The following is a 115,343-nucleotide window of genomic DNA, read 5'->3' as shown; positions in this document are numbered from 1 at the left end:
TCGAAGGGATTCTTCTTTTCTTGTGCGGGCGGGGCCAAATATTCCTGGCCGGGCAATATTGCGCGATAACTGTTAACAGCATGTGAAACATGCTTAATGCTGTCCAAAATCATATTTCGTTCTTTATCGACTAAAACAATGTTGCTGTGACGCCCCATGATTTCGATGATTAACTGCTTTTGAGAGACATCACCAAGCTCATTGCGGCCCTTCACTTCAAAAATGATCATCCTATCAAGTTCATATTGATATATATTTTCTATCGTATAGCCTTCAAGGTGCTTCCTAAGAAGCATACAGAACATGGGTGCCTCTTTGGGATTTTCATAACTCTCTTCGGTCATTTGCACCCTCGAATAACTTGGGTGGGCTGATAGTAAGAGCTTATGGTTCTTACCTCCAGCACGAACAACCAGTATTACTTCATTTTTGTAAGGCTGATGTACCTTATTGATTCGTCCACCTTTTAATATAGAAGCGATTTCTTCTGTCATCGCTTTCGTGAATAATCCATCAAATGACATTCTATTTTTACTTCCTTTACATAAGATTTTCTAAGAACTCATTTTTGCCGGGCGTTATCAAAGCATCAGGGGCTGCCCATTTTAGCTAATCCCAATTTTTTAGCGAACTGAGTGAAAAGCTGGGGTAGTTAGTTCAGATAAATTGAATGGCTGATTTTTTTGTTTCTGAGATTAAATGCAAATTTAGTCCATTCATCATGATTAGCGGTCGTTCATTCATTAAATTATCCGGATCGTTCTTCTTTCCGCAATTCTGTTTAATTATAGCATTATTTTGGACGAGTCTGAATAATCATGGAAGAAGAGCAGGTTGTTTTATGTATCGGTAAGCAGGCAGGTGTTGGATGAGTAAAGCAAAAAGCGCCTGTTGAGATGTATACAGGAGCCTATTTCATTCTATTCAAAGGGATGTGTGATACTTGATGGAGTTCAAGGAAATGAATAATCAAGAAATGGAGAAAGCGCTTCAAACAAACGTTACACACGGTTTGGACGATGATGAAGTAAAGGACAGGCTGCGAAAGCATGGTTTTAATGAATTGAAAGAAGGAGAAAAACAGTCAGCCATTCTTTTATTTTTCGCCCAATTCAAAGATTTCATGGTCATAGTTTTACTTGCCGCGACCTTAGTCTCCGGGATATTGGGTGAATATATCGATGCGATTGCCATCATGGCGATTGTTTTTTTGAATGGAGTACTTGGGTTTTTTCAGGAACGGAAGGCAGAGAAATCCCTGGATGCCCTAAAGGAAATGGCTGCGCCGCAAGTTAACGTACTTCGGGACGGCCAGTGGCTGAAAGTCCCTTCGAGAGAAGTCGTAGTAGGGGATATCCTAAAGTTTTCAAGTGGTGACCGAATTGGTGCCGATTTACGGATTTTCGAGCATTCAAGCCTTGAGATAGAAGAGTCTGCACTTACCGGTGAGTCACTCCCGGCAGTTAAGTGTTCTGATCCATTGATGAATGAGGTTGAAGGTATCGGTGATCAGGAAAATATGGCGTTTATGGGAACGATGGTAACAAGAGGAAATGGGGTTGGAATCGTAATCGCTACAGGAATGAATACGGCGATGGGCAAGATTGCGGATCTCCTGCAGACTGCTGAAACAAAAGAAACACCACTTCAACGGAGGCTGGAACAGCTAGGGAAAATTTTGATCGTCACGGCTTTAATATTAACAGTAATAGTGGTCCTGACTGGTGTCATTCAAGGGCATGACCTCTATACGATGTTTTTGGCCGGGGTATCTTTGGCTGTTGCGGCGATTCCCGAGGGCTTGCCAGCCATTGTGACTGTAGCATTGTCTTTGGGCGTTCAGCGTATGATCAAACAAAAAGCGATAGTACGCAAGCTTCCTGCCGTAGAAACGCTTGGCTGCGCAACGGTGATTTGCTCAGATAAGACAGGAACACTTACACAAAACAAAATGACGGTGACGAAGGTTTGGAGTGGAGGGAAAACTTGGGATGTCGGCGGTACCGGTTATAATCCGGTCGGAGAGTTTTCTTTAGAGGGAGTTTCAGTTGCCCCGAAAAACCATAATGCCTTGCTTCAAATGATTACATTTGGCATGCTCTGTAATAAAGCCGAGTTAAAGGAGGATGGTAAACGATATATTTTGGACGGTGATCCGACAGAAGGGGCGATGCTGGTCGCGGCAATGAAAGCGGGCTTGACGAGGGAACACTTGTCTAAGAGGTTTACGATAGTCAAGGAGTTTCCATTTGACTCGAGCCGCAAAATGATGAGTGTCATAGTGAAGGATGATAAAGATAATCATTTCGTCATCGTAAAAGGGGCACCTGATGTATTAATCGCCCAGTCCGACACGATTCTTTGGGAAGGAAAGTCGGAAATATTGAATCAGAAGAGTATGGAAAGGGTGCAACAGGACATGAATGGGCTTGCCGCGCAGGCACTTCGAATGATTGCTGTTGGTTATAAACCCCTTTCAAAAGGAACGATTTTGCTTCATGAAACCGAAGCTGAGCGCAATTTGACCTTCATGGGACTGCAGGGCATGATCGATCCCCCACGTCCGGAAGTGAAGCAGGCAGTTAAGGAATGCAGGGATGCCGGGATCAAAACTGTCATGATTACTGGCGACCATGTAATAACCGCAAAGGCAATAGCTAAAGAACTTGGTATTTTAAAAGGAAAAGACCGTGTACTGGAAGGACGGCAATTGGCCGACATGGAAATCGGGGAACTTGAGGAAGTTGTTGAAAGTGTTTCTGTATTTGCCCGCGTTTCCCCTGAGCATAAGTTAAAAATCGTAAAAGCCTTGCAAAATAAAGGACATGTCGTTGCAATGACAGGGGATGGTGTCAATGATGCCCCTGCTATAAAATCAGCGGATATTGGTATATCCATGGGTATCACGGGTACTGATGTCGCTAAGGAAGCTTCTTCCTTGATATTGGTTGACGACAATTTTGCCACAATTAAATCGGCCATCAATGAAGGCAGGAATATTTACGAAAACATCAGGAAGTTCATCCGTTATCTGCTTGCTTCCAATGTTGGGGAGATTTTGGTCATGTTTTTTGCGATGCTATGTGCCTTGCCGTTACCTTTGATACCAATCCAGATCTTATTCGTGAACCTTGTTACTGACGGACTGCCTGCGATGGCATTGGGACTGGATTCCGCAGAAGAAGATGTAATGAAAAGAAATCCAAGAAATGCTAATGAAGGTGTTTTTGGAAGAGGGCTTGGCTGGAAGATCATCTCTCGTGGTTTTCTGATCGGGATTTCTACATTGATCGCATTTTATGTAGTATATCGTGCAAATCCGGATAATCTTGCTTATGCACAAACGATTGCGTTCGCCACCTTGGTCCTGGCTCAGCTAATACATGTATTCGATTGCCGAAGCGAACGTTCGATCTTCTCGAGAAATCCATTCGGTAACCTTTATCTAGTGGGGGCGGTACTGTCATCCCTATTATTGATGGTAGCCGTCATGTATGTGCAGCCTTTACAAACAATCTTTCATACAGTACCGATTTCGGGAAGGGATTGGCTATTAGTTATAGGGATGGCATCCATTCCAACTTTTTTACTGGCTGGAACCTTTTTAGCAAGAAAAGCACAATGATATATGGTATAATCATTAAGGTGGTAGAGTCATGCTCTATTGCCTTTTTATTTTGTAGTATTTTATTTGTGAGCTAAAGTTTTCGTGCTGTAGCTAATATATAATGAAAGTTAAAGGCCAAATTACTACATTATGTTTGATAGGATGTGGAACCATGGTTACCAGTATGACGGGCTATGGAAGAGAAGAAGCGGAAAACGAACAGGTCAAGGTTTTTGCCGAAATTAAGACCGTGAACCATCGTTTTTGTGAATATACGATTCGGATGCCGCGCCAGCTTTTGGTTTTGGAAGAAAAGGTGAAGAAGAAGGCGAATCAATACATAAGAAGGGGACGGGTGGAAATCTTCATCACAGTGGAAGGTGAGAGCCTGGTTTCCAAAAAGGTGAAGATCGATTGGAATCTTGCGGATCAGTATGTGGGTTTGATGGATGAAGTCAAGCGAAAGTATAATCTGGAAAGTTCGATTACATTACAGGATATGCTGCAACTTGAATCGATTTTCATGACGGAAGAAGTACCTGCGGTTCCTGCCGATTTGGAATCCCTGTTATTGAAGGCTGTCACGGGGGCATTGGAAAATCTGAAAGTAATGCGGAATCTGGAAGGTCAGGAACTGGCCTTGGACATGAAACGCCAGCTGAAAAGGTTCGGTGAGATTGTAGCAGGGGTCAAAATGCATGCACCTTCAGTCGTCGAGAAATATAAAGCCCGGTTGGAACTCAAGCTGGCCGAGTTGACTGAAGGGTTGATTGAAGATAGCAGGATTGTTACAGAAGCGGCCATTTTTGCTGATAAATGTGATATAAATGAAGAACTGACCAGACTCGATAGCCATGTACAGCAATTTTCAAGAACGCTTACCCATAGTGAACCAATTGGAAGAAAACTTGACTTCCTTGTCCAGGAAATGAACAGGGAAGTCAATACGATTGGATCGAAGGCAAATGATTCGGCCATTACCAAAGAAGTGGTGGAAATGAAAAGTCTTCTTGAAAAATTAAAGGAACAGGTTCAAAATATCGAGTAGTCGGTTTATGATGAACCTAACAAGGTGACAATAGATATGAATGGGGGACAAAAATGTCAATAAAGCTCATTAATATTGGTTTTGGGAATATCGTTTCCGCAAACCGGATCGTATCAATCGTGAGCCCGGAATCGGCTCCGATCAAAAGGATCATCCAGGACGCCCGGGACCGCGGATCCTTAATAGATGCTACATATGGTAGAAGAACCAGGGCCGTAATAATTACAGACAGCGACCATGTTATCTTATCTGCCGTTCAACCGGAAACGGTTGCTGCACGGCTCCAAGACAGAGATGACAGCGTAGAAGAGGGGTAACTGAAACAATATGAGAGAAAAAGGTTTATTAATCGTTTTGTCCGGTCCATCCGGTGTTGGTAAAGGAACAGTAAGGAAGGCAATTTTTTCTCAGCCAGGAACGGCATTCGAATATTCAATTTCGATGACGACACGGCTGCCTCGCCATGGTGAAGTGGACGGAGTGGACTATTTCTTCAAAAAACGCGAAGAATTCGAAGCACTTATCGAAGAAGGTAAATTGCTGGAATATGCTGAGTTCGTCGGTAATTATTATGGAACACCTGTGGATTATGTCCGTGAAACAATCGATTCCGGAAAAGATGTATTTCTGGAAATAGAAGTGCAAGGAGCTAAACAGGTGCGGGAGAAATTCCCTGAAGGACTTTTCATTTTCCTTGCTCCTCCAAGTTTAACTGAACTCGAAAGCCGCATCGTTACTCGCGGAACCGAGACGGAGGAAGCGATAAAAGGAAGGATGAAGGTGGCTAAGGAAGAAATAGAACTTATGGATCTATACGATTATGTTGTTGAAAATGATCATGTGGATGCCGCATGCGCGCGAATTAATGCAATTGTAATTGCCGAGCATTGCCGTCGGGAAAGAGTTGCTGTTTTATATAAAAAAATGTTGGAGGCGGAATAAATTATGTTATATCCATCAATTGATTCTCTATTACTTAAAATCGATTCTAAATACTCACTTGTATCAGTGGCGGCTAAACGCGCCAGGGAAATGCAAATTAAAGATAACTGCCTCGTAACGAAACCGGTTTCCCATAAATCGGTAGGTCGTGCCCTTGAAGAAATTCATTCCGGTAAATTGACTTATGATAATTCTTACGAGGAAAACTGAGAACACATAGCTTGACCTATCGGGCCTGACACCCTAAAGCAAACAGGAGCATTACATTTGGAAAGTGCTTCCTTCCTGCGGCCAAGGTGTCAGGCCTGTTTGTTTTGATTTTTTTAATCACTGGTGGAATCAGGTGAAATACGGAATTCCTGGGAGAACTCATATGTTATTGCGCATTTCAAATGAAATTTCTTCGGTTTTCCGTCATAATTAGAAAAAATAGAATGTATAGTTAGGGGAAATTTGCATGCTTATCGATAAAAAAGTACTTCTTTGTGTCACCGGCGGGATTGCTGTATATAAGGCTGCTGCCCTGACAAGTAAATTAACTCAGGAAGGTGCCCATGTAAAAGTGATCATGAGTGAATCGGCACGTAAGTTCGTGACGCCGCTCACCTTTCAGGCACTTTCGAGAAATGATGTTTATACGGATACTTTTGATGAGAAGGATTCTTCAGTCATTGCCCACATCGACTTGGCTGATTGGGCTGATATCATCCTTTTGGCTCCAGCTACAGCCAATGTCATTGGCAAGGTAGCCAATGGAATCGCGGATGATATGATCACGACCACGCTGCTGGCAACGGAAGCTCCTGTTTGGGTTGCGCCGGCAATGAACGTGCACATGTACGCCCATCCAGCGGTTCAGAAAAATATGGAGACACTTCGGTCATTTGGATATCAATTCATTGAACCGGGTGAAGGGTATTTGGCCTGCGGTTATGTAGGAAAAGGGCGATTGGAGGAACCGGAAACAATCGTGGAACATCTTAATCGATATTTCGGTGAACGCAAATCACAGAAACAGCCTCTTAAAGGAAAGAAATATTTGATAACGGCAGGACCGACTCGTGAAGCGATTGATCCGGTGCGTTATGTGACGAATCATTCCAGCGGCAAAATGGGCTATGCCCTAGCCGAAGAGGCAATTAAAATGGGTGCTGAAGTGACATTGATTACTGGTCCCGTGAACTTGACGCCACCTTTCAAAGCTAGAGTAATACCAGTGGAATCTGCAGCGGATATGTATGATGCGGCATTCGAACAGTTCGATTCCAGCGACGTCGTAATCATGACGGCTGCAGTTGCGGACTATAAACCAAAGATTTATCATGCTCAAAAGATGAAAAAGCAGCCAGGGGAAAATGTGATTGAATTTGAACGGACAAAGGATATCCTTAAGGAACTCGGTGAAAATAAAACTCATCAAATCTTGGTAGGTTTTGCGGCTGAAACGAACAACGTTGAAGAATATGCAAGAGGAAAATTAGTCAAAAAGAATGCAGATATGATCGTTGCCAATAATGTTACCATCGCAGGGGCAGGGTTTGGAACGGATACGAACATCGTGACCATTTACGATAAAGATGGAAGTGCGACCGAACTTCCAAAAATGAGTAAAGCGGATATAGCTAAAAGCATTCTGGCAGAAGTATCACGCATGCAAAAGGAATGATGTCTTATGGATATAGCATCCGTAATCGTGGATGTACCTGCTAAACAAACGGATCGAGAATTCGACTATCGCATACCTGAAAAGTGGAACCAAGTCATCAAACCCGGAATGCGAGTCATCGTCCCGTTCGGACCAAGAATGGTGCAGGGATTCGTCACAGGCTTAAAAGCTAAAAGCGACTTTGCGAAATTACGCAATATAAAGGAACCAATGGATTTGGAGCCCATCCTTAATGATGAATTGCTGCAGCTTGGTGACTGGTTGACCAAAGAGGCGATGTGTTTTAAGATTTCATCGCTGCAGGCCATGCTTCCGGCAGCGATGAAAGCAAAGTATGAAAAAGTTATTAAAGTCGTTGAAGAAAAAAAGGATCAGCTGCCTCTCTTCATCCAAAACCTTTTCGGAAAAAATGATTCAATATCATGGAAAGACGTGATTGAAGGGGAGAACGCCTCCCTCTTCCAAAAGGAAATGCAAAATGGCAATCTTGAGCTCGTATATAATGTGAAAAACCGGCTAAATAAGAAGACGGTCCGTGTCATTAAATCTTTGCTTTCCCCTAAGGAACTGAAGGAAATGGCATCAGCCATGTCCAGCCATGCAAAAAAACAACAGGAACTCCTTCAATACTTTATTGAACATCAAGAACCCATTCCGTTAAAGGAATTGCTCGAATTGTTAAACACATCAAGCGGTACCGTCAAATCCCTAGTGTCAAAAGGGGCTTTGGCGGAAATGGATCAAGAAATATATCGTGATCCGTATGAAAACCGTGTGTTCGAAAAGTCCACACCCTTTACACTAACAGCTGAACAAACAGCTGCCTTGAAGCCCATCAACGAGAAAATCCGTCATGATGAACATGATGTCTTTCTTTTATATGGTGTAACCGGCAGCGGCAAGACAGAAGTGTATCTACAGGCAATTGCCTCTGTCATTGAAAAAGGAAAGGAAGCCATCATGCTTGTACCTGAAATCTCCTTAACGCCACAGACGGTAAAGCGTTTTAAGGAACGATTTGGAGAGCAGGTAGCTGTCATGCATAGCGGTTTATCCGTAGGTGAAAAATATGATGAATGGCGGAAAATCCATCGTAAGGAAGTTAAAGTGGTGGTGGGGGCGCGTTCAGCCGTGTTTGCTCCTTTTGAAAACCTGGGGCTGGTCATCATTGATGAAGAACATGAATCAAGTTATAAGCAAGAAGAAACGCCAAGGTACCACGCCAGGGATGTTGCCATTGAAAGAGCAAAATCATATAGGTGTCCGGTAATTCTTGGCAGCGCCACACCTACACTTGAATCTTTTGCGCGTGCCAAGAAAAATGTCTATAAATTATTGACCCTTAGCCAGAGGATGAATAAAAATGCGTTGCCGGCAGTGGATATTGTAGATATGAGGGAAGAACTAAGAACGGGAAATCGTTCCATGTTTTCGGAGCTGCTCTTTACCAAGCTGAAAGACCGGCTTGAGAAGGGAGAGCAAACAGTCCTGATGCTAAATAAAAGGGGACATTCTTCCTTTGTGATGTGCCGAAGCTGCGGATTGGTCATCAACTGCCCTAATTGTGACATTTCACTTACTTATCATCGCTTTAATGATATAATGAAATGCCATTATTGTGGGTTTGAAGAGGGAATGCCTTCCGTTTGCCCTGAATGTGAAAGTGAACATATAAGATTCTTCGGTACGGGCACTCAAAAGGTTGAAGAAGAGCTGGCAAAAATTCTCCCTGAAGCACGGGTCATACGAATGGATGTTGATACGACGAGCAAGAAAGGTTCACATGAGCGGTTGCTGAATGCCTTTGGTGAAGGGAAGGCAGATATATTGCTTGGCACCCAAATGATAGCCAAGGGCCTTGATTTTCCTAATATCACTCTTGTTGGAGTCCTATCAGCTGATACGATGCTGCATCTGCCTGATTTCCGTTCTTCTGAAAAGACATTCCAGCTGCTGACACAGGTAAGCGGAAGGGCGGGACGTCATCAGCTTCCGGGAGAAGTGGTCATCCAAACGTATACGCCTGAGCACTACAGCATCGAGCTTTCAGCCTTACAGGATTTTGATGCTTTTTATGAACGGGAGATGCATCTAAGGAGGCAAAGTCATTACCCTCCCTATTATTACGTTGTCCTTATAACCGTTTCACATGAAGACTTAATGAAGACGGTAAGTGTTACTGAAAAAATCACCAATTATTTAGGCTCACGATTGAATCGGGATTCTATCGTACTGGGTCCGGTTGCTTCGCCCATTAGTCGAATCAACAATAGATATCGCTATCAATGTCTGATAAAATACAAACGAGAGCCGGACCTTAATCAGCATCTACGCACACTTTTGGAGCATTACCAAAAAGAAACCGCTCAAAATCATCTGCAGATTTCAATAGATTTAAATCCACAGATCATGATGTAATTGTTTGAGAGATGGATGATTACCGCGAGCTGCTACAGCTTGCGTTTTTATAATGAAGTGTTGTTTTTCATATCTAGGAGGGTACCTTTAATTTTGGCTATTTTACCGATTGTCTTGTTTCCTGAAAAAATTTTACAACAAAAATGCGATAAAGTAACAAGTTTTGATAAAAAGTTGGCAAAGCTGTTAAATAATATGTATGAAACGATGGTGGAGGCGGATGGCGTTGGACTTGCAGCACCTCAGGTTGGCGTGAAAAAGCAAGTGGCCGTCGTTGAAATAGAAGAAGGATCAGGTGCTATCGAACTGATTAATCCGGAAGTGCTGGAAGTGGAAGGCGAACAGACAGGTGTTGAAGGATGCTTGAGCTTCCCGAGTTTATATGGCGAAGTATCGCGTCCATACCGCGTCAAAGTCCGGGCACAAGACCGAAAAGGATCTTTTTTCGAAATAGAAGCGGAAGATTTCCTCGCGAGGGCCCTTCAGCATGAAATTGATCATCTGCAAGGCGTTTTATTTACAAGTAAGGTCTCCCGGTATATTTCGGAAGAAGAGTTAGAAAGGTTTGGGGAAGAATGACAAAAATTATATTTATGGGTACGCCGGACTTTTCAGTGCCGGTATTGAGAAGAATCATTGATGAAGGGTATGATGTGATCGCTGTGGTCACGCAGCCCGATCGTCCAGTAGGCCGCAAAAAGGTACTGACGCCGCCGCCAGTTAAGGTCGAAGCCGAAAAGCAGGGGCTTCCCGTTTATCAGCCCGAAAAAATCCGAGAAAAAGAAGAACTTGAAAAAATCATTGCATTGAATCCTGACTTAGTGGTGACGGCGGCTTTCGGTCAAATCCTTCCGAATGAATTGCTGGATGCCCCTAAGTACGGATGTATTAATGTACATGCCTCCCTGCTTCCTGAACTGCGTGGAGGGGCGCCAATTCATTATTCCATCTTACAAGGGAAAGAAAAGACGGGAATAACCATCATGTATATGGCGGAAAAATTGGATGCCGGTGATATATTGACCCAGGCGGAAGTGATTATAGAGGAAGAAGACAATGTAGGTTCACTGCATGATAAATTAAGCAAGATAGGGGCGGATTTACTTGCAGAGACGCTTCCGAAACTTATAAATCAGGAGCTGCAGGCGATCAAGCAGGATGAGGCAAAAGCGTCTTTTGCGCCTAACATAAAACGGTCTGAGGAAAAAATCGACTGGTCGAAATCAGGGGAAGACATCTATAACCATGTACGTGGCCTGAATCCTTGGCCTGTTGCTTATACAACTTTAGATGGGGCCATTTTGAAAATTTGGCAGGTGAAGAAACTTGCAGATGGCAATCAGGCAGTGCCGGGCACGGTCATTGATGTAAAAAGTGATGGTTTCATCGTTTCGACAGGCAATGAGACGGCAATACTAGTTACAGAACTGCAGCCTTCAGGGAAGAAAAAAATGCCGGCGAAAGATTATTTGCGCGGAGCCGGATCGTTCATTAAAGCAGGCATGAAGTTAGGAGAACAGAATGAAGCAAACTAAAAAGGGAGTACGTGAAATCGCTCTCGATATCTTGGAATCTGTAGAGAAAAACCAATCCTACAGTAACCTATTATTGAACAATTTGATTAAAAAGCACCAGTTATCCGCCGTGGATAGCGGACTGCTTACAGAAATAAGCTACGGTACCATACAGCGGAAGATGACTTTGGATTATTATTTGAACCCATATATTAAACAACCGAAAAAAACGCAAAGCTGGGTCATCAATTTACTTAGACTTTCCGTTTACCAAATGGTCTATTTAGATAAAGTGCCTGATCATGCAATCATTTTCGAGGCCGTCGAAATATCCAAAAAGCGCGGGCATAAAGGTACATCTTCGATGGTAAATGGTGTACTTCGTAATATTCAAAGAAATGGTGTTCCTTCTTTAGGTGATATTAAAGATGATCTGGAACGGCTTTCCATAGAAGTAAGTCACCCAATTTGGTTGGTCAGGCGTTGGGTAGAGCAATTTGGTTATGAAAAAACCAAGGAAATGTGTGAGATCAACTTAACTGCGCCTTTACAGACGGGACGGGTTAATTTAAAGAAGATTTCACGCCGTGAACTGATCAGCATATTAACGGAAGAAGGATATGATGTTGAGGCAAGTGAAGTCGTTCCCGAAGCAATCGTCAGCTATAAAGGGAATCTTGCTCATTCAGAAAGCTACAAATTAGGGTATTTATCGATTCAGGACGAGAGTTCAATGCTTGTAGCCCATGCATTAGGTGCGAATGAAAATGATGCTGTACTCGATTGCTGTGCTGCACCTGGAGGGAAAACGACACATATCGCAGAAGGCTTGACCACTGGACAAGTATATGCGCTCGACCTTCATGAGCATAAGGTCAAGCTCATTAAAGAACAGGCTGAGCGCCTAAAACTCAGAAACAATATTAAAACAATGGCCCTTGATAGCAGGAAAGTGCAAGAACACTTTAATAAAGAAGGGTTTGACAGGGTGCTGATCGATGCACCATGTTCCGGGTTGGGAGTCATGCGCCGGAAGCCTGATGTAAAGTACACTAAAACAAAAGATGATATAATGAAACTCTCAAGTATACAAATACAATTATTGGAATCGGCTGCCCCGCTTGTTAAGCAAGGCGGACGGTTAGTATATAGTACCTGTACGGTGGATAAAGAAGAAAATGACAAAGTCGCTGCAGCATTTTTGGAAAGCCATCCGGATTTTGAAAGCGATGCAACCTTGTCCACAAGAATGCCTGAAAGCGTTCAGCCATTTATCGAGGGGCATACGCTGCAAGTTTTTCCGCAATATTTTAGCAGTGACGGATTCTTTATTGCGAGTTTTAGAAAGAAGGTGCTGTAATGGCAGAAATCACTAAATCATCTAGAGTAAGAAAAGACACGACACCAGAAAAACCATCGATCTACTCATTAGAGCTTCACCAAATTAAAGAATGGCTTGTTCAAAATGGAGAGAAGGCATTCCGGGCCGATCAAATATATGACTGGCTTTATAAAAAGCGTGTCTCCAGTTTTGAAGATATGTCCAACCTTTCGAAAACATTACGGGATAAGCTTGAATCACAATTCACCTTCACGACATTGAAGACTTTGATTCAGCAAACGTCCAATGACGGAACCATGAAGTTTTTATTTGAACTCCATGATGGATATTCGATTGAAACAGTGCTGATGCGCCATGAATACGGAAACTCCATTTGCGTGACAACGCAGGTAGGATGTAGAATTGGCTGTACATTCTGTGCATCGACATTAGGCGGTTTAAAGCGTAATCTTGAATCAGGGGAAATTGTTGCCCAGGTCGTTAAAGTTCAGCAAGCACTTGACGAATTGGAAGAACGTGTTAGTTCTGTCGTTATCATGGGAATCGGTGAACCGTTTGATAACTACGATAATATGATGTCATTCTTGAAGAATATAAACCATGAAAAAGGCTTGAACATCGGGGCGCGTCATATTACCGTTTCTACAAGTGGAATCATTCCTAAAATCTATAAGTTTGCCGAAGAAAGCATGCAAATAAACTTTGCTGTTTCCCTTCATGCACCGAATACGGAATTGAGAAGTAAATTGATGCCGATCAATAAGGCCTACAAACTTCCAGACTTGATTGAAGCCATCAAATACTATACAGAAAAAACAGGTCGCCGTGTAAGTTTTGAATATGGTCTATTCGGTGGCGAAAATGATTCAGTGGAGCACGCAGAAGAATTAGCAAGTTTAATAAAAGGGATAAAATGCCATGTTAACTTAATACCGGTTAACTATGTACCTGAACGCAACTATGTACGTACACCTCGGGACCAAATTTTTGAGTTTGAAAAAACATTGAAGAAGCGCGGCATTAATGTAACGATCCGAAGGGAACAAGGCAGTGATATTGACGCAGCCTGCGGCCAGCTTCGGGCCAAGGAGCGCAAAGAAGAGACGAGGTGACCCTATGAGGGCAATATTTAAGACAGACCGTGGAAAAGTCCGCCAGCATAATGAAGATAATGGCGGAATCTTTAAGAACTCGGAAGGCGTTCGCCTTGCCATCGTTGCAGATGGCATGGGCGGCCACCGTGCCGGGGATGTAGCCAGTGCAATGACGATAGACCTTCTGAAAAAGGGCTGGGAAGCATCTACAGGTATCGAAACGGCAAATGATGCCGAGGATTGGCTGAAGCAGCAAATCGTTCTGGTCAATCAGTTGCTTTTTGAACATGCTGAAGCGAATACGGAATGTAAGGGCATGGGGACCACCATTGTTGCAGCTATTTGCACCGACAAGTTTGCTACCGTTGCCAACATCGGGGACAGCCGATGTTATTTGTATAATGAGAGCGGCTTTAAGCAGGTCACGGAAGATCATTCACTTGTTAATGAATTGGTCCGTTCCGGGCAGATTTCAAAGGAAGATGCCGAAAACCACCCACGGAAAAATGTTTTATTACGAGCCCTGGGAACAGAAATGCAAGTGGAAATGGACGTTATGACTGTCATTTTCGAAGAAAATGATTTACTATTGCTTTGTTCGGATGGATTGACGAACAAAGTGAGTGAACAGGAACTGGAAGATACCATAACCAATGGACAGTCACTTGAAGAAAAGGCGATTTCATTAATAGATAAGGCCAATCACTACGGTGGGGAAGATAATATCACCCTTGTGCTTGTTCAATTTACTGAAGAAAGTGAAAGCAGGTGAATTGAATGTTGATTGGTAGAAGAATCAACGGCCGTTATAAACTGATCGAGATGGTCGGTGGCGGCGGTATGGCAAATGTTTACCTTGCAAGGGATATGATCTTGGATAGGGACGTTGCATTGAAAATCCTTCGCATGGATTTTAATAATGACGAAGAGTTCATCAAGCGCTTCAATCGGGAAGCCCAATCGGCAACCAGTTTGGCCCATCCCAATATCGTAAGTATTTATGATGTTGGTGAAGAAGATTCAATCTATTATATTGTAATGGAATATGTGGACGGTTTTACACTAAAGCAATACATACAAAAATATTATCCAATTCCAGTTGATGAAGCCCTGGATATCATGAAGCAAATCACGGCAGCGATTTCCCATGCCCATCATAATGGGATCATCCATCGTGACATCAAGCCACAGAACATTTTGATTGATAAAGAAGGAACCGTCAAGATTACGGACTTCGGCATTGCATTGGCACTAAGTGCAACAAACATAACGCAGACCAACGCAGTCTTGGGCTCGGTTCATTACTTATCCCCGGAACAGGCCAGAGGCGGTATGGCCAATAAGAAATCGGACATTTATTCACTGGGTATCGTCATGTTTGAATTGTTGACGGGGAGATTGCCTTTTTCGGGTGAATCAGCCGTTTCGATAGCTCTTAAACACTTACAATCGGAAACTCCTTCGCCCAAACGCTGGAACTCTGAAATACCTCAGAGTGTGGAAAATATTATCCTGAAAGCGACAGCCAAAGATTCATATTACCGCTATGATAGCGTGGATTCAATGGAAGATGACATGCGGACTTCGCTTAATCCTGAGCGTTCAAATGAACTGCCTTTTGCCATTCCTGAAGATCATGATGCAACGAAAGCCATCCCCGTCATAACGGATGATCAGATTTCAAGCGTCGATGAGACAATCATAAGGGGTCCGGAAAAAAATACATTGGTCTATGCGGACGATGAAGAAAGTGAATCAGAAGCAGAGAGTAAATCGAAAACGAAACCGAAAAAACAAAAGAAACAGAAAAAACAAAAAATCAAGTCGGAACATAAAGGTAAAAAACGAAAGAACATCCCTGCGATCTTGGTGACCACCTTTTTAGTTCTCGCACTGCTTGCTGTTTTATCTGTCACTGTTTTACCTCCCCTCCTTGTTTCGAAGGAAGTGACGATCCCGGACCTCAAAGGGGAAGAATTGGATGATGCCATTACTGAATTGCTTGAATTGGATTTGAAAATTGGAGAAACGATCGAGATCGAAGATGAAGAGGTTGAAGCTGGTCTTGTAATCAAAACCAATCCTAAAGAAGGTAAGACAGTCAAGGAAGGTGCAGTGATCGATATTTATCAAAGCATTGGTAAAGAGACGATTTCATTGTCCAGTTATGAAGGTCGAGACTATTCTGATGTTAAATCCCTGCTTGAAAAAATGGGATTCAAAAACATAAGCGTGACCGAAAAATATGATGACAGTGCTGCCGGCACGATCATAGAACAATCGCCTTCGGGGGCCACTGAGGTCGTACCATCCGAAACGGAGCTTGAGCTAACGGTCAGCAAAGGGGCAGATCTGCTGAGCTTGAAGAACTTAACAGGGTTCAATGAAGCAGGCCTTAATGATTATTCCAATGAGAGTGGAATAAAGATCGATGTCGAAGAAGAAATCTATGATGATTCCGTAGCAGAGGGGCTTGTCATTTCCCAGTCACCCGAACCTGCTACGAAGGTGGAAAAGGGCAGTACTGTGAAAGTGGTCATTTCAAAAGGGAAAGAAGAGATTCCTCCCAAGAGTGTAACGGAGGAAATCAAAATCGAGTATGATCCGGTTGAGCCAGGCAAAACGCAAAAAATACAAATTTTCATCGAGGATATCAACAATAGCATGACGGAGCCTCAAGAAACGTTCTTTATCTTGGATGATGCCAAAAGAACGATCGAATTAATGGTTTCCCCGGATAAGAAAGCAGGATATAAAGTCATGCGGGACAATCAGGTCATCATTGACGAATCCGTCTCATATCCAGAATAAATTTAATAATTAGGAGTGTGGTTATGCCCGAGGGAAAAATTATCAAAGCATTAAGTGGATTTTATTATGTCCTTGATGGTGAAGAGGTGTATCAATGCCGCGGACGGGGCGTATTCAGGAAGAATAAGGTAACGCCGCTTGTGGGTGATTATGTGGTTTTTGAAGCGGAAAATAAAACGGACGGGACCGTGACCGAAATAAAACCACGAAAGAATGAATTGATTCGTCCGCAAATCTCGAATGTAGATCAGGCAATCCTTGTCTTTTCAGCAGTAGAGCCTGATTTCAGTCCGGCTTTGCTTGATCGATTCCTCGTACTGATCGAAGATAACGAAATCGAACCCATTATCGTCGTGACGAAACTTGACTTGGTTACGGCTGAAAACCAAAAGAAATTGTCTCAGTATATCAAGGACTATCAGAAACTTGGCTATACTGTACTGGAAACATCCTCAGTTACTGCTGGAGGAATTGAAGGACTAGTGCCGTATTTAGAAGGAAAAACCAGTGTATTTGCCGGTCAGTCAGGCGTTGGGAAATCGTCTTTGCTGAATGCAATCAATCCTGACTTGGCTTTAAAGACGGATGATATTTCATCACATCTGGGACGTGGGAAGCATACCACCCGCCACGTTGAATTGATTCATATTGGCTCTGGACTAGTCGCAGATACTCCTGGGTTCAGTTCCCTTGAATTCATGGAAATGGAAGCTGAACGGTTATCTTATTGCTTCCCGGAAATGCATAAGTATGGGGAAGACTGTAAATTCCGTGCCTGCCTGCACGATAAAGAACCGAAGTGTGCAGTGAAAGAAGCGGTTGATGCCGGGGAAATTCCACGCTATCGATATGAGCATTATATGCAATTCTTAGAAGAAATCAGAGATAGAAAGCCGAGGTATTAAAATGGTTAAAATCGCACCATCCATTTTATCAGCTGACTTTGCAAAATTGGGAGAAGAAATTCTTGATGTCGAAAGGGGCGGAGCGGATTTAATCCATGTGGATGTCATGGATGGGCATTTCGTGCCGAATATAACGATAGGCTCACTAATTGTTGATGCTATCCGCCCGGTGACAAAACTTCCGCTTGATGTTCATTTAATGATCGAACAACCTGATCGTTATATCGAGGCCTTTGCGAAAGCGGGAGCCGATTATATAACTGTACATGTAGAGGCATGCACTCATTTGCATCGGACGATACAATTGATTAAATCTTTTGGTGTAAAGGCAGGCGTGGTGCTTAATCCAGCCACTCCGGCTTCCATGATCCAACCTATAATCGAAGATATTGACATGGTATTGTTGATGACGGTCAATCCGGGTTTTGGCGGGCAAAAGTTCATTAAATCCGTTCTGCCGAAGATTGCCGAAGTGAAGGCGATGGCAGAAATGTATAATCAAAACCTCGAAATAGAGATTGATGGCGGAGTGAATGAAGAAACGGCTAAACTATGTATTGAACAGGGGGCGACAGTCCTGGTGGCCGGCTCGGCAATATATAATCAAGAAGATCGACACGCAGCGATTCAAAAGATTCGGGGAAAGTGATATAAGCCGACACTATCATATTCGTATGATGGTGGTCGGCTTTTTTTATCAATTAAACAAAGGCACCTTGGATATGATTAGATATAGAAAAGGATGATTTCAATGATTATTAGTATAATGGCTGGAGGTCCGGAATGTTTTTGGCCGGATCTGGAATGGTATGAGGAGAAGACTGATCTTTGGGTTGGGGTTGATAGGGGAGTATGGTCCTTGCTTGAAAAAGGTATCGAACCTAAGTACGGCTTTGGGGATTTTGATTCAGTTTCGGAAGGCGAATACAAGAAGATTGAGCAAAGGCTGGAACAAATCAATCTATATTCTTCGGAAAAGGATGAAACGGATTTAGAGATCGCATTTAAATGGGCAATAGGGCAAAAGCCAAGTGAAATTCATATCCTGGGCGCTACAGGGGGAAGAATGGACCATTTTCTTGGAAATATACAGCTGCTGCAAAAAGAAAGTGTCCTCCCTTATCATGACGATATAGAAATATACATAGTCGATCGGCAAAATATATTCACAGTAAAGACAGCGGGTTCATATGAGGTCACTGCTTTGAAAGATAAGAAATACTTGTCATTGCTTCCTGTAACGGCGGAAGTCACCGGCATTACACTTTCGGGCTTTAAATACCCACTGAATGATGCAAGCGTGGAAATAGGTTCGACGCTTTGCATCAGCAATGAACTAATTTCCGAATCTGGGAATGTTTCATTTGAGAAAGGCATATTAATGGTGATAAGAAGCAGTGATTAAAATTCATGCTTAGAGCAGATTCGGATATAATTACGATCATCCTATATCCGCTTAAAAGCTTATGTTGTAATAGAAAAATTCCACTTCATCTTTTATTGTGGGATGCAAAGAGGAGGGGCATGATGAAATTTTATACGATTAAATTGCCAAAAGTTCTGGGCAGTTTGGTAAGGGCTATGCTCGGAGCGTTTAAAAAAGGCTGATACTTATCTCCATGACACCTCTCAAATACAGGGAGGTGTTATTTTTGGTAAAAAGGGGCGGCCATCCATTAATGGGTGAAGGCTTTCTTCCTTGATTCAGATCAGCCTTGATCACCGAATTGAAACCATCCCCATTAATATCGGCCATTACAAGTAAAAAGGCATCCTAAGAGGATGCCGTAACATTATACGCGTTCTACTTTGCCCGATTTAAGAGCTCTTGCAGAAACGTATACACGTTTAGGTTTACCGTCAACTAAAATACGTACTTTTTGAAGGTTAGCGCCCCATGTACGCTTGCTAGCGTTCATTGCGTGAGAGCGGCTGTTACCAGAACGAGTTCTTCTTCCAGTGATTACACATTTACGTGCCATGTTAAATTCCCTCCTAACTACAACAAGCTTAAGTTTTTCGCAGTCGTCTTAAGTCTTTGTAAAATACTTTAATAATTTATCATACCTACCGTTAGAATGCAATACTTCAGTTAATTACTTTCAAGAAAAAAACCTTGACATACATACTTCAAAATTGAATTATATATAGTACCGTATGACATTTACTTTTAAAACCATAGACATTATAGTAAAATGTCTTTAGTTGATTTGATTTTTTGGGAGGGAAAAGAAAATGTCTATCGAATTACAAACGAAGTATGGACAAATTGACATCTCTAATGATGTTATCGCTACTGTAGCAGGCGGAGCAGCCGTGGATTGCTACGGAATTATAGGAATGGCTTCCAAAAAACAATTTAAAGACGGCATTGCCGAAATTTTAAGAAAAGAAAACTTTACTAAGGGTGTAATAGTCCGTCAAGATGAGGAAGAAGTTCATATCGATATGTATATTATCGTAAGTTATGGAACGAAAATCTCGGAAGTTGCACATAATGTGCAATCAAAGGTAAAGTATACTCTGGACAAAACTGTAGGATTAGCTGTTGATTCCGTCAACATTTTTGTACAGGGAGTTCGCGTGACGAACCCTTAAATATTAGGAGGAAAGTTTTGTGTCAATTACAAGTTTAAACGGAAAGCGCTTTGCAGAAATGATCATTCAAGGTGCCAACCATTTAGCGGCTAATGCCCAAATGGTTGATGCGTTGAATGTTTTCCCTGTTCCAGATGGAGATACAGGAACGAATATGAATTTATCGATGACTTCGGGAGCGAAGGAAGTGCAAAATAACGTCCAGGAACACATCGGGAAAGTGGGTACGTCCCTTTCAAGAGGTCTGCTAATGGGCGCACGTGGCAATTCAGGAGTAATTCTATCGCAACTGTTCCGCGGTTTTGCTAAAGCGATTGAAAATAAATCGGAAATCAATAGTGAAGAGTTTGCCCAAGCTTTTGAAGCAGGGGTACAGACAGCTTATAAAGCTGTAATGAAACCTGTTGAAGGAACCATCTTAACGGTTGCAAAAGATGCGGCCAAGCAAGCGGTTTCATCAGCAGCAATGCACCAAGACCTTATTCAAGTAATGGAAGAAATCGTTACGGAGGCCAATGCCTCATTAAAACGCACACCTGATCTTCTTCCAGTCTTAAAAGAAGTCGGAGTCGTTGATAGCGGTGGGCAAGGGTTGGTGTTCGTTTATGAAGGCTTCCTTGCTGAGCTGAAAGGTGAAGCCCTTCCAGTCCGATCTTCAAATGGTCCAAGCATGGACGACATGATCAGTGCCGAACATCACATGAATGTACAAGGGCATATGAATACGGAAGATATCGTGTATGGCTACTGTACGGAATTCATGGTCCGATTGGAAAGTGAGAAACTTGCCAATAAACCATTTGATGAAGAAAAATTCAGAAATGATTTAAGTGAATACGGAGATTCTTTATTGGTCATCTCAGATGATGAAGTCGTCAAAGTACATATTCACTCTGAACAGCCTGGCACGTGCCTGAATTATGGACAGCAATATGGCAGTTTAATTAAAATGAAAATCGATAATATGCGTGAACAGCATACTGCGATTGTCGGTGAGACTAATACACCGCTTCAAACTAAACCGTCCACCAAAGAGAAGTACGCTATAGTGTCAGTGGCGATGGGTGCTGGCATCAGCGAATTATTCAAAAGCATCGGAGCTAAGTCCATCATCGAAGGCGGACAAACGATGAATCCTAGCACGGAAGATATCGTTAAGGCTGTCGAAGAGGCATATGCAGATCATGTCATCATCTTGCCTAATAATAAAAATATCATCATGGCGGCCAATCAGGCTGCAGATGTGCTTGGCGATCATGTGACTGTCATTCCAACGAAAACAGTGCCGCAGGGAATGGCTGCATTGTTGGCGTTCAACCCTTCACTTGATGCTGAAGAGAATAAAAAAGCGATGATCGAAGCCCTTTCGCATGTGAAAACGGGACAGATCACTTATGCTGTCCGGGATACAAACATTGACGGTCTAGCGATCGAGACCGGGGACTTCATGGGAATTGCTGAAGGCACCATCAAAGTGAAGGATAAAGACATGACTCAGGCGGCAAAAGATCTTCTGACAGATATGATTGACGAAGATTCGGAAATCCTTACCATTTTATATGGAGAAGATGCCACTGCTGAAGATGTCGAAAGTCTTGTTGCGTTTTGTAATGAGAATTTTGAAGACGTTGAAGTTGAAGTCCATAATGGGAAACAACCTTTATATTCTTTTATTTTTTCAATTGAATAAGTAGAGGATCAGGAAGATATGGGAAACTTATTCGTCTAAATTCTGGTAGGATCCTGAAAAAAATAAAGGCAATAAACTGCATATGTCATTAGGCTATGCAGTTTTATTTTTTTGAAAAGAAGGATTACGGACAGCGTGATTGTAATTACAATATATCAGGCTTTAATTATTTAACTACTCCCAGTGTGAAGAAGGAGGAACAATTCATGAAATTTAGAAGTGTATTCGATATAATTGGTCCTGTTATGATCGGTCCCTCTAGTTCCCATACAGCAGGAGCTGCAAGGATCGGTAGGGTTGCCAGGAGTTTATTCGACCGGGAACCGAAATGGGCCCATATTTCTTTTTACGGATCATTTGCCAAAACCTATAAAGGCCATGGAACGGATGTAGCCATTGTAGGTGGCTTACTTGATTTTGATACATTTGATGAGAGAATCAAAGAATCGCTGGAACTAGCCCGCAAAAAGAAAATGAAAATTACTTTTCGGGAAGAAGAAGCAGTACCGGAACATCCCAATACGGCAAAAGTAACCGTTGGTGATGATGATGGTGAACTGGAACTTGTCGGAATATCGATTGGCGGGGGAAAGATCGAAATCGTCGAACTGAATGGATTTAAATTGAGGCTCTCCGGGCACAATCCTGCCATACTCGTCGTTCATGATGATCGATATGGAGCCATTGCCAATGTTTCAAACATATTAGCCAAGCATCAAATCAATATTGGCCAGATGGAAGTCTCCCGAAAAGAGAAAGGGAAGATGGCCTTGATGACGATTGAAGTGGACCATAACCTGGAGGATCAAGTCATCGCTGAAATTACGGCACTCCCCAACATCACTCAAGTAGCAAGGATTGTGGATTGACAGGGCAATCGTTTCCACTTAGGAAGGAGAATGAATCATGTTTCGAAATGTAGCGGAATTAGTAGAATTGGCTGAATCAAAGCAGAAAAGAATTTCAACGCTGATGATAGAGCAGGAAATGGAAGTAACGGGAAAAAGCCGTGAAGAAATCATCCGCCAGATGGGAGTCAACCTGGATGTAATGGAACAGGCAGTTGAAAAAGGACTTCAAGGTGTACGGTCCGTTTCCGGCCTGACGGGTGGGGATGCAGTTCTTCTTCAGAATTACATTAAATCCGGAAATTCCTTATCCGGTGAGCTGCTGTTGGATGCGGTAAGCAAAGCCGTGGCAACAAACGAAGTGAACGCAGCCATGGGAACGATTTGTGCGACACCGACTGCCGGATCTGCTGGTGTTGTGCCTGGAACGCTTTTTGCTTTGCAAAATAAATTAAAACCGACTCGGGAACAAAAAATCGAGTTCCTATTTACAGCAGGGGCTTTTGGTTTTGTTGTAGCGAATAATGCTTCGATCTCTGGAGCCGCAGGGGGCTGTCAGGCGGAGGTCGGTTCTGCCTCGGGCATGGCAGCGGCAGCCATCGTTGAAATGGCAGGAGGGACACCAGCACAAAGTGCAGAGGCGATGGCAATCACATTGAAGAACATGCTTGGTCTTGTATGTGACCCTGTTGCTGGGCTTGTGGAAGTGCCTTGTGTGAAGCGGAATGCCATGGGTGCAGCCAATGCAATGGTTGCTGCAGATATGGCGTTAGCGGGGATCACAAGCCGGATACCGTGTGATGAAGTAATTGATGCGATGTATAAAATCGGGCAAACGATGCCATCGGCACTTAGGGAAACTGCACAAGGAGGTTTAGCGGCTACACCGACTGGGCGGGAGTTGGAAGCGAAAATCTTTGGCTTGCCGCTGAATAAGAAGTGAAAGCAACTTTACAGGAATCCATAACAGCAGTAAAAGGAATTGGGGCCGAAACGGCGGCAGCGTTGGGGGAAATGGAGATCCATACCGTCGCGGATCTCCTTGAGCATCTCCCATATCGCTATGAAGATTACCGGTTGAGGGATTTGGAAACGGTCGAGCACGATGAGCGGGTTACCGTGGAAGGCAAGGTACATACGGTGCCCACTTTAGGATACTTCGGAAAGAAAAAATCCAGGCTTACGATTAAAGTATTGACTGGGAGATATTTAATAAATGTCATTTTTTTTAACCAGCCATACCTGAAGCCGAAGCTTGCTATAGGTGAAACCGTAACGATTACAGGGAAGTGGGATCGTCATCGCCAAACCATTACAGGGTCGGAATGCCACGTTGGTGATCGCAGCCGTGAGAAAGAATTCGAACCGGTATACTCAGTGAAAGGCAGCATTACTGTCAAGGGTCTCCGCCGCTTTATCTCCAATGCATTTTCTGAATATGGGGCAATGATAGAAGAAAATCTGCCCCCGCAATTAATGGCGGCATACAAACTGATGCCTCGTAACGATGCTCTTCGTACCATGCATTTCCCTTTATCGGCCAATGAGGTGAAAAAGGCTCGACGCCGTTTTGTGTATGAAGAGTTTTTATTGTTTCAACTTAAAATGCAGGCACTTCGTAAAGTGCAGAGGGAGCAGTCAAAAGGGATAGGACAGGAGTTTGATATGAAGCAGCTGGAGGCCTTCATTGGAACTCTACCTTTTCCTTTGACGAACGCTCAAAATAGGGTCGTCGAGGAAATAATGAATGACATGAAATCTCCTTACCGGATGAATCGTCTACTTCAAGGGGATGTCGGGTCTGGAAAAACGGTGGTTGCCGCCATATGCCTGAAGGCGACGATTACAGCAGGTTTCCAAGGTGCACTTATGGTCCCGACGGAAATCTTGGCTGAGCAGCATGCACAATCCCTGAAGGCAATGTTGGAACCGAGTGGAGTAAAGGTTGCATTGTTGACCAGTTCGGTAAAAGGCAAAAAACGCAAGGAACTATTGCAAATGCTGGAATCCGGGGAGCTAGATCTTTTGATAGGAACTCATGCATTGATACAGGATGAAGTGAATTTTCAAAACCTAGGTCTTGTCATAACGGATGAACAGCATCGTTTCGGAGTGGAACAGCGCCGCATCCTTCGTGAAAAAGGTACGAATCCAGATGTCCTTTTCATGACTGCTACACCGATTCCGCGAACGCTTGCAATTACAGTGTTTGGGGAAATGGACGTCTCCACAATCGATGAAATGCCTGCCGGGCGAAAAGCGATAGAAACTTATTGGGCGAAACACCAGATGCTTGATCGGATCTTAGCATTTGTCGAAAAGGAACTAAAGAAAGGGAGACAGGCATACGTCATCTGTCCATTGATTGAAGAGTCGGAGAAACTCGATTCATTACAGAATGTTCTCGATGTTCATGCAATGCTGACACAATACTTTGCGAACAGGTACAAAGTGGGTCTTATGCATGGAAGGCTGCCCGCGGATGAAAAAGACGAAGTGATGCAGCAGTTTAGTGCCAATGAAGCACAAATCCTTGTTTCCACGACGGTTGTCGAGGTTGGGGTGAATGTTCCAAATGCAACGGTAATGGTCATTTATGATGCGGAGCGCTTTGGGCTTTCACAGTTGCATCAGTTACGCGGAAGGGTCGGACGGGGGAGTGATCAGTCCTTTTGCATACTGCTGGCTGATCCGAAAACGGAAGTCGGGAAAGAACGGATGAAAATCATGACCGAGACAAACGATGGATTTGCCCTTTCCGAAAAAGATTTGGAACTTCGTGGCCCCGGGGACTTCTTCGGTAAAAAACAAAGCGGCCTTCCCGAGTTCAAGGTAGCAGACATGGTCCATGATTACAGGACCCTGGAAGTGGCAAGGATGGATGCAGCAAAATTGATTGCCTCCCAAAGCTTTTGGCATTCCCCGGAGTATGCTCCGCTTCGGAACTATCTAGAGGGGACGGGTGTATTCACGGGAGAAAAGCTGGACTGAACTGAATGAAAAACCAATAGCAGATTGTGAGATTTTACTCAATATCTTGCAATCTGTTTTTAAAATATATATACTACTATTAGTACCTAGTCATAATACTACGGATGGTGACCTTCAAATGCGAAGAAATAAGAAGGAACGCCAGCAATTATTAATCGAAACGATTAAACAGAATCCTTTTGTAACGGATGAGGAGCTGGCTGAAAAATATTCGGTGAGCGTCCAGACCATTAGGCTTGACCGTCTTGAATTATCGATACCGGAACTGCGTGAGCGTATTAAAAGCGTGGCCGAGAAAAAATTCAGTGACGAGATCAGGGCATTGCCTTTGGATGAAATCATCGGGGAAGTAATTGACCTTAATTTAGATGATAATGCAATTTCGATTTTAGATATAAATAAAGAGCATGTCTTTAAGCGGAATGGAATTGCAAGGGGGCATCACCTTTTTGCCCAAGCGAATTCATTGGCTGTGGCAGTCATAAATGATGAACTGGCCTTGACTGCAAAAGCATCCATTTTATTTACTCGTTCTGTAAAGGAAAATGAAAGAGTGGTAGCTAAAGCGAGGGTTAAAAGCGTGGATCACACCAACGATCGTTCCGTGGTGGAAGTCAGAAGCTACGTGGGTAATGAACTGGTTTTTAAAGGCGAGTTCGAAATGTATCGCTCTTAACTTTCTAGTAAAGGATGAAAGAAAATGAAGATTACGATAGATGCCATGGGTGGCGATAATGCTCCCGAGGCGCAGGTTTTGGGGGCGATGAAAGCTGTCGAGAATTTTTCCGATGTGGAAATCACCTTGATAGGCAATCAAGCTGAAATAAACCAATACTTAGCAAAACATGACCGTATAAGGGTTATACATACTGATGAAAAAATATTGAGTACCGACGAACCGGTTCGTGCGGTCCGGCGCAAGAAAAGCGCCTCGATGGTGTTGGCTGCACAGCACGTAGCTGACGGAGAAGCAGATGCATGCATTTCCTCAGGCAATACGGGGGCGCTAATGGCTGCGGGCTTGTTTGTGGTCGGAAGAATAGAAGGAATTGAACGTCCGGCATTGGCTCCCACCCTTCCGACAATCGATGGTAAAGGTTTTGTGTTACTGGATGTAGGTGCGAACTCCGATGCGAAACCGGAGCATCTCCTTCAATTCGCCATAATGGGGTCTGTTTATGCCCAAAAAGTGCGAGGAATCGAAAAGCCCCGTGTCGGATTACTTAATATTGGCACAGAAGAAAAAAAGGGGAATGATCTGACAAAGCATGCCTTTACATTACTGCAGCAATCATCGGAGATATCCTTTATAGGTAACGTAGAGGCAAGGGACCTCCTGAACGGGCCGGCAGATGTTGTCGTTACGGACGGCTTCACGGGAAATATGGTATTAAAGACGCTTGAAGGTACTGCTATGAGCGTATTCAAAATGGTGAAAACGGCCTTGATGAGCAATCTCAAGAGTAAGTTGGCCGCAGCAATGGTAAAACCTGAACTAAAAGGCATAAAAAATAAAATGGATTATTCGGAGTATGGCGGTGCGGGCCTATTCGGTTTGAAGGCCCCTGTCATTAAGGCTCATGGTTCTTCAGATGCGAATGCGGTCTATAATGCAATACGCCAGACTCGCAATATGGTTGGAAATGACGTCATATCGACAATTGCGGAGACGATAGAAAAACAATAATAAATCAAAGAGGCAGGGGAGTAACAGATGGGTAAAATTGCTTTTGTCTTTCCAGGACAAGGTTCACAATCAATAGGAATGGGGCATGGCTTATTTCAGGAAAACGAGCGTGCTCAGAAAATTTTTCGAACAGCTGATGAAAAACTTGATTTTCCACTTTCCGAATTGATCTTTAATGGCACACAACAAGAATTAACGGTGACTTATAATGCACAGCCTGCTTTATTGACCACGAGTTATGCTTTCGTCAAGGAGTTGGAAGAAGCGGGAATCAAACCCGATTATACAGCCGGGCACAGTTTAGGTGAATATACGGCATTAGTGGCATCTGGTGCAATTTCTTTTGAGGATGCTGTATATACAGTGCGTAAGCGTGGTGAATTCATGGAAGCTGCGGTACCGAATGGTCAAGGCTCAATGGCTGCGATTTTGGGAATGGACCGGGAAGCCCTATCTGAAGTCACTTCTGAAATTACGGCCACAGGGGAATCCGTTCAATTGGCCAATATTAACTGTCCAGGGCAAATCGTCATTTCAGGCACTTCGGAAGGGGTTAAACTTGCGAGTGCAAAAGCCAAGGAAAATGGCGCTAAACGGGCTCTTCCTCTTGAGGTTAGCGGACCGTTCCATTCGGAATTGATGAAACCGGCAGCAGAAAAATTACAGGGTGTCCTCGATGAAGTAAGCATCAAACAGGCAGAAATTCCTGTTATTTCAAACGTAACGGCCAAGCCCATTACAGCTCCTGCCGAAATAAAAGAAAAATTAATCGAACAACTGTATTCACCGGTCCTTTGGGAGGACAGTGTGAAAAATCTACTTGAATTGGGCGTGGATACGTTCATCGAGGTGGGCCCTGGGAAAGTATTGGGCGGATTGATAAAGAAAATTGATCGTTCCGTTCAAATTCATTCGGTATCCGATTTAGATACTCTAACTAAAACAATTGAAACATTGAAGGGGGTACAATCATGATCCTCGAAGGAAAAAAAGCACTTGTAACGGGAGCCTCACGAGGTATAGGCAAGGAAGTTGCATTGGAACTTGCCCGTCAGGGAGCAGATGTTGCCATCAACTATTCTGGCAGTGAAGCTAAAGCGAATGAAGTGGTTGAAGAAATCAAGGCATTGGGGCGTAATGCATTCGCCATACAATGCGATGTTGCAAATAGTGAATCGGTGACAAGTATGATCAAAGAGGTCATCGAACAGTTTGGCAGAGTGGATATCCTGGTCAATAATGCTGGCATCACACGTGATAACCTATTGATGCGTATGAAAGAAGATGAATGGGATTCAGTGATCAATACGAATCTTAAAGGCGTGTTCCTATGCACCAAAGCGGTTACAAGGCAAATGATGAAACAGCGTAGCGGCAGGATCATCAATATGGCATCGATCGTCGGCGTCAGCGGTAATGCAGGGCAGGCTAATTATGTAGCGGCTAAAGCTGGTGTGATCGGCCTGACTAAAACCACGGCAAAGGAACTTGCTTCAAGAGGCATTACGGTCAATGCTATTGCCCCAGGTTTCATCTCAACGGATATGACGGGTGAATTGCCTGAAGATGTCCAAAAAGCCATGCTGGACCAAATTCCGCTTGCGCGGTTCGGTGACCCTAAAGATATTGCTGCAGTGGCGTCTTTCCTCGCTTCTGATGCCAGCAAATATATGACTGGGCAAACTCTTCATGTAGATGGCGGCATGGTCATGTAAGTTTTCTTTGATTTTTTTCGAAATTAATTTATAATGTTTTGAGGGGAGGTGAACACATTGGCAGATGTATTAGAAAGAGTAACTAAAATCGTTGTAGATCGTTTGAACGTAGAAGAATCAGAGGTAAAACTTGAAGCTTCTTTCAAAGAAGATCTTGGTGCCGATTCCCTTGATGTAGTTGAACTAGTCATGGAATTCGAAGACGAGTTTGATATGGAAATTTCGGACGATGACGCTGAAAAAATCGCCACAGTAGGTGATGCTGTGAATTACATACAAAGCACTATGTAATGAATTGTCATTTGACTAAAAGCTCCGTTTTTTAACGGGGCTTTCTCTTATTGCTTAAAGAAGTTTGTTGCATCAGCAGATAAGGAAATGAGCATGTACACGGTAAGTTCCGCCTGCATGGCAGTGGTCTTTTGCCATTAGTTTTCTTTAAGGTGATAATAATGTATGATGGTACATAGGAAAGCTTGACAGGAATTCCTGCCAGGTTTCTTTTTATATATATTGGAAAAATATGCTTTTTGAACCGTTGTGGAGGGTTTTGTGTGATGCGTAGGAACGGAAACAATCGTAAACCATCAATCAAGGATAATAATTTTAAACAGCTGCAAGAAAATCTGGGTTTTCATTTTAAAGATGAAAATCTATTAAAACAAGCTTTTACGCATTCATCTTATGTGAATGAGCATCGCCGTAAGCCTTATGAAGATAATGAAAGGCTTGAATTCTTAGGGGACGCTGTACTTGAATTGACCATCTCTAAATACTTATATCAAAAATATCCGATGATGAGCGAAGGTGAACTTACCAAACTAAGGGCTGCCATTGTTTGTGAGCCTTCACTAGTTGCTTTTGCCAACAGCCTTTCTTACGGGGAATATGTATTACTCGGAAAAGGTGAAGAAATGACAGGTGGAAGAGAACGTCCTGCCATGCTTGCGGATGTATTCGAAGCCTACATTGGCGCTTTGTACCTTGATCAAGGATTAGAGCCGGTTGTGCAGTTTTTGACGAATGTCGTGTTTCCGAAGATAGACGAGGGTGCTTTTTCTCATGTGATGGATTATAAGAGCCAGCTTCAGGAGCTGATCCAGCGGGATGCCATCGGTGTCCTGCAATATAAAATCTTGCAGGAAAAAGGACCGGCTCATAATCGGGAGTTTGTTTCGACCGTCTCCCTTAATGGGGAAGAGCTGGGCACTGGAATAGGAAAGTCAAAAAAAGAAGCGGAGCAGCATGCTGCCGAGCATGCATTGATCGTTTTAAAAGATAAAAAATCAACAAGATAGTTGAACAGTAGAGGGGGAAAGGTCATGTTCCTCAAACGTTTGGACGTTGTAGGATTTAAATCTTTCGCAGAGAAAATTTCGATTGATTTTGTACCTGGTGTCACGGCAGTGGTTGGACCAAACGGAAGCGGTAAAAGTAATGTGACCGATGCAGTCCGTTGGGTACTTGGAGAGCAGTCTGCGAAATCACTGCGTGGAGCAAAAATGGAAGATATCATCTTTTCGGGAAGTGACACGAGGAAAGCGTTGAATTTTGCGGAAGTATCATTGACCCTTGATAACGAGACCAATTCCCTACCGATCGACTTTCATGAAGTCAGTGTGACAAGACGTGTATATCGATCGGGAGAAAGTGAATTTTTCATTAATAATCAAGGTTGCCGTCTTAAAGACATCATAGACCTTTTCATGGATTCTGGTCTTGGGCGAGAAGCCTTTTCCATCATCAGCCAAGGGAAAGTGGAAGAAATCCTAAGCAGTAAGGCTGAAGAAAGACGAGTGATCTTTGAAGAGGCAGCCGGTGTCCTTAAGTATAAAACCAGAAAACGAAAAGCGGAATCGAAGCTGACGGAAACACAGGATAACTTAAACCGTGTCCATGATATCCTCCATGAATTGGAGGGACAGGTGGAGCCGTTAAAAATTCAGTCTTCCCTCGCCAAGGAATTTTTGGCGAAGAAAGAAGAGCTTGAGCAAATAGAAGTGGCTTTAACCGTTTTTGAAATAGAAGAGCTTTATGAGAAATGGAAAAAACTTTCTCAAGAACTTGAAAAACATAATGAAATGGAACAGCAAATGGCAGGACAGCTTCATGACAGGGAAGGGCATCTCAAAAAACTAAGGGATAGTCTTGCTGCGCTTGAGACATCGATCAATGGGCTTCAGGAAGTTCTCCTGAATGCCAGCGAAGAACTTGAAAAGCTTGAAGGCCGTAAAGAGGTTTTGAAAGAACGGAAAAAAAATGCTGCCCAAAACAAGTCACAGCTAGAAAAAGCGATTGTGGAAGGTGAGGCTGCCGTCGAGCGGTTGTCTTTGCAAAAGGAAAGAGAAACGGAAATCCTCAATGCACTGAACATGGAAGTGAAAGGGATTTCTGAAACCTTACATGAAAAACAAAAAAGCCTAGGCCTATTCAATAGTGATATTGAAGCGATGATCGAAGCGAAAAAGAGTGACTATATCGAGTGGTTGAACAAGCAGGCATCGGCTAAAAACGAAAAACAATACCTGCTCCAGCAATTAACGCAGCAGGAACATAAAAATGCTAAACTGGATATGGAAAATGAAAAGTTCTTAACCGAAAGAATGGAAATTGCTGCTAAAAAAATGGAATATTCACAGCTGATGGAAAATATGACCAAGCAGCTTGAAGAGCATGTCACTTATTTCCGAAATCAGCAGAATAAATTGAATGCTGCAAAAGATACGTATCAAAAACAAGAAACCACCCTTTATAAGGCCTATCAATTCCTTCAACAGGCAAAATCTCGTAAGGAACTACTTGAAGAAATGGAAGATGATTATGCAGGCTTTTTTCAAGGGGTAAAAGAGGTTTTGAAAGCGAAAGAAACCCTTCGAGGCATTGAAGGGGCAGTTGCGGAATTGATAAAGGTTCCAAAGGAATATGAAACGGCTATCGAAACGGCTTTGGGCGGAGCGATGCAGCATGTTGTCGTGGAACGCGAAGAGCATGCACGGGAAGCCATTTCCTTCTTGAAGAAAAATAGGTATGGGCGTGCGACGTTCTTGCCATTATCAGTCATAAAGGCAAGAGAGATATCAGCTAACCAACTATCGATGCTGAAGAGCCATCCAGCTTTTGTGGGGACGGGTTCCTCATTGATCCAATATGATGATAGGCATGCAGCGATTGCTGAAAACCTATTAGGAACCGTAATGATCACCACCGATTTAAAAGGTGCAAATGACCTGGCCAAAATGATGCAGCACCGTTTCCGCTTCGTAACACTTGAAGGAGATATCGTCAATCCAGGTGGTTCAATGACTGGTGGAGCCTTAAAGCAAAAAACGACCTCCTTGCTTTCAAGGAAAACGGAATTGGAAGAGCTCCATCAAAAACTTGCTGCAATGGAAGCTAAAACAAATCAGCTAGAAAAGCAAGTCAAACAGCTCAAAGTGGATCTGGGTGTTCAAGAGCAAACGCTTGAACAAACCAGAAAAACAGGAGAGAGACTTCGATTACAAGAACAAACCCTTAAGGGCGAACTCCGTGAAGTGGAGCTGCAGGAAAGAAATGTGAATGAACGGCTGCATCTTTATGATTTGGATAAAAATTCATATTTGGAAGAACAACAGCAAAAAACTGCAAGACTTGAAGAGCTGGAAGAACTTTTGGGATCGTGTAAAAATGAGATTGAAGGGCTGGACCGGTTGATTTCAGAAATGACCGAACAAAAGCAATCTCAACAATCCTCGAAAGAGAGCCTTGCTGAAGAAACGAATGAACTGAGGGTAATGCTTGCCTCTAAGCGCGGCCAGCTGCAAAACCAAAAAGAGAAGATGGAACGCATTGAATCGGATCTTTCAAAGGAAACAAGCAGGCTTGCCGAAAACAAAGATGATTTAGGGCTCCTGACCAATGAAATGACAGACAGTTCAAGCGGGGAAGAGTCGCTGGAAGATATGGCTCAGCAGAAATTGCTCGATAAAAATGGGGCAATTGAAGGAATCGCCATGAAAAAACAGGAAAAAGACGAGCTTCTAACGCAAGTTGAAACTCTTGAATTGTCCTTGAAAGAGGAAAATAGGCTTTATAGAGGCATTGTCGAAGTGATAAAGGATGAAGAAGTGAAATTAACTCGTCTGGATGTCGAACTGGAAAATCGCCTCGCCCACTTGAGAGAAGAATATACCCTTTCCTTTGAGGGTGCTAAAGAACAGTATCCATTGATGATGCCTGCAGAAGAAGCTCAAAAAAGGGTGAAGCTGATCAAGCTTGCAATCGAGGAACTGGGGACGGTGAATCTAGGTGCAATTGATGAATACGCACGAGTAGCTGAACGCTATGAATTCCTTCTTAGTCAAAAGGAAGACCTTCAACAGGCGAAAGATACATTATTCCAAGTCATCGATGAAATGGATGATGAAATGAAGCGGCGTTTTGCGGATACCTTCTATTCAATCCGTGAAGAGTTCGAACAAGTCTTCAAAGCCTTATTCGGCGGTGGCAGAGCGGAGCTGAAGCTGACAAATCCGGATGATTTACTAAATACAGGAGTAGATATCATTGCACAGCCTCCTGGGAAAAAACTGCAAAATTTGAGCCTCTTATCCGGGGGAGAACGAGCATTGACAGCCATAGCCCTTTTATTCTCCATTCTAAAAGTGCGTCCTGTGCCTTTCTGTATCCTTGATGAGGTCGAGGCAGCGCTTGATGAGGCGAATGTCGTCCGGTTCAGTCAATTTTTAAGGAAGTTCAGCAGGGAAACGCAGTTCATCGTGATCACTCACCGCAAGGGCACGATGGAAGAGGCGGATGTCCTATATGGCATTACGATGCAGGAGTCAGGTGTCTCCAAACTTGTTTCCGTCCGGATGGAAGAATCAGAAAACTTTATTGAAGTTTAAAATTCATGAATTAAAGGAAGTGGGACAATGAGTTTTTTCAAAAAGCTAAAAGAGAAATTTACGACCCAGGAAGAAAAAGAAAAAGAAAAATCAGTTGAAGCAGAAATATCCATAGGGGAAAAATTCAAACAAGGTTTGACAAAGACGAGGAATTCCTTTACGGGAAGGGTTAATGAACTTGTTGCCCGATACCGGAAAGTGGATGAGGACTTTTTTGAAGAACTTGAAGAAATCCTGATACAGGCTGATGTAGGCTTTGATACTGTGATGGAACTGATTGATCAATTAAAAATGGAAGTCAAGCTTCGCAATATCTCTGATACGAGGGAAGTGCAGTCCGTTATTTCCGAAAAGCTTGTAGAAATCTACCAAGGTGATGGTGAAGCGACTTCAAGCCTGAATATACAAGAAGAAGGTTTGACGGTCATATTGTTTGTAGGGGTTAATGGGGTAGGAAAAACGACGACCATTGGTAAACTTGCCCATAAATTCAAAACAGAAGGTAAATCTGTCGTATTGGCTGCCGGTGATACCTTCCGTGCCGGTGCAATCGAACAGCTCGAGGTTTGGGGAGAGCGTGTCGGTGTCAGTGTAATCAAACAGGGTGAAGGTTCTGACCCTGCAGCGGTCATGTTCGACGCCATTCAGGCCGCCAAGGCACGAAAAGCGGATATACTGATTTGCGATACGGCCGGCCGCTTACAGAATAAAGTGAATTTAATGAAGGAATTGGAAAAGGTGAAACGTGTAATTGAACGTGAAGTACCAGGTGCACCACACGAGGTGTTGCTTGCCCTTGATGCTACGACTGGGCAAAATGCACTTATTCAGGCCAAGACATTCAAGGAAGCGACCAATGTTTCCGGTATTGTTTTAACAAAGCTTGATGGCACTGCAAAAGGTGGGATTGTTTTGGCAATTCGCAATGAATTGGCCATTCCCGTTAAATTTGTCGGGCTAGGTGAAAAAATGGACGATTTACAGGAATTCGATGCTGAGAAATATGTTTACGGCCTTTTTGCTGATATCATCGATAAAGAAGAGGTTTAGAAAAAATGCAAGCCGGAAGAGATAATTCTCTTCTGGTTTTTTGTTCACAATGGTTATTTGGAGGAACAATTGCAGAAAGGTACAAAAAAGAGGATGAAAAAAGAAAAAAATAATGCTTTGCAAACATGTGGTAAGGAGTTTAACTTGACATCAAATAAACAAGGCTTTACAATATAAACTTGTAAAGGGTTTTCACTTAACAGCAGGGAGGCTTGCTAAGATGCTTGAAAAGACAACGCGGATTAATTATTTGTATGACTTTTACCAATCGTTGTTAACAGAGAAGCAGCAGAGCTACATGTCCCTCTACTATCTGGATGATTACTCTCTTGGCGAGATTGCCGAAGAATACGAAGTCAGTAGGCAGGCAGTCTATGATAATATAAAAAGAACGGAAGCGATGCTTGAGGAATATGAAGCAAAGCTTTTGTTATTTCAAAAATTTCAAGAGCGTAACCAGTGGATTGCTAATATGAAGGGACTCATAGAAAAGGATTCCTTTTCAAAAGAGGAGCTGCTTGAAGCAATCACAACGCTTGAGAAGTTGGATTAGGAGGCGGCAATATGGCATTTGAAGGATTGGCCGACCGACTGCAGAGCACGATGCAAAAAATCCGCGGAAAAGGGAAGGTCAACGAAGCGGACGTAAAAGAAATGATGCGTGAAGTTCGATTGGCCCTGCTTGAAGCGGATGTTAACTTTAAAGTCGTGAAGGATTTTGTAAAACGTGTCAGTGAACGTTCGGTAGGTCAGGAAGTGCTGAAAAGCTTAACCCCCGGTCAACAGGTAATTAAAGTAGTTAAGGAAGAATTGACGGAGCTGATGGGCGGCGAACAAAGCAAGATTGCCGTTGCCTCGAAACCACCGACTGTCATTATGATGGTAGGGCTTCAGGGTGCTGGTAAAACGACGACCACCGGAAAGCTTGCCAATCTTCTTAGAAAAAAATACAACCGCAAGCCATTGCTCGTTGCGGCTGATATTTACCGTCCGGCGGCGATTAAGCAGCTTGAAACACTTGGCAAACAATTAAGCATGCCTGTTTTCTCCCTTGGGGACCAGGTCAGCCCTGTTGAAATTGCCAAACAGGCAATTGAAAAAGCAAAGGAAGAACATCATGATTATGTGTTGATTGATACCGCAGGCCGCCTACATGTTGATGAAAACTTGATGGGTGAACTGAAGGATATCAAAGAGTTGACAAAACCTGATGAAATCTTCTTGGTTGTCGATGCGATGACAGGTCAGGATGCGGTCAATGTAGCCCAAAGCTTCAATGAACAGCTAGGCCTGACAGGAGTCGTCTTAACGAAACTTGATGGGGATACACGTGGCGGTGCGGCACTTTCCATTCGTTCAGTCACCGACACGCCGATTAAATTCGTCGGTATGGGGGAAAAGTTGGATGCACTTGAAGCTTTCCATCCAGAACGGATGGCGTCAAGGATTCTCGGCATGGGTGATGTATTGACCCTTATCGAAAAAGCACAGGCCAATGTAGATGAAGAAAAAGCGAAAGAATTAGAGAAAAAGATGCGTACAGCCACTTTTACCTTTGATGATTTCCTTGATCAGCTTGGTCAGGTGCGGAATATGGGACCGCTTGATGATATTCTGAAAATGATTCCCGGTGCGAATAAAATGAAAGGGATGGACAATCTTCAAATCGATGAGAAACAGATCGGTCATGTAGAAGCTATCATCCGTTCAATGACTACGCATGAGAAGGAACATCCGGAATCCATGAATGCATCCCGCAAGAAACGGATTGCCAAGGGAAGCGGCAGATCGATTCAAGAAGTGAACCGTCTACTGAAACAATTCGAAGAAATGAAAAAGATGATGAAACAGGTTACGAACATGCAAAAAGGAAAGAAAAAGGGATTCAAATTCCCGTTCATGTAAGGTTTATTTCAGGTCGAAACTGAAGTGAAATACGGGTCGAATCCATGTGTTTCAACACTTTTTTTACCTGTTAAGAAAAAAACCTTTACAAACATACAAGACATTTGATATTATACTATCTTGTGTGAAACTATTCGGAGGTGCTTATTTAAAATGGCAGTAAAAATTCGCTTAAAACGTATGGGAGCTAAAAAATCTCCTTTCTATCGTATTGTAGTTGCAGATTCCCGTTCACCACGTGACGGACGTTACATTGAAGTTGTAGGAACTTATAACCCGGTGACTCAACCAGCTAAAGTTGACATCAACGAAGAGCTTGCTCTTAAATGGTTACAAGATGGAGCTAAACCATCTGATACAGTTCGTAACTTATTCTCAACACAAGGCATCATGGAAAAATTCCATGTTGCAAAAAACAGCAAGTAATCGACGGTAGTTGATGAAAGCACTGATTGAAACGATTGTTTCAGCACTTGTGGATTATCCGGAAGAGGTCATCGTGACCTCCAAGGAAGAATCCGACCGGATTGTTTATATCCTCTCCGTTCATAAAGAGGACATGGGCAAGGTGATCGGTAAACAAGGGCGTGTTGCTAAGGCGATTCGGACTGTGGTATATGCAGCAGGATCTTCACAGCAGAAGAAAATCTATTTGGAGATTTCCGAATAAGGAGGGTTAATACCCCTCCTTTTTTTGTACTTCAAGAAAGTGAAATTCCGACTCGGATCCTAATTGAATAGACCAGGACTTTAAACTTTACGCCTTTTTAAGACGCATCTTTTACCGATTTACGTTATACTTAAGAGAATGACCCCCATTTCAAAAAGATTACCCCATCATACATATTTTTTGAAGGAATTAAGAAATCATAGATAATAGGAGGTGCTGGAATGAAAATTCTCCAAAATGTAATCGTTAACCAAGTATTAACGGAATCCAGCAAGAATCAGCTCCTCGAGAAATACAAGTCAAAACGCCTTCAGCTTCAAAAAGAGAGTGAACAGCTTCGCTTTGAACTGAAAAAACTTGAAAAAACAAGAACTCTCCAACCTGCTAGTCTCCGTGCTCATTTTGAAAAAGAAATAAACCAGAGGCAAGAAAAAATTAAACTGCTTGAATTTCAAATGGAGCAGTTGGAGATCCTTCCCGCAGGAAGTGAATTGAAGGAACGGGAAGTTCAAAGTATCATTGATGTGGAAATTGGGGCAGATTGGGACGAAATTATGGCAACGAAGACCATTGTCATTAAAGATGGAATCGTCTCGGAAATTCGTTAGAGGTGAAAGAATGGAAAAATGGTTTAATGTAGGTAAAATTGTCAACACACATGGTCTTTTAGGAGAAGTCCGTGTTATTTCTTCAACAGACTTTCCAGAAAAACGATACAAAGTGGGAAATACTCTGTATTTGTTTAGGGACACGGAGAAAAAACCCTTGCCGCTTATCATCAGGTCGCATCGCACCCATAAAAACTTTAACCTGCTGACATTCGAGAATTATTATAACGTCGGACAGGTCGAGGCTTTTAAAAACGGGGTCCTGAAAGTCAAGGAAGCACAGCTTGGCAAATTGGACGAAGGTGAGTTCTACTTCCATGAAATCATCGGCTGTTCGGTATTTACTGATGAAGGCATGGAAGTTGGGGAAATCATTGAGGTTCTTACGCCTGGTGCCAATGATGTTTGGGTAATTAAGAAAGCTGGCAGTAAGGACGTCCTGATCCCGTATATTGAACAAATTGTAAAAGAAGTGGATATTTCCGCTAAAAAGGTCATCATTACACCGATGGAAGGACTTTTGGACTGATGAAAATCGATGTGCTTTCGCTTTTTCCAGAAATGTTCGAAGGGGTATTTGGTTCGTCAATCTTAAAAAAGGCAGCGGAAAAGCAGGCTGTCAGCTATAAGGTGACCAATTTTCGAGATTATGCAGATAATAAACATTCGACGGTAGACGATTATCCGTATGGCGGCGGTGCCGGAATGGTATTGAAGGCACAGCCGATCTTTGATGCTGTGGAAGCTTTAAAAGGGCAAGGTGAGCTAACCCCAAGGGTAGTCCTGCTTTGTCCCCAGGGAGAGCGTTACACGCAGAAAAAAGCCGAAGAGCTTGCCGGAGAGGAACATCTCATTTTCATTTGCGGGCATTATGAAGGGTATGATGAGCGCATCCGGGAGCATGTCGTCACTGATGAAATATCGATTGGAGACTTTGTACTTACAGGCGGGGAATTGGGTGCGATGGTCATTATTGACAGCGTTGTGCGTTTGCTGCCTGGCGTTCTGGGAAATGTTGACTCCCCGATTCTTGATTCCTATTCTTCTGGTTTGTTAGAGCATCCCCATTATACTAGGCCTGCAGATTTCCGGGGGATGAAGGTTCCCGATCCGTTAATATCCGGGAATCATAAAAAAATCGATGAATGGCGGATGAAGGAATCTCTGCGCAGAACTTGGATTCGACGTCCGGATTTGCTCGATAGTTATGAACTATCGGAAGTTGAAAAAAAATTATTATCCGAGATTAAAAAAGAAGACTGATGTCTATTGCATCGACGTTTATAGTATGATAGGATATAACTTGTGACTTGGGCAAAATGCTCAGTCTTATAACGATGTTCCGCTGCAAACAATATGTATTTGCAAGAGCGTCCAGGAGGAGTTGAAATCGATGCAAAATCTTATTAACGAAATCACAAAAGAACAACTTCGCTCAGATCTTCCATCATTCAGACCTGGTGACACAGTACGTGTACACGTAAAGGTTATTGAAGGAACTCGCGAACGTATCCAGTTGTTTGAAGGCGTTGTAATCAAACGTCGTGGCGGCGGAGTTAGTGAAACTTTCACAGTACGTAAGATTTCTTACGGCGTTGGAGTAGAACGTGCTTTCCCTGTTCACACACCAAAAATTGCGAAACTAGAAGTTATCCGTCACGGTAAAGTACGTCGTGCGAAACTTTATTACCTACGCGAACTTCGTGGTAAAAAAGCACGTATTAAAGAAATTCGTCGTTAATCCTTCGAATATCTTCATGCGGGTTTACCATGATCCACATAAGGTGAATAACCAAACAGTATCATGCAAAAAAAAGGGAGCTTGTTTATCAGGCTCCCTTTTTGCACTTTAAGAAACGATGAATGCACATACGGTGAAAACTATATAGAATCCTGCTCGCTATAGCGTTCGCAACATGTTAAAATAATTGTTGATATGCTTCAAAAAGGGTGGGTAAGGATGGCGAAAAAGAAAAATGAATTGTGGGAATGGACGAAGGCGGTCATAATCGCGGTTATAGCGGCGACGCTGATTCGTTATTTCCTCCTGGCTCCTATTGTTGTGGACGGTAATTCCATGATGCCGACATTAAAGGATACGGACCGCATGATCGTTAATAAAATCTCCTATTCGATCGGCGAACCGAAAAGATTCGACATTATCGTTTTCGAAGCTCCAGAAGGAAAAGATTACATAAAGCGGGTCATCGGATTGCCAGGGGAAAAAGTGGAATATAGAGATGATACTCTATACGTGAATGGAAAAGCTTATGATGAGCCATACTTGGATGAATATAAAGAACAATTGATTGATGGCGGGGATTTGACCGAATCTTTTACATTAAGTGATGTCATAGAACAAGGAACGGTACCTGAAGACACCCTTTTTGTCCTAGGGGATAATCGCCGTTTTAGTAAGGATAGCCGCCATATTGGCGTAGGTGTCGTTCCTTACGATAAAGTGTTAGGAAAAACTAAATTAGTTTATTGGCCGATTGAAGACTTTCGATTGGCGGAATAGTAGGAAGGTGGATTCCATTGACAATACAGTGGTTCCCTGGCCATATGGCCAAAGCAAGACGGGAAGTAACAGAGAAATTAAAACTGATCGACATCATCTTTGAACTTGTGGATGCCCGGATTCCGGCATCTTCACGAAATCCGATGATCGATGAAATCATTCAGCATAAACCGCGGGTTATCCTTTTGAATAAAGCGGATATGGCCGATCCGGTAAAAACCAATATGTGGCTTGAGCATTATAAATCGCAGGGGAAAACGGCGATTGCCATTAATTCTCAGGCAGGAAACGGTTTAAACCAGATTACGGCTGCTGCCAAAAAACTTTTAAAAGAGAAGTATGAGCGGATGGAATCTAGAGGAATAAAGCCGAGAGCGATCCGTGCCATGATAGTCGGCATTCCGAACGTTGGGAAATCGACACTAATCAATCGACTTGCCAAAAAGAACATTGCCAAAACAGGGAATACTCCTGGCGTCACGAAAGCGCAGCAATGGATAAAAGTTGGTAAGGAATTGGAATTGCTGGATACGCCGGGGATTCTCTGGCCGAAATTCGAAGATCAAGAAGTTGGTTTGAAGCTTGCATTGACAGGTGCGATCAAGGATACGATTTTAAACTTGCACGAAGTCTCTTTATACGGTCTTCGCTTTTTGGAAAAAGAATATCCGGATCGAATGAAATCCCGTTATAACCTGGATGTAATTCCGCAGGAAACGCTAGAATTGTTCGATGCGGTCGGAAAGTTCAGGGGCTGTTTGGCATCTGGGGGCTTCATCGATTATGATAAAACCGCGGAGTTGGTCGTACGTGAAATCCGTTCAGAAAAGATGGGCCCGCTTACGTTCGAGGTCCCATTGGATTATGAAGAGGTTGATATTCCCGATTAACTGGAAGTGATACGGAGCTGGAGCTGGATGTCGAAAAGGTATTTCTTTTTGATGTCTCTTTTCCGCTCCGTATTTTTTTCTGAACTGAAGAAAGGAAGCAAGACTGCCGATAATTAATATGATGGGTGATAAAAGATGATAACTACAATGAGCATTAAGGAAATCTCCTCAAAATTAATGACAATAAGAGAACCCGAAGATCCTTTTTTACAAGAATGCCAGGAGGATGGAAGAAAGGGAGTAACCGACTTAGTAGGCAAATGGCAAAGAGCTTATGAAAAAGAACAAAAGGTAAGGGATGCTTTCACGGAAATGACAGAGTTTGAACGGCAATTGCGAAAACAGGGGTTTTCCATTTTGGCTGGTATCGATGAAGTGGGAAGAGGACCGCTCGCAGGACCAGTTGTGACGAGTGCAGTCATCTTGCCTGAATCTTTTTATTTGCCAGGTCTTAATGATTCTAAAAAAATTCCAGAATCAAAAAGGGAACGGTTTTATGAGATGATTTTTAAGGAAGCACTATCCATAGGTGTGGGTGTTGTACATAGCGAAGTTATTGATGAAATCAATATATATCAAGCCACGAAAAAGGCAATGGTGGCCGCAGTGAACGATTTGTCAGAACTTCCTGATCATTTGCTGATCGATGCGATGGAACTGGATGTGCCGATTCCGCAGCTTTCACTCATAAAGGGGGACTCAAGAAGCATTAGCATCTCTGCGGCCTCCATAATAGCGAAAGTGACCCGTGATAGGATGATGAAGGAATATGGTGAAAAATATCCGGAATATGGTTTCGAAAAGCACATGGGTTACGGGACGAGCCAACATTTAGAAGCACTCCGCACGCACGGGCTTACACCTTGGCATAGAAGAAGTTTTGCACCAGTTAAGGAAATCGCTGCAAGAACGAAGAGCTAAGGGGGGATGAGGGTGCAATCCATAACAAGCGGGCAACCCGTTTCTTCACCCATTGAAGTAAAAGGATCTGTGAGTTTGAAAAATGGACAAATCCTTATCGGGAAGGTGAATAAGGTTTTTCCTGACCAAACGGCCGAAGTACAGATTGGCCATCAAAAAATGATTGCCAATCTCGAAATCCCGCTACGGGCAGGAGAAAGGTATTGGTTTCAAGTGAAGCACCCAATAGAGGGGAGGATCGTGTTAAAAGCTTTAGATTCCCCCGATATGAGTGTTTCCGGCTTAAAGGGAACGGCTGGACAATTGATCGCTCATCTTGGCATGTCGCCTGAACCGGCCGCTTCGAAGCTTGCCGAATACCTCTTGGTAAATAGGCTTCCGATAACAAAGGAAACCTTTCAGTCCGCTTTACAATGGTTAAAAGCTGCTGATGCTGCAGAAGCTGGTCTGCCTGTAATAAAATCGATGTACAATCAGCAACTGCCATTTGTAAAAGATGTATTTGATGCATTATTTACGCAGTCCAAAGGTGAACCTTTCCACAAACTACTCAGTGCCTTCAAGCAACAGCTGCAAGATGTTGGGGCAGTAACGAGGACTGCCGTCAAGCTTAAGGATGTATTGGACTCTTTGCATGTTGTTAAACAGAACCAGCTTCAACAAAATGGTTTGCAAAACCTAGTGACCACTTGGCTGAATCCCGATTCAACGCCAGAAATGAAATCTGGTGCATTTTCCCTGCTTCAAAAGACGGGTTTAATTCCAAAAGGAATTACAGAAGCTGTCTTTCTGGAAAACTTAATGGATGGGACTGAGGCAAGGTCCGTTATGGCCAAGAATTCAGTGATTGATAAATTACACCAAGGATTGCAGTTGCTTTCCGGGACAAAAAGCGGTGCATTTGCAAAAGTTGTAGAGGCCGAAACGACCATTGATCGCAAATTTACCGGTCATGATCATAAGGGAGCAAACCTGCCAGCTGATCTCCACTCGATACAGAGAAAAAACATTTCTGCAGAAAAACTTTCCCCTCTTGTCTTTCATTTACTCCAGAGTGCTTTTACCGAAGCAACAGCTAAAAAGGCAATAGGCGGAAAAATAGAAGTGAATGACCTTATAGGCTACTTGAATACGGATACAGAGCAAATAGAGGAGTCGAAGGGTAAGGTGGCTGAATTACTGTTTCAGTCCCTTAATAAGCTTTCTGAGGCCCAATACGTTAGGAATAATGAGCGGCTTGTCCTTTCACATGTACTGGAAGCTGAGTTTCAAACAATCGATTTCACCAACGGGCCTTCCGTTGCAAACCAACTAAAAGAAATGACCAAGGTCCTTGGCCTTCAGCTGGAACATGCACTCCTTAATCTTTCTGGAGATGATACGAAGGAGATCCCGAATGATTTAGAGACACTTAAACCGCTGCTGCTTAAATTGCTGAATGAGCAAATTCCGGCATCTATCAAGGAGATGGCAGAACAAATCCTGAATCGGATTACTGCGCAACAGGTCCTTTCACAGGAAAATGGGCCGATCCAGAATTTGCTCCTGACACTTCCACTCAATTTGGGATCGATTCAAACAGACCTAACTTTACAATGGAGCGGAAGGAAAACAAAAGATGGCAAAATAGACCCGGATTACTGCAGAGTCCTATTTTATTTAGAATTGGAACGTCTTAAAGAAACGGTCATCGACATGCAGGTTCAAAACCGTATCATAAAAGTGACGGTCATCAATGGGCATGGTGCGCTCCTTGAAGAGGCAGCCGGTCAATATCTTGACATCCTAAGAGAAAATCTCGGAAAAATGGATTACAGATTATCAGGGGTTTCATTTGTAAAAACCGTGAATGAAAAAGAGCGGGTCCTAGAGGTGAAACCGATTCCTTTTTCGGAAACCGGTTCATATAGCGGATTGGATATTCGAATATGATAAATGAGCAACGAAAAGAAGCCATTGCCTTAAAGTATGATCAAAGAACGTCCAAAGCGCCCGTCATATTGGCGAAGGGGAAAGGTAAAACGGCTGAAAATATTCTGAAAACGGCCATGAAACTGAATATACCGGTCCAGAGGGACGAATCGCTTGCTGCACTTTTAGGTCAATTGGATATAAATCAAACGATTCCGGAAGAATTATATGGAGCAGTTGCAGAGGTATTTGCATTCATTTATAAAGTTGACAAGGACATGAATCGGTAGGATCCTAGTTATCTGTTATTTCACCAAATGGAGTTATGTTGGTTTATGTAGAATATTAGGGAAATCACTATCATATTTTCATTATACTAAAAAAATACTAAACTATTTACAAAAGGACAAGGCAATGGCTTTGTCCTTTTGCTTTTATTTAGGGTAAGACAAGGGATAACCGTGGATTCTCATGAAAAGTTTTCTGAGTCAATATGTTGAAAAGGCTTTCATAGTAACATTTTATCTAGATTTCAACTGTAATGACAATAGAATTTCAGAGCAAAAATGAATGATTTTAACAAGAAAAAAATCTACGGAAAAGAAGGTATTTTCCATTTTACACAGGAGAATAGAAGTATATTATAATAATATTTTAAAAATTCCGGGAAAGAAAATTATGCACGAAGGAGAATTTTGTTGTAATATGATAGAGAAAACACGCATTAAATTTCGAAGTTGTTTTTTAGTAGATAAGGAGGATGGGAAATGAATATCCATGAGTATCAGGGGAAAGAGATATTGCGACAATACGGGGTATCCGTTCCAAATGGCCGGGTTGCCTTTACTGTTGATGAAGCAGTGGAAGCAGCGAAGGAGTTAGGTACGGAAGTTGTTGTCGTAAAAGCTCAAATTCATGCGGGCGGCCGCGGGAAAGCCGGCGGAGTCAAGGTAGCGAAGAATCTTGATGAAGCTCGTACATATGCAGAAGAGATTCTTGGCAAGACGTTGGTGACCCATCAAACAGGACCTGCAGGCAAGGAAGTTAAGCGTTTACTTATAGAAGAGGGCTGCGACATTACGAAAGAGTATTATATCGGGCTGGTCCTTGACCGTGCTACGAATAGTGTCGTGTTGATGGCTTCTGAAGAAGGCGGAACGGAAATTGAGGAAGTGGCCGAAATGACGCCAGAGAAAATTTTCAAAGAAGTAATCGATCCGGTTGTCGGCCTGACTGGCTTCCAAGCACGGAGGATTGCATTCAATATCAATATTCCGGCTTCACTTATAAATAAAGCTTCCAAGCTGATGGTTAACTTATATACTGCTTTCGTTGAAAAAGATTGCTCAATCGCAGAAATCAACCCATTAGTGGTTACGGGCGACGGAAATGTAATGGCACTTGATGCTAAATTGAATTTTGATGATAATGCGATTTACCGCCAAAAAGACATCGCGGAATTCCGTGATTTGGATGAAGAGGATGCAAAAGAGATTGAAGCATCAAAACATGGCCTTAGTTACATATCGCTTGACGGAAATATCGGATGCATGGTTAATGGTGCCGGGCTTGCTATGGCTACGATGGACATCATTAAACATTATATGGGAGATCCGGCTAACTTCCTTGACGTTGGTGGCGGCGCCACTGAGGAAAAAGTGAAAGAGGCTTTCAAAATCATCCTTTCCGATAAAAATGTTAAAGGCATCTTCGTTAATATCTTCGGAGGAATCATGAAATGTGACATCATCGCAACAGGCGTCGTGGCTGCTGCTAAAGAGCTTGGCTTGGATGTCCCTCTTGTTGTTCGTCTTGAAGGAACGAATGTGGACCTTGGCAAAAAGATTCTAAAAGAGTCAGGTTTAAATATTACGGCTGCTGAATCAATGGCTGATGGAGCACAAAAAATAGTATCACTTGTAGGATAATAGGCAGGGGGGAACATAATGAGCGTTTATATTAATAAAGATACGAAAGTGATCGTTCAGGGAATCACTGGTGCAACAGCATTATTTCATACAAAACAAATGTTGGAATACGGCACGAAAATCGTTGGAGGAGTCACTCCGGGTAAAGGTGGAACAGAAGCGGAAGGGGTACCTGTATTCAATACAGTTTCCGAAGCTGTCACTGAAACCGGTGCGAATGCTTCCGTTATCTATGTACCGGCGCCATTTGCTGCCGATGCAATTCTGGAAGCTGTAGACGCAGAACTTGATCTTGTCATTTGTATCACAGAACATATTCCTGTCCTGGATATGGTCAAGGTTAAGCGTTACATGGAAGGCAAAAAAACTCGCTTGATCGGACCGAACTGCCCAGGTGTCATTACTCCTGAAGAGTGTAAGATTGGTATCATGCCAGGATATATCCACAAAAAAGGCCATGTAGGTGTAGTTTCACGTTCTGGAACTTTAACGTACGAAGCCGTTCACCAATTATCACAAGCAGGCATCGGGCAATCTTCGGCTGTCGGTATCGGTGGGGATCCAGTTAACGGAACGGATTTCATCGACGTATTGAAGGCATTCAATGAAGATCCGGAAACACATGCTGTGATCATGATCGGGGAAATCGGCGGAACGGCAGAAGAAGAAGCAGCAATCTGGGTGAAGGAAAATATGACTAAGCCAGTTGTTGGTTTCATTGGTGGCCGTACGGCTCCTGCCGGTAAACGCATGGGACATGCCGGAGCCATTATCTCAGGAGGAAAAGGAACTGCTGACGAGAAAATCCGCGTTATGAACGAATGTGGAATTAAAGTTGCCGAAACTCCATCCGTAATGGGTGAAACATTGATTTCCGTCTTGAAAGAAAAAGAGATTTACGAACCTTGTAAAACACATTAATTTAAGCTGGGCCGACCTTTTTTTGGGTCGGTCTTATTTTCCTCCAATTTCCTCGGGAGACACCGAGTACATCACCATCAACCTACCTTTAAAAAAATCCGGTTAGGGGCGTTTCAAATTGAATAAAAAAGAAAAGTTAATCCATCTCCATCATTGCCGCGGGGCAGGATGGAAATCAATCCAAACAATCATGTCAAAAGATCCGTCATTATCTTCCCTATTCACGACGGATTACGTTGAATGGGCAAAAATGCTCCCTATCCCTTCAAATAAGCTCAACCTCTTTCTCAAAGATTTACATTCACTCAATACCATCGATAAACTTAAAAATTACGAAGATAGCCAAATCCATTGTTTGACGATCTTCGATGATGAATATCCTTTTTTGCTGAAGCAAATATTCGATCCTCCGTGGGTTCTTTATTATAAAGGTGATAAGAAGCTTTTAACAAGGAAGAATACACTAGGTGTTGTTGGAACACGTAAGCCAACCTCGTATGGTCTGGAGGCCTTAAAATCGATTCTATTACCGCTAGTAAAGAAAAAGTTCGTGATCATAAGCGGGGTGGCGGCTGGAATCGATGCAGAGTCACATAAGATCACATTAAGGGAAGGCGGAGATACGATTGGGGTTTTAGGAGGAGGGCTTATGCAAATATATCCGAAATCCAATGTTACCCTTGCTGAAGAAATCGTCAATAAAGGCCTGCTTATATCTGAGACTCCACCGGAAATGAAGGCGGAACCTTGGATGTTTCCGCTTAGGAATCGAATCATCAGTGGATTATCACAGGGAGTATTCGTGGTCGAGGCAAAAGAAAGGAGCGGTTCCCTTATTACGGCACAAGCTGCTTTGGAACATGGCAGGGAGGTATTTGCACTTCCTGGAAATGTTACAAGCCTTGAATCACTGGGGACCAATCAATTGATTTCCGATGGTGCCAAACTTGTTTTGAGTTCCAGGCAGATCGAGGAAGAGTTTTGACAATATAATATAGAAGATAGGCGGAGAATCATACGGGAAAATAGAAAAAAGGTGCTTTTTTAGAAGGATGGGTTGAATTATTAGACAAAAAGGTTGAAAATATTGTAAAACTGTTATAAGTTTTGCAAATGGCACCTCTTGTCAAAATACCTATTAATAAATGAATCAGCATGCTTTGAAAAGTAAAGAGGTGTTGACAAATGATTTTTGAATGATTAATAATAGTGAAGATTTATATTACCTCTTTGAGGAGGATTTATTGGATGTCAGAATACTTAGTGATTGTGGAATCGCCCGCAAAGGCGAAAACAATAGAACGTTACTTGGGAAAAAAATATAAAGTAAAGGCTTCCATGGGGCATGTTCGAGATTTGCCTAAAAGTCAAATGGGTGTCGATGTTGAACATGAATATGAGCCTAAATATATAACTATCCGCGGCAAAGGCCCGGTTTTAAAAGAATTGAAAACCGCTGCGAAAAAAGCGAAAAAAATCTATCTCGCGGCTGACCCCGACAGGGAAGGGGAAGCCATTGCCTGGCATTTGGCTCACAGTCTTGATGTTGATGTTAACTCTGATTGCCGTGTGGTATTCAACGAGATCACGAAAGAGGCCATCAAAGAATCATTTAAATCGCCGAGGCCAATAAATATGAAATTGGTTGATGCCCAGCAGGCAAGAAGGGTTTTGGATCGTTTAGTCGGATACAATATAAGCCCGCTTTTGTGGAAAAAGGTAAAAAAAGGCTTAAGTGCGGGACGGGTCCAATCGGTTGCTGTACGGATGATCATTGACCGGGAGAAGGAAATCAAAGATTTCATCCCGGAAGAGTATTGGACAATCAAGGCTGATTTTGTAAAAGGCAAAGAACAGTTTGAAGGTTCCTTCTTCAGCCTTGGCGGAGAGAAGAAGGAATTAAAAACCGAAGAGGACGTCAAAAAAGTGCTCGCCTCTTTAAATGGCGGTGAATTTACGATAGGAGCCGTGGCTAAAAAGGAAAGAAGGCGCAATCCAGCTGCCCCTTTTACAACTTCTTCCCTACAACAGGAAGCGGCACGTAAATTGAATTTCCGTGCAAAGAAAACTATGATGCTTGCTCAGCAGCTTTATGAAGGAATCGAGCTTGGTAAGGAAGGTACAGTCGGGTTAATCACTTATATGAGAACCGATTCAACCCGGATTTCCGATGTTGCGAAAGAGGAAGTCCATACCTTCATCCAAAATAATTATGGTAAAGATTATGTTCAGGCTGAACAGCGCAAGGAGAAAAAACAAACGAATGCCCAGGACGCCCATGAAGCAGTCAGGCCAACAAGCACATTACGTGAACCGGGTGTGGTCAAGGAGTTCTTATCCAGAGATCAATTCCGTCTTTATAAATTGATATGGGAACGATTCGTTTCTAGTCAAATGTCTTCGGCAGTCATGGATACGATGAGTATCGACCTGCATAACGGGGATGTCATCTTCAGGGCAAATGGTTCAAAAATTAAATTTCCGGGTTTCATGAAGGTATATGTTGAAGGGTCCGATGACTCGGTGGAAGAAAAGGAAAATGCACTTCCGGATGTAAAAAAAGGAGATCAATTCTTTTCAAAAGATATCGAGCCAAAGCAGCATTTCACACAGCCTCCGCCCCGATATACTGAAGCACGTCTTGTCAAAACCCTAGAGGAACTGGGAATAGGCCGTCCTTCTACATATGCTCCTACCTTGGATACGATTCAAAAACGGGGCTATGTTACCTTGGATAATAAACGGTTCATCCCAACTGAGCTTGGTGAGATCGTTCTTGAATTGATACGCGAATTCTTCCCGGATATTCTTGATGCAGAGTTCACTGCCAAGATGGAACAGGAATTCGACAGCGTCGAGGAAGGCAGTATCGAATGGATAAAGGTCATTGATGAATTTTATAAAGAGTTTGCAATTCATCTGGCCAAAGCTGAAGTCGAGATGGAGAAAATTGAAATTAAAGATGAACCTGCCGGTGAAGATTGCGTGGAATGCGGACATGGGATGGTCTTTAAGATGGGGCGTTATGGAAAGTTCATGGCATGCAGCAATTTCCCGGATTGCCGTAACACAAAGCCAATCGTTAAAGAAATCGGTGTCAAATGCCCAAAATGTAAAGAAGGAAACATCATTGAAAGGAAAAGTAAAAAACGCCGCATATTTTACGGGTGTGATACCTACCCTGGATGTGACTTCATATCATGGGATAAACCGCTTCCGCGGAGTTGTCCAAAATGTGAAGGTACACTTGTTGAAAAGAAACTCAAAAAAGGCGTCCAGGTCCAGTGCATGGATTGTGATTTCAAGGAAATGCCGCAAGCATAGAAAAGACCGTGAAATCGTTTACTTTCCCTGTGAACTATCGAAAAAACCTAAATATAAATTGACTCGGCATCTGCCGGGTTTCTTTATGTTCAGGAAAGTATGATATCATGATAATATGTGAATTCGTTTCAAAGAAGAAAATGGATAAAGCTTGAAACTTTTTTATTTAGGCCATGTGATGTAAAATTCAGTGGACAAGTACATTCTTTTAAAGATATAATTCCTATTTGTGTCCGTTACCCTTTTTAGAAAAGAAGATTGCAGGAAGAATGCCGGCTTGAGGCATATGCTTTAAAATTATCGTTAGCAGGAATGAGTATTTCGGGTATAAATACATAGATATCGTTAAAAATGAAACGTTAATAAAAGCAGTTTTAATGATAAATGATCCTGTCTTATCATATCTATACATGGAGGTTCGAAAAATGAAAGAAACAAAAGTAAGTGTAATCGGTGCTGGGCTTGCTGGAAGTGAAGCGGCGTGGCAGTTAGCTAAAAGAGGAATTAAAGTCGATCTATATGAAATGCGCCCGGTAAAACAAACGCCAGCCCATCATACCGATAAATTCGCTGAACTTGTTTGTTCCAATTCACTTCGGGCAAATACTTTAACAAATGCAGTTGGTGTTTTAAAAGAAGAAATGCGTATTCTGGATTCGGTCATCATGTCGGCAGCAGATGCTTGTGCTGTACCGGCTGGCGGTGCTTTAGCTGTTGATCGACATGAATTTGCCGGTCTTGTTACGGAAAGGGTTAAAAATCATCCAAATGTGACGGTCATTAATGAAGAAGTGACGGAAATTCCGGAAGGTCCTACCGTCATTGCAACCGGTCCGCTTACAAGTCAGTCGCTATCTGACAGTTTAAAGCAAATCATGGATGAAGAATACTTGTACTTCTATGATGCCGCCGCACCAATTCTTGAAAAAGACAGCATAAACATGGATAAAGTATATTTGAAATCCCGTTATGACAAAGGGGAAGCAGCTTATTTGAACTGTCCGATGACGGAAGAAGAGTTTGACCGCTTTTATGAAGCATTGATCGCTGCAGAAACAGTACCACTTAAAGAATTCGAAAAGGAAATCTTTTTTGAAGGCTGCATGCCAATTGAAGTGATGGCATCACGTGGGAAGAAAACGATGTTATTTGGTCCATTGAAGCCTGTTGGATTAGAAGATCCAAAAACGGGAAAACGTCCTTTTGCTGTAGTTCAATTGCGTCAAGATGATGCGGCAGGAACACTTTATAATATTGTTGGTTTTCAGACACATTTGAAATGGGGGCCGCAAAAAGAAGTGTTGCAGCTCATACCTGGATTGGAAAATGCGGAAATTGTGCGTTATGGAGTCATGCATCGAAACACATTCATAAACTCACCTAATGTATTGAAACCTACTTATCAATTCAAGAATCGGGATGATTTATTCTTTGCCGGTCAAATGACTGGTGTCGAAGGGTATGTAGAATCTGCTGCATCAGGACTTGTTGCAGGTATCAATGCTGCAAGGATCGTCCAAGGATTGGAGCCTATCATATTCCCTGCGGAGACGACGATGGGCAGCATGGCAAGGTACATAACTTCGACGAATGGTAAGAGCTTCCAACCGATGAATGCCAACTTTGGATTGCTTCCAGACCTGGAAGTGAGAATCAAATCAAAAAAAGAGCGGAACGAAACGCATGCTAAACGCGCTTTGGACACAATTCAGAACTTTGTGAAAAATTTGTAAAATATTTGCCTGCTGTTTTAAAGTATGATACTATTTATTAGCCTTTGCGAGGTGTTTCCATGATTAATCAAAAAAAGGCATTATCATCCTTCATCGAATATTTACAGATTGAAAAAAACAGTTCACAATACACCATTGAAAATTATAAACGTGATATTCACGAATTTTTTCTGTTCCTTAATGAACAGGGCATTGAGGATATCACGTCCGTTGAATATTTGGATGTCCGGTTATATTTAACGAATTTATATGAGAAAAACCTTTCTAAGCGCACTGTAGCAAGAAAAACTTCTTGCTTGCGGAGCCTTTATAGATTTTTACTACGTGAAGGTGATGTGAAGGATAACCCTTTTTCTTTGGCTTCTTTACCTAAAAAGGATCAAAGACTGCCACGTTTTCTTTATGAGAAGGAAATGAATCAGTTGTTTTCTACTTTAAAGAAAGATTCACCGATAGGAATAAGGAACAATGCCTTACTGGAATTATTGTATGCTACAGGAATTCGTGTAAGTGAATGTTGTGAGATTAAACTGCAGGATATCGACCTTTCCTTAGGGACGGTACTGATCCATGGAAAAGGAAAAAAGGATCGCTACGTTCCGGTTGGCAGTTATGCACAGGAAGCAATAGATTTATACATACGTACAGCCAGGATGGAATTGACTTCGTCTGACGCCAAGGCGCATGTTTATTTATTTGTTAATTTTCGTGGAGACCCTCTGACACCTAGGGGAGTTCGCTATATATTGAATGAATTGATAAAAAAGTCAGCCGCAGATGGAAGTCTTCATCCCCATATGCTAAGGCATTCGTTTGCTACACACCTATTGAATAATGGGGCGGACATTCGCACGGTTCAGGAATTGCTTGGTCATTCCAAAATTTCATCAACGCAAGTGTATACGCATGTTACAAAAGACCAATTGAAAAAAGTCTACAATGCATCACATCCGCGGCCTTAAATGTTGAAAGGGGACACTTTATGACAACGATATTTGCAGTGCATCATAAAGGTGAATGTGCCATGTCCGGTGATGGGCAGGTTACTTTAGGAAATTCAGTAGTGATGAAGCATACGGCGAGGAAAGTAAGGAAAATCTTTAATGGTAATGTCCTGGCAGGTTTTGCAGGTTCCGTTGCAGATGCATTCACCTTATTTGAGATGTTCGAAGCTAAACTTGAAGAGTATAATGGCAATCTTCAGCGCGCTGCCGTCGAAATGGCAAAGCAATGGAGAAGTGACAATGTATTGAGAAAACTGGAAGCCATGCTGGTCGTGATGGATAAGAACCACTTACTGCTCGTTTCTGGCACCGGGGAAGTAATTGAACCGGATGACGGGATTCTCGCAATAGGATCGGGTGGGAATTATGCCCTGGCTGCCGGCAGGGCATTAATGAGGTTTTCCAGTGACCATTTATCGGCAAAGGAAATCGCTCAATCATCTTTACAAATTGCAGCGGAAATTTGTGTATTTACGAATACGAATATAATCGTGGAAGAGTTGTAAGGAGGAGCGCAAATGTCAAAAAAAGCTAATTTAACACCGAGGCAAATCGTTGAAAAACTGGATCAGTATATCGTAGGGCAGCGTGAGGCAAAACGGGCAGTGGCAGTGGCTCTTCGGAATCGCTACCGACGTTCCCTTCTTTCGGATCAACTTCGTGATGAAGTCGTTCCGAAGAATATATTAATGATTGGACCGACAGGCGTTGGGAAAACAGAAATAGCTCGGAGAATGGCTAAATTGGTAGGTGCTCCTTTTGTAAAAGTTGAAGCAACGAAATTTACGGAAGTCGGGTATGTCGGCCGGGATGTTGAGTCGATGGTTCGTGATTTGGTGGAGACTTCCGTCCGCCTCGTGAAGGAAGAAAAGATGGCCAGCGTAAAGGAGCGGGCAGAAGAAAATGCAAATCGCCGCTTAATAGAACTTTTAGTGCCATCAACAAAAAAACAGAGTAATTTCAAGAATCCTCTTGAAGTCTTTTTTGGAGGCAATAACAATCAAGACGAACAGGATTCGGAAGAAAATTCCGAAGATTTAAGTTTGCAGGAAAAAAGAAAAATCGTCGCTGAAAAACTGGCTAATGGTGAGTTAGAAAGTGAAATGATAACGGTCGAAGTGGAAGAACAGACTGCTTCGATGTTTGATATGCTCCAAGGTTCGGGAATGGAACAAATGGGGATGAACATGCAGGACGCTTTAGGAAGCTTGATGCCGAAAAAAAGCAAGAAGCGAAAATTGAAAGTAAGTGAAGCAAGAACCGTTTTAACAAATGAAGAAGCGGCAAAATTGATTGATATGGATGAAGTCACTTCCGATGCATTATACGGGGCTGAGCAAAATGGGATTATTTTCATCGATGAAATAGACAAAATTGCCAGTAAGCAATCAGGAAGTTCATCAGCGGATGTCTCAAGAGAGGGTGTCCAAAGGGATATCCTGCCAATCGTTGAAGGTTCGACAGTAGTGACTAAATATGGTTCAGTTAAAACGGATCATGTCTTATTCATTGCTGCAGGGGCCTTTCACATGGCTAAGCCATCCGACCTTATCCCTGAATTACAAGGTAGATTTCCAATTCGTGTAGAATTGAACAAACTGACTGTAGACGACTTTGTACGGATTCTTCATGAACCGGATAATGCTTTGTTAAAACAATATGTTGCTTTATTAGAAACTGAAGGTATAGAAATTGAATTTTCTGACGATGCTGTTCGTAAGATAGCTGAAGTGGCCTTCGAAGTAAATCAAAATACAGACAATATTGGTGCAAGAAGACTTCATACCATTTTGGAACGGTTGCTTGAAGACTTATCTTTTGAAGCTCCGGAAATAACGATGGAGAAGATTACAATTACGCCCCAATATGTCGAAGGTAAGCTTGGTTCTATCGCCCGGAACAAAGATTTAAGCCAGTTTATCCTTTAATTAAGAAACAATCTTGGCAATGATTTGCCTACGCAATAAACATAAAATTACGGAAATACAACTTCATAGTTATTGTGAACCATGGTATTTTTAGGAGGAACAAATCAAATGAACTTATTAGCAAAAACAAGAAAAATCAATGCAATGCTACAAAAAGCAGCAGGTAAAGCAGTTAACTTCAAGGAAATGGCTGAAAGTTTAAGTGAAGTTATCGAAGCGAATGTATTCGTCGTCAGCCGCCGCGGGAAATTACTTGGCATTGCGGTAAGTCAGCAAATTGAAAACGAACGCATGTACAAAATGTTGGAAGATAAACAATTCCCTGAAGAGTACACAAAAAACCTCTTCAATATTCCTGAAACCTCTTCTAATCTTGATATCGAAAGCGAATATACTGCTTTCCCAGTCGAAAACAAAGAGCTTTTCGCAACTGGATTAACAACGATCGTACCGATTATGGGCGGGGGAGAACGTTTAGGAACATTGGTCCTTGCGCGATTACAAGAAAAATTTCATGATGATGATTTAATTTTGGCTGAATATGGTGCGACTGTAGTCGGCATGGAAATCCTGCGTGAAAAATCAGAAGAGATAGAAGAAGAAGCTCGTAGTAAAGCTGTCGTTCAAATGGCAATTTCCTCGTTATCTTACAGCGAATTGGAAGCGATTGAGCACATTTTTGAGGAGCTTAAAGGTAATGAAGGTCTGCTTGTAGCATCCAAAATTGCAGACCGTGTCGGCATCACCCGTTCCGTTATCGTAAATGCCCTACGGAAACTGGAAAGTGCCGGAGTCATTGAATCCCGCTCACTAGGAATGAAAGGTACTTATATCAAAGTATTGAACGATAAATTCCTTCTTGAATTAGAAAAGCTTAAAAATAATTAACATACAAAAAAGGCAGTCCTTTAAAAAGGGCTGCCTTTTGATTTTTCGCCTAAAGTTATTTGGACCTTGCCATTTCCAATTGGCCATCTTCTTTAAATTTATGGCAGCGAAAGTAAGTATCGCCTGCATCGACAATTTTTTATGTCTAAAGTAGTCCCACGTATACCATGCTTTTTTCTTTTGCATCTGCGAATACACGCTCAATCGTTTCTTTACGTTTCGCATATATAGGTTTTACAGCTTGATGATGACGCAGGTGATCTGTTTCTTACACATTTTTGCCAGAAATGCCGTGTCACCACTTTTAGATAGTCTTGGCTTTCTGTACACCGTGAGTAAAATGAGCACGTGACACTTTATCAAGGAAACCATAGCCTTAGAACCAACGGTAAGCCATATTTGTTTCAACTTCTTCAATTGTTTTACGCATTGAACGAAAACCGAAGGTATATTGAATGAAAGTCAATTTGACTAATATAACTGGATCAATACTTGGGCGTCCTATCTCTGTAATACAACTCTTTCACTAACTCATAAATGAAAGTGAAGTCAAATGCACCCTCAATTTTACAAACCAAATGGTTGCAGGCACTAGTTGATCTAAAGTATTTAGAAAGCATCCTCTTCACCTCAAGTTTTATTAATACTATTTTTAAAACAATAAAGACTTTAGGAAAAAGGGTTCTATCTATAACAAAGTTGATTGGAACGGAAGGTACGAGACTCCTGCTTAGAAAAGCGAGTCCAGGGGTGACCCCACAGGCGCAAAGGCGTCGAGGAGGCTCATTGGACTCATTGGACCGCCCGCGGAATGAGTGGAAATCAACGTTCAAATTGCACAACCCCGAAAAGAAACTGTAGACAAACTCGGTTTTCATCGAGTTTGTCTACAGTCTGGGCAGTCCTTTAAAAAGGCTGCTTTTTTTTGTGGTATTTGGATCTGTTGCTTTCTGGGACTAATCAGCAAAAGGAGGTGAACGTCAGGGGAGAGATAGGAAAAAGAGGTCATTCGAATTAAATGTAAATGTGAATATAGGCTTGTTTTCTATTAGAATTGAGAAAAATAGTTAAATTTTTCTTTAAAAGGGTAATTATATTATTATAACTGTTGTAATAGTGAAAAAGAACGTGGTTGTACCTTTTTTTGATTTTTAAAACCCTATGGATTACGATTTTCAACCATTAAGGGATTTTGTCGAATGAATCAGCGCTTTGAAAAAACGTTTTTTTTTTCAAAAATAGAAAAAAGGCAGTAATCCTTTGTTTTCTTATGAATCCTTTATTTTAAAGGGTGAAATCAACTAAATTTGAGATAATTAATTGAAAGTAAATGTGAAAATTAGTTCTAAAGTATCAGGTATATGGATTTGTTTTTCGTTATGATATAAAAGCTAATGGATGGAAAATTTGGTTAATATGTAGAAAATCATATTAAAATGTAATATTACGTAATATTAATCCTGTAATCATACTAATAATCACGACAAAATTGTTCAATTTGTGACAATTTTCGACGATAATAGGTCTAAAGTCCATGTGTTGTTTATGGACATAGTTATAATGTTTCTTTAAAATTAAAACGTAAATGCACTGGGTTAATTTATTGATATTGTAATTAAATGTTAGTTATAGAAAGAGGTAATCGATGTGGAGTTATTTTCAAATACTTTTCAATCACTAGAAAATGCCCTTAATTATTCTAATGTAAAACAAAAAGTCATTTCACAGAACATAGCCAATTCGGATACACCTAATTATAAAGCTAAAGAGGTCGACAAAACACAATCCTTTAAGACAGAGCTGGAATCTTCCCTGGATTCATATCGTACCGATGAACGACATTTCCCCTTCAAATCAGAGGGGAGTCATGCTTCTCAGATCGTGACGCAGAAAAATGTCCGATATAACAATAATGGAAATAGCGTGGACGTTGATAAGGAAATGACGGAGCTTGCTGCCAATCAGATTTATTATAATGCAGTAACCGACAGGCTTTCGGGTAAGTTTCAATCATTGCAGAATGTAATTAGAGGAGGTAAGTGATGGGAATCTTCCAAAGTATAAACATCACCGGATCCAGCCTGACGAGTCAAAGGCTAAGGATGGATGTAATCTCTGCTAATATGGCTAATGCCGATACGACCAGGGCGGAATATGACGCCGAATCTAAAAAATGGAAGCCGTACACAAGAAAATCGGTTGTGCTGCAAAGTAAGGAAAACGGTTTTTCAAGTTTCTTGAACGCAGCATCCCAAAAAACGAGCGAGGTAGGGAATGGTGTGAATGTGACTGGAATAGTTAAAGATAAAACACCTTTTGAACTGGATTATAATCCAGATCATCCTGATGCCAATGAAGATGGTTATGTTGAAATGCCAAATGTCGACCCGCTTCGGGAAATGGTTGATTTAATGAGTGTCACACGTTCATACGAAGCAAATGTGACAGTTTTAAATGCATCAAAGGGAATGATGATGAAAGCTTTGGAAATTGGAAAATAAAAGTTTGAAAGGGGATTGTTGATATGGAGGGGATTTCTCTTTCTGCAATGAACAATGTAAGCAATGTGCAGAAAAAAGATCAAAGCAATACTAATACACCATACGGAGCACAGCAAAATTTTGCGTCGGTATTAAAAGAATCAATGAATAAAGTTAACGAAGCACAAGTGGCATCTGATGACCTTACTACCAAATTGGTTAATGGAGAGGATGTTGAGCTTCACTCGGTGATGATAGCTTCACAAAAAGCCAGCATTACCATGCAGGCTACATTAGAGGTTCGGAATAAGGTTGTGGAAGCCTACCAGGAAATGATGAGAATGAGTATATAGCATTCATTTTTTAACCTCATTATATAGAGAAAAATGACCAGGGGGAAAAAATCCCCCAATCATAAATTCATAGACTGACCGGGGGATTTAAATGAATGATGTACTAGTGAATTTTAAAAACAAAATAACTGCTTATTGGACGGGCCGCAGTAAAAAACAGAAATTCATGATGATTGGTTCAGCAGCATTAATAATCATCATCATTACGGCAGTTTCAATTTTAACCACGCGTACGACGCTGGTGCCCTTATATTCCAACTTAACTCCATCAGAAACGGGTAGCATTAAAGAGAATTTAGACAGTCAAGGGATTACAAATGAAGTTTCTGAAAATGGTACGACCATAAAAGTTCCTGAAGAAAGACTTGATTCACTTAAAGTGGAACTAGCAGCTGAAGGAATTCCGGAATCAGGCAATATCGACTATTCCTTTTTTAGTCAAAGTGCTGGTATTGGAATGACTGAAAATGAATTCAATGTCATTAAACTGGACTCGATGCAAACGGAATTGGCCAGTTTAATAAAAAAGATTGATGGAGTAGAAGATGCCAGTGTAATGATCACTCTTCCTGATAAAGGAGTTTTTGTCAGTGATTCAACTGGGGAAGCGTCAGCATCCATCGTATTGAATACGAAGCCAGGTTATAAATTTGAAGAAAGTCAAATCAATTCCCTTTATCATTTGGTTTCAAAAAGTGTTCCGAATCTCCCTACTGATAATATCGTCATAATGAACCAAGAGTTTGAGTACTTCGATCTTGAAAATGAAAATACTTCTTTCGCGTCGGCATTCGCCACACAAAATGAAATAAAAAAGGAAATAGAACGTGATATTCAAAGACAGGTGCAAAATATGCTTGGAACGTTAATGGGGAGAGACAAAGTGGTTGTTTCAGTCACGACAGACATTGATTTCACTCAAGAAAACCGGGAAGAGAATTTAGTTGAACCGGTCGATGAAGAAAATATGGCTGGAATTGAGATTTCTGCGCAAAGGATCAATGAATCGTATAGTGGGGATGCAGCAGGTGCAGGAGGCGTGCCGCAAAGTGAGGATTCCTCAGATTCATTGGGATCCAAATACGCTGAAGGTACAAACGGATCCGGTGATTATGAAAAAGTGGATGAAACGATAAATAGTGAAGTGAACCGAATCAAGAAGGAAATAGTCGAAAGCCCATATAAGGTTAAAGATTTAGGTATCCAGGTCATGGTCGAACCGCCCACCGCTGATGATCCGAATTCTTTATCTCAACAGAGTGTGGAGGATATTACTCAAATCCTTGGTACGATAATACGCACGACAATCGAGAAAAAAGCTGAAGGTGAAGAACTGACGGACGAGGAGCTTAATAATAAAATTGCGATTTCCGTTCAGCCGTTTAACGGGAAAATGACGTTGCAAAAAGGCGAAACGAATCCTTCGTTACCAATATGGGCATACATCGTAGGCGGAGTGCTAATACTTGCCATTATCATTCTCTTAATCTTGTTCCTCAGATCCCGAAAGCAAGCTGAAATGGAAGAGGAGTACGTGGTTGAAGAGGAAGAAGTCGTATTCGATGTTCCGGATTTGAATGAAGAGAAGGAAACGGAAGCATCTTTAAAAAGAAAACAACTGGAAAAACTTGCGAAAGAAAAGCCGGATGAATTTGCAAAATTATTAAGAAGCTGGATAGCGGAAGACTAGGAGGCTTTTGAAAGTGACAGATAGAAAAAAAAAGGCCGGATTGACTGGCAAACAGAAAGCTGCCATCCTCCTTATTTCTTTAGGCCCGGATGTTTCTGCATCCGTATATAAGCATCTTTCTGAAGAGGAAATTGAGAGATTGACCCTTGAAATTTCGGGAGTGAGAAAAGTGGACTCCCATGATAAAGAAGAAATTCTGGAAGAATTCCATAATATTGCTTTAGCACAGGATTACATCTCGCAGGGCGGGATAGGTTATGCAAAGCAGGTACTTGAAAAGGCATTAGGTACTGATCAGGCAACCGCCATCATTAACCGTTTAACATCATCCTTGCAGGTTCGGCCATTCGACTTTGCGCGAAAGGCAGACCCTGGACAAATCCTGAACTTCATCCAGAACGAGCATCCGCAGACCATTGCATTGATCTTGTCATATCTTGATCCCACACAGGCTGGACAAATATTGTCTGAACTTCCGCAAGAGGTGCAGGCGGATATTGCAAGAAGGATTGCTTTAATGGATAGCACTTCTCCGGAAATCATCAATGAAGTGGAGCAAATACTCGAAAGAAAACTTTCTGCGACTGTAACCCAAGATTATACACAGACAGGTGGTGTGGAAGCTGTTGTAGATGTGTTGAATGGTGTTGACCGCTCAACGGAAAGAACGATTTTGGATGCACTTGAAATTCAAGATCCGGAGCTTGCAGAGGAAATCAAGAAACGAATGTTTGTTTTTGAAGATATCGTGACCCTTGATGGCAGAGCGATTCAGCGAGTAGTCAGGGAATCTGATAACGAAGATCTTAAACTTTCTCTTAAAGTGGCTAGTGATGAAGTGAAGGAAATCGTTTTCCGAAACATGTCAAAACGTATGGTTGAAACCTTCCAGGAAGAAATGGAATATATGGGGCCAGTTCGATTGCGTGATGTAGAAGAAGCACAATCAAGAATTGTTGCCGTCATTAGACGTCTGGAGGAAACTGGGGATATCGTGATTGCCCGCGGCGGAGGGGATGATATCATTGTCTAGGATTATCAAATCCCAGCAGGCTAACCAGGAGAAAAGCAAGAAGATCGTAATAAAAGTTCGCCCTTTCGACTTTCTTCAAAATGATGATGCAGATGAGCGGAAAAAACTTCATTATATTCAATCTGATGAATTGCTCAATGATGCTAAACAGGAAGCGGAAACGATATTGCGCGAAGCTAAACAAAAAGCCCAAGCAATTGCTGCTGAAATCCAGCAAGACCGAGAACAATGGGAGAATCAAGAAAAATCAATGTTTATTGAACAAGCTCAAAAAGAAGGGTATCAGCAGGGAGTCGAAGATGGGATCCAAAAGGGTTATAACGAGATTGCAGCGGAAATAGCCTTCGCAAAAGAAGTGGTGGAGTCCTCTAAAAAAGATTATCGGCACAATATCGAATCATCTGAAACCGTTATTTTGAATCTTGCCCTGAAGGTGGCAGAGAAAATTATCGGGCAACAGCTTGAAAAAGATGAAGAGTCTTTTTTATCCATCGTCAAAAGAGCCATCAAAGAGGTGAGGGATTACCGTGAAGTGCAATTGCATATCCATCCGATCCAATATCAATCGATTCTTTCTCACAAAGATGAGTTGATGGCAATCTTTCCGAAAGATACTGAGTTGTATATCTTTCCGGATGATGAGCTTGAAATAGGCAGCTGTATCATCGAATCCGAAAACGGAAGGATGGACGCGAGTGTCGACAGCCAGCTGCAGGAAATAAAAGTGAAACTAACTGAATTGCTGGAAGGGGAGTAAAGATGAAAACTAGAGACCTATTGACCTTAGTTGATGAAGTTGATCCATTCAAACACTATGGACGGGTCAAACGTGTCGTGGGGTTAATGATAGAATCTCAAGGCCCTGAAAGCTCTGTTGGTGATGTTTGTTATATCTATACGGGTATACAAAAAAAGAAAAATCGAATCTTAGCTGAAGTTGTCGGTTTCCGTGATGAAATGGTTATTTTAATGCCATTTACAGCAGTTAGTGATATTGCACCGGGTTGTATCGTGGAAGGGAGAGGAAGGAGCCTTGAGATAAAGGTGGGAAGCGGGCTAATTGGCAAAGTAGTCGATCCATTGGGACATCCCATTGATGACTCAATGCTTCCAAAAGGTCTCGCGACAATTTCTGTGGATCAAGATCCGCCGAATCCGATGAAACGCCCCCCTATTAATGAACCGATAGATGTAGGAGTTCGGGTGATTGATAGTTTATTAACAGTTGGAAAAGGACAGCGTGTTGGTATCTTTGCAGGGAGCGGCGTCGGGAAAAGCACGTTGCTTGGTATGGTGGCAAGGAATACGACGGCTGACTTAAACGTAATCGGTCTTATTGGTGAACGTGGCCGTGAAGTTCGAGAATTCATTGAGAAAGATCTTGGACCAGAAGGGCTGGCACGATCAATCGTTGTAGTGGCCACATCTGACCAGCCAGCGTTGATGAGGATAAAGGGGGCTTTGACGGCAACTGCCATTGCGGAATATTTTCGTGATAAGGGATTGAATGTGATGCTGATGATGGATTCGGTCACGAGGGTTGCGATGGCCCAGAGGGAAATTGGGCTTGCTATCGGGGAACCGCCGACGACCAAAGGATATACGCCATCCGTTTTTGCCATCCTTCCAAGGTTACTCGAAAGAACGGGAACAAATCAGTTGGGGACCATAACGGCTTTTTATACGGTACTAGTCGACGGTGATGATATGAATGAACCGATTGCTGATGCAGTCAGGGGGATTTTGGATGGTCACTTCATACTAGACCGTAACTTGGCCAATAAAGGACAGTTTCCAGCGCTCAATGTATTAAAGAGCATTAGTCGTGTCATGAACAATATTGTTGGTGACAAGCATAAAAACGCCGCAGAAAAATTGCGGGCAAGTTTATCAACCTATATGGAGTCGGAAGATTTGATTAATATAGGAGCATATAAGAAGGGTTCTTCTAAACAAATTGATAACTCGATTTCACGCTATCCGGAAATCATTTCATTTTTGAAACAAGGAACCCATGAAAAAGCTTCCAAAGATAATAGTATCAACGCCCTTGTCGAATTGATGGAGAAAGGTGATTAATAATGATTTATCAATATAAATTCGAGAAGATCCTGACCATCAAAGAAAAAGAAAAGACCGATGCACTAGCTAAATATAATGCTGCTTTAAAAAAATTTGAAGAAGTGGCAGAAAAGTTATATAAGCTTTTAAAGAAAAAAGAAGAGTTGCTAGAGTTTCAACAGGAAAAGCTGCGAAATGGATTATCCGTTCAGGAAATTCGTCATCATCAGTTATTTATGGACAACTTGGAAAAACTCTTAGGCCACTGTCAACAGGAAGTCATTGAAGCGCGATACAAGATGAATAATCAACGGGATATATTAATGGAAAGAAATATCGAGGTTAAAAAGTACGAAAAAATGAAAGAAAATGGTTTTCTTAAATTCCTCGATGTCATTAAAGAAGCTGAGAACAAACAAATGGATGAAATATCTATCCGGCAATTCTTAAGCAAAGGCGTAAGGTGATGGAATGCGTAAAAAAAGTGAATCTAATGGATCGGAAGAATTGGAAGAAAGAAAGATAAGTAAGTTTCAATGGTTTCTTGTCATCTTCATTCCATTAATCTTTGCGGTAACTGTAGCGTTGATCGTTTTTACAGTTGCAGGGGTGAATGTAGTGGAAAAGGCAAAGGAAATGTCTTCGAAAATACCCTTCATTGAATCGGATCAAAAGGATGAAGAGAAGGGGAAACCTGCCAAGAATGATGAGAAAGTTTCCATGAAACTCGAAAAATTAGAAACCGAGATTGAAAACAAGGAAAAAGAGATAGAAAAGCTTGAGGGCATCATTGATTCACGTGATAAGGCCATTGCAAAGGCAGAAGCGGAAAAACAGCAGCTTCAAACAGAAAAGAATCAACTTAGGGATAGTCAGAATAATAGTAAACAAGCGTTTAAAGATATAATCCGCACTTATGAAACGATGGCTCCTAAGAAGGCTGCACCTATCATTATGGAAATGAATGATGAAGATGCAGTGGAGATTCTCTCAAGTATGAAGGCTGCCACTTTAGCTAAGGTTTTGGAGCAAATGACAACGGCTGATGCTGCAAGGTTAACGAAGAAACTAACGGAACAAAGTTCTTAAGTGTAAAGAGTGAGGAGGTGAATATATGAATTCAGCAATTAATTCTTTACTTCCCTTGGCATCATTAGGTCTAAAGGCACCAGTTAAGCCAAATCAGCAAACTGATTCAGGGTTTGGTTCAGTCCTACAATCAGCCATTGGGACAGAACCTCCCATTCCATCGGATATAGGCGCCCTTACTGAAGGACGAATGTCTGTAGTAAAGGATCTACTTGGTTTTTTGAAACTTGAAAGGCTAAGTGAAACAGGGGAAGAGAGAGTTGCCGAAGCCCCTTCTGTAAACCAACAAGACAACGACCTTATTTTACAGGTCCTAAAAAATGTAGCCGGAAATGATGAGGGTGCTCTTGATGATTTCCTTGGGAGCATCGAGGATCTGGATTTAGAACAAGGAGTGGACGACGACTTCAGCCTGAATCCACAAAGTTTGTTATCAGCCAATGTCATGAATCTGTATACCATCCTGAAAAAAATTACTGTTTTAAGCGAAGAAAAATGGCATGACCCCTCATTATCCGGTGTGGTGAATCTTTTGAAACTGGTGAAAACTCATGATCTTCTCTCGGAAAATAAGGATATGACCCAAGATGAAGCGGCCATCCAGAAACAATTGAAACACCTGCTTGAAGGGTTGACGGGAAAGTTGGAGAGATGGCTGTCCAATCAGTCAAAAGCTGAACCTGATCAATCCAACGCTCTTGGGAAAGGGCAAACTCATACAATAGAAACATTGAAAAGTGCATTCTCGCAATTATCCGGGAGCGACAAGGTAAATAAAGATGGGGCAGTCAGCACCGGTGTTACTTTGCAAAGTTCGGATGGTGTTAAACATCAAGGGACTGGTATGCCTTTTCTCATGACAAAACTGGAGCAATTCGTCTTGGCAGCTCCCAAGGGTGAGCAAACTGTCAGTCAAGAGGAGTTTATTAAACAATTTGAAAATATTTTGAGTAAGGCGAACTTTAACGGAACCAACGGTGTAAATAAACTTTTAATCAGATTGACTCCTGAACATTTAGGGTCCTTAAGAATCGAGTTGATTCAAAAGGATGGTATGCTGTCAGCCAAGATTATGGCTTCTACTGCTCAGGCCAAAGATATGCTGGAGAATCAGATTCACGGCTTAAAACAAGCCTTTAGCGGACAAAACATTCAAATTGAAAGAATTGAAATATCACAGGCCTTCAATGCTTTTAGCTCTGAGAAATTCAGCCATAAAGATGCGGATGAACATAATGAACAACAGGAGAGTAAGGAAGAAAGCAATGAGGAAACGGAAAGCGAGTTTACGGGATCCCTTGCCGATGCTCTGTTAAATCTTGAAGTGTAGGTGAAAAAATGACGACCATCGATACGTCACTATTATTATCAAATTCTCAAACTGAAAACAGAAAAAACGGGGATGCATTGGGAAAGGATGATTTCTTGAAATTGTTGCTTACCCAGCTTCAAAATCAAGATCCGTCAAGTCCGATGGACAATACGGAATTCATCGCCCAAATGGCCACTTTTTCTTCCTTGGAACAGATGATGAATATGGGAGCCCAAATGGAAGAAATAATCGGGATCAATCAACAAAATAGTTTAATGAACTATAACTCTTTTGTCGGTAAGGAAGTCACTTGGCACAAATTGGATGAAGGCGATGATGAGCTTGCGATAGAAGAAGGGACAGGCATCGTTAAATCGATTCAATATAAGGGTGATGGTGTTTATTTTCTTTTAGAAGATGGCACAAAGCTTGAACCCGCAAATATTTCAGCAATGAAGCAACCAAGTTCGACGTCGAATAGTTTGACGGCGGCAAGTGAATTAATAGGCAAGCGTGTTTCCTGGATGGACGATAAAAATGGTGAGTCGTCTGCTGTCGTAATTTCGGTATCCATGAGTAATGGCAAGCTGGAAATTGAAGTGGATGATGAAAACAACACCAAGTTAACATCAGAGCAATTGATGAAGATCGCTAAAGCTTAAGGGATGGAAATATCAATGAACTTGGTTTTCAAGCAAATTCCGCTCAGCTTTTGCCACAAACAAGATTACTGTTAAGGCAAAGGCGGATGATCCAAAGCGACTTTCGACAGCATTTTCAAATTGCTGTCTCCACAAATGAAAAATTGAGCATTAGTAAACATGCTCAATTGCGGATGAGTCAACGGAATTTAGAAATAGCACCAAAAACCTGGAACAAAATAGCTGATAAAGCCAATGAGGCCAAAAAGATGGGTGTAACTGAATTTCTTATCATTATTGATAATGAGGCACTCATAGTAAGCACGAAAAACAACAAGGTCATTACGGTCATGGACAGGGATGTAGCAACATCACAAATCTTCACGAACATCAATGGAACCATAATTATAGATAAATAGGCTGGACCTGGAATAGGAAGCCTGGACTGTGGAATGACGGAAGCAGTCGATAAATGAAAGGGGAGTTTTCACATGCTTCGTTCAATGTATTCGGGAATAAGCGGATTAAAAAACTTACAAACAAAATTGGATGTAATCGGTAATAACGTCGCCAATGTCAATACATATGGTTTCAAAAAAAGCCGTGTGACATTCAGCGATGCGATGAACCAAACGGTATCTGGTGCAAGTGCAGCAACAGCCAATAAAGGCGGAACCAATTCTAAACAAATTGGATTGGGCTCCACGATAGCTACAATCGATACGATCCATACACAGTCAAGCCTGCAAACCACCGGCCGCGATCTTGATTTAGGAATATCTGGTGATGGCTATTTTGTCGTCAAGCAAGGCGATTCACTTTCATATACACGTGCAGGAAACTTTTATCTGGATGATAACGGTACACTTGTCAACGCGAATGGATTGAAAGTACAGGCTTACAAGGTTGATGAAAACGGTAAACGATCAAAAACGATTGGCGACGTTGCTGTTAACGTCAATGCGATTTTACCTGCCATTGCCACTACTAAAATATCAGTAAGTGGAAATCTAGCTGCTGACGCAATTGATGGTACCGTATTTAGCCAGCAAATGAAAGTTGTGGATGAAAACGGAAAAGAACAAACGGCTACTATCTATTTTCAAAAAAACGGTGATGATAAATGGGAGCTTTTTGATGAAGAACCTCCTGCTTTGGGGGATACATCAACAACTAAACCAAAACCGTTCACTTCGGTGAAATTCGATGCAAATGGTCAGATAGTGGCAGCCGATAAAACCCAGGCAGGACAAACGATTAACATTTCAAGCGGCAAAGAGGATGACTCGGATACAACAGTTGATGAAAGTGTGCAAAAAGTTAAGTTGGATTTTGACTTCTCCAACCTCACTCAAGTTAAAGGTTCCACTACAGCTCTTGTCAATCCAGATGGTAATAAAGAAGGAAAACTGGAAAGCTTCAATATTGGCGCATCAGGGGAAATAAATGGCGTTTATTCCAACGGTCTGATAACAACCTTAGGCCAACTGGCCGTCGCCAAGTTCTCCAATGCATCAGGCTTGACGAAAACGGGTGGTAACACTTTTCAGGAATCAATCAATTCAGGTACGGCAAACATCAATATCGCAGGTGAGGGGCGTGGAGTGATTGCATCAGGTTCATTGGAAATGTCCAATGTGGATTTATCCGAAGAGTTTACTGAAATGATCGTTGCACAACGTGGTTTCCAGTCGAATTCCAGAATCATCACGACGTCGGATGAAATTTTACAGGAATTAGTTAACTTAAAACGATAAGTTAAGGGAGGGAGGAGCCAGGTGCTTTTGCTTTGGCTCCTAAATATCATTATCAAAGTCACAAGGCTCAATGGAAAATGCTTTCATATCAATGCATTGTACATAGACACAGTCGAGTCATTGCCAGATACGACCATTACTTTTACAAATGGTAAGAAAATCGTTGTGCTAGAGAAGGAAGAGGAACTGGTTGGAGCTATTATACAATTTTACCGTACCGTCAATATTCTCGGTTTTCGTAAGGATGTGGAGGAAAGTTCATGAAAAAAAATCTAATGACTATTATGTTGATTATACTCGTGGCTATAACGCTTGTAGGTGTCATAGCGGTCGTGGTTGTGACAAAGTTATCTGATCCCACATCTGCCGAAGGTAAACCTAGCATTGACGAAATTGTCAAATCATCAGTTGAGATTCCTGAAATCACTACGAATCTTGCCGGCAATGATTATATCAAAATCTCTTTTATGGTCCAAACAGAAAGCAAAAAAGCGAAAGAAGAGTTGGAAAAAAGAAATTTCCAAGTGAAAAATATAATTATAACCGAACTATCTGAAATGAAAGCGGAAGAGTTAACCGGTAAAAAAGGTAAGGAAAAGCTTCAAGAAACTTTGAGGACCAGAATGAATGAATTAATGGAAGAAGGAAAAGTTGAAAAGGTTTATATTACTTCCTCGATTCTGCAATAAGAACATCCTTGCTTCATTAAATAAGAAGGGGAAGCTTTGGAGGTGAGTGTTAATGTCCGGGGAAATATTATCGCAAAATGAAATAGATGCACTGTTATCGGCCATTTCCACAGGTGAAATGGATGCAGATGATTTAAAAAAAGAAGAAGTAGAAAAAAGAGTGAAAGTTTACGATTTTAAAAGGGCGCTTCGGTTTTCAAAGGACCAAATCCGCAGTTTGACTAGAATACACGAGAACTTTGCGAGGCTGCTGACCACATACTTTTCTGCTCAACTTAGAACATATGTCCAAATATCCGTTGCTTCGGCAGATCAAATACCATACGAAGAGTTTATCCGATCAGTTCCAAAAATGACCATCATGAATGTTTTTGAGGTACCGCCCTTGGATGGCCGAATCATTCTTGAGGTCAACCCGAATATCGCCTATTCCATGATGGATCGTGTTTTGGGCGGGCGGGGCATAAGCGTGAATAAGGTAGATAGTTTAACCGAAATAGAAACGAAAATCATGTCGAATTTATTCGAGAAGGCTTTTGAAAATTTACAGGAGGCTTGGGGAACGATTGTTGAAATCGAACCGGTAATGACAGAGTTCGAGGTGAATCCACAATTTCTGCAACTCGTTTCACCCAACGATACTGTTGTGGTCATTTCCTTGAATACACAAATTGGCGAAACGAGCGGAATGATTAATGTTTGCATCCCTCACGTCGTATTGGAACCGATCATACCAAAGTTATCCGCACATTATTGGATGGAAAATTCCCAAAAGGAAAAAATTCCAGAGGAAATCATGATTTTGGAAAAGCGTATCCGAAACGCAGATCTTCCCATTATTTCCGAACTTGGTTCTACGGATATCACCATTCAGGACTTTTTGCTGCTTGATGTTGGCGATGTCATCGATTTGAATAAGGCAATCGATGAACCTTTGACGATTACAATTGGGGGGATCCCAAAATTCAGTGGGCAGCCAGGAAAAGTAGGAAAAAAACATGCTATCCAGATTCTTGATATTTTGAAAGGGGGAGACGAAGATGGTAAGTGATGGAATGCTTTCACAAGACGAGATAGATGCCCTTTTAAAAGGTACAAGTGATATAGAGGATGAGGTGTTCCCTCTCTCGATTGACGATTATTTATCAATGATGGAACTCGACGCCCTCGGTGAAATTGGTAATATCTCCTTCGGAAGTTCGGCCACTGCCCTATCCACTTTATTGAATCAGAAAGTGGATATCACCACCCCGACGGTTTCTTTAATTGAAAGGGGACAGATTGCGGAAGAATTCCCGCATCCGTATGTAGCGATTCAAGTGCAATATACAGAAGGTTTTTCAGGTATAAATATGCTGGTCATCAAGCAAAGCGATGCTGCTATCATTGCAGATTTGATGCTTGGAGGAGATGGGGAGAATCCTTCTGACCTTCTTGGGGAAATTCAATTGAGTGCTGTTCAGGAAGCAATGAATCAAATGATGGGTTCTGCTGCGACATCCATGTCGACCATTTTCAGTAAAAAAGTGGATATTTCTCCACCTAGCATAGACTTACTTAATTTTTTAAACGGTGTAGGTGAAAATGCGATACCTGACGAGGATTTATTTGCAAAAATCTCGTTCCGCCTCCGTGTCGGCAACTTAATTGATTCCAGTATTATGCAATTGTTGCCATTAGAGTTTGCTAAAGGTTTAGTTTCTGAATTATTAAATGGGACGAGCGAAAGCCTGCCTACCGATATTAATACGCAACAAGTACTAAGTGATCCAGTACCAAACATTCCAAATCAGGAGCCTGCATCATTCCAGGACACCAGGTCAGATCGATCGGCAAATGAAATTTATGGACAAGGCGGTCACCAAACCCAACCTGCGAACCAAATGCCGAATGTTCCGCAACATTTTGGAGTTCCATCCGTACCAACAGGACAGCCGGTAAATGTTCAGCCTGCCAGTTTCACTAGTTTTCAGCCTTATCAGCTTCAGGAGTCTGAAACGAAAAACCTCAGCATGCTGATGGATATCCCTTTGCAAGTAACTGTGGAGCTTGGAAGAACGAAACGCTCCGTAAAGGATATTTTGGAGCTGTCATCCGGATCGATCATTGAATTGGATAAATTAGCAGGAGAGCCAGTGGATATTTTGGTAAACAGCCGCTTGATAGCGAAAGGTGAGGTAGTGGTGATTGATGAAAACTTTGGGGTACGTGTTACGGATATCATGAGTCAAAGTGAACGATTAAATAAAATAAGATAATTTGGGGGACGAGAATAATGGCTAATAGAATTTTAATTGTGGACGATGCAGCATTTATGAGAATGATGATAAAGGATATCCTTTCTAAAAATGGTTTTGAAATAGTCGGGGAAGCAGCAGATGGCGCCCAAGCTGTGGAAAAATATAAAGAAACCCATCCGGATCTTGTTACGATGGATATTACCATGCCTGAAATGGATGGGATTACAGCGTTAAAGGAAATTAAAAAGGTAAACCCTCAAGCCAAGGTCATTATGTGTTCTGCGATGGGGCAGCAAGCCATGGTCATTGATGCGATCCAGGCGGGTGCAAAAGACTTCATCGTGAAGCCATTCCAGGCCGACCGGGTATTGGAAGCCATAAATAAAGCATTAAGTTAAGAGGGTGTCTTCATATTGTTTTTAATAAAAAAATGGCTTCAGGTCTCACTGTTGATAGCAGTATTCTTCTCTGGGGCCATACAGGCCCATGCTGAAGACCTTGATAAAACAGTGAAGGATGTTTATGAGCAGCCAGATGATTTAAAGGTGGATAAAGATGAATCAATAGACTCGAAATCTACCGGACAGGCTTCTAATCCTGATAAAGTGGGGATAACCGTTTGGGAGTTTCTGAGGATGATATTTGCTACTATTTTTGTTGTGGCCCTTCTATATACCCTATTGAAATTCATCAATAAAAAAAATAAATCGTATCAAAAGGCAAATTCAGTGGAGAATTTAGGCGGTACGGGCCTTGGGGCAAATCGTTCAGTCCAGCTTGTTAAAGTAGGCGGGCGAATATTGGTGATCGGGGTTGGCGAAAACATTCAGCTCTTGAAAGAAATAGATGATCCCGAGGAATATGAACAGCTTTTGAAAGATCACAACGATAAGATCGATCAAATGATCCAGCCTGGGGAATTTGCGATAAAGTTGAAAAATAAGTGGTTGAAGAAAAGCGAATCCGGAACTGCCAGTATCTCTGCAGAGTTCAAAAATCAACTTGATCAAATGTCCGATAGCAGGAAAAGGCTGTTAAATGAGCTTGGTAGGAAAGGAAGAGACAATGAATGAATGAGTTCATGGAGTTTTTTAATAACAGTGATCCCACTAATGTCTCTACTTCCGTAAAACTTGTTCTCCTAATGACTGTCTTATCGCTGGCACCAAGCATATTAATCTTGATGACATGTTTTACAAGAATCATCATTGTCCTGAGCTTTGTGAGAACATCGCTAGCTACCCAGCAGATGCCGCCGAACCAGGTACTGGTCGGCCTGGCACTTTTCATGACATTCTTCATAATGGCACCGACTTTTCAGGAAGTGAATGAAAAGGCATTAACCCCGTTATTTAATGAAGAGATAGATTTAGAAGAGGCATATGTTCAGGCCTCGATACCATTTAAGGAATTCATGAGTGCCCATACAAGACAAAAGGATCTGGCGTTATTCTTGGAGTATGCCAAGGTGGATAAGCCGGAAACGATACAGGACATACCCTTGACTGCCTTTGTACCAGCTTTTGCTATCAGTGAAATCAAAACGGCTTTTCAAATAGGTTTTATGATTTTCATACCATTTCTGGTTATCGATATGGTCGTTGCCAGTGTCCTGATGTCAATGGGGATGATGATGTTGCCGCCAGTCATGATTTCCCTGCCATTTAAAATCCTCCTTTTCATTCTTGTTGACGGATGGTATTTAGTAGTGAAGTCTTTATTACAGAGTTTTTAAGCAGGTGAGAAAAAATGAGTGCAGATTTTGTTATTGATATAGCAGAAAAAGGAATTTATATGGTATTGATTATCGCTGGCCCATTGATGGTCATCGCTCTTATAGTAGGACTGCTAGTAAGCATCTTTCAGGCGACTACACAGATTCAGGAACAAACCTTGGCATTTGTTCCAAAAATCGTGGCAGTCTTATTGGGACTCATTTTATTGGCTCCATGGATGCTGAGCCACCTATTATCATACGCAAATGAAATATTCGGTAATCTGAATCGATTTGTAGGGTAGGACATGGGGGAACTATTTCCGCACTTTCCCGCCTTTTTATTAATTGTGGTACGGGTCACTACGTTTTTCGTGGCCATGCCGATTTTTTCTTACCGTTCAATACCGGTACAACATCGGGTAGGGCTTGGGATCTTCCTTGCCTGGATCATGTACTATACCATTGATGCCCCGGTTCTGGTATTGGATGTCACATTTTATTTATTGATCATAAAGGAAGCGCTGGTTGGGCTTTTCATCGGGTTTGCCGCTTATATGATTTTATCAGCCGTTCAAATCGCTGGAGGATTGATTGATTTTCAAATGGGTTTTTCAATTGCGAATGTCATCGATCCCCAAACGGGGGCGCAAAGCCCGCTGATGGGACAATACCTATATACAATCGCTTTATTATTCCTATTGAGTACGAACGGCCACCATTTGCTTTTGGATGGAATTTTTTATAGTTACCAGTTCATCCCGATTGACCAATTATTTGTACCATTCGGAGATCAAACACTGATAGAATATTTGGCCAAAGCTTTCAGCAAAGCTTTCATGATTGCTTTTCAAATGTCCATACCTGTAGTGGGAAGTATTTTCTTAGTGGATGTCACGTTAGGGATCCTTGCCAGGACGGTCCCTCAATTAAATGTGTTCGTTGTCGGGATCCCAGTGAAAATCATTGCCGGCTTAGCGGTTATCATACTGGTAATGGGGATGATGATGACAGTTGTAACACAGCTCTTCAATTTCTTGCTTTTGACCATGCGTCAACTAATGCAGTTGATTGGAGGCGTTTGATATGGAGAGGTTTCAGCTGGATTTACAGTTTTTCGCTGGAGAGAAGACCGAAAAGGCGACTCCCAAAAAACGTCAGGATTCGAAGAAAAAAGGTCAGGTGGCAAAGAGTCAGGATGTAAATACCTCTGTGAATTTAATTGCAGTGTTTTCTGTGCTATTGCTTATGGGACCATACATGTATAATCATCTGCTCGGTCTAATGAAAGAATATCTGCAACATTTTACCTTGACTGGATTCAGTGAGGAGAATATGCAAATTATCATGATTGAGGTTTTAAAGGAGATGGGCCTTATCCTGGGACCCGTTTTCGCAGCATCGATAGTGGCTGGGATACTGGCTAATGTCATGCAAATCGGTTTTTTGTTTTCGACTGAATCCATTCAGTTCAAACTGGATAAATTGGATCCCATTAAAGGATTCAAACGTATTTTTTCAATGAGGGCCATCGTTGAATTATTGAAATCCATTCTTAAAATATCATTTGTTGGCTTTGTTGCCTTTTATGTACTATGGCAGCGCATGGACGAGATTATGATTTTATCACAGATTTCTGTGGAAGAAGCGATGGCAACATTGGCGGATATTACGATTAAAGTAGGGTTTTATGCTGCCGTGGCTTTATTGTTCATTGCTCTATTAGACTATTTGTACCAAAAATATGACTTTGAAAAAAACATCCGGATGTCCAAACAGGATATTAAGGATGAGTATAAAAACTCCGAAGGGGACCCGCTCATCAAATCCAAGATAAAGCAAAAGCAAAGGCAGATGGCCGCACAAAGAATGATGCAGGAAATTCCCAATGCGGATGTCGTCATCACTAACCCGACGCATTTTGCTATTGCTTTAAAATATGATGAAGAAAAAGCTGAGGCTCCGTACGTAGTGGCAAAAGGCGTTGATTTTGTTGCTCAGAAAATTAAATTCATTGCTAAAGAAAACGATGTGGCCATGGTGGAAAATCGGCCTTTGGCCAGGTCATTATATGATCAAGCTGAATTAGGCCAGGCGATACCTGAAGAGTTCTTTAAGGCGGTCGCTGAAATACTGGCCTTTGTATATAAAACCAAAGGTAAACTGTAAAGAAGTAATAGGGTAACCCGCTAGTTAGGAGAGAAAAAACATGCGAGCAAGAGATTTAGTTGTTATATCAAGCGTCATCATGATCGTTACCATGTTGGTCATTCCATTGCCAACATGGTTGTTAAGTATTTTACTCCTTTTAAATATCTCTCTTGCGTTGCTGGTTCTATTGACTACGATGAATATGAAAGAACCTCTCGAATTTTCAATCTTTCCTTCCTTGCTCCTTTTACTGACATTGTTCAGGCTGGGGTTGAATGTTTCGACGACTCGTGCCATTTTGACCTATGGTGATGCTGGAGGAGTTGTAGAAACCTTTGGGTCGTTTGTAGTCGGCGGTAACGTGCTTGTAGGATTAGTTGTATTCATCATTTTGGTCATCATCAATTTCATCGTCATCACCAAAGGCTCCGAACGGGTCTCGGAGGTAGCGGCTAGGTTTACGCTGGATGCGATGCCAGGGAAACAGATGGCCATAGATGCAGATTTGAATGCTGGGATGATCTCCGAAAACGAAGCACGTGGCAGAAGGGAAAAAATCAGTAACGAAGCAGACTTTTATGGATCCATGGATGGAGCGAGTAAGTTTGTTAAAGGGGATGCCATAGCGGGCATCATCATTGTCATCATAAACTTGATTTTCGGTATGATTATTGGCGTCATGCAATTGGACATGAGCTTTGGAGAAGCAGCCGTCCATTTTTCCATGTTATCGGTTGGTGACGGTATCGTGAGTCAGGTACCTGCTTTATTGATTTCTACAGCTACGGGTATTGTCGTAACCCGGGCAGCCTCGAATGGAAACCTCGGAGCGGATATTGTTGAACAGTTATTCCAATTTCCCAAAATGCTTTACCTGACAGCTGCAACCATTTTCCTTTTAGGTTTATTCACTCCCATTTCCGACCTATTCACGATTCCGATCGCTGCTTTATTAGTCGTTGGAGGGTATACAATTTCAAGGATACCAAAGCAGGACGAAAGTGAAATACAAGAAATGGAAGAAGTATTGGAAACCGATGAAATGAAAAGTCCAGAAAGCGTTGTTAACCTTTTAAGTGTCGACCCGATCGAATTTGAGTTTGGATATGGATTGATTCCGCTTGCGGATGCCAATCAAGGGGGAGACCTGCTGGACAGGGTCGTCATGATCCGCAGGCAGCTTGCAATTGAATTGGGACTCGTGATCCCTGTCGTCAGAATACGTGACAACATTCAGTTGAATCCCAATGAATATCGGCTGAAGATTAAAGGAAGTGTCATGGCCAAGGGGGAATTGCTCCTAAATCATTTCTTGGCCATGAGTCCAGGGATGGAGGATGATTCAATAGAAGGAATCGATACGATAGAACCGTCGTTCGGTTTACCGGCCAAGTGGATCACGGATGATATGAAAGAACATGCCGAGATGTTGGGTTATACAGTTGTGGACCCGCCAAGTGTTGTATCCACTCACTTGACGGAAGTGATAAAAGCCAATGCGCATGAATTATTGGGCAGGCAGGAAACGAAACAATTGATCGATCATCTCCACGAATCGGCACCTATACTAGTAGAGGAAGTCACTCCGAACCCCTTGTCCATAGGAGATGTGCAAAAGGTATTGGGAAAATTATTGAAGGAAAAAGTTTCAATAAGGAACTTACCGATCATTTTCGAAACACTTGCTGATTATGGCAAGTTATCGACTGATACAGATTTGCTTACTGAATATGTAAGGCAGAATTTAGCCAGGCAAATAACGAATTCTTTTCTTTCGGATGAAAATAGAATTAAAGTCATAACATTATCAGGGAAAGTGGAAAAGACCATCGCGGATAGTGTACAGCAAACCGAACATGGTAATTTTTTATCATTGGATCCAACTATATCACAATCCATATTGGAGGCAATTGCAGCCAAATTGGAAGAGCTGACCCTAATGGATCACCAACCGATCTTACTCTGTTCTCCAGCAGTAAGGATGTATGCCCGGCAATTAACTGAACGATATTTTCCTAATGTACCGATTCTTTCATACAATGAACTCGAATCGAATGTAGAAGTACAAAGTGTAGGGGTGGTGAATTTCGATTGAAGGTAAAGAAATATTTGGCACCATCAATGAACGAGGCAATGAAGCGAATAAGGGAGGAACTAGGCAGTGATGCGGTAATCTTAAGTTCAAAGGCTGTATATACTGGTGGTTTCTTAGGATTATTCAAAAAGAGGAATATTGAAGTCATTGCAGCCATAGACCCCGTGCCACAGCCTGTCCAAACCGTAACCAGACAAAAATCGAAGAAGTTACCATCAAAGCTGGAAGTGGCAAGTCATGCCCATGAGCCTAATGAAGGCAATAGGGAAAGTGCTGACTTAGTAAAAGAGATCGAAGGTTTGAAAGATATGATAAAGAGTTTGCAAACCTATTCACTTGATAGAAAATATCCGGCGAAACTGCAGAAAATCCATGAATACCTAACTGAGCAGGAAGTGGATATATCACTTCGGTGCCAAATCATGGATGAACTGCTTGAAAAATGGTTCGTTTTTAAACAGCAATCCACTGATGAAGAGGTTCAAGTTTGGTTGGAAGAAGCCATGTTCGCGATTTTGGAAAAGGCCGAAAATGGAAAAAACGGGCTGCAAAAAAAGTATATTAATATTGTTGGTCCAACAGGTGTGGGAAAGACAACGACCCTGGCAAAAATAGCTGCGGAAACCATGTTGAAGCATGATAAAAAGGTGGCTTTCATTACGACGGATACGTACAGGATCGCTGCAATAGATCAACTTAAGACATATGCCAAGATTCTAAACGTTCCCATTGAAGTCGCTTATAACCTGGAAGACTTCAAAAGAGCGGCTGAACGCTTCTCCCATTACGATTATGTTTTTATTGATACGGCAGGAAGGAATTTCCGTAACCCGCAATATGTTAAGGATCTTAATGAAATCATCCATTTTACTGATGAGATGGAAACCTATTTAGTGTTGTCATTGACTTCTAAACAAAAGGATATGGAAGATATTTACCGACAGTTTGCTAGCATACCGATTAAACAGGTGATTTTTACAAAAGCGGACGAAACCTCCACTTTCGGACCGATTTTTAATTTTATACACACTCATAAATTGGGAGCGGCCTATATAACAGATGGACAGAATGTGCCAGACGATATTGAAATAGCTACATCATCACAGCTATTGAAAATGGCTATCGGGGCTAAAAAATATGAAAGATCAAGCTGAGAATTTACGAAAAAGATTGGAAGCCCGCCAAAATAAGACAATGGCCAAAACGATTGCCGTTTTAAGCGGTAAAGGTGGAGTGGGAAAATCAAACTTTACTTTGAATTTTTCCATTGCCTTATCCCAAAGAGGCAAAAAGGTACTGTTGTTCGACATGGATATCGGTATGGGGAATATTGATATTTTGATAGGTGAACACTCTCCCTGCAGTATTATTGATTTTTTTGAAAAAGATTGTAGTTTGAAGGATATCATCATGTCAGGACCGGGAAATATTTCAATCATTACAGGTGGGACAGGGTTGACGGATCTCTTTTCACTTGATGAAGATCAGTATACCCGTTTTAATGAAGAATTCAGTTTATTGCTGGCGAATTACGATTATATATTATTTGATATGGGAGCAGGCATCACTAAGGATTCCATGAAATTCCTGTTATGTGTGGATGAATTAGTCGTTATCACGACGCCTGAACCAACTTCTATCATGGATGCTTACTCCGCAATGAAATATATCCATTCAGTAAATAAAGAGATTCCATTGTTCCTAGTTTGCAATCGGGTTTTCACGAGTAAGGACGGCAAAGAAACGATTAAGCGGCTCCAAAATGCACTAGTGAAATTTTTGGGGCTGGAAACTGTAGCTCTAGGCTACTTGCCAGATGATAGAACCGTACCCAAATCTGTTACCAAACAAATGCCCTTTCTCCTTTTCGATTCTGAAGCCGATGTATCGAAAGCCATTTTGGACATTGCTTCAAGATATGCAAATCATTCATTTGGGGAAGAATTGACTTTGCAAAAAAGTCATTTCCTCCAAAATATGAAGAGATATTTTTTTGGAAAGTAGGTCTCCTTATATGGGTAAAGTAAAAGTGCTGATAGTGGACGATTCTGCGTTTATGAGAAAGTTAATTTCAGAGTTTTTAGCAGAAGATAGCAGGGTGGAAGTCATCGGGACTGCCAGGAATGGAAGAGATGCCATTGACAAAATAAAGGCTTTAAAACCCGATGTCGTGACTTTGGATGTGGAAATGCCGATAATGGACGGCTTGGAAGCATTAAACCGGATTATGAATGAATGTCCGACCGCTGTAGTCATGTTATCAAGCACCACGAAAAAAGGAACGGAAAATACATTTGCCGCCATGAACAGTGGAGCCTTTGACTTTGTGGCTAAGCCTTCGGGAGCCATTTCATTGGATTTACATAAAATCAAGAAAGAACTCCAAGAAAAAGTTATGGCTGCCAGCAGGGCAAATGTTCACAAACTAGAAAAACATGCGAAAAATATTGAAAGAAGCCCATCCGTTTGGGGAAAATATAGTAAAATAGATTCAATACAAATGACTAAAAGCGAAAAAAATATAAAAAAATGGTCCTATGGATATAAAAAGATAATCGTTATCGGCACATCAACAGGAGGCCCGAGAGCGCTGCAGACAGTCTTGACAGGACTCCCAGAAGAAATTGATGCACCCATACTCATTGTCCAGCATATGCCCCCCGGTTTCACAAAATCCTTGGCAACACGCCTGAATTCATTATGCAAGATTAAAGTGAAGGAAGCTGAAGAGGGAGAACTGATTCAAAAAGGTATCGGCTACATCGCACCTGGAGGTTTTCACTTGAAAGTGAAGAAGGTCGGGATGAGCTGGGCAATCCATTTGGATCAATCCGAAGTGCGTCATGGACATCGCCCGTCGGTTGATGTGCTATTTGAATCGGTAAGTGAAATGAATGATTCTGCGAAAATAGCCGTTATCATGACCGGGATGGGAAAGGACGGGGCGAGAGGGCTTACCAATCTCAAACAAAAGGGTCCATTAAAAGCGATAGCCGAATCACAGGAGACATCAATCGTTTTTGGTATGCCTAAAGCGGCAATCAATACCAAGTTAATAGATAGCGTAGAGGATGTAGAAGAAATAGCTAAAGCGATAATAAGCTATTGTTAACACGTGGAGGTGTGAGATTGTATGGATATGAATCAATATTTAGAGGTATTTATAGAGGAAAGTAAAGAACATCTTCAAACGTGCAGCGAACAGTTGCTGGTACTCGAAAAGAACCCGGAAGACCTCTCGATCGTAAACGAAATCTTTCGTTCCGCCCATACCTTAAAAGGGATGTCGGCAACTATGGGGTATGAGGATCTAGCCAACTTAACTCATAAAATGGAGAATGTGCTGGATGCGATTCGAAACAGCCAAATCGCCCTTTCGCCTGAATTGTTTGATGTGATATTTTTAGCGGTTGATCATTTAGAAGCAATGGTCATGTCCATTGCTGAAGGTGGAGATGGAAAAAGAAATGTGAAGGATGTTGTCCATCAGCTGGAAATGATTGAAAAAGGGGAGTCGCCCTTTTCTTCCACCAATGCAGAGATTGCAGCAGCTTCTGCCGTCCTGGAAAAGAAGGAAATGATTGCGGGAGAGTATGATGAATTTGAATGGACAGTACTTCAACAGTCAAAGGATCAGGGCTTTAACAACTTCGAAATTTCGATAGGGTTGCGTGAGGACTGTCTTTTAAAAGCTGCCCGTGTGTTTATGGTTTTCGAAGTGCTTGAAAAGTCAGGTGAAGTAATCAAGTCCCACCCACCCGTCGAACTTTTGGAAGAAGAGCAATTCGATCAGCAATTTACGGTCACGATGGTAACAACAGAATCGGGTGAAGAGATAAAGAAAAAAATCATGAAGGTTACCGAAGTGGATCAAGTTGTTGTAAATGCAATTGATCTAGAATGCGTGCGGCATGAAGCTAAATCTAAAGAGGATAATGTTACTGAAATTCTAAAACAAGAGTCAGATGATGCCTTGCTTCCAACTGATAACGATGATAAGAAAAAACAGACTCCCGTCAAGCCGGCATCAAGCAAGACCATTCGGGTGAACATTGAGCGGCTTGATATATTAATGAATTTATTCGAGGAACTAGTAATCGATAGAGGCAGACTTGATCAAATTTCCAGTGATTTGGATAATCAAGAATTGCATGAAACAGTAGAAAGAATGTCCCGTATAACAAGTGATTTACAAACAATCGTATTGAACATGCGGATGGTGCCCGTGGAAACTGTATTCAATCGTTTTCCTAAAATGGTTCGTCAATTGGCAAGGGATTTAAACAAGAAAGTCAATTTGGAAATCAACGGTGCCGAAACGGAACTTGATCGTACAGTCATTGATGAAATCGGTGATCCACTCGTCCATTTAATAAGAAACGCCATGGATCATGGAATTGAAACAACTGAAGAACGTTTGGCTAGAGGAAAGAATGAAGAAGGTAAAATCCTCTTAAAAGCATATCACAGCGGTAATCATGTTTTCATTGAAATCGAGGATGACGGCGCAGGCATCAATAAAGATCGAGTCTTGAACAAGGCCCTATCCAATGGGATATTAACTAAGGAAACAGCCGCCACCCTAACGGATAAGCAAATCTATGAATTGATATTCGCTTCTGGTTTTTCAACAGCGGAAACCATTTCAGATGTATCGGGACGGGGTGTGGGGCTCGATGTGGTTAAAAATACTATTGAGTCCCTCGGTGGATCTGTCACAATCGATTCCAAAGAGAATGAAGGATCCATCTTCCTTATTCAACTTCCGCTTACATTGTCCATTATTTCAGTCATGCTGGTTGAAATCCAAAACGAAAAATATGCCATACCGCTTTCTTCCATTATTGAAACAGCAATAATAAAAAAAGCAGATATCATGAATGCCCATAATCAACAAGTTATTGACTACAGGGGGAAGGTTCTACCGCTTCTGTTCTTGAAAGATATATTCGAAGTTCCTATCAGTCAGGAAGAAGAAGAGTCCCTCTCTGTGGTCATTGTAAGAAAAGGTGATAAATTAGCAGGATTAGTCGTTGATTCATTTATCGGGCAGCTGGAAATCGTTCTGAAGTCATTAGGTAATTATTTAACTAGTGCATTTGCAATTTCCGGGGCAACGATACTTGGTGATGGGCAAGTTGCTTTAATCATAGATTGCAACACATTGATTCATTGAATGATAGATAAATGGGGCAGGGTAATGGGGCGTTAGTTCGACCGTGCCGATGCGTATCAAGGCTTTACAATCATCATGTGTTTTTTAAAAGGAGGGGAATAGATGTCGGAGGATATGAAAGTAATTGTGTTTCAAATTATGGATAAAGAATATGCAATTCCAGTGGATAAGGTCAGTGGTATCGAAAAGCTTCTGCATATTACCAGAGTTCCAAAGACTGTAAAATTTGTTAAGGGAGTCATAAATTTAAGGGGTGTAATCACTCCAATTATTGATTTACGGGTTCGGTTTGGTTTCGAAGAGGTGGAATACGATGAGTCAACAAGGATTATCGTCGTCTTTCTAGATGATATGGAAGTGGGGCTAATAGTGGACTCTGCTAATGATGTTTTGGATATTCCCGTGGAAAGTATCGAACCTCAGCCTGAAATTGTGGGACATCTAGCTTCAGAATATATTAGCGGAGTGGCTAAAATTGAGAAACGACTGCTCGTCCTAATTAATTTGGAGAAGGCCTTAAGTCTAGAAGTGACTGAAAATATGTTAAGAGAAGGATAATCATATGTCATTCATTGAGAAAATTAACCCTCTTCAACTCGATATTTTGAAGGAAATCGGTAATATAGGTGCAGGGAACGCAGCAACCGCGCTTTCTGCCATCCTTAATAGGAAAATTGCTATGAATGTTCCTAATGTCCGAATCGTTTCCTTTGATGAAATGATGGAAATGGCTGGCGGGGCAGATCACGTCGTTGCCAGCGTTTTCCTTAGAATGGAAGGTGATGCTTCAGGGAGTATGTTTTTTATCCTTGCGCTACCCGTAGCTGAATACTTGATTCGTAAGATGACTGGTGATGTGACCTTTTTAATAGATTCAGCACCCTATAATGAATTGGCACTCTCTTGCCTTCAGGAGTTAGGGAATATATTAGCGGGATCCTATCTCTCTTCCCTTTCTGATTTCACCCGATTGAATATCCATCCATCCGTTCCTTCCTTGAGCATCGATATGGTAGGGGCAACGATCAGTTATGGATTATTGGAATTATCTCAAGTAAGTGACGCAGCCATCGTCATTGATACAGTACTTGAAAAAGACCAACTTTTTGATGACTCCATTAATGGTCATTTCTTTCTATTACCTGATCCCGAATTTCTTGATATCATTTTTTCTGCTTTAGGAGTGTCACCTAATGACTGAATTGTTAAAGGACCAGGTTGTTAAGGTTGGAATAGCGGATATGAATATAATAAAGCCTCCCGATACGATTCGTACTTCCGGGTTGGGGTCGTGTGTTGGAGTCGTGATTTATGATGAAAAAAAAGAAATTGCAGGTTTGGCCCATATCATGCTGCCTGACTCTTCACTCGCTAAATCGGGACAGATCAACATTGCCAAATTTGCAGATACGGCCATTAAGGAATTAGTGCAGATCTTAGTAAAAGAAGGCGCAAGAATGCCTTTCCTAAAAGCGAAGTTGGCTGGCGGAGCGCAAATGTTTCAATTTGCCTCAGGAGGGGATTTAATGAGGATAGGACCCCGGAATGTGGAAGCTGTCCGGAAAGAGTTATCTGACTTGCGGATTAGAGTCGTTGCCGAAGATGTTGGCGGGAATAGCGGAAGAACGATCGAATTCAATTTAAAGGATTGTTTGCTAAAAATTCGGACCGTTACTAAAGGGACTAAAAACATATAGGATCGGAATTGGCTTTTAAAAAGTCAAAAATATGACAGGTACACTTGCTACTGAACCATTAATCATTTATGGCTTTAAGGGCCGTTTTGATCACAAATCATATAACAATGTTAGGAGGATGTCCAATGTCTCATCTGACCATCGAAGAAGAGCAGTTATGTTGGAAAAATTGGGTGGATTGCAGAGATCCGCTGGCCGGGGACATTTTGGTAAAGAAATACATACCTCTCGTATCGTATCATGTTCAACGTATTTCGGTAAGTCTTCCTAAAAATGTGAGCCGGGATGATATAAGAAGTTTAGGGATGATGGGGTTATTCGATGCCCTGGAGCGCTTTGATACGAAGCGTGACCTGAAGTTTGACACATATGCATCTTTTAGAATCCGTGGTGCTATTTTAGATGGATTAAGGAAAGAGGATTGGCTTCCACGGAGTGCAAGAGATAAAGCCAAGAAAATTGAATCTGCAATAGAAAGGCTGGAGCAGCAATACTTGAGGAACCTTTCGCCAAATGAGATTGCCGCTGAATTGAAAATCCCGGAAGATGAAGTATATGCTGCATTAAATGAGAATTTCTTTGCCAATGTACTATCAATTGATGAAAATCCCCAAGAGGACGATAAAGAAAGCGCGAATTTTCATATTAAAGATGAAAAGGCGGATTTACCTGAGGAACATGTGTTAAAGGAAGAACTGTATGTCGAATTAGCCAAAGTCATAGAAACGCTTAATGAAAAAGAACAGTTGGTTTTACAGCTTTTTTATAAGGAAGAACTAACATTAACCGAAATCGGACAAGTGATGGGCTTATCTACTTCCCGGATATCCCAAATTCACTCGAAAGCGATATATAAATTAAGAAACACGATGCAAGATCAAAAGATTTAATCATGATTTTTTTGAAGAGGGCTTTGGAGAACGAAGAAAGCCCCTATATGTCAAATTGAAAAAATTCTTACGGGTACCCGGATCAATAAATGTCGAAATCACAGAATGTTCGAACTGTACTTTTTCATGAAAGCATAGAGAAAGTAATCAAGGAAAAACAACAGTGAAAAAAGATCCTCATCCGTATTAAGGTAACAGGATTGACTATTCCGGTTAATAGGAGGCAACATGTCAGCGGTTTTTATATTTCTGTTGTTTGTATTAAACATATTCACCATCTTTGCCATCATCGTTTTATATCTTCGCCAAAATCGTTTAAGTAAGTTGGAAAAAGACCAAAAAGCCATCATTGGGGAAATGGAACAACTTTTGTCAGGTTATTTAATGGAGATGAAAGAGGACAACGAGACATTGGTAAAGGCATTCACCAATTCGGTGGCTATGAATCACGATCTTGGACACAAAGAAAAAGAATATGGTTCAAACAAGGAAACAAAGGAAGATAAAGATGAAAAACAAGAACAAAACAGTAAGTATGAAGAGGGAAATCGTGCCGCAGCTAAAATGAAGGCGATTAACGCTTATAAAATAGTGCCTGAAGAAAATGAGGCCAATGCTCTACCCGTTAAAGTCGAGGACAAATTGGAGCTTTCATCGGCAGCGACTTCCCCTCAAAGCGAGGGGAAGTCGGCTGGCATGGAATTTTCGGACATGCTGCAGGCTTCGTTAAATGAATGGTCATTGGATGAAAAAGTGGATATGTTAGCGGATCAAGGGAATTCAGTAGAGGAAATCGCCAAAAAGTTAGGTCGCGGTCAAACGGAGATAGAGCTATTACTAAAGTTTCGTGAGAATAGATAAGTTATCTCTTGATTGTACAGAGTCATTATGATATATTATGAAATGGTGTTATTACACACGCCCCGTGATTCTTGCAGATGGTGCTGTTACGACAGTTTCTGTATGAAAATGATCGGTGCGGAGGAAAAACAAAACCATTTAGGAGGAACTAAAATGTCAGTCATTTCTATGAAACAATTGCTTGAAGCTGGTGTGCATTTCGGACACCAAACACGTCGCTGGAACCCGAAAATGAAGAAATATATCTTCACTGAGCGTAACGGCATCTACATCATCGACCTTCAAAAAACAGTTAAAAAGGTTGAAGAAGCTTATAACTTCGTGAAAGAACTAGCTGCTAACGGTGGTACTGTTCTTTTCGTCGGAACTAAAAAGCAAGCTCAAGAATCTGTTAAAGAAGAAGCTATCCGTTCTGGTATGTACTATGTAAACCAACGTTGGTTAGGTGGAACTTTAACAAACTTTGAAACAATCCAAAAACGTATCACTCGTCTTAAAGATATCGAAAAAATGGAAGAAAACGGAACTTTCGAAGTCCTTCCTAAAAAAGAAGTTATCCAACTTAAAAAAGAATGGGATCGCTTAGAAAAATTCTTAGGCGGTATTAAAGATATGAAGACTCTTCCAGATGCGATCTTCGTTATCGACCCTCGCAAAGAGCGTATTGCTGTTGCGGAAGCACACAAATTACACATTCCACTTGTTGGTATCGTTGATACAAACTGTGATCCGGATGAAATCGATGTAGTTATTCCTGCGAATGACGATGCAATTCGTGCTGTTAAATTATTAACAGGTAAAATGGCAGATGCTATCTTAGAAGCTAAACAAGGCGAAGAAACAGCAACTGAAACAACTACTGCTTAATAAGTAAAAAAGGTTGCTTATTCAGTAAGAAAAAAGGTGATAAGAGGATAATGCCTTTTATCCCTTTTTTTTGCACTAAATGAACTTACATAAAATCACTGTACGGAATGTCTTTATAAAAAGGTATGGGCGATTTTTGGGGGATGAAAATCATCAACTAGTTTAGCTCCGTCAAATTGACTGAAAAAGTTGATGTTTTTTCAGGAGAATTGTCAAGGCTCGTTATTTTCTTTGATGATAACAAGTATTTTTTGGCAATAATGGGTAAAGATTGAATAAACTGCATTTAATTTGAGGAGGATATATATTATGGCAATCACTGCACAATTAGTTAAAGAATTGCGTGAAAAAACTGGTGCCGGCATGATGGACTGTAAAAAGGCACTTGTACAAACAGAAGGCGATATGGAAAAGGCAATCGATTTCCTACGTGAAAAAGGGATTGCAAAAGCAGCTAATAAAGGCGACCGTATTGCTGCTGAAGGTCTAACTTCAATCGTTGTGGAAGGAAACCAAGCGGTTATTCTTGAAGTGAACTCAGAAACTGATTTCGTTGCTAAAAACGAAGGCTTCCAAATTCTTGTTAAAGAATTGGCTTCATTCCTTCTTGCTAACAAACCTGAAAGCGTTGAAGCAGCTCTTGAGCAAACAATGGAAAATGGAGCAAAAGTTGCAGATCATATCAATGCTGCTGTTGCAAAAATCGGGGAAAAATTAACTCTTCGCCGTTTCCAAGTCGTTTCTAAAACAGATAACGACGCATTTGGTGCATACCTTCACATGGGTGGACGCATCAGCGTATTATCAGTTCTTGAAGGTACAACTGATGAAGAGGCAGCTAAAGGCGTTTCAATGCATATCGCTGCAATTAACCCTAAATATATCTCTCGTGACCAAGTTGATGCCAGCGAACTAGAACGCGAACGCGAAGTTCTTACTCAGCAAGCACTTAATGAAGGAAAACCTGAAAAAATCGTTGCAAAAATGGTTGAAGGACGTATCAATAAATTCTACGAAGAAATCTGTGTTAACGAACAAGCTTTCGTTAAGAACCCTGATCAAAAAGTGGGACAATTCGTTGAATCTAAAGGTGGAAAAATCCAATCATTCGTTCGTTATGAAGTAGGGGAAGGTCTTGAAAAACGTCAAGAAAACTTTGCTGAAGAAGTAATGAATCAAGTTAAAAAAGACTAATTGTTTGATAATTAATAATAGGGAACACTCTTGTGTTCCCTATTTTTTGAAATGTCATGAATTTTTGGTAGTATTGCAAGAAAACATGATGAACGAATGAAAAGATTACATAGTTGGAGGTTCTCATGAGTAACGCTAAATATAAACGTGTCGTTCTAAAACTAAGTGGCGAAGCATTAGCCGGTGAAGAAGGATTTGGAATTAACCCTGCAGTAATTAAATCCATTGCTGAACAAGTCAAGGAAGTGGCTGAGCTTGATGTGGAAGTGGCTGTTGTTGTCGGCGGCGGAAACATTTGGCGCGGAAAAATAGGCAGTGAAATGGGCATGGATCGTGCTAATGCCGATTATATGGGTATGCTGGCTACAGTCATGAACTCATTGGCATTACAAGACAGCCTTGATCAGCTTGGAATTGAAACGCGCGTGCAAACTTCCATTGAGATGAGACAAGTCGCAGAACCATACATTAGACGCCGTGCAATCAGGCACCTGGAGAAAAAGAGAGTGGTGATTTTTGCAGCTGGTACAGGTAATCCATACTTCTCAACGGATACCACTGCCGCCCTGCGTGCTGCTGAAATTGAAGCTGATGTCATCTTGATGGCGAAGAATAATGTGGATGGCGTATACAATGCAGATCCGGTTAAGGACAAAAATGCAGTGAAGTATGATAAACTTTCCTATCTTGATGTGATTAAAGAAGGGTTAGAAGTAATGGATTCAACTGCGTCCTCGCTATGCATGGACAATGATATTCCATTGATCGTCTTCTCGATCATGGAAAAAGGTAATATTAAACGGGCCGTTTTAGGCGAAACGCTTGGAACTATCGTAAGGGGGAAATAAAAGATGCCGAAACAAGTTATTTCGAATGCGAAAACGAAAATGGAAAAAGCCATTGGAGCGTACACACGTGAATTAGCAAGCATCCGTGCCGGAAGGGCAAATGCCTCATTGCTTGATAGAATCTCGATTGATTATTATGGTTCGCCGACACCAGTCAATCAAGTGGCTGGCATTTCTGTCCCGGAAGCTAGATTATTAGTCATTCAACCATATGATAAAACGGTATTGGGTGAAATCGAAAAGGCGATTTTGAAATCAGACTTAGGCTTAAATCCTTCCAATGATGGATCGATCATCAGGATAGCCATTCCGGCGTTAACTGAAGAGCGTAGAAAAGAGCTTGTGAAAGTTGTGAAAAAAGAAGCGGAAGAAGCGAAAATAGCTGTCCGTAATGTGCGTCGAGATGCAAATGATGATTTGAAAAAGCTTGAAAAAAGCGGTGAAATCACTGAAGATGATTTACGTGGCTATGCTGATGACATCCAAAAGATGACAGATGGCAATATCACGAAAATCGATGAAATTACAAAAGATAAAGAAAAAGAAATTTTGGAAGTATAATTTTCGCTGAAGAATTGATTAAATAAAGAGGGCCGAATCCATACCGGGTCATGTCTTGGTTCTAACATATAGGTGTGCTTAAAGGAGAAAACTGTTATAATAAGGTTTCTCCGATTATGATTACTCCTTAGTTAGTATGTTGCATGCAAACGTTGGAGGTGGTCCTTTTTTTGCATTTTTCATGGTATTCATAAACCGGTTTTAGAAAAAAAGAAGTAATGATTTCTCCCTTTCTAGCTTCTAATGAAGAAATAATTTTCATAATAATAATATGAGAACCAGTTTTTTTTTGATATTATAATATAGATTCTTTTTAAGCGGCAGAAAGCTTGATATACATAGTGCACGACAACTTTGCCTTTGTAGAGAGATAAGTACAACCTGATGGGGGACTAACATATGTATTCACTTTGGAAGCGTTTCGTTAAAAAAGATGCTTCTTCCGATGTAACAAATAGGATTCAGCATATTAAACAGTTTGATGTTCCTCAGCATATAGCCATCATTATGGATGGAAACGGCCGTTGGGCCAAAAAGCGTGCATTGCCACGTGTGGCGGGTCATCATGAAGGAATGAAAACCGTTCGTAGGATTACGAAAGTTGCCAATAAATTAGGGGTCAAAACTTTGACAGTCTATGCGTTTTCAACTGAAAATTGGAAACGTCCGAAAAGTGAAGTAGACTTTTTGATGAAGCTTCCACAGGAATTTCTTGGGACATTTTTACCCGAGCTCATTTCCGAAAATGTAAGAGTTGAAATGATAGGGGACTTGTCTCTCATTCCGTCACATACTCAAAGTGCCGTAAAACGGGCAATGGAAGACACGAAAGGCAATGATGGGATGATTCTGAATTTTGCCCTGAATTATGGAAGCCGCGGGGAGATTGTATCTGCAGTGAATAGCATCTTGAATGATGCTAAGAATGGTATAATAAAGGAAACTGTAACTGAGGAAATGTTATCCAGTTATCTGATGACCAAACATTTGTCGGATCCTGATTTACTGATCCGTACAAGCGGTGAAATCCGTTTAAGCAATTTCATGCTTTGGCAGTCAGCTTATACTGAAATGTGGTTTACTGAAGTGCTATGGCCGGATTTTAGTGAAGAGCATTTATTGCAGGCAGTTGAGGAGTATCAAAAGCGTTCACGAAGATTCGGTGGCGTTTAATGTAGAAGGCGAGGAAAATGGAATAATGAAACAACGAATTATTACGGCGGTCGTAGTTGCCGCTATCTTCATTCCACTAGTCATTTTAGGGGGCACTCCCTTTTTACTGACGGTTTATCTGTTAGGGTCAATTGGTTTGTATGAACTGATGAAAATGAAAAAGTTACGTGTATTGTCTTTTGAATCATTTCTTGCACACATATTATTGTGGGTGCTTTTATTGCCTAATGAGCATACCGCTTTTTTAGCGGAAATAAATTACGATAAAGTTCAAGTCTTCTTAATCGGGGTTTTGCTGCTGTTACTTTATACAGTCGTTTCAAAAAACCGTTTCACTTTTGATGACGCAGGCTTTCTCGTGATTTCAATCCTATACTTGGGGATAGGTTTCTACTACCTATTTGAAACACGGGACTCTTTGGGGTTGGGGCTGATCTATATCCTGCTTACCCTATTTACGATCTGGGCAACCGATTCCGGAGCCTATTTCATTGGTAAATCACTTGGTAAAAGAAAGCTATGGCCAGAAATAAGTCCAAACAAGACGGTGGAGGGATTTATCGGCGGGCTATTTTCCGCAATGGTAGTGGGTGTTCTATTTTACGTCTTCTCCAACCTTGACTACACGTTATTACAATTATTATTGATTTCATTAATCATTGGGGTATTCGGGCAATTGGGTGATCTTGTCCAATCCGCGTATAAACGTCACTATGGCGTTAAAGATTCAGGGAAGCTTCTCCCGGGACATGGGGGAATTTTGGACAGGCTTGATAGCGTGATATTCATTTTACCGATTTTGCATTTATTGCATGTTTTATAATATATATATAGGCAAGCGTTATTGAATTAGGAGATGAACAATTTGAAAAATATCAGCCTTTTGGGCGCGACAGGATCGATTGGTCAACAAACAGCGGATGTAGTAAGGTCCCATCCAGATCAATTCAAGATTGTGGCGCTTTCTGCTGGAAAGAATATAGAATTGGTCAGGACTTATATAAAAGAATTTGAACCGAAACTGGTTTCAGTCCAAACGGAAGAAGATTATCATGTTTTGAAAAGTGAATTCTCCAGCCGCAAAGATATCGAGTTCATGTATGGAGATGAGGGATTGACTGCTGTTGCCGTTTATGGTCAAGCGACGATATTGGTCAATGCCGTCATCGGAAGCGTGGGTCTTCATCCGACACTTCAAGCAATAAAGGCTAAAAAAGATATAGCCATCGCCAACAAGGAGACTTTGGTGACTGCAGGTCATTTAGTCATAAGTGAAGCAAAAAAAGCGGGGGTCAGATTACTGCCGGTTGACAGTGAGCATTCAGCTATTTTTCAGGCATTGCAAGGTGAAAAGGAAAAAAATATAGAACGTCTTGTCATTACTGCTTCAGGAGGCAGTTTTCGAGATCGGACCAGGGAAGAATTGAAGGGTGTAACGGTGGAAGAGGCACTGAACCATCCGAACTGGTCAATGGGAGCTAAAATCACCATAGATTCGGCATCAATGATGAATAAGGGATTGGAAGTAATTGAGGCCCACTGGCTATTCGATCTTCCCTACGATAAAATTGATGTATTGCTTCATAAGGAGAGCATCATCCATTCCATGGTTGAGTTTCATGACTCCAGCGTGATGGCACAACTGGGGACACCGGATATGAGGGTTCCGATACAATATGCACTTACTTATCCAGACCGTATTCCGCTAACAGGTCGCAAACGGCTTAATCTTGCTGAAGCAGGCAAACTGCACTTCAGCGATATGGATTTCACCAGATATCCTTGTTTGCAATTCGCATATAAAGCGGGTAAAATGGGCGGAACGATGACTACTGTGTTGAATGCCGCCAATGAAGCTGCAGTCTCTGCGTTCTTATCTGGAAAGGTAACCTTCCTTGATATAGAAACATTGATTGAAAAGGCGCTTAATCAGCATTCCGTCATAGCCCTTCCAGATTTAGAAACGATTCAGGAAGTCGATAATATGACAAGGCAGTATATAGAATCTTTAGTGAAAGATAGGTGACCGGAACATGCAGACTTTAGAAACGATTATAGCGTTCATCATCATTTTTGGAGCTCTAGTATTTTTCCATGAGCTTGGGCACTTAGTGTTTGCAAAGCGAGCAGGAATTTTATGCCGTGAGTTCGCAATCGGTTTCGGGCCAAAAGTATTCACTTATAAAAAGAAGGAAACCGTATATACCATTCGATTGCTCCCTCTTGGCGGGTACGTGCGTATGGCTGGCGAAGACGCAGAGAATATTGAATTGAAGCCCGGCTATCGGGTGGGATTAATGTTTGATAATGAAGAGAATGTTACAAAAATCATTTTGAACAATAAAGATAAATATCCTGATATCCGTCTAGTGGAGGTTGAAGTGATCGATCTTGATCATAAACTGATCCTTACAGGTTATGAGGAGGGCGAGGAAGATACACTAAAAACGTTTGCCATTCATAAAGAAGCGGTGATCGTTGAAAATGGTGTAGAAAACCAGATTGCTCCTTTTGATCGGCAATTTGCCTCAAAGTCGCTTGGGCATCGTTTCCTGACGATTGTAGCTGGACCGGCAATGAATTTCGTTTTGGCTTTTGTCATTTTTGTGTTGATCGGCATGTTTCAAGGAGTCGTGGTGGATGAAGCGAAACTTGGTGAGTTGACTCCAGATGGTTCGGCTGTAAATGCCGGTTTAAAATCGGGGGATGTCATTCAATCCATCGAAGGTACGGAAGTCTCCACTTGGGGAGATGTTCAGGAAAGCATTCAAAAGAACCCAGGGCAAGAGATCGAGTTCGTCGTTGACAGGGACGGGAAAACATTAGAAGTTCCGGTTGTTCCACAAGAAGTGGAGAGGGAAGGGAAGAAAATCGGAATTATCGGCGTTTACCCTCCGGTTGAAAAAGCACCGATTAAAGCAATACAATATGGTTTCACAGAAACGTATTTTTGGACAAAACAAATCTTCATCATCCTTGGTGACCTCGTAACGGGTGGATTTACGATCGACAGTTTATCCGGTCCTGTAGGAATATATAAATCAACTGAGGAAGTAGCGAAACAAGGTTTATTCACGTTAATGAAATGGGCTGGGCTGCTCAGCATTAACCTAGGAATCATGAACCTGCTTCCGCTGCCGGCATTGGATGGAGGAAGACTGTTATTCTTTGTGGTCGAATTCTTAAGAGGAAAACCGATTGACCGTCAAAAAGAAGGAATGGTCCACTTCATCGGCTTTGCCTTGCTGATGTTATTGATGATCGTCGTTACATGGAATGATATCCAGCGATTCTTCCTGTAAGATAAGTTTGGATAATGCAAAAACAGGCCAGCAGATTTATCTGTTGGCCGTTTTCTTATCTGAAGGGATTTCCTAGTTTTTTAACCGTTTTGGGGAAATTGTTTGTTTTCTAGGGAAATCGTAAGTATAATCGAGAATGAGTATATTAAATTAGCTTTTCTGAAAAACGCGGAAAGTCTTTTTTGTATGAAAATGACCGTATTAATGTTGCGGTATGAATTTTACCGAAGCCGCAATTAATTTAAAGGAAATATTGAAGAGGTGCAGATATGAAACAAAGTATGACGTTGATCCCTACATTAAGGGAAGTGCCTGCAGATGCTGAAATCAAAAGTCATCAGCTGCTATTACGTGCAGGATTTATGAGACAAAACTCCAGCGGGGTATATAGTTTTATGCCGCTTGGAAAAAAGGTGCTTCAAAAGGTTGAGGCTATCGTTAGGGAAGAAATGGAAAATGCTGGTGCGGTAGAATTGTTGATGCCTGCTCTGCAACAAGCCGAATTCTGGCAGGAATCTGGACGCTGGTATACCTATGGTCCAGAGTTGATGCGGCTTAAGGATCGCAACAACCGTGAATTTGCGCTTGGTGCCACACATGAAGAAGTGATAACCAGCTTAGTTCGTGATGAAGTGAAATCCTATAAGCGTCTTCCATTAACGGTTTATCAGATCCAAACCAAATTCCGTGATGAAAAAAGACCGCGTTTCGGATTGTTGCGTGGACGTGAGTTCATCATGAAGGATGCTTATTCTTTCCACGCTAATCAAGAAAGCCTGGATGCTGTTTATAAAAATTTATATGCGGCATATTCGAATATATTCAGCCGCTGTGGGCTGGACTTCCGTGCCGTCATTGCCGATTCTGGGGCAATGGGTGGTAAGGATACACATGAATTCATGGTCCTGTCTGAAATTGGGGAGGATACCATCGCATATTCTGATACTTCCGATTATGCAGCTAATATTGAAATGGCACCTGTGAGCGTAAAATATGAAAAAAGCTCCGAAGAACAAATTGCACTTGAAAAAATTCATACACCAGGTCAAAAAACGATTGAAGAAGTTGCTTCATTCTTGAATACTAGTGCAGAGAAACTAATAAAATCGTTATTGTTTAAAGTGGATGAAAAGTATGTGCTTGTTTTGGTACGAGGAGATCATGAAGTCAATGATATCAAGCTGAAGAATTTCTATAACGCTTCAATCGTTGAATTGGTCGATCCAAATGAGACGAAAGAAGTCTTAGGATGTACAATTGGATCTCTTGGACCAATCAATGTCACTTCTGAAGTCGAAGTGATTGCGGATGTTGCCGTCGAGGCCATGGTTAATGGAATTTGTGGTGCAAATGAGGAAGACCACCATTATGTGAACGTAAATCCCGCTCGTGACTTTAACGTGGATAATTATATAGATCTTCGTTTCATCCAAGAGGGTGACCCATCACCGGACGGAAACGGAAAGATTAAATTTGCCAAAGGGATTGAGGTAGGCCACGTATTCAAACTGGGAACTAAATATTCTGAAGCTATGAATGCGACATTCCTGGATGAGAATGGACGGACGCAGCCTATGATCATGGGCTGTTATGGCATTGGTGTTTCCCGTACACTAGCCGCTGTTGCTGAACAATTCAACGATGAAAAAGGGTTGGTCTGGCCAGTGAATTTAGCGCCATACCAAGTCCATTTGATTCCAATCAATATGAAGGATGAGGCTCAGGCTGCACTGGCAGAAGATTTATATAATGATCTAAAGGCACAAGGCATGGAAGTTCTTATGGATGATCGTCAAGAACGTGCGGGCGTAAAATTCGCAGACTCTGACTTGATGGGTCTTCCTATCAGGGTGACTGTTGGTAAAAAGGCATCCGAGGGTATCGTTGAAGTGAAAATCCGTAAAACGGGTGAGGTTCTTGAAGTTGAAAGAGCTGAACTGACTCAAAAGCTTCACGAAATAATGGCATAATTTAAAAATAGCGGATTTAGGCATCATTCAATTGGATGATGCCTTTCCTTTTCATGGATTTGGATACTAGTGAAACATTCATGATATGTTATAATAGCCTCTGGTATCAAAAGAAAATGATTGTGAAAAATAATAGATAATAGATAGGGGAGAGAGGGAATGGATCAAAATCCAAATAGCGGTAGAGAGAGATTTCAACTCTTGCTCCAGCAAATGGGCTTGACTGAGGATGCCTTTGTGAATTATTTCATAGGTGCCGAAATTGATAAACTCTCAATCGAGAGGGAGTCCAAAACATGGCATTTTGCCTTTAATATACCTGCATTAATTCCTTGCAGTGTTCATACAAGACTTGCTACTCATCTGGCAAGTACGTTTTCCCATATTGCAAAGGTAACATTCAACTTGAATGTGGCCAATCCGCAAGTGACGGAACAATTGGTGAAGGAGTATTGGAAAAACTGCATTGGCGAGCTTGAAGGCATGTCGCCTGCACTGTTATCACTTCTAAATGAACAAGTTCCAACGGTAAATGGATATAAGCTTATCGTTAGCGCCCGGAATGATACGGAGGCTGGACAGTTGAAGCGAAAATACTCCGGCATCATTTCGAATATCTATCAAACATTCGGTTTTCCTCCGTTGACACTTGAAGCGGAAGTGAAGGAAACGGTTTCGAATCCTGATTACCAAAAGTTCTTAGAAGAGAAACAAAAGGAAGACGCAGAAAAGGGACTTGCTGCCCTAGTGGAAATGCAGAAAAAAGAATCGGAAAAAGGCGGGGACGATGCCGTCTACGATGGACCGGTTAAAATTGGCTATACGATTAAAGAAGATGCGGATTTCCGCAGAATCGAACAAATTATTGATGAAGAGCGCAGGATTGCTATCGAAGGTTTCGTATTTGATGCAGAAGTGCGTGAGTTACGCAGCGGACGAAGCCTGTTGACTTTTAAAGTCACAGATTATACGAGCTCGATATTGGTCAAAATGTTTTCGCGTGATAAAGAAGATGCTGCCATACTTGCCCGTGTGAAAAAAGGGATGTGGGTACGTGCCCAAGGCAGCATCCAAAATGATACATTCGTACGTGACCTAGTTATGATCGCAAATGATATAAATGAAATTTCTAAACAAGGACGGCAGGATAAGGCTCCGGAAGGGGAAAAGCGTGTAGAACTGCATATGCATACCCCAATGAGCCAAATGGATGCAGTGACGCCTACTTCTGCGCTTGTTGCCCAGGCTGCAAAGTGGGGGCATAAGGCTGTGGCCATTACAGATCATGCGGGAGCTCAATCATTCCCTGAAGCTTATAGTGCCGGGAAAAAGAATGGTATCAAAATCCTTTATGGTGTCGAAGTGAATCTTGTAAATGATGGTGTACCCATAGTTTATAATGAGGCGCATATCGCTTTGGCAGATGCCACCTATGTTGTGTTTGACGTAGAGACGACAGGCCTATCAGCCGTTTATGATACGATCATTGAATTTGCTGCAGTGAAAATTCGTGATGGTGACATCATTGATCGCTTCGAGTCTTTTGCTAATCCGCATCATCCACTATCCAATACAACGATAGAATTGACTGGAATCACTGATGATCTTGTAGAAAATGCTCCGGAAGTCTCGGAAGTACTAGAAAAGTTCAAGGAATGGGCGGGCGATGCGATTCTGGTTGCCCACAACGCAGCCTTCGATATGGGATTTTTGAATATAGGCTATAAAAACTTGGGTTATCCTAAAGCTTCCAATCCTGTTCTTGATACATTGGAACTTGCCCGTTTCTTATATCCGGAGTTTAAAAATCACCGGTTAAATACATTATGTAAAAAGTTCGATATTGATTTGACCCAGCATCATAGGGCCATATATGACGCCGAAGCTACAGGTTACCTTATGCTGAAGATGCTAAAGGATGCAATGGAAAAGGAGATTACCCATCATGATCAACTTAATGACAATATGGGTAAAGGAAACGCTTATCAGCGTTCCCGGCCGTCTCATTGTACGCTGATTGCGCAAACACAGACTGGCTTAAAAAACCTTTTCAAATTAATTTCAATATCACACATAGATTATTTCTATCGTGTGCCCCGACTACCACGCTCACAACTTAAAAAGTATCGTGAAGGAATCTTGGTCGGATCGGGATGCGATAAAGGGGAAGTTTTTGAAGGGATGATGCAGAAGGGTTTTGAGGAAGTCGTCGATATCGCCGAATTCTACGATTATCTTGAAATCCATCCGAAGGAAGTGTATAAGCATTTGATTGAGCTTGAATATGTACGGGATGATAAATCATTGGAAACGATCATCTCCAATATCGTCAAGCTTGGTGAAAAATTGGATAAGCCAGTCGTAGCCACTGGAAATGTGCATTATTTAGATCCGAATGATAAAATTTACCGTAAAATCCTTGTGAATTCACAAGGTGGCGCAAATCCGCTGAATCGTCATAAGCTTCCTGACGTACATTTTCGGACGACAGATGAAATGCTGCGGGAATTCTCCTTCCTCGGTTCTGAAAAAGCCAAAGAGGTCGTGGTAACCAACACGAATAAAATCGCTGATATGATTGAGGAAATCAAGCCGATCAAGGATGAGTTATACACACCTAAAATTGAAGGTGCAGAAGAAGAGATGCGTCAAATGAGTTATGGAATGGCAAGGAAGATTTATGGAGAGAACCTGCCGGAAATCGTGGAAGCCCGTCTTGAGAAAGAATTGAAAAGCATCATTGGCCACGGTTTTGCCGTTATTTATTTAATTTCCCACAAACTTGTTAAAAAATCCTTGAATGATGGTTATCTAGTTGGTTCAAGGGGATCGGTTGGGTCATCTTTCGTTGCCACCATGACTGAAATTACAGAGGTGAATCCGCTTCCGCCGCATTATGTATGTCCGGAGTGCAAGAAATCCGAATTCTTCAATGACGGTTCTGTAGGTTCCGGGTTTGACCTGCCTGATAAAGACTGTCCCGATTGTGGCATTGCTTATACAAAAGACGGGCATGATATCCCGTTTGAAACCTTCCTTGGATTTAAAGGGGATAAGGTTCCGGATATTGACTTGAACTTCTCCGGTGAGTATCAGCCGAAGGCCCATAACTATACGAAGGTCTTATTCGGTGAAGAATATGTATATCGTGCCGGAACGATTGGTACGGTCGCTGAAAAAACGGCTTATGGATATGTAAAAGGGTATTCCTCTGATAATAACATCCACATGCGTGGAGCCGAGACTGATCGCCTTGTTGCCGGTTGTACTGGTGTGAAAAGGACGACTGGACAGCACCCGGGGGGAATTATCGTTGTTCCTGATTATATGGATATCTATGATTTCACACCAATTCAGTTCCCTGCGGATGACAGGAATTCTGAGTGGAAAACAACTCACTTTGATTTCCATTCCATTCACGATAATATTTTGAAACTTGATATACTTGGTCACGATGATCCGACTGTAATCCGGATGCTTCAAGATTTAAGTGGCATCGATCCAAAGACCGTCCCTACCGATGATCCAGAAGTAATGAAAATATTCAGCAGTACTGAATCTTTAGGAGTTACCGAAGAACAGATCATGTGTAAAACGGGTACGCTTGGCATACCGGAATTTGGTACGCGCTTTGTCCGGCAGATGCTTGAAGATACGAAACCTACGACATTTTCCGAGCTTGTTCAGATTTCGGGGCTTTCCCACGGTACGGATGTATGGCTGAGTAATGCACAGGAATTGATCCACAACCGCATATGTACACTAAGTGAGGTTATAGGCTGCCGGGATGATATTATGGTCTATCTGATATACCAAGGCCTAGATCCTTCACTAGCGTTTAAAATCATGGAATCTGTTCGTAAAGGGAAAGGGCTCTCGGAGGAATTCGAAGAGGAAATGAGGAAAAATGAGGTGCCAGAATGGTATATCGATTCATGTAAAAAGATTAAATACATGTTCCCGAAAGCCCATGCTGCAGCTTACGTCTTAATGGCTGTTCGGATTGCCTATTTTAAAGTGCATCTGCCTTTATTGTATTATGCAGCCTATTTCACAGTACGTGCCGATGATTTTGAAATCGACGCCATGACACGGGGATCGCAAGCGATCAAATCAAAAATGGAAGAAATTATGGTAAAGGGATTGGATGCATCCACAAAGGAAAAGAATACATTGACGGTTCTTGAACTTGCTTTGGAAATGTGTGAACGCGGATATTCATTCGCTAAAGTGGACTTGTACAAATCCAGTGCAGATCAATTCTTGATTGAAGGAAATACTTTGATACCGCCTTTCAATTCGATACCTGGTCTTGGAACGAATGCGGCGATCAATATCGTCAACGCACGGGAAAATGGTGAATTCCTTTCCAAAGAAGACCTTCAACAACGGGGGAAGGTTTCGAAGACCATCCTTGAATACCTTGATAAACAAGGCTGTCTGGAGTCATTGCCTGAACAAAATCAGTTATCTTTATTTTAAAGAGGAAACTGATTCCAAAAAGGAAGAAACAGACATGATATTTGCATAAATATCTTGATTATGGTATATTTTTATTGGAAATACTAAGAGGAACCAATGGCAAGAGTGGGGAAACCCACTCTTTCGTGTTGTATTGACCATTTAATTTTGAATCCGAAACCAAGCGCATACAACGCACGTATGGAGGAAACAAATGAGTAAAAAGGTAACGGAAGTCGTAGAGGAATTAGCACTACCAATTCTTGAAGAATTGCAGCTTGAATTAGTCGAAGTGGAGTATGTGAAGGAAGGTAAAAGCTGGTTCCTTCGAGTGTACATTGATAAAGAAACAGGCGTAGATATTGATGATTGCGGAAATGTGAGTGAAAAACTCAGTGAAAAGCTTGATGAGGTTGATCCGATTCCACAAAATTATTTTCTCGAAGTTTCATCACCCGGAGCTGAAAGGCCTCTGAAAAAAGAGAAGGATTTCCTTAATGCTATCGGTAAAAATGTTTACATAAAAACATATGAGCCCATTTTAGATGAAAAAGAATTCGAAGGAATCTTAACCAGTTTCGATGGTGAAGAAGTGACAATCGAAGTCAGAATCAAAACAAGAAAGAAAACAATCGTCATACCATTCGAAAAGGTAGCCAAAGCGAGATTGGCGATTACCTTCTCTTAAGTCAAGCAAATCATTAATTTAAATATCCGTAAGGGGGATCACCATGGGCAATGAGTTATTGGATGCTCTCTATATTTTAGAAAACGAAAAAGGAATTTCCAGGGAGGTTTTGATCGACGCGATTGAATCTGCCCTTATATCGGCATATCGCCGTAACTTTAACCAAGCACAAAATGTACGTATCGACTTGAATCTTGGTAAAGGAACTATGCGTGTATTTGCCAGAAAAGACGTTGTTGACGAAGTGTTCGATTCGCGTCTGGAAATTTCTGTTGAAGAAGCAAGAGCAATTGATCCCAACTATCAGTTAGAGGATATTGTCGAAATGGAAGTAACACCAAAGGATTTCGGCCGTATTGCAGCACAAACAGCAAAGCAAGTCGTCACTCAAAGAGTGCGTGAAGCTGAACGGGGCATCATTTATGCCGAATTCATCGATCGTGAAGAGGATATCATGACTGGTATCGTTCAACGCCAGGATTCCCGATTCATTTATGTGAGCCTAGGTAAAATCGAAGCTTTGCTCCCAGTGAATGAACAAATGCCGAATGAACAGTATAAACCTCATGATCGCATTAAAGTTTTCATCACTAAAGTTGAAAAGACTTCAAAGGGCCCGCAAATTTTTGTATCCCGTTCACACCCTGGTCTTTTAAAACGTTTATTCGAAATAGAAGTGCCTGAAATTTTTGATGGAACAGTGGAAATTAAGTCAGTTGCCCGCGAAGCAGGCGACCGTTCAAAAATCTCCGTGCACTCCGATAACGAAGAAGTCGATCCTGTCGGTTCTTGTGTAGGCCAAAAGGGACAGCGTGTTCAGGCGATCGTCAATGAATTGAAAGGTGAAAAGATCGATATCGTTAAATGGTCGGAGAATCCGGTCATTTTCGTTGCGAATGCATTAAGCCCTTCAAAAGTACTTGAAGTTATCGTTAAAGAAGAGGAAAAGGCGACTACTGTAATCGTTCCGGATTATCAACTTTCCCTGGCAATTGGTAAGCGTGGACAAAATGCCCGTTTAGCTGCCAAGCTTACAGGCTGGAAAATTGATATCAAGAGTGAAACGGAAGCCCGCGAAGCTGGTATTTATCCTGTGGAAGAACAGGAATTCCTTTTGAGCAGAGATAGTTATGTTACTGAAGAGGAAACAGATTTCGAAGAGGATAACGAGTAATTCGAGGTGAAAAAGATGAATAGCCGAAAAAAAATCCCGATGCGTAAATGTGTGGCAACAGGTGAAATGAAGCCGAAGAAAGAACTCATTCGCATCGTTCGATCTAAAGAAGGGGAAGTCAGCCTTGATCCGACCGGAAAAAAATCGGGAAGGGGAGCTTATTTGACTCTTGATCGGGATGTTATCGAGCTGGCCAAAAAGAAAAATGTGCTGGCTAATCACCTTAGTACCCAAATCGATTCTTCCCTTTATGAACAATTGCTTGAATTAGTGAATAAGGAGAAAAACTAACAACATGACCCAACAACAACAATGGATGTCTCTATTAGGTTTGGCCAATCGAGCACGCAAGCTAATTTCGGGTGAAGAATTAGTGGTTAAAGAGATTAGAAGCGGTAATGCCAAAGTTGTTATTTTATCCGCGGACGCTTCAAAAAACACTGAAAAAAAAATATCTGATAAGTGCGCATTTTATCAGGTTCCTTTAAAAAGAGTCGAAAGCAGGTCAATGCTCGGCCATGCGATAGGCAAGGATGCTAGAGTTGCCGTCGCAGTTCTGGATGAAGGTTTTGCACAAAAACTCCGAACGCTGCTCGATTAAATTTTACGGGGGTGAACGTATGACAAAATTGCGTGTATATGAATATGCAAAACAAAAGAACGTTTCAAGCAAGGATGTAATAAATAAACTTAAAGAAATGAATATAGAGGTAACAAACCATATGACAGCATTAGACGATTCAACTGTAAATAAATTAAACGATTCAATCAAACCTAAAAACGAAGATAAAAGCCAAGCTGCTGAACCAAAAGCTAACGCTACAGTCGCGAAGTACGAAGCTGAAGCGGATGAAAAGAGCACAGTCAATAAAGAAAAGCTGAAGAAGAAACCACCAGTTAAACCTGTAGGTACGAAAAAACCAACAGGTCAGTTCAACAAGGGCCGCAATAACAAGAATAAAAATAATAAACAAAGACAACAAGCGCCGGCGGCACCTGTTACAAAACGTAAAGAAAGAGAACTACCAGAGAAAATTACGTTTTATGAGTCTTTGACGGTTATGGAGCTTGGTAAAAAACTTCACCGTGAACCGTCTGAAATCATTAAAAAGCTCTTTATGCTTGGTGTGATGGCTACAATTAACCAAACTTTGGATAAAGATGCTATTGAATTGATCTGTGCGGAATATGGTGTATTGGCTGAAGAAGAGATTCGTGTTGACCTAACTGACCTTGAGTCACTTGTCACTGAGGATGCTTCTGAAGATTTGATTGAGCGTCCGGCTGTCGTGACGATCATGGGCCACGTTGACCATGGTAAAACGACATTGCTTGATTCTATTCGCCATACGAAAGTAACAGAAGGCGAAGCAGGCGGGATCACTCAGCATATCGGTGCATATCAAGTTAAAGTTAACGACAAAAAAATCACTTTCCTTGATACACCAGGACATGCTGCGTTTACAACGATGCGTGCCCGTGGAGCTCAGGTTACGGATATCACAATCTTGGTCGTAGCAGCGGATGATGGTGTAATGCCTCAAACGATTGAAGCGATTAACCATGCTAAAGCAGCGGAAGTTCCAATTATCGTCGCTGTTAATAAGATGGATAAAGAAGCAGCTAATCCAGACCGCGTCATGCAAGAATTGACAGAGCATGGTTTAGTTTCTGAAGCATGGGGCGGGGATACAATTTTCGTACCAATTTCAGCTAAAAACGGTGAGGGTATCGATAGCTTGCTTGAAATGATTCTTCTTGTAAGTGAAGTGGAGGAGTATAAAGCGAATCCATCCCGTAAAGCAAATGGAACGGTTATCGAAGCACGGTTGGACAAAGGGCGCGGATCGGTTGCCACTTTGCTTGTTCAAAACGGAACGTTGAAAATCGGTGATCCGATTGTTATCGGTAATACATTCGGACGTGTCCGTGCTATGGTCAACGATCTTGGACGCCGTGTTAAGGATGCAGGTCCTTCAACACCGGTTGAAATCACTGGATTGAACGAAGTGCCACAGGCCGGCGATCGCTTCATCGTCTTTGAAGATGAGAAAACGGCCCGTCAAGTTGGGGAAGTGCGTGCACAGAGACAACTTGCTTCACAACGTAATGAGAAATCCCGTGTAACCCTGGATACATTATTCGAGCAAATGAAAGAAGGGGAAATCAAAGAATTGAACATCATTCTAAAAGCTGATGTTCAAGGTTCTGCGGAAGCAGTGGCCGCTTCCCTGAATAAAATAGAAGTGGAAGGCGCTAAAGTTAAAATCATACACATTGGCGTCGGTGCCATTACAGAGTCTGACATCATCCTTGCTACAGCTTCGAATGCAATCGTCATCGGATTCAACGTCCGTCCTGATGTGAATGCGAAGCGTGCAGCTGAATCAGAAAATGTTGATGTCCGTCTTCACCGCATCATCTATAAAGCGATCGAAGAGATCGAGTCGGCTATGAAAGGGATGCTTGACCCTGAATTCGAAGAAAAAATTATCGGTCAGGCTGAAGTTCGTACGACTTTCAAAGTATCCAAAGTGGGTACGATTGCCGGTTCTTACGTTACAGAAGGAAAAATTACACGTGATAGCGGAATTCGCTTAATTCGTGAAGGTGTCGTCATTTACGAAGGTGAAATTGATGCATTGAAACGTTTTAAAGATGATGTAAAAGAAGTGGCAACGAACTATGAGTGCGGTATTACGATTAAAAATTACAACGACCTTAAAGAAGGCGATGTAATTGAAGCGTATGTAATGGAAGAGATCGAACGTAAATGATCGTTGGCTCTGTCCAATGTGAATGCATCATCCATGACACCCATTCTTTGAAAGAAAAGAGGGCAGTGCTTCAGCGTGTCATGACACGGCTTAAGCAGAAGTTCAATATTTCTGTAGCAGAGACCGATTTTCAGGATTTATGGCAGCGGACAAAGATTACTATCGTAACCGTAACATCCTCAAGGAAGGCCACTGAACGGGAACTTCAAAATGCCCTTAAATTTCTAGATTCTTTTCCGGAACTAGAGCGAACAATAACAGATATAGACTGGCTTTAGGCTATCGAGGTGATATTATGAGCCTTCGTTCAAATCGTGTTGGCGAACAAATGAAAAAAGAGCTGAGTGAAATTATCGGCCGAAAAATTAAAGATCCAAGAATCGGATTTGTAACAGTGACGGATGTCGCGGTTACAGGCGATTTACAACAGGCAACAGTTTATATTTCCGTTTTGGGTGACCAGGAACAAAGGGAGAAAACCCTGCAAGGTCTTGCTAAGGCGAAAGGATTCATGCGTTCAGAAATTGGGCAGAGAATCCGCCTGCGCAAAACCCCTGAGCTGTTTTTTGAATTTGATGAATCGGTCGATTATGGTAATCGCATCGAGTCGTTGATTTCCCAAATCAATTCAGAGGATAAACCGGCTGAAAAAGACGAGGAATAAGCAAGCAGTAAAAGGAGGCCGACTCAATAAGTGCTTTGCACTTCTTGAAGTCGGTCTCTTTTTTTTGAAAAAGGAAAAACACCTTTCGGAATTGGAATTCATTTTGCTTTATGATAATAGTTTAGGGTGTTTTATAAATGATGAGGTGAAAGCGTGAACGGTATTCTTCCATTATGGAAACCCAAGGGATTGACATCCCATGATTGTGTTTTTAAATTAAGAAAGATTTTAAAGACAAAAAAGGTTGGGCACACAGGTACTTTAGATCCTGATGTAACAGGGGTTTTGCCTATTTGTATTGGCAGGGCAACTAAAATAGCCGAATATTTGACAGAAGCCGGTAAAGCGTATGAAGGTGAAGTGACCCTTGGTTTTTCAACGACAACTGAAGACGCAAGCGGTGAAAAAGTGGAAGAGAAAAAGATTGATCAAGTGATTCAGCGTAAACGGATTCTTGAAGTGCTGGAATCATTGACTGGAACAATTGAACAGACGCCGCCAATGTTTTCGGCGGTAAAAGTAAACGGGAAAAAGTTATATGAATATGCCCGTGCAGGGATAGAAGTGGAGAGGCCGACAAGGGAGGTCACCATCCATGAAATTACCCTTCTTGATGATCGTTCTGAATTTAAAGGGGAAACCATTTCTTTTCGTTTTCGCGTCAAATGCAGCAAAGGAACGTATATACGGACGCTTGCAGTCATGATGGGTGAAGAACTGGGTTTTCCTGCCCATATGTCAGACTTGACACGTATTGAATCAGCAGGTTTTAAGCAGGAGGACTGTTTTACATTTGCTGAAGTGGAAGAGTTCATGGAAAGTGGACAAACGGATGAATTTCTGTTGCCTTTGGAGCTGGGATTATTTCATTTGCCCAAATTTCAGATTAGTGATAAAGTAGCAAAGAAAGTACTTAACGGTGCGGTATTGGAACAAACAAAGGATGTTGTTGTTGAAAAAGGAAAGCCTTTTGTGATGGTCGATCCAGCAGATAAGGCCATTGCCATTTATCAAATACATCCGACAAAAGTGGGATTAATTAAACCTGTAAAAGTATTGGCACAAGAATTATAGACCGTTTTACCGCCGGAAAGAGGAGATTGAAAGGTGAAAGTGATCGCAATAGAGCATCCTCATCAATTTAATTCGGATGATTTTCCCGAGCTTGTAATGGCGCTTGGATTTTTTGATGGGATACATAAAGGTCATCAGATTGTTATTCAAACCGCCAAGAAAAAAGCCGATGAAATGAATCTTAAATCAGCAGTCATGACATTTGACCCGCATCCTTCTGCAGTACTGGGTAGGAAAACGGAAAATATCCGCTATATCACTCCACTTGAAGATAAGGTGGATATCATAGAGTCGATGGAGATCGATTATTTATTCATTGTCCATTTCAGCAAGGAATTTGCTTCGGTACTGCCGGAGCGGTTCGTTGACGAATACATTGCCGGGCTGAATGTCCGTCACGTAGTTGCAGGCTTTGATTATTCATACGGCCGCTATGGTCAAGGGACGATGGAGGATTTGCCTGTTTACGCACAGGGAAGGTTTTCGCAGACAGTCGTTGAAAAACAGACACTTGAAGATGAAAAGGTTAGCTCGACGAGAATCAGGGAAACTCTCGGAAATGGCAACTTTTCCGACTTTTATCATTTGGCTGGCCGCCGCTATTTAACGAAAGGTCATGTCGTTCACGGTGAAAAGCGGGGCAGGAAGCTGGGTTTCCCCACCGCTAATATTGAAGTAAGTGACGATTATATCTTCCCTGCTTCAGGCGTATATGCCGTCAGGATCAAAATAAGCGGTAAATGGTATAATGGAGTTTGCAATGTTGGCTACAAGCCTACGTTCCACGAAGAGAAACCTAAGTATCCCACTGTAGAGGTTCATGCATTGGAGTTCTCGGGAGATATTTATGGCAACCAGGTATCGGTGGAATGGCATACAAGACTTCGGAGTGAACAGAAATTTTCCGGACTTGAAGCATTGGTCGCTCAGATTGAAACGGATAAGCAAAATGCAATAGCCTATTTTGCAAAGCTTGAAGCATAAAAGACAAGACTTGCAATTTTAATGAAAAACATGTATTCTATTGTATGTATGAAAATAACCATTGCTTGGCTAGTCGAGACTCCGACGCTGGCTCGGTAATAGGTGATTTTACAGAATTTTAGGAGGAATAATAACATGGCAATTACACAAGTACGCAAAAACGAACTTATCGCTGAGTTCAGAACTCACGATACTGACACTGGATCTCCAGAAGTTCAAATCGCAGTATTAACAGAAGAAATCAACAACTTGAACGGTCACTTACGCACACACAAAAAAGACCACCATTCACGTCGCGGTCTTCTAAAAATGGTAGGTAAACGTCGTAACCTTTTAACTTACCTACGTAACAAAGACGTTACTCGTTACCGTACACTAATTAACAAATTAGGTCTACGTAGATAATTTTTTCAGGAAGGCGGGAAATTTCCCGCTTTTTTGATGTTAATCAAATGATTTGGACGTATTCTACTTAAGGCTGGGCCTTCGTCCTTGGGACTCGGCAGGAGCCGGGTCCTTTTCCATTTATAAATGATCAGGATATACATAATCAAATGAATGAAATTTTTATTCATTTTACTGTTAATGCTTGTTTTTTTCGTGCATAATAGGAATAGTTTGGTTTTAACTCGAGTTTAGTTACTTTCACATATAAATGATTTAATCCAATACAGGTTTAGGTAAACTAAGCCTCTAAGTGAAGATTCAGAGAGGGGTTTAATAAATGGGACAGGAAAAACATACGTATTCATTTGACTGGGCCGGCCGTAATGTAACGGTAGAGATAGGGCAATTAGCCAAACAAGCGAACGGGGCAGTTTTAGTCCGTTATGGAGAAACTGCTGTATTAAGTACTGCAACAGCTTCAAAGGAACCTAGAAATGTCGACTTCTTTCCTTTGACAGTGAACTATGAAGAAAGACTTTATGCAGTCGGTAAAATTCCGGGAGGCTTCATAAAACGTGAAGGACGACCAAGTGAAAGGGCAATTCTTGCAAGCCGCTTAATCGATCGTCCAATCCGTCCGCTTTTCGCAGATGGCTTCAGGAACGATGTTCAGATCATCAGCATGGTCATGAGTGTCGATCAAGATTGCTCTACGGAAATGGCAGCCATGCTAGGTTCTTCCCTTGCACTTTCAGTTTCCGATATTCCGTTCGAAGGTCCAATTGCTGGAGTTGTAGTAGGGAGAATCAACAATGAATTCATTATTAACCCTACTGTTGACCAACTAGCCAAAAGTGACATCAATCTGACGGTTGCCGGCACTAAAGATGCTATCAACATGGTTGAAGCCGGAGCAAATGAAGTACCAGAGGAAACCATGCTTGAAGCAATCATGTTTGGACATGATGAAATCAAGAAGATCATTGCATTCCAAGAGAAAATCGTTGCTGAAATCGGCAAGGAGAAAATGCAGGTCACTTTATATCAAGTGGATGCTGAACTGGAAGCAGAAGTGAAAGGACTATGTGAAGCAGACTTGAACAAAGCCGTACAAGTTCAGGAAAAACATGCTCGTGAAGACGCCATCAAAGCAGTAAAAGATCGTGTGTTGGTTCATTATGAAGAAGAGACTGATGAAGAAAAATTAAAGCAAATCAAAGAAATCCTGAATAAATTGGTGAAATCCGAAGTCCGCCGTTTAATTACGGAAGAAAAAGTACGTCCGGATGGCCGTAATCCTGACGAAATCAGACCATTATCATCAGAGGTTACTATTCTGCCTCGTACTCATGGTTCCGGATTGTTCACGCGCGGACAAACCCAAGCGCTATCCATCTGTACATTAGGTGCTCTTGGTGATGTGCAGATTCTGGACGGACTTGGTACCGAAGAGTCAAAACGTTTTATGCACCACTATAATTTCCCGCATTTCAGTGTTGGTGAAACTGGCCCTATCCGTGGGGCAGGACGCCGTGAAATCGGTCATGGTGCACTTGGTGAAAGAGCATTGGAGCCTGTGATTCCAAACGATAAAGACTTCCCATATACAATCAGACTTGTTTCTGAAGTCCTTGAATCAAACGGTTCAACATCACAAGCAAGTATCTGTGCAAGCACTTTGGCAATGATGGATGCCGGTGTTCCATTGAAAGCTCCAGTTGCCGGTATTGCTATGGGTCTTGTCAAAACAGGTGAGCACTATACAATCTTAACGGATATTCAAGGTATGGAAGATCATCTGGGGGACATGGACTTTAAAGTCGCAGGGACTTCAAAAGGTGTTACTGCCCTGCAAATGGATATTAAGATCGAGGGTCTTTCGAGAGAGATTCTTGAAGAAGCTTTACTACAAGCCAAACATGGCCGGATGCATATTTTAGAATCAATGATGTCAACAATCAATCAACCGCGTGAGCAGTTGTCCAAATATGCTCCAAAAATCGTTACAATGTCCATAAATCCGGATAAAATCCGTGATGTAATTGGACCGAGCGGAAAACATATCAACAAAATCATTGAAGAAACTGGCGTGAAAATTGACATCGAACAGGATGGAACGGTATTCATATCTTCTACTGATGAACCAATGATTCAAAAGGCGAAGAAAATCATTGAGGATATCGTACGTGAAGTCGTCGTGGGTGAACTATACTTAGGTAAAGTTAAACGTATCGAAAAGTTCGGTGCCTTCGTTGAGATCTTCAATGGTAAAGACGGTTTGGTACATATTTCTGAACTGGCTGAAGAAAGAGTCGGAAAAGTGGAAGATGTCGTTTCACTTGGCGATGAATTATTGGTCAAAGTTACTGAGATCGATAAGCAAGGAAGGGTAAACCTTTCCCGTAAAGCGGTCTTGAAAGAGCAAAAAGAGGCAGCCAATCCTTCTCAATCGTAATGGAAAATGAAAATCCGGCATGCGATTCCTTGTGAATCTGCATGCTTTTTTTGTTTAAAAATATTGGAATATCGATATCGCGATGGCGTTATAAGCATGTCATGTTCTACCTTGTCCGTTTTCTTCATACATTTTGGTATGAAGGGGGCGTAAAAAATGAATAATAAATGGAAGCAGATAGTTGCGATAAGTGCCATTGCAGGTATATCATGGTTATTAGTGCAAAATCCATATACACAAGTTTATTTGACCCAATTAACCAATGATTCAGTTGCTTCAATGAAGCAAGAAGACGAGCTTCTTTTACAAATAAAAGAATCAACAAAAAAATATGAGATTGCACCACAGGATGCACGAATAGATTCTGTTTGGAAAACCGTGCCTGCATATAACGGCCTGAAGGTAAATATTGATGAATCGTATAAAGCCATGAAGAAGGAGGGCGTGTTCGATAAGGATAAGCTGGTATTTGAGCAGGTCCCTGCAAAGATTCATATGGAGGATCTGGATCCGGCTCCGATTTACCGGGCCCACCCCGAAAAGCCAGTGGTTTCATTTTTAATCAATGTGGCCTGGGGGAATGAATACTTACAAGATATGTTGGCCGTGTTAAAAAAGAATAATGTCAAGGCAACTTTTTTCCTTGAAGGGAATTGGACCAAGAAAAATCCTGATTTGGCCAAGATGATTATGGGCGGCGGGCATGAAATTGGAAATCATTCTTATTCACATCCCGATATGAAAAACATATCCGCACAAGCTACACGTGAGGAAATTCGAAAAACGAATGAAGTCATTGAAGCGGTGACAGGTTTGAAAATGAAATGGTTCGCACCACCTAGTGGAAGCTACCGGGATGAAACGGTGAAAATCGCCGATTCTTTCGGTATGGAGACCGCCATGTGGAGTGTGGATACGATCGACTGGCAAAAGCCAAGCCCTGAAGTCCTTCAACAAAGAGTGCTTTCTAAGATACACCCTGGAGCATTTATATTGATGCATCCGACGGAATCTACTGCAAAATCATTGGAGACGTTAATAATTGAAATAAAAAAGAAAGATTTAGATGTTGTTACACTTTCGGAAGCAGTAGATGAAGAGCGATCGAATCCATAAAACATTGGTAACGAAAGCAGCATAGAATGATTGGGAGGAATGTTAGTTGATTAAGAAATACACGTGTCAAAATGGAGTTAGAATTGTATTGGAAAATATTCCGACAGTACGCTCAGCAGCAATTGGCGTATGGATCAAAACAGGTTCAAGAAATGAAACACCAGAATTGAATGGGGTTTCACATTTCCTGGAGCATATGTTCTTCAAAGGGACAACTACGAGAAATGCGCGTGAAATTGCTGAGTCGTTCGATAGTATTGGCGGACAGGTTAATGCATTCACTTCAAAAGAGTATACATGCTACTATGCTAAAGTAATGGATAACCATGCAAGCTATGCGCTTGAAATCCTTGCTGATATGTTCTTCAACTCAACATTTGATGGGGAAGAATTGAAAAAAGAAAAAAATGTCGTCTACGAAGAAATCAAAATGTACGAAGACACACCAGATGATATTGTCCATGACCTTTTAAGCAAGGCGGTATATGAAAACCATCCCCTTGGCTATCCTATACTTGGAACGGAAAATACGCTTGAAACCTTCAATAGTGATACATTAAAAAAATACGTGCATGACATGTACACACCCGATAAAGTAGTAGTGTCCATTGCTGGGAATGTGGATGAAAAATTGATTCAGGAGGTCGAAAACTACTTCGGCTCGTATCAAGGAGGGGAAGACCGTCTTGAATTGGTCAAACCTTCCTTCCATGAAAATAGGATTACCCGTAAAAAAGATACGGAACAAGCCCACTTATGCCTTGGTTACAAAGGGTTGGAAATCGGCAATGATAAAACATACAGCCTGATTACCTTAAATAATATTCTTGGGGGAAGCATGAGTAGCCGCCTATTCCAGGACGTCAGGGAGCAACGCGGCCTTGCTTATTCCGTCTATTCCTATCATTCCAGCTATCAAGATAGCGGAATGGTGACAGTATATGGGGGGACAGGCACAAACCAGCTTGACAGCCTGTATGAAACCATTCAGGAAACATTGGATACTTTAAAAAGGGATGGCATTACGGAAAAGGAATTACGTAATAGTAAAGAGCAACTTAAAGGAAGTTTGATGCTCAGCCTTGAAAGCACGAATAGCCGCATGAGCCGGAACGGAAAAAATGAGCTAATGTTAGGTGAGCACCGTACCCTAGATGATATCATCATCAAGATAGACGAAGTGACAGAGGATACCGTCAATGAATTGGCAAATCAGATCTTTACGGAACATTCCTTGTCATTAGTGAGCCCGCTGGAAAACTGGGACAAATAATGACGATTAAGCCTGTACCTTCCTTTTTTTAAAGGGAGGTCAGGCTTTTTTTCTTTGAATGTGGGAGGGGCCAGTGTTTTGGACAATATTTGGATAAAGGCCTTCTAAGTTTACCTTTTTCGGATATAGATTGAATAGAAGACGAAAAAGGGGGAACCAAATATGAGGTTAAGCGAACTGAGCGGTAAGGAAATAGTCGATGTGAATAGGGCGGAAAGATTAGGAATCCTTGGTCAGACGGATTTGGAAATAGATGAAACTGGACAAATTACCTCGTTGATCATCCCATCTGTCAAATGGTTCGGCCTTTTAAGGAGTGGCAGTGAAATAAGAGTGCCATGGGATCACATAAAAAAAATCGGTGCGGATATGGTCATCATTGATTTTCAAGAAGGACTTTCACTTAAAGACGGAGAGCAAATGGATGGATGAGGATGCTCGCGCCTACTCCTTGGAATTTCACGAAATGCAATCCCGAAAACGCCTTAGCTGGCAATAGCTAAGGCGTTTTTTGATTTCTTATCACCGTTTTTTAACTAAAAACATAAGATGGCAGGGTAACTAGAGAATGTAGCAAAAACCGAATTGCTTCCTGAAGGGATTGTATCGCAGGGCAAGGAATGTTTAGGATCTTTTATATAAAGAAGGTGACGGTTTTAATGCTCACAGGCATGCAAATCGCTGTAATTGGTGGAGATGCGCGTCAGCTTGAAGTTGTCCGTAAACTGACAGAGCTTGATGCAAAGCTATTATTGGTAGGTTTTGAACAGCTCGACCATGCTTTTACCGGAGCGGTTAAGGAAAAAATGGAGGATATAAATTTCAAGGAAATAGATTCAGTTATCCTACCTGTCCGGGGCACCGATTCAGATGGGAAAGTAGAAACGATTTTTTCCAGTGAAGAGGTTGTTTTAACTGAAGAAATGATAAAAGAGACCCCGGCACATTGCACTTTTTATGCAGGAATCAGTAACGATTACCTCGATGGGATATTCAAGAAAGTGGATCGCAAACTTGTACTATTGTTCGAACGTGATGATGTGGCTATTTATAATTCGATTCCAACTGTTGAGGGTACGATCATGATGGCCATTCAACATACGGATTTTACGATCCATGGATCGAATGTAGCCGTTCTCGGACTGGGAAGGGTCGGTATGAGTGTAGCCCGGTCATTCCATGCACTGGGAGCAAAAGTGAAGGTAGGGGCAAGAAAAAGCGAAGATATTGCGAGGATCAGTGAAATGGCATTAGCCCCTTTTCATTTAAATGATCTTGCTGCTGAAATGAAAAATGTTGATATATGTATCAATACGATTCCTTTTCCGATAATTACTGCACAAGTTATAGCTAAAATGCCCGTTCATACATTAATCATCGACCTTGCTTCAAAACCGGGGGGAACGGATTTTCGTTACGCTGAAAAAAGGGGAATTAAGGCGCTGTTGGCACCAAGCCTGCCGGGAATAGTTGCCCCGAAAACAGCTGGTCAGATATTAGCGAATGCACTGGGACTATTGATACAAGGTGAGTTCACGAAAAGGAAGGGGAAAAAGATATGAGTCTCAAAGGTAAACGGATTGGTTTCGGATTAACAGGATCACATTGCACATATGATGAAGTGTTCCCGGAAATAGAAAAACTTGTAGATGAAGGGGCGGAAGTCATTCCAATCGTAACATCGACAGTTCAAAACACGGAAACCCGTTTTGGAAAGGGCGAGGATTGGGTCGAAAGAATAGAAAAATTGACGGGGAATCATGTCGTTGATACAATCGTCAAAGCAGAGCCTTTAGGACCTAAATTGCCACTTGATTGCATGGTGATCGCTCCTTTAACGGGTAACTCAATGAGTAAGATGGCAAATGCTCTTACCGATTCGCCAGTACTTATGGCTGCAAAAGCGACGATGAGAAATCACCGTCCGGTCGTGGTCGCGATTTCAACGAATGATGCACTTGGGTTAAATGGTGTCAATCTAATGAGGCTGATGGCTGCAAAAGATATTTATTTCGTTCCATATGGCCAGGATAATCCCAAAGGCAAACCAAGTTCCATGGTTGCAAGGATGAGCATGATAAGGGATACGATCATAGCTGCACTGGAAAGGGAACAGATTCAACCTGTCATCGTCGAAAGGTTCAAGGATGATTTAGTCTGAACAAGTATTTCTGCCTCCATCCCGCATTCTAACGACTAACATATATGCATAAATTTGTAGGTTGAAGTTATGAAAAACCACTCCACTACCAGAATATTTTGTTAAAGTGCGACCCTTTGGAATGTTAATGTGATAAAATAAATGATATTCTGAACAAGAAGCAGTAAATCCAGTAAATAACTAATTTAAGAGATAGAAAAGGAGTATGGATAAATGACTGAGACACAGGGATTGCGTATTGCAGTTGTGGGAGCAACTGGAGCAGTAGGACAACAAATGATTTCAACACTCGAACAAAGGGACTTACCGATAAAGAAAATC

Annotated in this window: 114 protein-coding genes and 1 pseudogene (2 of these 115 cut by a window edge); 112 read left to right on the top strand and 3 right to left on the bottom strand. The window is 41.7% G+C overall.

Annotated features, from left to right (window positions below; genetic code table 11):
• Positions 1-524 carry the beginning of an Rqc2 family fibronectin-binding protein gene (locus tag ACQKFG_RS00850; protein ID WP_427555515.1) on the bottom strand. The gene continues 1,198 nt to the left of window position 1, outside the view, so only the first 524 of its 1,722 coding nucleotides appear in the window; it begins with the start codon at positions 522-524; its stop codon lies beyond the left edge, outside the window.
• Positions 525-946: 422 nt separating this feature from the next.
• Here ACQKFG_RS00850 and ACQKFG_RS00845 point away from each other — a divergent pair, with 422 nt between their 5' ends.
• The 17 genes from ACQKFG_RS00845 (at position 947) to spoVM (ending at position 18,955) form a co-directional block, all read left to right on the top strand.
• Positions 947-3,625 (top strand): calcium-translocating P-type ATPase, SERCA-type, encoded by a 2,679-nt coding sequence (locus tag ACQKFG_RS00845; protein WP_427556715.1) that lies wholly within the window; start codon positions 947-949, stop codon positions 3,623-3,625.
• Positions 3,626-3,779: 154 nt separating this feature from the next.
• Positions 3,780-4,655: a YicC/YloC family endoribonuclease gene (locus ACQKFG_RS00840; RefSeq protein WP_349729624.1), complete on the top strand. Its 876-nt coding sequence runs from the start codon at positions 3,780-3,782 to the stop codon at positions 4,653-4,655.
• Positions 4,656-4,708: 53 nt separating this feature from the next.
• Complete coding sequence (gene remA / locus ACQKFG_RS00835; RefSeq protein WP_034313813.1) at positions 4,709-4,972, top strand: extracellular matrix/biofilm regulator RemA; 264 nt, start codon at positions 4,709-4,711, stop codon at positions 4,970-4,972.
• A 10-nt stretch (positions 4,973-4,982) separates the two neighbouring features.
• Entirely contained in the window at positions 4,983-5,597 is a 615-nt protein-coding gene (gene gmk, locus ACQKFG_RS00830; RefSeq protein WP_034313809.1) for a guanylate kinase, read from the top strand.
• A 3-nt stretch (positions 5,598-5,600) separates the two neighbouring features.
• Positions 5,601-5,807, top strand: coding sequence for a DNA-directed RNA polymerase subunit omega (gene rpoZ / locus ACQKFG_RS00825; protein ID WP_098371057.1), 207 nt, complete (start codon positions 5,601-5,603; stop codon positions 5,805-5,807).
• A 247-nt stretch (positions 5,808-6,054) separates the two neighbouring features.
• Positions 6,055-7,263: a bifunctional phosphopantothenoylcysteine decarboxylase/phosphopantothenate--cysteine ligase CoaBC gene (gene coaBC / locus ACQKFG_RS00820; RefSeq protein WP_427555511.1), complete on the top strand. Its 1,209-nt coding sequence runs from the start codon at positions 6,055-6,057 to the stop codon at positions 7,261-7,263.
• A 6-nt stretch (positions 7,264-7,269) separates the two neighbouring features.
• Positions 7,270-9,681: a primosomal protein N' gene (gene priA / locus ACQKFG_RS00815; protein WP_192203987.1), complete on the top strand. Its 2,412-nt coding sequence runs from the start codon at positions 7,270-7,272 to the stop codon at positions 9,679-9,681.
• Between the two features lie 93 nt (positions 9,682-9,774).
• Positions 9,775-10,260, top strand: a complete 486-nt coding sequence (gene def / locus ACQKFG_RS00810; RefSeq protein ID WP_260284219.1) for a peptide deformylase — start codon at positions 9,775-9,777, stop codon at positions 10,258-10,260.
• A complete protein-coding gene (fmt, locus tag ACQKFG_RS00805; protein ID WP_427555507.1) occupies positions 10,257-11,216 on the top strand; it encodes a methionyl-tRNA formyltransferase in 960 nt (319 codons plus the stop codon). Before def ends, fmt begins: the two co-directional genes overlap by 4 nt.
• A complete protein-coding gene (gene rsmB / locus ACQKFG_RS00800; protein WP_427555504.1) occupies positions 11,203-12,555 on the top strand; it encodes a 16S rRNA (cytosine(967)-C(5))-methyltransferase RsmB in 1,353 nt (450 codons plus the stop codon). Before fmt ends, rsmB begins: the two co-directional genes overlap by 14 nt.
• The gene (rlmN, locus tag ACQKFG_RS00795; RefSeq protein WP_427555501.1) at positions 12,555-13,649 is read left to right on the top strand and encodes a 23S rRNA (adenine(2503)-C(2))-methyltransferase RlmN; all 1,095 of its coding nucleotides are present in this window, start codon (positions 12,555-12,557) and stop codon (positions 13,647-13,649) included. The genes rsmB and rlmN overlap by 1 nt, the downstream gene beginning before the upstream one ends.
• Positions 13,650-13,653: 4 nt before the next feature.
• The gene (locus ACQKFG_RS00790; protein ID WP_427555498.1) at positions 13,654-14,403 is read left to right on the top strand and encodes a Stp1/IreP family PP2C-type Ser/Thr phosphatase; all 750 of its coding nucleotides are present in this window, start codon (positions 13,654-13,656) and stop codon (positions 14,401-14,403) included.
• A 5-nt stretch (positions 14,404-14,408) separates the two neighbouring features.
• Entirely contained in the window at positions 14,409-16,442 is a 2,034-nt protein-coding gene (gene pknB / locus ACQKFG_RS00785; protein WP_192203993.1) for a Stk1 family PASTA domain-containing Ser/Thr kinase, read from the top strand.
• A gap of 23 nt (positions 16,443-16,465) precedes the next feature.
• Positions 16,466-17,347: a ribosome small subunit-dependent GTPase A gene (gene rsgA / locus ACQKFG_RS00780; RefSeq protein WP_141992197.1), complete on the top strand. Its 882-nt coding sequence runs from the start codon at positions 16,466-16,468 to the stop codon at positions 17,345-17,347.
• A gap of 1 nt (position 17,348) precedes the next feature.
• Entirely contained in the window at positions 17,349-17,996 is a 648-nt protein-coding gene (gene rpe / locus ACQKFG_RS00775; protein ID WP_342615354.1) for a ribulose-phosphate 3-epimerase, read from the top strand.
• Positions 17,997-18,098: 102 nt separating this feature from the next.
• Entirely contained in the window at positions 18,099-18,752 is a 654-nt protein-coding gene (locus tag ACQKFG_RS00770; protein WP_349729630.1) for a thiamine diphosphokinase, read from the top strand.
• 122 nt (positions 18,753-18,874) lie between these two features.
• Entirely contained in the window at positions 18,875-18,955 is an 81-nt protein-coding gene (gene spoVM, locus ACQKFG_RS00765; RefSeq protein ID WP_034313769.1) for a stage V sporulation protein SpoVM, read from the top strand.
• 185 nt (positions 18,956-19,140) lie between these two features.
• Here spoVM and rpmB read toward each other — a convergent pair whose 3' ends face one another.
• A complete protein-coding gene (gene rpmB / locus ACQKFG_RS00760; protein WP_034313767.1) occupies positions 19,141-19,329 on the bottom strand; it encodes a 50S ribosomal protein L28 in 189 nt (62 codons plus the stop codon).
• 253 nt (positions 19,330-19,582) lie between these two features.
• Between rpmB and ACQKFG_RS00755 the strand changes: the two genes are divergently transcribed.
• The 35 genes from ACQKFG_RS00755 to codY all read left to right on the top strand — a co-directional run bounded on the left by ACQKFG_RS00755 (position 19,583) and on the right by codY (position 55,964).
• Positions 19,583-19,945 (top strand): Asp23/Gls24 family envelope stress response protein, encoded by a 363-nt coding sequence (locus tag ACQKFG_RS00755; RefSeq protein WP_192203996.1) that lies wholly within the window; start codon positions 19,583-19,585, stop codon positions 19,943-19,945.
• A gap of 19 nt (positions 19,946-19,964) precedes the next feature.
• Positions 19,965-21,635 carry a DAK2 domain-containing protein gene (locus ACQKFG_RS00750; protein ID WP_349729631.1) on the top strand — a complete coding sequence of 557 codons (1,671 nt, stop codon included), beginning with the start codon at positions 19,965-19,967 and terminating at the stop codon, positions 21,633-21,635.
• A 206-nt stretch (positions 21,636-21,841) separates the two neighbouring features.
• Positions 21,842-22,504, top strand: a complete 663-nt coding sequence (gene sdaAB / locus ACQKFG_RS00745; RefSeq protein WP_192203998.1) for an L-serine ammonia-lyase, iron-sulfur-dependent subunit beta — start codon at positions 21,842-21,844, stop codon at positions 22,502-22,504.
• Between the two features lie 37 nt (positions 22,505-22,541).
• Entirely contained in the window at positions 22,542-23,426 is an 885-nt protein-coding gene (sdaAA, locus tag ACQKFG_RS00740; protein ID WP_141992193.1) for an L-serine ammonia-lyase, iron-sulfur-dependent, subunit alpha, read from the top strand.
• Entirely contained in the window at positions 23,423-25,474 is a 2,052-nt protein-coding gene (recG, locus tag ACQKFG_RS00735) for an ATP-dependent DNA helicase RecG (protein WP_427555491.1), read from the top strand. The genes sdaAA and recG overlap by 4 nt, the downstream gene beginning before the upstream one ends.
• Positions 25,475-25,592: 118 nt before the next feature.
• Positions 25,593-26,150, top strand: a complete 558-nt coding sequence (gene fapR, locus ACQKFG_RS00730) for a transcription factor FapR (RefSeq protein WP_098371041.1) — start codon at positions 25,593-25,595, stop codon at positions 26,148-26,150.
• A 24-nt stretch (positions 26,151-26,174) separates the two neighbouring features.
• Positions 26,175-27,161, top strand: a complete 987-nt coding sequence (gene plsX, locus ACQKFG_RS00725; RefSeq protein ID WP_192204000.1) for a phosphate acyltransferase PlsX — start codon at positions 26,175-26,177, stop codon at positions 27,159-27,161.
• Positions 27,162-27,188: 27 nt separating this feature from the next.
• Positions 27,189-28,136 carry an ACP S-malonyltransferase gene (fabD, locus tag ACQKFG_RS00720; protein WP_349729633.1) on the top strand — a complete coding sequence of 316 codons (948 nt, stop codon included), beginning with the start codon at positions 27,189-27,191 and terminating at the stop codon, positions 28,134-28,136.
• The gene (fabG, locus tag ACQKFG_RS00715; RefSeq protein ID WP_192204002.1) at positions 28,133-28,876 is read left to right on the top strand and encodes a 3-oxoacyl-[acyl-carrier-protein] reductase; all 744 of its coding nucleotides are present in this window, start codon (positions 28,133-28,135) and stop codon (positions 28,874-28,876) included. Before fabD ends, fabG begins: the two co-directional genes overlap by 4 nt.
• A gap of 57 nt (positions 28,877-28,933) precedes the next feature.
• Complete coding sequence (locus ACQKFG_RS00710) at positions 28,934-29,167, top strand: acyl carrier protein (RefSeq protein ID WP_034313729.1); 234 nt, start codon at positions 28,934-28,936, stop codon at positions 29,165-29,167.
• 266 nt (positions 29,168-29,433) lie between these two features.
• Complete coding sequence (gene rnc, locus ACQKFG_RS00705; RefSeq protein ID WP_192208199.1) at positions 29,434-30,174, top strand: ribonuclease III; 741 nt, start codon at positions 29,434-29,436, stop codon at positions 30,172-30,174.
• A gap of 24 nt (positions 30,175-30,198) precedes the next feature.
• A complete protein-coding gene (gene smc, locus ACQKFG_RS00700) occupies positions 30,199-33,762 on the top strand; it encodes a chromosome segregation protein SMC (protein ID WP_427555485.1) in 3,564 nt (1,187 codons plus the stop codon).
• A 27-nt stretch (positions 33,763-33,789) separates the two neighbouring features.
• The gene (ftsY, locus tag ACQKFG_RS00695) at positions 33,790-34,812 is read left to right on the top strand and encodes a signal recognition particle-docking protein FtsY (protein WP_192204004.1); all 1,023 of its coding nucleotides are present in this window, start codon (positions 33,790-33,792) and stop codon (positions 34,810-34,812) included.
• A gap of 220 nt (positions 34,813-35,032) precedes the next feature.
• Positions 35,033-35,365, top strand: coding sequence for a putative DNA-binding protein (locus ACQKFG_RS00690; protein ID WP_192204006.1), 333 nt, complete (start codon positions 35,033-35,035; stop codon positions 35,363-35,365).
• Positions 35,366-35,376: 11 nt separating this feature from the next.
• Positions 35,377-36,717: a signal recognition particle protein gene (gene ffh, locus ACQKFG_RS00685; protein ID WP_192204007.1), complete on the top strand. Its 1,341-nt coding sequence runs from the start codon at positions 35,377-35,379 to the stop codon at positions 36,715-36,717.
• A gap of 153 nt (positions 36,718-36,870) precedes the next feature.
• On the top strand, positions 36,871-37,143 hold the full coding sequence (gene rpsP / locus ACQKFG_RS00680) for a 30S ribosomal protein S16 (protein ID WP_053345299.1): 273 nt from the start codon (positions 36,871-36,873) through the stop codon (positions 37,141-37,143).
• Between the two features lie 13 nt (positions 37,144-37,156).
• The gene (locus ACQKFG_RS00675; RefSeq protein ID WP_048684915.1) at positions 37,157-37,387 is read left to right on the top strand and encodes a KH domain-containing protein; all 231 of its coding nucleotides are present in this window, start codon (positions 37,157-37,159) and stop codon (positions 37,385-37,387) included.
• Between the two features lie 221 nt (positions 37,388-37,608).
• The gene (locus tag ACQKFG_RS00670; protein ID WP_034313711.1) at positions 37,609-37,995 is read left to right on the top strand and encodes a YlqD family protein; all 387 of its coding nucleotides are present in this window, start codon (positions 37,609-37,611) and stop codon (positions 37,993-37,995) included.
• A 10-nt stretch (positions 37,996-38,005) separates the two neighbouring features.
• On the top strand, positions 38,006-38,524 hold the full coding sequence (gene rimM, locus ACQKFG_RS00665) for a ribosome maturation factor RimM (protein ID WP_192204008.1): 519 nt from the start codon (positions 38,006-38,008) through the stop codon (positions 38,522-38,524).
• On the top strand, positions 38,524-39,258 hold the full coding sequence (gene trmD, locus ACQKFG_RS00660) for a tRNA (guanosine(37)-N1)-methyltransferase TrmD (RefSeq protein ID WP_192204009.1): 735 nt from the start codon (positions 38,524-38,526) through the stop codon (positions 39,256-39,258). Before rimM ends, trmD begins: the two co-directional genes overlap by 1 nt.
• A gap of 130 nt (positions 39,259-39,388) precedes the next feature.
• Positions 39,389-39,736, top strand: coding sequence for a 50S ribosomal protein L19 (rplS, locus tag ACQKFG_RS00655; RefSeq protein WP_034313702.1), 348 nt, complete (start codon positions 39,389-39,391; stop codon positions 39,734-39,736).
• A 219-nt stretch (positions 39,737-39,955) separates the two neighbouring features.
• The gene (gene lepB / locus ACQKFG_RS00650; RefSeq protein WP_260284235.1) at positions 39,956-40,516 is read left to right on the top strand and encodes a signal peptidase I; all 561 of its coding nucleotides are present in this window, start codon (positions 39,956-39,958) and stop codon (positions 40,514-40,516) included.
• Between the two features lie 17 nt (positions 40,517-40,533).
• The gene (gene ylqF, locus ACQKFG_RS00645) at positions 40,534-41,406 is read left to right on the top strand and encodes a ribosome biogenesis GTPase YlqF (protein ID WP_076366559.1); all 873 of its coding nucleotides are present in this window, start codon (positions 40,534-40,536) and stop codon (positions 41,404-41,406) included.
• Positions 41,407-41,544: 138 nt separating this feature from the next.
• Positions 41,545-42,327: a ribonuclease HII gene (locus ACQKFG_RS00640; protein ID WP_228467668.1), complete on the top strand. Its 783-nt coding sequence runs from the start codon at positions 41,545-41,547 to the stop codon at positions 42,325-42,327.
• A 12-nt stretch (positions 42,328-42,339) separates the two neighbouring features.
• Complete coding sequence (locus tag ACQKFG_RS00635) at positions 42,340-44,259, top strand: hypothetical protein (protein WP_427555477.1); 1,920 nt, start codon at positions 42,340-42,342, stop codon at positions 44,257-44,259.
• Positions 44,256-44,528, top strand: a complete 273-nt coding sequence (locus ACQKFG_RS00630) for an EscU/YscU/HrcU family type III secretion system export apparatus switch protein (RefSeq protein WP_192204012.1) — start codon at positions 44,256-44,258, stop codon at positions 44,526-44,528. The genes ACQKFG_RS00635 and ACQKFG_RS00630 overlap by 4 nt, the downstream gene beginning before the upstream one ends.
• A 477-nt stretch (positions 44,529-45,005) precedes the next feature.
• Entirely contained in the window at positions 45,006-46,166 is a 1,161-nt protein-coding gene (gene sucC / locus ACQKFG_RS00625) for an ADP-forming succinate--CoA ligase subunit beta (RefSeq protein WP_427555474.1), read from the top strand.
• Between the two features lie 18 nt (positions 46,167-46,184).
• Complete coding sequence (sucD, locus tag ACQKFG_RS00620; RefSeq protein WP_192204013.1) at positions 46,185-47,087, top strand: succinate--CoA ligase subunit alpha; 903 nt, start codon at positions 46,185-46,187, stop codon at positions 47,085-47,087.
• Between the two features lie 118 nt (positions 47,088-47,205).
• The gene (dprA, locus tag ACQKFG_RS00615) at positions 47,206-48,072 is read left to right on the top strand and encodes a DNA-processing protein DprA (RefSeq protein WP_427555471.1); all 867 of its coding nucleotides are present in this window, start codon (positions 47,206-47,208) and stop codon (positions 48,070-48,072) included.
• Between the two features lie 263 nt (positions 48,073-48,335).
• Complete coding sequence (gene topA / locus ACQKFG_RS00610) at positions 48,336-50,411, top strand: type I DNA topoisomerase (protein ID WP_349729638.1); 2,076 nt, start codon at positions 48,336-48,338, stop codon at positions 50,409-50,411.
• Positions 50,412-50,836: 425 nt separating this feature from the next.
• Entirely contained in the window at positions 50,837-52,144 is a 1,308-nt protein-coding gene (trmFO, locus tag ACQKFG_RS00605) for an FADH(2)-oxidizing methylenetetrahydrofolate--tRNA-(uracil(54)-C(5))-methyltransferase TrmFO (RefSeq protein ID WP_063231875.1), read from the top strand.
• 59 nt (positions 52,145-52,203) lie between these two features.
• A complete protein-coding gene (gene xerC, locus ACQKFG_RS00600) occupies positions 52,204-53,106 on the top strand; it encodes a tyrosine recombinase XerC (RefSeq protein ID WP_192204015.1) in 903 nt (300 codons plus the stop codon).
• A 20-nt stretch (positions 53,107-53,126) separates the two neighbouring features.
• The gene (gene hslV / locus ACQKFG_RS00595; protein WP_048684874.1) at positions 53,127-53,654 is read left to right on the top strand and encodes an HslVU peptidase proteolytic subunit; all 528 of its coding nucleotides are present in this window, start codon (positions 53,127-53,129) and stop codon (positions 53,652-53,654) included.
• Between the two features lie 12 nt (positions 53,655-53,666).
• The gene (gene hslU, locus ACQKFG_RS00590; protein WP_192204016.1) at positions 53,667-55,076 is read left to right on the top strand and encodes an HslU--HslV peptidase ATPase subunit; all 1,410 of its coding nucleotides are present in this window, start codon (positions 53,667-53,669) and stop codon (positions 55,074-55,076) included.
• Positions 55,077-55,184: 108 nt separating this feature from the next.
• The gene (gene codY / locus ACQKFG_RS00585) at positions 55,185-55,964 is read left to right on the top strand and encodes a GTP-sensing pleiotropic transcriptional regulator CodY (protein WP_057278408.1); all 780 of its coding nucleotides are present in this window, start codon (positions 55,185-55,187) and stop codon (positions 55,962-55,964) included.
• Between the two features lie 379 nt (positions 55,965-56,343).
• Here codY and ACQKFG_RS00580 read toward each other — a convergent pair.
• A pseudogene (locus tag ACQKFG_RS00580) lies at positions 56,344-56,556 on the bottom strand (transposase); the annotation flags it as partial.
• Between the two features lie 1,055 nt (positions 56,557-57,611).
• Between ACQKFG_RS00580 and flgB the strand changes: the two are divergent.
• From flgB to asd, 60 genes are all read left to right on the top strand, one after another.
• Positions 57,612-58,007 (top strand): flagellar basal body rod protein FlgB, encoded by a 396-nt coding sequence (gene flgB, locus ACQKFG_RS00575; protein ID WP_192204018.1) that lies wholly within the window; start codon positions 57,612-57,614, stop codon positions 58,005-58,007.
• Entirely contained in the window at positions 58,007-58,465 is a 459-nt protein-coding gene (gene flgC / locus ACQKFG_RS00570) for a flagellar basal body rod protein FlgC (RefSeq protein WP_427555465.1), read from the top strand. The genes flgB and flgC overlap by 1 nt, the downstream gene beginning before the upstream one ends.
• A 23-nt stretch (positions 58,466-58,488) precedes the next feature.
• On the top strand, positions 58,489-58,797 hold the full coding sequence (gene fliE / locus ACQKFG_RS00565; RefSeq protein WP_192204020.1) for a flagellar hook-basal body complex protein FliE: 309 nt from the start codon (positions 58,489-58,491) through the stop codon (positions 58,795-58,797).
• Between the two features lie 91 nt (positions 58,798-58,888).
• Positions 58,889-60,487, top strand: coding sequence for a flagellar basal-body MS-ring/collar protein FliF (fliF, locus tag ACQKFG_RS00560; protein WP_192204021.1), 1,599 nt, complete (start codon positions 58,889-58,891; stop codon positions 60,485-60,487).
• A 13-nt stretch (positions 60,488-60,500) separates the two neighbouring features.
• Positions 60,501-61,520 (top strand): flagellar motor switch protein FliG, encoded by a 1,020-nt coding sequence (gene fliG / locus ACQKFG_RS00555; RefSeq protein ID WP_427555461.1) that lies wholly within the window; start codon positions 60,501-60,503, stop codon positions 61,518-61,520.
• Positions 61,504-62,277, top strand: a complete 774-nt coding sequence (fliH, locus tag ACQKFG_RS00550; RefSeq protein ID WP_349729640.1) for a flagellar assembly protein FliH — start codon at positions 61,504-61,506, stop codon at positions 62,275-62,277. The genes fliG and fliH overlap by 17 nt, the downstream gene beginning before the upstream one ends.
• Before the next feature lie 2 nt (positions 62,278-62,279).
• Positions 62,280-63,599, top strand: a complete 1,320-nt coding sequence (gene fliI, locus ACQKFG_RS00545; RefSeq protein WP_427555458.1) for a flagellar protein export ATPase FliI — start codon at positions 62,280-62,282, stop codon at positions 63,597-63,599.
• A gap of 2 nt (positions 63,600-63,601) precedes the next feature.
• Positions 63,602-64,048, top strand: coding sequence for a flagellar export protein FliJ (gene fliJ, locus ACQKFG_RS00540; protein WP_349729642.1), 447 nt, complete (start codon positions 63,602-63,604; stop codon positions 64,046-64,048).
• Between the two features lie 4 nt (positions 64,049-64,052).
• Positions 64,053-64,670, top strand: a complete 618-nt coding sequence (locus ACQKFG_RS00535) for a MotE family protein (protein WP_427555456.1) — start codon at positions 64,053-64,055, stop codon at positions 64,668-64,670.
• 25 nt (positions 64,671-64,695) lie between these two features.
• A complete protein-coding gene (locus ACQKFG_RS00530) occupies positions 64,696-66,000 on the top strand; it encodes a flagellar hook-length control protein FliK (protein ID WP_427555454.1) in 1,305 nt (434 codons plus the stop codon).
• A gap of 8 nt (positions 66,001-66,008) precedes the next feature.
• Positions 66,009-66,644 (top strand): flagellar hook assembly protein FlgD, encoded by a 636-nt coding sequence (gene flgD, locus ACQKFG_RS00525; RefSeq protein ID WP_427555452.1) that lies wholly within the window; start codon positions 66,009-66,011, stop codon positions 66,642-66,644.
• 86 nt (positions 66,645-66,730) lie between these two features.
• Positions 66,731-67,042 (top strand): TIGR02530 family flagellar biosynthesis protein, encoded by a 312-nt coding sequence (locus ACQKFG_RS00520; RefSeq protein ID WP_349729646.1) that lies wholly within the window; start codon positions 66,731-66,733, stop codon positions 67,040-67,042.
• A 72-nt stretch (positions 67,043-67,114) separates the two neighbouring features.
• The gene (locus ACQKFG_RS00515) at positions 67,115-68,380 is read left to right on the top strand and encodes a flagellar hook protein FlgE (RefSeq protein WP_427555450.1); all 1,266 of its coding nucleotides are present in this window, start codon (positions 67,115-67,117) and stop codon (positions 68,378-68,380) included.
• A gap of 48 nt (positions 68,381-68,428) precedes the next feature.
• On the top strand, positions 68,429-68,644 hold the full coding sequence (locus ACQKFG_RS00510; protein WP_076367895.1) for a flagellar FlbD family protein: 216 nt from the start codon (positions 68,429-68,431) through the stop codon (positions 68,642-68,644).
• Positions 68,641-69,069: a flagellar basal body-associated protein FliL gene (gene fliL, locus ACQKFG_RS00505; RefSeq protein ID WP_427555448.1), complete on the top strand. Its 429-nt coding sequence runs from the start codon at positions 68,641-68,643 to the stop codon at positions 69,067-69,069. Before ACQKFG_RS00510 ends, fliL begins: the two co-directional genes overlap by 4 nt.
• A gap of 52 nt (positions 69,070-69,121) precedes the next feature.
• Complete coding sequence (gene fliM / locus ACQKFG_RS00500) at positions 69,122-70,120, top strand: flagellar motor switch protein FliM (protein ID WP_192204032.1); 999 nt, start codon at positions 69,122-69,124, stop codon at positions 70,118-70,120.
• Positions 70,110-71,327, top strand: a complete 1,218-nt coding sequence (fliY, locus tag ACQKFG_RS00495; RefSeq protein WP_192204033.1) for a flagellar motor switch phosphatase FliY — start codon at positions 70,110-70,112, stop codon at positions 71,325-71,327. The genes fliM and fliY overlap by 11 nt, the downstream gene beginning before the upstream one ends.
• Before the next feature lie 17 nt (positions 71,328-71,344).
• Entirely contained in the window at positions 71,345-71,707 is a 363-nt protein-coding gene (locus ACQKFG_RS00490; RefSeq protein WP_063231856.1) for a response regulator, read from the top strand.
• Positions 71,708-71,722: 15 nt separating this feature from the next.
• Positions 71,723-72,382 carry a flagellar biosynthetic protein FliO gene (locus ACQKFG_RS00485; RefSeq protein ID WP_427555445.1) on the top strand — a complete coding sequence of 220 codons (660 nt, stop codon included), beginning with the start codon at positions 71,723-71,725 and terminating at the stop codon, positions 72,380-72,382.
• Positions 72,379-73,044 carry a flagellar type III secretion system pore protein FliP gene (gene fliP, locus ACQKFG_RS00480; protein ID WP_063231854.1) on the top strand — a complete coding sequence of 222 codons (666 nt, stop codon included), beginning with the start codon at positions 72,379-72,381 and terminating at the stop codon, positions 73,042-73,044. Before ACQKFG_RS00485 ends, fliP begins: the two co-directional genes overlap by 4 nt.
• A 14-nt stretch (positions 73,045-73,058) precedes the next feature.
• The gene (fliQ, locus tag ACQKFG_RS00475) at positions 73,059-73,328 is read left to right on the top strand and encodes a flagellar biosynthesis protein FliQ (RefSeq protein ID WP_101224658.1); all 270 of its coding nucleotides are present in this window, start codon (positions 73,059-73,061) and stop codon (positions 73,326-73,328) included.
• Positions 73,329-73,331: 3 nt separating this feature from the next.
• Entirely contained in the window at positions 73,332-74,108 is a 777-nt protein-coding gene (gene fliR, locus ACQKFG_RS00470) for a flagellar biosynthetic protein FliR (protein WP_427555441.1), read from the top strand.
• A 1-nt stretch (position 74,109) separates the two neighbouring features.
• Positions 74,110-75,192 carry a flagellar biosynthesis protein FlhB gene (flhB, locus tag ACQKFG_RS00465; RefSeq protein ID WP_427555438.1) on the top strand — a complete coding sequence of 361 codons (1,083 nt, stop codon included), beginning with the start codon at positions 74,110-74,112 and terminating at the stop codon, positions 75,190-75,192.
• 40 nt (positions 75,193-75,232) lie between these two features.
• A complete protein-coding gene (flhA, locus tag ACQKFG_RS00460) occupies positions 75,233-77,269 on the top strand; it encodes a flagellar biosynthesis protein FlhA (protein ID WP_427555435.1) in 2,037 nt (678 codons plus the stop codon).
• Entirely contained in the window at positions 77,266-78,423 is a 1,158-nt protein-coding gene (flhF, locus tag ACQKFG_RS00455) for a flagellar biosynthesis protein FlhF (protein ID WP_427555432.1), read from the top strand. Before flhA ends, flhF begins: the two co-directional genes overlap by 4 nt.
• Positions 78,407-79,273, top strand: a complete 867-nt coding sequence (locus ACQKFG_RS00450) for a MinD/ParA family protein (RefSeq protein WP_349729655.1) — start codon at positions 78,407-78,409, stop codon at positions 79,271-79,273. The genes flhF and ACQKFG_RS00450 overlap by 17 nt, the downstream gene beginning before the upstream one ends.
• 10 nt (positions 79,274-79,283) lie before the next feature.
• Entirely contained in the window at positions 79,284-80,381 is a 1,098-nt protein-coding gene (locus ACQKFG_RS00445; RefSeq protein WP_427555429.1) for a protein-glutamate methylesterase/protein-glutamine glutaminase, read from the top strand.
• A 21-nt stretch (positions 80,382-80,402) separates the two neighbouring features.
• The gene (locus tag ACQKFG_RS00440) at positions 80,403-82,445 is read left to right on the top strand and encodes a chemotaxis protein CheW (protein WP_427555426.1); all 2,043 of its coding nucleotides are present in this window, start codon (positions 80,403-80,405) and stop codon (positions 82,443-82,445) included.
• Between the two features lie 102 nt (positions 82,446-82,547).
• Positions 82,548-83,003, top strand: a complete 456-nt coding sequence (locus ACQKFG_RS00435) for a chemotaxis protein CheW (protein ID WP_192204042.1) — start codon at positions 82,548-82,550, stop codon at positions 83,001-83,003.
• Between the two features lie 4 nt (positions 83,004-83,007).
• Positions 83,008-83,646: a chemotaxis protein CheC gene (locus tag ACQKFG_RS00430; RefSeq protein ID WP_427555423.1), complete on the top strand. Its 639-nt coding sequence runs from the start codon at positions 83,008-83,010 to the stop codon at positions 83,644-83,646.
• The gene (locus ACQKFG_RS00425) at positions 83,639-84,142 is read left to right on the top strand and encodes a chemotaxis protein CheD (protein ID WP_192204044.1); all 504 of its coding nucleotides are present in this window, start codon (positions 83,639-83,641) and stop codon (positions 84,140-84,142) included. Before ACQKFG_RS00430 ends, ACQKFG_RS00425 begins: the two co-directional genes overlap by 8 nt.
• Before the next feature lie 125 nt (positions 84,143-84,267).
• On the top strand, positions 84,268-85,032 hold the full coding sequence (locus ACQKFG_RS00420; RefSeq protein ID WP_427555419.1) for a FliA/WhiG family RNA polymerase sigma factor: 765 nt from the start codon (positions 84,268-84,270) through the stop codon (positions 85,030-85,032).
• 228 nt (positions 85,033-85,260) lie between these two features.
• A complete protein-coding gene (locus tag ACQKFG_RS00415; protein WP_349729659.1) occupies positions 85,261-85,893 on the top strand; it encodes a hypothetical protein in 633 nt (210 codons plus the stop codon).
• Between the two features lie 153 nt (positions 85,894-86,046).
• The gene (gene rpsB, locus ACQKFG_RS00410) at positions 86,047-86,760 is read left to right on the top strand and encodes a 30S ribosomal protein S2 (protein WP_053345349.1); all 714 of its coding nucleotides are present in this window, start codon (positions 86,047-86,049) and stop codon (positions 86,758-86,760) included.
• Between the two features lie 309 nt (positions 86,761-87,069).
• Positions 87,070-87,954, top strand: coding sequence for a translation elongation factor Ts (tsf, locus tag ACQKFG_RS00405; RefSeq protein WP_076366479.1), 885 nt, complete (start codon positions 87,070-87,072; stop codon positions 87,952-87,954).
• A 125-nt stretch (positions 87,955-88,079) separates the two neighbouring features.
• Positions 88,080-88,802, top strand: a complete 723-nt coding sequence (gene pyrH / locus ACQKFG_RS00400) for a UMP kinase (protein WP_034313639.1) — start codon at positions 88,080-88,082, stop codon at positions 88,800-88,802.
• A gap of 3 nt (positions 88,803-88,805) precedes the next feature.
• Positions 88,806-89,363 (top strand): ribosome recycling factor, encoded by a 558-nt coding sequence (gene frr / locus ACQKFG_RS00395; protein WP_034313637.1) that lies wholly within the window; start codon positions 88,806-88,808, stop codon positions 89,361-89,363.
• A 399-nt stretch (positions 89,364-89,762) separates the two neighbouring features.
• Entirely contained in the window at positions 89,763-90,536 is a 774-nt protein-coding gene (locus tag ACQKFG_RS00390; RefSeq protein WP_192204048.1) for an isoprenyl transferase, read from the top strand.
• 25 nt (positions 90,537-90,561) lie between these two features.
• Positions 90,562-91,359, top strand: coding sequence for a phosphatidate cytidylyltransferase (locus tag ACQKFG_RS00385; protein WP_387599947.1), 798 nt, complete (start codon positions 90,562-90,564; stop codon positions 91,357-91,359).
• Positions 91,360-91,401: 42 nt separating this feature from the next.
• Positions 91,402-92,562: a 1-deoxy-D-xylulose-5-phosphate reductoisomerase gene (dxr, locus tag ACQKFG_RS00380; protein ID WP_353871707.1), complete on the top strand. Its 1,161-nt coding sequence runs from the start codon at positions 91,402-91,404 to the stop codon at positions 92,560-92,562.
• Between the two features lie 7 nt (positions 92,563-92,569).
• The gene (gene rseP, locus ACQKFG_RS00375) at positions 92,570-93,838 is read left to right on the top strand and encodes an RIP metalloprotease RseP (RefSeq protein WP_349729662.1); all 1,269 of its coding nucleotides are present in this window, start codon (positions 92,570-92,572) and stop codon (positions 93,836-93,838) included.
• 269 nt (positions 93,839-94,107) lie between these two features.
• Positions 94,108-95,808, top strand: a complete 1,701-nt coding sequence (locus ACQKFG_RS00370) for a proline--tRNA ligase (RefSeq protein ID WP_353871708.1) — start codon at positions 94,108-94,110, stop codon at positions 95,806-95,808.
• A 159-nt stretch (positions 95,809-95,967) separates the two neighbouring features.
• Complete coding sequence (locus tag ACQKFG_RS00365; RefSeq protein ID WP_427555411.1) at positions 95,968-100,290, top strand: PolC-type DNA polymerase III; 4,323 nt, start codon at positions 95,968-95,970, stop codon at positions 100,288-100,290.
• A gap of 193 nt (positions 100,291-100,483) precedes the next feature.
• Positions 100,484-100,957 carry a ribosome maturation factor RimP gene (rimP, locus tag ACQKFG_RS00360; RefSeq protein WP_192204054.1) on the top strand — a complete coding sequence of 158 codons (474 nt, stop codon included), beginning with the start codon at positions 100,484-100,486 and terminating at the stop codon, positions 100,955-100,957.
• Positions 100,958-101,000: 43 nt separating this feature from the next.
• Positions 101,001-102,131: a transcription termination factor NusA gene (gene nusA, locus ACQKFG_RS00355; protein WP_076366463.1), complete on the top strand. Its 1,131-nt coding sequence runs from the start codon at positions 101,001-101,003 to the stop codon at positions 102,129-102,131.
• A gap of 15 nt (positions 102,132-102,146) precedes the next feature.
• Positions 102,147-102,422, top strand: a complete 276-nt coding sequence (gene rnpM, locus ACQKFG_RS00350) for an RNase P modulator RnpM (RefSeq protein ID WP_061462443.1) — start codon at positions 102,147-102,149, stop codon at positions 102,420-102,422.
• A 4-nt stretch (positions 102,423-102,426) separates the two neighbouring features.
• Positions 102,427-102,732, top strand: a complete 306-nt coding sequence (locus ACQKFG_RS00345; protein WP_061144653.1) for a YlxQ family RNA-binding protein — start codon at positions 102,427-102,429, stop codon at positions 102,730-102,732.
• Positions 102,733-102,751: 19 nt separating this feature from the next.
• A complete protein-coding gene (gene infB / locus ACQKFG_RS00340) occupies positions 102,752-104,908 on the top strand; it encodes a translation initiation factor IF-2 (RefSeq protein ID WP_192204055.1) in 2,157 nt (718 codons plus the stop codon).
• Positions 104,905-105,186, top strand: coding sequence for a DUF503 domain-containing protein (locus tag ACQKFG_RS00335; RefSeq protein WP_057913375.1), 282 nt, complete (start codon positions 104,905-104,907; stop codon positions 105,184-105,186). The genes infB and ACQKFG_RS00335 overlap by 4 nt, the downstream gene beginning before the upstream one ends.
• A 17-nt stretch (positions 105,187-105,203) precedes the next feature.
• A complete protein-coding gene (rbfA, locus tag ACQKFG_RS00330; protein ID WP_034313607.1) occupies positions 105,204-105,572 on the top strand; it encodes a 30S ribosome-binding factor RbfA in 369 nt (122 codons plus the stop codon).
• A gap of 153 nt (positions 105,573-105,725) precedes the next feature.
• A complete protein-coding gene (gene truB / locus ACQKFG_RS00325; protein WP_427555405.1) occupies positions 105,726-106,646 on the top strand; it encodes a tRNA pseudouridine(55) synthase TruB in 921 nt (306 codons plus the stop codon).
• 33 nt (positions 106,647-106,679) lie between these two features.
• Complete coding sequence (gene ribF, locus ACQKFG_RS00320; protein ID WP_427555402.1) at positions 106,680-107,630, top strand: bifunctional riboflavin kinase/FAD synthetase; 951 nt, start codon at positions 106,680-106,682, stop codon at positions 107,628-107,630.
• A 135-nt stretch (positions 107,631-107,765) separates the two neighbouring features.
• Entirely contained in the window at positions 107,766-108,035 is a 270-nt protein-coding gene (gene rpsO, locus ACQKFG_RS00315; protein WP_053345367.1) for a 30S ribosomal protein S15, read from the top strand.
• Positions 108,036-108,354: 319 nt separating this feature from the next.
• Entirely contained in the window at positions 108,355-110,472 is a 2,118-nt protein-coding gene (gene pnp / locus ACQKFG_RS00310) for a polyribonucleotide nucleotidyltransferase (RefSeq protein WP_283917425.1), read from the top strand.
• 156 nt (positions 110,473-110,628) lie between these two features.
• Entirely contained in the window at positions 110,629-111,588 is a 960-nt protein-coding gene (locus ACQKFG_RS00305; protein ID WP_192204060.1) for a polysaccharide deacetylase family protein, read from the top strand.
• A gap of 46 nt (positions 111,589-111,634) precedes the next feature.
• Entirely contained in the window at positions 111,635-112,861 is a 1,227-nt protein-coding gene (locus ACQKFG_RS00300; RefSeq protein ID WP_192204061.1) for a M16 family metallopeptidase, read from the top strand.
• Between the two features lie 162 nt (positions 112,862-113,023).
• Positions 113,024-113,293 carry a YlmC/YmxH family sporulation protein gene (locus ACQKFG_RS00295; RefSeq protein WP_192204062.1) on the top strand — a complete coding sequence of 90 codons (270 nt, stop codon included), beginning with the start codon at positions 113,024-113,026 and terminating at the stop codon, positions 113,291-113,293.
• A gap of 227 nt (positions 113,294-113,520) precedes the next feature.
• The gene (gene dpaA, locus ACQKFG_RS00290) at positions 113,521-114,423 is read left to right on the top strand and encodes a dipicolinic acid synthetase subunit A (protein WP_192204063.1); all 903 of its coding nucleotides are present in this window, start codon (positions 113,521-113,523) and stop codon (positions 114,421-114,423) included.
• A complete protein-coding gene (locus tag ACQKFG_RS00285) occupies positions 114,420-115,022 on the top strand; it encodes a dipicolinate synthase subunit B (RefSeq protein WP_192204064.1) in 603 nt (200 codons plus the stop codon). Before dpaA ends, ACQKFG_RS00285 begins: the two co-directional genes overlap by 4 nt.
• 213 nt (positions 115,023-115,235) lie before the next feature.
• Positions 115,236-115,343, top strand: the start of a protein-coding gene (gene asd, locus ACQKFG_RS00280) for an aspartate-semialdehyde dehydrogenase (RefSeq protein ID WP_192204065.1). Its footprint extends 948 nt past the window's final position; the window shows 108 of its 1,056 coding nt (coding positions 1-108); the start codon lies at positions 115,236-115,238; its stop codon lies off the right edge, out of view.

It is taken from the genome of Peribacillus sp. NPDC076916, assembly GCF_050269675.1.
Lineage (GTDB): Bacteria > Bacillota > Bacilli > Bacillales > DSM-1321 > Peribacillus > Peribacillus aracenensis.
Note: the sequence above shows the minus strand (reverse complement) of the source record. Positions and strands in the feature narration are given on the sequence as shown.

Bases quoted from the DNA above. Each gene is read 5' to 3' on its own strand.
- ACQKFG_RS00845 (WP_427556715.1), top strand. From the start codon at position 947: ATGGAGTTCAAGGAAATGAATAATCAAGAAATGGAGAAAGCGCTTCAA.
- ACQKFG_RS00840 (WP_349729624.1), top strand. From the start codon at position 3,780: ATGGTTACCAGTATGACGGGCTATGGAAGAGAAGAAGCGGAAAACGAA.
- remA (WP_034313813.1), top strand. From the start codon at position 4,709: ATGTCAATAAAGCTCATTAATATTGGTTTTGGGAATATCGTTTCCGCA.
- gmk (WP_034313809.1), top strand. From the start codon at position 4,983: ATGAGAGAAAAAGGTTTATTAATCGTTTTGTCCGGTCCATCCGGTGTT.
- rpoZ (WP_098371057.1), top strand. From the start codon at position 5,601: ATGTTATATCCATCAATTGATTCTCTATTACTTAAAATCGATTCTAAA.
- coaBC (WP_427555511.1), top strand. From the start codon at position 6,055: ATGCTTATCGATAAAAAAGTACTTCTTTGTGTCACCGGCGGGATTGCT.
- priA (WP_192203987.1), top strand. From the start codon at position 7,270: ATGGATATAGCATCCGTAATCGTGGATGTACCTGCTAAACAAACGGAT.
- fmt (WP_427555507.1), top strand. From the start codon at position 10,257: ATGACAAAAATTATATTTATGGGTACGCCGGACTTTTCAGTGCCGGTA.
- rsmB (WP_427555504.1), top strand. From the start codon at position 11,203: ATGAAGCAAACTAAAAAGGGAGTACGTGAAATCGCTCTCGATATCTTG.
- rlmN (WP_427555501.1), top strand. From the start codon at position 12,555: ATGGCAGAAATCACTAAATCATCTAGAGTAAGAAAAGACACGACACCA.
- ACQKFG_RS00790 (WP_427555498.1), top strand. From the start codon at position 13,654: ATGAGGGCAATATTTAAGACAGACCGTGGAAAAGTCCGCCAGCATAAT.
- pknB (WP_192203993.1), top strand. From the start codon at position 14,409: ATGTTGATTGGTAGAAGAATCAACGGCCGTTATAAACTGATCGAGATG.
- rsgA (WP_141992197.1), top strand. From the start codon at position 16,466: ATGCCCGAGGGAAAAATTATCAAAGCATTAAGTGGATTTTATTATGTC.
- rpe (WP_342615354.1), top strand. From the start codon at position 17,349: ATGGTTAAAATCGCACCATCCATTTTATCAGCTGACTTTGCAAAATTG.
- ACQKFG_RS00770 (WP_349729630.1), top strand. From the start codon at position 18,099: ATGATTATTAGTATAATGGCTGGAGGTCCGGAATGTTTTTGGCCGGAT.
- spoVM (WP_034313769.1), top strand. From the start codon at position 18,875: ATGAAATTTTATACGATTAAATTGCCAAAAGTTCTGGGCAGTTTGGTA.
- rpmB (WP_034313767.1), bottom strand. From the start codon at position 19,329: ATGGCACGTAAATGTGTAATCACTGGAAGAAGAACTCGTTCTGGTAAC.
- ACQKFG_RS00755 (WP_192203996.1), top strand. From the start codon at position 19,583: ATGTCTATCGAATTACAAACGAAGTATGGACAAATTGACATCTCTAAT.
- sdaAB (WP_192203998.1), top strand. From the start codon at position 21,842: ATGAAATTTAGAAGTGTATTCGATATAATTGGTCCTGTTATGATCGGT.
- sdaAA (WP_141992193.1), top strand. From the start codon at position 22,542: ATGTTTCGAAATGTAGCGGAATTAGTAGAATTGGCTGAATCAAAGCAG.
- fapR (WP_098371041.1), top strand. From the start codon at position 25,593: ATGCGAAGAAATAAGAAGGAACGCCAGCAATTATTAATCGAAACGATT.
- plsX (WP_192204000.1), top strand. From the start codon at position 26,175: ATGAAGATTACGATAGATGCCATGGGTGGCGATAATGCTCCCGAGGCG.
- fabD (WP_349729633.1), top strand. From the start codon at position 27,189: ATGGGTAAAATTGCTTTTGTCTTTCCAGGACAAGGTTCACAATCAATA.
- fabG (WP_192204002.1), top strand. From the start codon at position 28,133: ATGATCCTCGAAGGAAAAAAAGCACTTGTAACGGGAGCCTCACGAGGT.
- rnc (WP_192208199.1), top strand. From the start codon at position 29,434: ATGCGTAGGAACGGAAACAATCGTAAACCATCAATCAAGGATAATAAT.
- smc (WP_427555485.1), top strand. From the start codon at position 30,199: ATGTTCCTCAAACGTTTGGACGTTGTAGGATTTAAATCTTTCGCAGAG.
- ftsY (WP_192204004.1), top strand. From the start codon at position 33,790: ATGAGTTTTTTCAAAAAGCTAAAAGAGAAATTTACGACCCAGGAAGAA.
- ACQKFG_RS00690 (WP_192204006.1), top strand. From the start codon at position 35,033: ATGCTTGAAAAGACAACGCGGATTAATTATTTGTATGACTTTTACCAA.
- ffh (WP_192204007.1), top strand. From the start codon at position 35,377: ATGGCATTTGAAGGATTGGCCGACCGACTGCAGAGCACGATGCAAAAA.
- rpsP (WP_053345299.1), top strand. From the start codon at position 36,871: ATGGCAGTAAAAATTCGCTTAAAACGTATGGGAGCTAAAAAATCTCCT.
- ACQKFG_RS00675 (WP_048684915.1), top strand. From the start codon at position 37,157: ATGAAAGCACTGATTGAAACGATTGTTTCAGCACTTGTGGATTATCCG.
- ACQKFG_RS00670 (WP_034313711.1), top strand. From the start codon at position 37,609: ATGAAAATTCTCCAAAATGTAATCGTTAACCAAGTATTAACGGAATCC.
- rimM (WP_192204008.1), top strand. From the start codon at position 38,006: ATGGAAAAATGGTTTAATGTAGGTAAAATTGTCAACACACATGGTCTT.
- trmD (WP_192204009.1), top strand. From the start codon at position 38,524: ATGAAAATCGATGTGCTTTCGCTTTTTCCAGAAATGTTCGAAGGGGTA.
- rplS (WP_034313702.1), top strand. From the start codon at position 39,389: ATGCAAAATCTTATTAACGAAATCACAAAAGAACAACTTCGCTCAGAT.
- lepB (WP_260284235.1), top strand. From the start codon at position 39,956: ATGGCGAAAAAGAAAAATGAATTGTGGGAATGGACGAAGGCGGTCATA.
- ACQKFG_RS00630 (WP_192204012.1), top strand. From the start codon at position 44,256: ATGATAAATGAGCAACGAAAAGAAGCCATTGCCTTAAAGTATGATCAA.
- sucC (WP_427555474.1), top strand. From the start codon at position 45,006: ATGAATATCCATGAGTATCAGGGGAAAGAGATATTGCGACAATACGGG.
- sucD (WP_192204013.1), top strand. From the start codon at position 46,185: ATGAGCGTTTATATTAATAAAGATACGAAAGTGATCGTTCAGGGAATC.
- topA (WP_349729638.1), top strand. From the start codon at position 48,336: ATGTCAGAATACTTAGTGATTGTGGAATCGCCCGCAAAGGCGAAAACA.
- trmFO (WP_063231875.1), top strand. From the start codon at position 50,837: ATGAAAGAAACAAAAGTAAGTGTAATCGGTGCTGGGCTTGCTGGAAGT.
- xerC (WP_192204015.1), top strand. From the start codon at position 52,204: ATGATTAATCAAAAAAAGGCATTATCATCCTTCATCGAATATTTACAG.
- hslV (WP_048684874.1), top strand. From the start codon at position 53,127: ATGACAACGATATTTGCAGTGCATCATAAAGGTGAATGTGCCATGTCC.
- hslU (WP_192204016.1), top strand. From the start codon at position 53,667: ATGTCAAAAAAAGCTAATTTAACACCGAGGCAAATCGTTGAAAAACTG.
- codY (WP_057278408.1), top strand. From the start codon at position 55,185: ATGAACTTATTAGCAAAAACAAGAAAAATCAATGCAATGCTACAAAAA.
- flgC (WP_427555465.1), top strand. From the start codon at position 58,007: ATGGGAATCTTCCAAAGTATAAACATCACCGGATCCAGCCTGACGAGT.
- fliE (WP_192204020.1), top strand. From the start codon at position 58,489: ATGGAGGGGATTTCTCTTTCTGCAATGAACAATGTAAGCAATGTGCAG.
- fliF (WP_192204021.1), top strand. From the start codon at position 58,889: ATGAATGATGTACTAGTGAATTTTAAAAACAAAATAACTGCTTATTGG.
- fliH (WP_349729640.1), top strand. From the start codon at position 61,504: ATGATATCATTGTCTAGGATTATCAAATCCCAGCAGGCTAACCAGGAG.
- fliI (WP_427555458.1), top strand. From the start codon at position 62,280: ATGAAAACTAGAGACCTATTGACCTTAGTTGATGAAGTTGATCCATTC.
- fliJ (WP_349729642.1), top strand. From the start codon at position 63,602: ATGATTTATCAATATAAATTCGAGAAGATCCTGACCATCAAAGAAAAA.
- ACQKFG_RS00535 (WP_427555456.1), top strand. From the start codon at position 64,053: ATGCGTAAAAAAAGTGAATCTAATGGATCGGAAGAATTGGAAGAAAGA.
- ACQKFG_RS00530 (WP_427555454.1), top strand. From the start codon at position 64,696: ATGAATTCAGCAATTAATTCTTTACTTCCCTTGGCATCATTAGGTCTA.
- flgD (WP_427555452.1), top strand. From the start codon at position 66,009: ATGACGACCATCGATACGTCACTATTATTATCAAATTCTCAAACTGAA.
- ACQKFG_RS00520 (WP_349729646.1), top strand. From the start codon at position 66,731: ATGATCCAAAGCGACTTTCGACAGCATTTTCAAATTGCTGTCTCCACA.
- ACQKFG_RS00515 (WP_427555450.1), top strand. From the start codon at position 67,115: ATGCTTCGTTCAATGTATTCGGGAATAAGCGGATTAAAAAACTTACAA.
- fliL (WP_427555448.1), top strand. From the start codon at position 68,641: ATGAAAAAAAATCTAATGACTATTATGTTGATTATACTCGTGGCTATA.
- fliM (WP_192204032.1), top strand. From the start codon at position 69,122: ATGTCCGGGGAAATATTATCGCAAAATGAAATAGATGCACTGTTATCG.
- fliY (WP_192204033.1), top strand. From the start codon at position 70,110: ATGGTAAGTGATGGAATGCTTTCACAAGACGAGATAGATGCCCTTTTA.
- ACQKFG_RS00490 (WP_063231856.1), top strand. From the start codon at position 71,345: ATGGCTAATAGAATTTTAATTGTGGACGATGCAGCATTTATGAGAATG.
- fliP (WP_063231854.1), top strand. From the start codon at position 72,379: ATGAATGAGTTCATGGAGTTTTTTAATAACAGTGATCCCACTAATGTC.
- fliQ (WP_101224658.1), top strand. From the start codon at position 73,059: ATGAGTGCAGATTTTGTTATTGATATAGCAGAAAAAGGAATTTATATG.
- fliR (WP_427555441.1), top strand. From the start codon at position 73,332: ATGGGGGAACTATTTCCGCACTTTCCCGCCTTTTTATTAATTGTGGTA.
- flhB (WP_427555438.1), top strand. From the start codon at position 74,110: ATGGAGAGGTTTCAGCTGGATTTACAGTTTTTCGCTGGAGAGAAGACC.
- flhA (WP_427555435.1), top strand. From the start codon at position 75,233: ATGCGAGCAAGAGATTTAGTTGTTATATCAAGCGTCATCATGATCGTT.
- ACQKFG_RS00450 (WP_349729655.1), top strand. From the start codon at position 78,407: ATGAAAGATCAAGCTGAGAATTTACGAAAAAGATTGGAAGCCCGCCAA.
- ACQKFG_RS00445 (WP_427555429.1), top strand. From the start codon at position 79,284: ATGGGTAAAGTAAAAGTGCTGATAGTGGACGATTCTGCGTTTATGAGA.
- ACQKFG_RS00440 (WP_427555426.1), top strand. From the start codon at position 80,403: ATGGATATGAATCAATATTTAGAGGTATTTATAGAGGAAAGTAAAGAA.
- ACQKFG_RS00435 (WP_192204042.1), top strand. From the start codon at position 82,548: ATGTCGGAGGATATGAAAGTAATTGTGTTTCAAATTATGGATAAAGAA.
- ACQKFG_RS00430 (WP_427555423.1), top strand. From the start codon at position 83,008: ATGTCATTCATTGAGAAAATTAACCCTCTTCAACTCGATATTTTGAAG.
- ACQKFG_RS00425 (WP_192204044.1), top strand. From the start codon at position 83,639: ATGACTGAATTGTTAAAGGACCAGGTTGTTAAGGTTGGAATAGCGGAT.
- ACQKFG_RS00420 (WP_427555419.1), top strand. From the start codon at position 84,268: ATGTCTCATCTGACCATCGAAGAAGAGCAGTTATGTTGGAAAAATTGG.
- ACQKFG_RS00415 (WP_349729659.1), top strand. From the start codon at position 85,261: ATGTCAGCGGTTTTTATATTTCTGTTGTTTGTATTAAACATATTCACC.
- rpsB (WP_053345349.1), top strand. From the start codon at position 86,047: ATGTCAGTCATTTCTATGAAACAATTGCTTGAAGCTGGTGTGCATTTC.
- tsf (WP_076366479.1), top strand. From the start codon at position 87,070: ATGGCAATCACTGCACAATTAGTTAAAGAATTGCGTGAAAAAACTGGT.
- pyrH (WP_034313639.1), top strand. From the start codon at position 88,080: ATGAGTAACGCTAAATATAAACGTGTCGTTCTAAAACTAAGTGGCGAA.
- frr (WP_034313637.1), top strand. From the start codon at position 88,806: ATGCCGAAACAAGTTATTTCGAATGCGAAAACGAAAATGGAAAAAGCC.
- ACQKFG_RS00390 (WP_192204048.1), top strand. From the start codon at position 89,763: ATGTATTCACTTTGGAAGCGTTTCGTTAAAAAAGATGCTTCTTCCGAT.
- ACQKFG_RS00385 (WP_387599947.1), top strand. From the start codon at position 90,562: ATGAAACAACGAATTATTACGGCGGTCGTAGTTGCCGCTATCTTCATT.
- rseP (WP_349729662.1), top strand. From the start codon at position 92,570: ATGCAGACTTTAGAAACGATTATAGCGTTCATCATCATTTTTGGAGCT.
- ACQKFG_RS00370 (WP_353871708.1), top strand. From the start codon at position 94,108: ATGAAACAAAGTATGACGTTGATCCCTACATTAAGGGAAGTGCCTGCA.
- ACQKFG_RS00365 (WP_427555411.1), top strand. From the start codon at position 95,968: ATGGATCAAAATCCAAATAGCGGTAGAGAGAGATTTCAACTCTTGCTC.
- rimP (WP_192204054.1), top strand. From the start codon at position 100,484: ATGAGTAAAAAGGTAACGGAAGTCGTAGAGGAATTAGCACTACCAATT.
- nusA (WP_076366463.1), top strand. From the start codon at position 101,001: ATGGGCAATGAGTTATTGGATGCTCTCTATATTTTAGAAAACGAAAAA.
- rnpM (WP_061462443.1), top strand. From the start codon at position 102,147: ATGAATAGCCGAAAAAAAATCCCGATGCGTAAATGTGTGGCAACAGGT.
- ACQKFG_RS00345 (WP_061144653.1), top strand. From the start codon at position 102,427: ATGACCCAACAACAACAATGGATGTCTCTATTAGGTTTGGCCAATCGA.
- infB (WP_192204055.1), top strand. From the start codon at position 102,752: ATGACAAAATTGCGTGTATATGAATATGCAAAACAAAAGAACGTTTCA.
- ACQKFG_RS00335 (WP_057913375.1), top strand. From the start codon at position 104,905: ATGATCGTTGGCTCTGTCCAATGTGAATGCATCATCCATGACACCCAT.
- rbfA (WP_034313607.1), top strand. From the start codon at position 105,204: ATGAGCCTTCGTTCAAATCGTGTTGGCGAACAAATGAAAAAAGAGCTG.
- rpsO (WP_053345367.1), top strand. From the start codon at position 107,766: ATGGCAATTACACAAGTACGCAAAAACGAACTTATCGCTGAGTTCAGA.
- pnp (WP_283917425.1), top strand. From the start codon at position 108,355: ATGGGACAGGAAAAACATACGTATTCATTTGACTGGGCCGGCCGTAAT.
- ACQKFG_RS00305 (WP_192204060.1), top strand. From the start codon at position 110,629: ATGAATAATAAATGGAAGCAGATAGTTGCGATAAGTGCCATTGCAGGT.
- ACQKFG_RS00295 (WP_192204062.1), top strand. From the start codon at position 113,024: ATGAGGTTAAGCGAACTGAGCGGTAAGGAAATAGTCGATGTGAATAGG.
- dpaA (WP_192204063.1), top strand. From the start codon at position 113,521: ATGCTCACAGGCATGCAAATCGCTGTAATTGGTGGAGATGCGCGTCAG.
- ACQKFG_RS00285 (WP_192204064.1), top strand. From the start codon at position 114,420: ATGAGTCTCAAAGGTAAACGGATTGGTTTCGGATTAACAGGATCACAT.